The sequence below is a fragment of the Streptomyces sp. MspMP-M5 genome (assembly GCF_000373585.1).
In the GTDB taxonomy this organism is placed as follows: Bacteria; Actinomycetota; Actinomycetes; order Streptomycetales; family Streptomycetaceae; genus Streptomyces.
This window is the reverse complement of sequence record NZ_KB891890.1, coordinates 1-106,765: the sequence shown is the minus strand read 5'-3', so window position 1 is coordinate 106,765 and position 106,765 is coordinate 1. Positions and strand designations below refer to the sequence as shown.

The 106,765-nt window shown below is 69.2% G+C and carries 110 protein-coding genes, 11 pseudogenes and 1 riboswitch; of the genes and pseudogenes, 58 read left to right on the top strand and 63 right to left on the bottom strand.

Translation table 11 applies throughout. The annotated features are described in order from the left end of the window. Positions 1-812: ALF repeat-containing protein (locus B073_RS42820; protein ID WP_018539365.1), on the top strand; the 812-nt coding region annotated here is incomplete at its 5' end. 181 nt (positions 813-993) lie between these two features. Here the strand turns inward: B073_RS42820 and B073_RS0117400 are convergent. From B073_RS0117400 to B073_RS0117380, 6 genes and pseudogenes are all read right to left on the bottom strand, one after another. Further along, positions 994-1,701: a carbon-nitrogen hydrolase family protein gene (locus tag B073_RS0117400; protein WP_018539364.1), complete on the bottom strand. Its 708-nt coding sequence runs from the start codon at positions 1,699-1,701 to the stop codon at positions 994-996. Positions 1,702-1,871: 170 nt separating this feature from the next. Further along, on the bottom strand, positions 1,872-2,345 hold the full coding sequence (locus tag B073_RS0117395; protein WP_018539363.1) for a GNAT family N-acetyltransferase: 474 nt from the start codon (positions 2,343-2,345) through the stop codon (positions 1,872-1,874). 97 nt (positions 2,346-2,442) lie between these two features. Further along, positions 2,443-2,613, bottom strand: coding sequence for a hypothetical protein (locus tag B073_RS47945; RefSeq protein ID WP_018539362.1), 171 nt, complete (start codon positions 2,611-2,613; stop codon positions 2,443-2,445). A gap of 378 nt (positions 2,614-2,991) precedes the next feature. Continuing rightward, positions 2,992-3,243: pseudogene (locus tag B073_RS47940) on the bottom strand (polyprenyl synthetase family protein); the annotation flags it as partial. 195 nt (positions 3,244-3,438) lie between these two features. Then, complete coding sequence (locus tag B073_RS0117385; RefSeq protein ID WP_026247483.1) at positions 3,439-4,320, bottom strand: alpha/beta fold hydrolase; 882 nt, start codon at positions 4,318-4,320, stop codon at positions 3,439-3,441. A 270-nt stretch (positions 4,321-4,590) separates the two neighbouring features. Beyond that, positions 4,591-4,800 (bottom strand): hypothetical protein, encoded by a 210-nt coding sequence (locus B073_RS0117380; RefSeq protein WP_018539360.1) that lies wholly within the window; start codon positions 4,798-4,800, stop codon positions 4,591-4,593. 449 nt (positions 4,801-5,249) lie between these two features. On the opposite strand from B073_RS0117380, the gene B073_RS0117370 reads away from it, so the two are divergent. Further along, on the top strand, positions 5,250-5,732 hold the full coding sequence (locus B073_RS0117370; RefSeq protein WP_051094042.1) for an SAM-dependent methyltransferase: 483 nt from the start codon (positions 5,250-5,252) through the stop codon (positions 5,730-5,732). Positions 5,733-5,876: 144 nt separating this feature from the next. After that, positions 5,877-6,172 (top strand): annotated as a pseudogene (locus tag B073_RS49045) (IS630 family transposase); the annotation flags it as partial. Positions 6,173-6,208: 36 nt separating this feature from the next. Here the strand turns inward: B073_RS49045 and B073_RS0117360 are convergent. After that, positions 6,209-6,625, bottom strand: coding sequence for a hypothetical protein (locus B073_RS0117360; protein ID WP_018539357.1), 417 nt, complete (start codon positions 6,623-6,625; stop codon positions 6,209-6,211). Positions 6,626-6,891: 266 nt separating this feature from the next. Then, a pseudogene (locus B073_RS40245) lies at positions 6,892-7,125 on the bottom strand (DUF4267 domain-containing protein); the annotation flags it as partial. On the opposite strand from B073_RS40245, the gene B073_RS0117350 reads away from it, so the two are divergent. The 4 genes from B073_RS0117350 (at position 7,055) to B073_RS0117335 (ending at position 11,480) form a co-directional block, all read left to right on the top strand. Next, a complete protein-coding gene (locus tag B073_RS0117350; protein ID WP_018539355.1) occupies positions 7,055-7,534 on the top strand; it encodes a TetR-like C-terminal domain-containing protein in 480 nt (159 codons plus the stop codon). The pseudogene B073_RS40245 and the gene B073_RS0117350 sit on opposite strands and share 71 nt — an antisense overlap. Positions 7,535-8,298: 764 nt before the next feature. Beyond that, positions 8,299-9,387 (top strand): HBL/NHE enterotoxin family protein, encoded by a 1,089-nt coding sequence (locus B073_RS0117345; RefSeq protein WP_018539354.1) that lies wholly within the window; start codon positions 8,299-8,301, stop codon positions 9,385-9,387. A gap of 3 nt (positions 9,388-9,390) precedes the next feature. Further along, entirely contained in the window at positions 9,391-10,299 is a 909-nt protein-coding gene (locus B073_RS0117340; RefSeq protein ID WP_018539353.1) for an HBL/NHE enterotoxin family protein, read from the top strand. Next, positions 10,296-11,480, top strand: a complete 1,185-nt coding sequence (locus tag B073_RS0117335; protein ID WP_018539352.1) for an HBL/NHE enterotoxin family protein — start codon at positions 10,296-10,298, stop codon at positions 11,478-11,480. The genes B073_RS0117340 and B073_RS0117335 overlap by 4 nt, the downstream gene beginning before the upstream one ends. A gap of 246 nt (positions 11,481-11,726) precedes the next feature. Here the strand turns inward: B073_RS0117335 and B073_RS0117330 are convergent, their stop codons facing one another. From B073_RS0117330 to B073_RS47935, 5 genes are all read right to left on the bottom strand, one after another. Then, positions 11,727-12,386, bottom strand: coding sequence for an NADPH-dependent FMN reductase (locus B073_RS0117330; RefSeq protein WP_018539351.1), 660 nt, complete (start codon positions 12,384-12,386; stop codon positions 11,727-11,729). A gap of 268 nt (positions 12,387-12,654) precedes the next feature. Further along, complete coding sequence (locus B073_RS0117325; RefSeq protein ID WP_018539350.1) at positions 12,655-12,969, bottom strand: hypothetical protein; 315 nt, start codon at positions 12,967-12,969, stop codon at positions 12,655-12,657. A gap of 100 nt (positions 12,970-13,069) precedes the next feature. Then, positions 13,070-13,240, bottom strand: coding sequence for a hypothetical protein (locus tag B073_RS46445; RefSeq protein ID WP_158690146.1), 171 nt, complete (start codon positions 13,238-13,240; stop codon positions 13,070-13,072). A 258-nt stretch (positions 13,241-13,498) separates the two neighbouring features. After that, positions 13,499-13,681, bottom strand: coding sequence for a winged helix-turn-helix domain-containing protein (locus B073_RS0117320; protein ID WP_018539349.1), 183 nt, complete (start codon positions 13,679-13,681; stop codon positions 13,499-13,501). A gap of 14 nt (positions 13,682-13,695) precedes the next feature. After that, positions 13,696-13,869 carry a response regulator gene (locus tag B073_RS47935; protein WP_018539348.1) on the bottom strand — a complete coding sequence of 58 codons (174 nt, stop codon included), beginning with the start codon at positions 13,867-13,869 and terminating at the stop codon, positions 13,696-13,698. A gap of 93 nt (positions 13,870-13,962) precedes the next feature. Here B073_RS47935 and B073_RS0117310 point away from each other — a divergent pair, with 93 nt between their 5' ends. From B073_RS0117310 to B073_RS44120, 3 genes and pseudogenes are all read left to right on the top strand, one after another. After that, positions 13,963-14,454, top strand: a complete 492-nt coding sequence (locus tag B073_RS0117310; protein ID WP_018539347.1) for a hypothetical protein — start codon at positions 13,963-13,965, stop codon at positions 14,452-14,454. After that, the gene (locus B073_RS0117305; protein WP_018539346.1) at positions 14,451-17,327 is read left to right on the top strand and encodes a M48 family metalloprotease; all 2,877 of its coding nucleotides are present in this window, start codon (positions 14,451-14,453) and stop codon (positions 17,325-17,327) included. Before B073_RS0117310 ends, B073_RS0117305 begins: the two co-directional genes overlap by 4 nt. 45 nt (positions 17,328-17,372) lie before the next feature. Beyond that, a pseudogene (locus tag B073_RS44120) lies at positions 17,373-17,505 on the top strand (IS5/IS1182 family transposase); the annotation flags it as partial. 18 nt (positions 17,506-17,523) lie between these two features. On the opposite strand, the gene B073_RS0117300 reads toward B073_RS44120, so the two are convergent. The 3 genes from B073_RS0117300 to B073_RS0117290 all read right to left on the bottom strand — a co-directional run bounded on the left by B073_RS0117300 (position 17,524) and on the right by B073_RS0117290 (position 20,308). Then, positions 17,524-17,952, bottom strand: coding sequence for a VOC family protein (locus tag B073_RS0117300; RefSeq protein WP_026247480.1), 429 nt, complete (start codon positions 17,950-17,952; stop codon positions 17,524-17,526). 153 nt (positions 17,953-18,105) lie between these two features. Next, positions 18,106-19,782, bottom strand: coding sequence for a caspase family protein (locus B073_RS42815; RefSeq protein ID WP_026247479.1), 1,677 nt, complete (start codon positions 19,780-19,782; stop codon positions 18,106-18,108). Continuing rightward, complete coding sequence (locus B073_RS0117290) at positions 19,769-20,308, bottom strand: effector-associated constant component EACC1 (RefSeq protein WP_018539344.1); 540 nt, start codon at positions 20,306-20,308, stop codon at positions 19,769-19,771. Before B073_RS0117290 ends, B073_RS42815 begins: the two co-directional genes overlap by 14 nt. 456 nt (positions 20,309-20,764) lie before the next feature. On the opposite strand from B073_RS0117290, the gene B073_RS0117285 reads away from it, so the two are divergent. The 3 genes from B073_RS0117285 (at position 20,765) to B073_RS0117275 (ending at position 22,578) form a co-directional block, all read left to right on the top strand. Further along, a complete protein-coding gene (locus B073_RS0117285; RefSeq protein WP_018539343.1) occupies positions 20,765-21,394 on the top strand; it encodes a DUF2867 domain-containing protein in 630 nt (209 codons plus the stop codon). Positions 21,395-21,746: 352 nt separating this feature from the next. Beyond that, complete coding sequence (locus B073_RS46435) at positions 21,747-22,106, top strand: PH domain-containing protein (RefSeq protein WP_018539342.1); 360 nt, start codon at positions 21,747-21,749, stop codon at positions 22,104-22,106. Positions 22,107-22,224: 118 nt separating this feature from the next. Beyond that, entirely contained in the window at positions 22,225-22,578 is a 354-nt protein-coding gene (locus B073_RS0117275; RefSeq protein ID WP_234025108.1) for a PH domain-containing protein, read from the top strand. A gap of 3 nt (positions 22,579-22,581) precedes the next feature. Here B073_RS0117275 and B073_RS42810 read toward each other — a convergent pair whose 3' ends face one another. Beyond that, complete coding sequence (locus B073_RS42810; protein ID WP_158690144.1) at positions 22,582-23,637, bottom strand: hybrid sensor histidine kinase/response regulator transcription factor; 1,056 nt, start codon at positions 23,635-23,637, stop codon at positions 22,582-22,584. A gap of 327 nt (positions 23,638-23,964) precedes the next feature. Beyond that, positions 23,965-24,555: a TetR/AcrR family transcriptional regulator gene (locus B073_RS0117265; RefSeq protein WP_018539339.1), complete on the bottom strand. Its 591-nt coding sequence runs from the start codon at positions 24,553-24,555 to the stop codon at positions 23,965-23,967. Between the two features lie 98 nt (positions 24,556-24,653). Between B073_RS0117265 and B073_RS0117260 the strand changes: the two genes are divergently transcribed. The 4 genes from B073_RS0117260 to B073_RS0117250 all read left to right on the top strand — a co-directional run bounded on the left by B073_RS0117260 (position 24,654) and on the right by B073_RS0117250 (position 27,395). Then, on the top strand, positions 24,654-24,938 hold the full coding sequence (locus B073_RS0117260) for an antibiotic biosynthesis monooxygenase (protein ID WP_026247478.1): 285 nt from the start codon (positions 24,654-24,656) through the stop codon (positions 24,936-24,938). Between the two features lie 273 nt (positions 24,939-25,211). Next, positions 25,212-25,568: a hypothetical protein gene (locus B073_RS46430; RefSeq protein ID WP_158690143.1), complete on the top strand. Its 357-nt coding sequence runs from the start codon at positions 25,212-25,214 to the stop codon at positions 25,566-25,568. Positions 25,569-25,935: 367 nt separating this feature from the next. Further along, on the top strand, positions 25,936-26,586 hold the full coding sequence (locus B073_RS0117255; protein ID WP_018539337.1) for a methyltransferase domain-containing protein: 651 nt from the start codon (positions 25,936-25,938) through the stop codon (positions 26,584-26,586). Continuing rightward, on the top strand, positions 26,583-27,395 hold the full coding sequence (locus B073_RS0117250; protein WP_063740884.1) for an MBL fold metallo-hydrolase: 813 nt from the start codon (positions 26,583-26,585) through the stop codon (positions 27,393-27,395). The genes B073_RS0117255 and B073_RS0117250 overlap by 4 nt, the downstream gene beginning before the upstream one ends. 59 nt (positions 27,396-27,454) lie before the next feature. Here B073_RS0117250 and B073_RS0117245 read toward each other — a convergent pair whose 3' ends face one another. Further along, positions 27,455-28,420 carry an ArsR/SmtB family transcription factor gene (locus B073_RS0117245; RefSeq protein WP_018539335.1) on the bottom strand — a complete coding sequence of 322 codons (966 nt, stop codon included), beginning with the start codon at positions 28,418-28,420 and terminating at the stop codon, positions 27,455-27,457. 279 nt (positions 28,421-28,699) lie between these two features. Between B073_RS0117245 and B073_RS0117240 the strand changes: the two genes are divergently transcribed. Next, positions 28,700-29,365 (top strand): nitroreductase, encoded by a 666-nt coding sequence (locus tag B073_RS0117240; RefSeq protein WP_018539334.1) that lies wholly within the window; start codon positions 28,700-28,702, stop codon positions 29,363-29,365. A 113-nt stretch (positions 29,366-29,478) separates the two neighbouring features. On the opposite strand, the gene B073_RS0117235 is transcribed toward B073_RS0117240, so the two are convergent. Together B073_RS0117235 and B073_RS0117230 are read right to left on the bottom strand one after the other, a co-directional pair. Then, complete coding sequence (locus B073_RS0117235) at positions 29,479-30,261, bottom strand: ABC transporter permease (RefSeq protein WP_018539333.1); 783 nt, start codon at positions 30,259-30,261, stop codon at positions 29,479-29,481. After that, entirely contained in the window at positions 30,258-30,938 is a 681-nt protein-coding gene (locus tag B073_RS0117230; RefSeq protein ID WP_018539332.1) for an ABC transporter ATP-binding protein, read from the bottom strand. The genes B073_RS0117235 and B073_RS0117230 overlap by 4 nt, the downstream gene beginning before the upstream one ends. A 182-nt stretch (positions 30,939-31,120) precedes the next feature. On the opposite strand from B073_RS0117230, the gene B073_RS0117225 reads away from it, so the two are divergent. Beyond that, on the top strand, positions 31,121-31,981 hold the full coding sequence (locus B073_RS0117225; RefSeq protein WP_018539331.1) for a haloalkane dehalogenase: 861 nt from the start codon (positions 31,121-31,123) through the stop codon (positions 31,979-31,981). A 231-nt stretch (positions 31,982-32,212) separates the two neighbouring features. Beyond that, positions 32,213-32,623 (top strand): hypothetical protein, encoded by a 411-nt coding sequence (locus tag B073_RS0117220; protein ID WP_018539330.1) that lies wholly within the window; start codon positions 32,213-32,215, stop codon positions 32,621-32,623. A gap of 160 nt (positions 32,624-32,783) precedes the next feature. Here the strand turns inward: B073_RS0117220 and B073_RS0117215 are convergent, their stop codons facing one another. From B073_RS0117215 to B073_RS46420, 5 genes are all read right to left on the bottom strand, one after another. Beyond that, entirely contained in the window at positions 32,784-34,856 is a 2,073-nt protein-coding gene (locus B073_RS0117215) for a bifunctional polysaccharide deacetylase/glycosyltransferase family 2 protein (protein ID WP_106731880.1), read from the bottom strand. Between the two features lie 295 nt (positions 34,857-35,151). After that, complete coding sequence (locus B073_RS46425; protein WP_158690142.1) at positions 35,152-35,550, bottom strand: hypothetical protein; 399 nt, start codon at positions 35,548-35,550, stop codon at positions 35,152-35,154. A 347-nt stretch (positions 35,551-35,897) separates the two neighbouring features. Further along, complete coding sequence (locus B073_RS42805; RefSeq protein WP_158690141.1) at positions 35,898-36,776, bottom strand: chitosanase; 879 nt, start codon at positions 36,774-36,776, stop codon at positions 35,898-35,900. A gap of 353 nt (positions 36,777-37,129) precedes the next feature. Beyond that, entirely contained in the window at positions 37,130-37,666 is a 537-nt protein-coding gene (locus tag B073_RS0117200) for a hypothetical protein (protein WP_026247476.1), read from the bottom strand. 310 nt (positions 37,667-37,976) lie between these two features. After that, complete coding sequence (locus B073_RS46420) at positions 37,977-38,360, bottom strand: hypothetical protein (RefSeq protein ID WP_158690140.1); 384 nt, start codon at positions 38,358-38,360, stop codon at positions 37,977-37,979. 443 nt (positions 38,361-38,803) lie between these two features. Between B073_RS46420 and B073_RS49040 the strand changes: the two genes are divergently transcribed. Next, on the top strand, positions 38,804-39,187 hold the full coding sequence (locus B073_RS49040) for a hypothetical protein (protein WP_199788159.1): 384 nt from the start codon (positions 38,804-38,806) through the stop codon (positions 39,185-39,187). A 72-nt stretch (positions 39,188-39,259) separates the two neighbouring features. Then, a pseudogene (locus B073_RS47925) lies at positions 39,260-39,391 on the top strand (DNA-binding response regulator); the annotation flags it as partial. 33 nt (positions 39,392-39,424) lie between these two features. Here the strand turns inward: B073_RS47925 and B073_RS40225 are convergent. After that, entirely contained in the window at positions 39,425-40,489 is a 1,065-nt protein-coding gene (locus tag B073_RS40225; RefSeq protein ID WP_018539324.1) for an NAD(P)/FAD-dependent oxidoreductase, read from the bottom strand. A 523-nt stretch (positions 40,490-41,012) separates the two neighbouring features. On the opposite strand from B073_RS40225, the gene B073_RS0117185 reads away from it, so the two are divergent. The 3 genes from B073_RS0117185 (at position 41,013) to B073_RS44110 (ending at position 45,161) form a co-directional block, all read left to right on the top strand. After that, positions 41,013-42,002 (top strand): patatin-like phospholipase family protein, encoded by a 990-nt coding sequence (locus B073_RS0117185; protein WP_234025106.1) that lies wholly within the window; start codon positions 41,013-41,015, stop codon positions 42,000-42,002. Then, the gene (locus B073_RS0117180) at positions 41,938-44,307 is read left to right on the top strand and encodes a hypothetical protein (RefSeq protein WP_026247475.1); all 2,370 of its coding nucleotides are present in this window, start codon (positions 41,938-41,940) and stop codon (positions 44,305-44,307) included. Before B073_RS0117185 ends, B073_RS0117180 begins: the two co-directional genes overlap by 65 nt. Before the next feature lie 404 nt (positions 44,308-44,711). Next, the gene (locus B073_RS44110) at positions 44,712-45,161 is read left to right on the top strand and encodes a nuclear transport factor 2 family protein (protein WP_078508051.1); all 450 of its coding nucleotides are present in this window, start codon (positions 44,712-44,714) and stop codon (positions 45,159-45,161) included. A gap of 16 nt (positions 45,162-45,177) precedes the next feature. Here B073_RS44110 and B073_RS46415 read toward each other — a convergent pair. From B073_RS46415 to B073_RS49295, 5 genes and pseudogenes are all read right to left on the bottom strand, one after another. Next, positions 45,178-45,624, bottom strand: a pseudogene (locus B073_RS46415) (ISL3 family transposase); the annotation flags it as partial. A 511-nt stretch (positions 45,625-46,135) separates the two neighbouring features. After that, on the bottom strand, positions 46,136-47,098 hold the full coding sequence (locus tag B073_RS0117170; RefSeq protein ID WP_018539321.1) for a DMT family transporter: 963 nt from the start codon (positions 47,096-47,098) through the stop codon (positions 46,136-46,138). Between the two features lie 379 nt (positions 47,099-47,477). Continuing rightward, entirely contained in the window at positions 47,478-47,822 is a 345-nt protein-coding gene (locus B073_RS47920; protein WP_018539320.1) for a hypothetical protein, read from the bottom strand. A 57-nt stretch (positions 47,823-47,879) separates the two neighbouring features. After that, the gene (locus B073_RS47915; protein ID WP_018539319.1) at positions 47,880-48,017 is read right to left on the bottom strand and encodes a hypothetical protein; all 138 of its coding nucleotides are present in this window, start codon (positions 48,015-48,017) and stop codon (positions 47,880-47,882) included. Positions 48,018-48,155: 138 nt separating this feature from the next. Next, positions 48,156-48,468, bottom strand: a pseudogene (locus tag B073_RS49295) (carboxylesterase family protein); the annotation flags it as partial. A gap of 79 nt (positions 48,469-48,547) precedes the next feature. Between B073_RS49295 and B073_RS0117155 the strand changes: the two are divergent. Both B073_RS0117155 and B073_RS0117150 read left to right on the top strand, forming a co-directional pair. Then, positions 48,548-49,255, top strand: a complete 708-nt coding sequence (locus tag B073_RS0117155) for a helix-turn-helix transcriptional regulator (protein ID WP_026247474.1) — start codon at positions 48,548-48,550, stop codon at positions 49,253-49,255. 31 nt (positions 49,256-49,286) lie between these two features. Then, positions 49,287-49,787 (top strand): DUF3291 domain-containing protein, encoded by a 501-nt coding sequence (locus tag B073_RS0117150; protein ID WP_037811928.1) that lies wholly within the window; start codon positions 49,287-49,289, stop codon positions 49,785-49,787. Positions 49,788-50,276: 489 nt separating this feature from the next. Here the strand turns inward: B073_RS0117150 and B073_RS0117145 are convergent, their stop codons facing one another. From B073_RS0117145 to B073_RS0117135, 3 genes are all read right to left on the bottom strand, one after another. Further along, positions 50,277-50,657 (bottom strand): DUF2267 domain-containing protein, encoded by a 381-nt coding sequence (locus B073_RS0117145; RefSeq protein ID WP_202486779.1) that lies wholly within the window; start codon positions 50,655-50,657, stop codon positions 50,277-50,279. A 111-nt stretch (positions 50,658-50,768) separates the two neighbouring features. Then, positions 50,769-51,164: a DUF2267 domain-containing protein gene (locus tag B073_RS0117140; protein ID WP_026247473.1), complete on the bottom strand. Its 396-nt coding sequence runs from the start codon at positions 51,162-51,164 to the stop codon at positions 50,769-50,771. Between the two features lie 101 nt (positions 51,165-51,265). Beyond that, the gene (locus B073_RS0117135) at positions 51,266-51,697 is read right to left on the bottom strand and encodes an Hsp20/alpha crystallin family protein (RefSeq protein ID WP_018539314.1); all 432 of its coding nucleotides are present in this window, start codon (positions 51,695-51,697) and stop codon (positions 51,266-51,268) included. A 128-nt stretch (positions 51,698-51,825) separates the two neighbouring features. Between B073_RS0117135 and B073_RS0117130 the strand changes: the two genes are divergently transcribed. Continuing rightward, positions 51,826-52,458 carry a hypothetical protein gene (locus B073_RS0117130; protein WP_018539313.1) on the top strand — a complete coding sequence of 211 codons (633 nt, stop codon included), beginning with the start codon at positions 51,826-51,828 and terminating at the stop codon, positions 52,456-52,458. A 209-nt stretch (positions 52,459-52,667) separates the two neighbouring features. Here the strand turns inward: B073_RS0117130 and B073_RS0117125 are convergent, their stop codons facing one another. Beyond that, a complete protein-coding gene (locus B073_RS0117125) occupies positions 52,668-53,048 on the bottom strand; it encodes a winged helix-turn-helix transcriptional regulator (RefSeq protein WP_018539312.1) in 381 nt (126 codons plus the stop codon). Positions 53,049-53,122: 74 nt separating this feature from the next. Here B073_RS0117125 and B073_RS0117120 point away from each other — a divergent pair, with 74 nt between their 5' ends. The 4 genes from B073_RS0117120 (at position 53,123) to B073_RS40215 (ending at position 56,351) form a co-directional block, all read left to right on the top strand. Then, positions 53,123-53,809 (top strand): NADPH-dependent F420 reductase, encoded by a 687-nt coding sequence (locus tag B073_RS0117120; protein WP_018539311.1) that lies wholly within the window; start codon positions 53,123-53,125, stop codon positions 53,807-53,809. A 65-nt stretch (positions 53,810-53,874) separates the two neighbouring features. Next, entirely contained in the window at positions 53,875-54,534 is a 660-nt protein-coding gene (locus B073_RS0117115; protein ID WP_018539310.1) for a maleylpyruvate isomerase N-terminal domain-containing protein, read from the top strand. A gap of 146 nt (positions 54,535-54,680) precedes the next feature. Next, positions 54,681-55,340 (top strand): LysE family translocator, encoded by a 660-nt coding sequence (locus B073_RS0117110; RefSeq protein ID WP_018539309.1) that lies wholly within the window; start codon positions 54,681-54,683, stop codon positions 55,338-55,340. Between the two features lie 84 nt (positions 55,341-55,424). Next, positions 55,425-56,351 (top strand): HAD family hydrolase, encoded by a 927-nt coding sequence (locus B073_RS40215; protein ID WP_018539308.1) that lies wholly within the window; start codon positions 55,425-55,427, stop codon positions 56,349-56,351. On the opposite strand, the gene B073_RS40210 is transcribed toward B073_RS40215, so the two are convergent. After that, positions 56,243-58,150: an AfsR/SARP family transcriptional regulator gene (locus tag B073_RS40210; RefSeq protein ID WP_018539307.1), complete on the bottom strand. Its 1,908-nt coding sequence runs from the start codon at positions 58,148-58,150 to the stop codon at positions 56,243-56,245. The two genes, B073_RS40215 and B073_RS40210, sit on opposite strands and share 109 nt — an antisense overlap. 344 nt (positions 58,151-58,494) lie before the next feature. Between B073_RS40210 and B073_RS0117095 the strand changes: the two genes are divergently transcribed. Beyond that, the gene (locus tag B073_RS0117095) at positions 58,495-59,004 is read left to right on the top strand and encodes a hypothetical protein (RefSeq protein WP_018539306.1); all 510 of its coding nucleotides are present in this window, start codon (positions 58,495-58,497) and stop codon (positions 59,002-59,004) included. 335 nt (positions 59,005-59,339) lie between these two features. Here B073_RS0117095 and B073_RS40205 read toward each other — a convergent pair whose 3' ends face one another. Then, positions 59,340-60,968 carry a serine/threonine protein kinase gene (locus tag B073_RS40205; RefSeq protein WP_018539305.1) on the bottom strand — a complete coding sequence of 543 codons (1,629 nt, stop codon included), beginning with the start codon at positions 60,966-60,968 and terminating at the stop codon, positions 59,340-59,342. 171 nt (positions 60,969-61,139) lie between these two features. On the opposite strand from B073_RS40205, the gene B073_RS0117085 reads away from it, so the two are divergent. Further along, the gene (locus B073_RS0117085; protein ID WP_106731874.1) at positions 61,140-61,934 is read left to right on the top strand and encodes an FHA domain-containing protein; all 795 of its coding nucleotides are present in this window, start codon (positions 61,140-61,142) and stop codon (positions 61,932-61,934) included. Positions 61,935-61,989: 55 nt separating this feature from the next. Here the strand turns inward: B073_RS0117085 and B073_RS0117080 are convergent, their stop codons facing one another. The 3 genes from B073_RS0117080 to B073_RS0117070 all read right to left on the bottom strand — a co-directional run bounded on the left by B073_RS0117080 (position 61,990) and on the right by B073_RS0117070 (position 65,541). Further along, on the bottom strand, positions 61,990-62,205 hold the full coding sequence (locus B073_RS0117080) for a hypothetical protein (RefSeq protein ID WP_018539303.1): 216 nt from the start codon (positions 62,203-62,205) through the stop codon (positions 61,990-61,992). A 32-nt stretch (positions 62,206-62,237) separates the two neighbouring features. Then, entirely contained in the window at positions 62,238-64,703 is a 2,466-nt protein-coding gene (locus tag B073_RS0117075) for a hypothetical protein (RefSeq protein WP_020573029.1), read from the bottom strand. Positions 64,704-64,782: 79 nt separating this feature from the next. Beyond that, positions 64,783-65,541, bottom strand: coding sequence for a Crp/Fnr family transcriptional regulator (locus tag B073_RS0117070; RefSeq protein ID WP_063740883.1), 759 nt, complete (start codon positions 65,539-65,541; stop codon positions 64,783-64,785). A 174-nt stretch (positions 65,542-65,715) separates the two neighbouring features. Between B073_RS0117070 and B073_RS0117065 the strand changes: the two genes are divergently transcribed. The 6 genes from B073_RS0117065 (at position 65,716) to B073_RS0117035 (ending at position 70,845) form a co-directional block, all read left to right on the top strand. Continuing rightward, positions 65,716-66,459: a hypothetical protein gene (locus tag B073_RS0117065; protein WP_018539301.1), complete on the top strand. Its 744-nt coding sequence runs from the start codon at positions 65,716-65,718 to the stop codon at positions 66,457-66,459. Between the two features lie 9 nt (positions 66,460-66,468). After that, the gene (locus tag B073_RS0117060; RefSeq protein WP_018539300.1) at positions 66,469-66,885 is read left to right on the top strand and encodes a hypothetical protein; all 417 of its coding nucleotides are present in this window, start codon (positions 66,469-66,471) and stop codon (positions 66,883-66,885) included. After that, complete coding sequence (locus B073_RS40200) at positions 66,882-68,084, top strand: protein phosphatase 2C domain-containing protein (RefSeq protein WP_018539299.1); 1,203 nt, start codon at positions 66,882-66,884, stop codon at positions 68,082-68,084. The genes B073_RS0117060 and B073_RS40200 overlap by 4 nt, the downstream gene beginning before the upstream one ends. Further along, a complete protein-coding gene (locus tag B073_RS0117050) occupies positions 68,081-69,271 on the top strand; it encodes a hypothetical protein (protein ID WP_018539298.1) in 1,191 nt (396 codons plus the stop codon). Before B073_RS40200 ends, B073_RS0117050 begins: the two co-directional genes overlap by 4 nt. A gap of 38 nt (positions 69,272-69,309) precedes the next feature. Further along, positions 69,310-69,936 (top strand): vWA domain-containing protein, encoded by a 627-nt coding sequence (locus tag B073_RS0117045; RefSeq protein WP_158690139.1) that lies wholly within the window; start codon positions 69,310-69,312, stop codon positions 69,934-69,936. A 654-nt stretch (positions 69,937-70,590) separates the two neighbouring features. Continuing rightward, the gene (locus B073_RS0117035; protein WP_018539295.1) at positions 70,591-70,845 is read left to right on the top strand and encodes a hypothetical protein; all 255 of its coding nucleotides are present in this window, start codon (positions 70,591-70,593) and stop codon (positions 70,843-70,845) included. Positions 70,846-71,369: 524 nt separating this feature from the next. Here B073_RS0117035 and B073_RS0117030 read toward each other — a convergent pair. The 7 genes from B073_RS0117030 to B073_RS48785 form a co-directional block, all read right to left on the bottom strand. Next, entirely contained in the window at positions 71,370-71,690 is a 321-nt protein-coding gene (locus B073_RS0117030) for a hypothetical protein (RefSeq protein ID WP_018539294.1), read from the bottom strand. Between the two features lie 565 nt (positions 71,691-72,255). Beyond that, positions 72,256-72,747, bottom strand: coding sequence for a hypothetical protein (locus B073_RS0117020; RefSeq protein ID WP_018539292.1), 492 nt, complete (start codon positions 72,745-72,747; stop codon positions 72,256-72,258). Between the two features lie 101 nt (positions 72,748-72,848). Continuing rightward, positions 72,849-73,361, bottom strand: coding sequence for a RipA family octameric membrane protein (locus B073_RS0117015; RefSeq protein ID WP_018539291.1), 513 nt, complete (start codon positions 73,359-73,361; stop codon positions 72,849-72,851). A gap of 118 nt (positions 73,362-73,479) precedes the next feature. Continuing rightward, positions 73,480-74,061 (bottom strand): DUF4328 domain-containing protein, encoded by a 582-nt coding sequence (locus tag B073_RS0117010; protein WP_234025111.1) that lies wholly within the window; start codon positions 74,059-74,061, stop codon positions 73,480-73,482. Positions 74,062-74,298: 237 nt separating this feature from the next. After that, complete coding sequence (locus B073_RS0117005) at positions 74,299-75,834, bottom strand: hypothetical protein (protein ID WP_026247467.1); 1,536 nt, start codon at positions 75,832-75,834, stop codon at positions 74,299-74,301. A 381-nt stretch (positions 75,835-76,215) separates the two neighbouring features. Continuing rightward, positions 76,216-76,479 carry a hypothetical protein gene (locus B073_RS47905; protein WP_234025105.1) on the bottom strand — a complete coding sequence of 88 codons (264 nt, stop codon included), beginning with the start codon at positions 76,477-76,479 and terminating at the stop codon, positions 76,216-76,218. A gap of 470 nt (positions 76,480-76,949) precedes the next feature. Beyond that, a complete protein-coding gene (locus B073_RS48785) occupies positions 76,950-77,084 on the bottom strand; it encodes a hypothetical protein (RefSeq protein WP_018539288.1) in 135 nt (44 codons plus the stop codon). A gap of 274 nt (positions 77,085-77,358) precedes the next feature. Between B073_RS48785 and B073_RS40190 the strand changes: the two genes are divergently transcribed. Genes B073_RS40190 through B073_RS40185 form a run of 3 tightly spaced genes read left to right on the top strand, consistent with a single transcriptional unit; the run spans position 77,359 to position 79,256 of the window. Further along, the gene (locus B073_RS40190; protein WP_234025104.1) at positions 77,359-78,519 is read left to right on the top strand and encodes an ABC transporter ATP-binding protein; all 1,161 of its coding nucleotides are present in this window, start codon (positions 77,359-77,361) and stop codon (positions 78,517-78,519) included. Next, positions 78,516-78,689, top strand: a complete 174-nt coding sequence (locus tag B073_RS47180) for a hypothetical protein (protein WP_018539286.1) — start codon at positions 78,516-78,518, stop codon at positions 78,687-78,689. The genes B073_RS40190 and B073_RS47180 overlap by 4 nt, the downstream gene beginning before the upstream one ends. 3 nt (positions 78,690-78,692) lie before the next feature. Beyond that, positions 78,693-79,256: an ABC transporter permease gene (locus B073_RS40185; RefSeq protein ID WP_018539285.1), complete on the top strand. Its 564-nt coding sequence runs from the start codon at positions 78,693-78,695 to the stop codon at positions 79,254-79,256. A gap of 830 nt (positions 79,257-80,086) precedes the next feature. Here the strand turns inward: B073_RS40185 and B073_RS42795 are convergent. Then, on the bottom strand, positions 80,087-81,016 hold the full coding sequence (locus tag B073_RS42795) for a GNAT family N-acetyltransferase (protein WP_018539284.1): 930 nt from the start codon (positions 81,014-81,016) through the stop codon (positions 80,087-80,089). A 385-nt stretch (positions 81,017-81,401) separates the two neighbouring features. Continuing rightward, the gene (locus B073_RS0116975; protein WP_018539283.1) at positions 81,402-82,034 is read right to left on the bottom strand and encodes a TetR/AcrR family transcriptional regulator; all 633 of its coding nucleotides are present in this window, start codon (positions 82,032-82,034) and stop codon (positions 81,402-81,404) included. A 198-nt stretch (positions 82,035-82,232) separates the two neighbouring features. On the opposite strand from B073_RS0116975, the gene B073_RS0116970 reads away from it, so the two are divergent. Together B073_RS0116970 and B073_RS0116965 are read left to right on the top strand one after the other, a co-directional pair. Beyond that, the gene (locus B073_RS0116970; RefSeq protein ID WP_018539282.1) at positions 82,233-83,330 is read left to right on the top strand and encodes a zinc-binding dehydrogenase; all 1,098 of its coding nucleotides are present in this window, start codon (positions 82,233-82,235) and stop codon (positions 83,328-83,330) included. Positions 83,331-83,382: 52 nt separating this feature from the next. Beyond that, positions 83,383-83,709 (top strand): annotated as a pseudogene (locus B073_RS0116965) (site-specific integrase); the annotation flags it as partial. Positions 83,710-83,909: 200 nt separating this feature from the next. Here the strand turns inward: B073_RS0116965 and B073_RS46410 are convergent. Beyond that, the gene (locus B073_RS46410) at positions 83,910-85,262 is read right to left on the bottom strand and encodes a hypothetical protein (protein ID WP_018539281.1); all 1,353 of its coding nucleotides are present in this window, start codon (positions 85,260-85,262) and stop codon (positions 83,910-83,912) included. 349 nt (positions 85,263-85,611) lie between these two features. On the opposite strand from B073_RS46410, the gene B073_RS0116955 reads away from it, so the two are divergent. From B073_RS0116955 to B073_RS40175, 3 genes are all read left to right on the top strand, one after another. Further along, positions 85,612-86,127, top strand: a complete 516-nt coding sequence (locus B073_RS0116955; RefSeq protein WP_037811940.1) for a GNAT family N-acetyltransferase — start codon at positions 85,612-85,614, stop codon at positions 86,125-86,127. A 278-nt stretch (positions 86,128-86,405) separates the two neighbouring features. Then, positions 86,406-86,684: a hypothetical protein gene (locus tag B073_RS0116950; protein WP_018539279.1), complete on the top strand. Its 279-nt coding sequence runs from the start codon at positions 86,406-86,408 to the stop codon at positions 86,682-86,684. Between the two features lie 68 nt (positions 86,685-86,752). Then, positions 86,753-87,561, top strand: a protein-coding gene (locus B073_RS40175; protein ID WP_086023803.1) for an IS5 family transposase whose coding sequence is annotated in 2 segments (ribosomal slippage) — positions 86,753-87,092 and positions 87,092-87,561 — 810 coding nt in all. Because the reading frame shifts where the segments join, the coding sequence is not laid out codon by codon here. A 5-nt stretch (positions 87,562-87,566) separates the two neighbouring features. Here the strand turns inward: B073_RS40175 and B073_RS47900 are convergent. Continuing rightward, positions 87,567-87,794: a DUF6896 domain-containing protein gene (locus B073_RS47900; protein WP_420706442.1), complete on the bottom strand. Its 228-nt coding sequence runs from the start codon at positions 87,792-87,794 to the stop codon at positions 87,567-87,569. A gap of 374 nt (positions 87,795-88,168) precedes the next feature. On the opposite strand from B073_RS47900, the gene B073_RS0116930 reads away from it, so the two are divergent. The 3 genes from B073_RS0116930 (at position 88,169) to B073_RS0116920 (ending at position 90,558) form a co-directional block, all read left to right on the top strand. Further along, positions 88,169-88,702 carry a GNAT family N-acetyltransferase gene (locus B073_RS0116930; RefSeq protein WP_018539275.1) on the top strand — a complete coding sequence of 178 codons (534 nt, stop codon included), beginning with the start codon at positions 88,169-88,171 and terminating at the stop codon, positions 88,700-88,702. Positions 88,703-88,747: 45 nt separating this feature from the next. Continuing rightward, a complete protein-coding gene (locus B073_RS0116925) occupies positions 88,748-89,725 on the top strand; it encodes a transposase family protein (RefSeq protein WP_199788158.1) in 978 nt (325 codons plus the stop codon). Positions 89,726-89,802: 77 nt separating this feature from the next. Continuing rightward, entirely contained in the window at positions 89,803-90,558 is a 756-nt protein-coding gene (locus B073_RS0116920; protein WP_018539273.1) for a dienelactone hydrolase family protein, read from the top strand. Between the two features lie 129 nt (positions 90,559-90,687). Here B073_RS0116920 and B073_RS44075 read toward each other — a convergent pair whose 3' ends face one another. Further along, positions 90,688-90,885 carry a transposase gene (locus B073_RS44075; RefSeq protein ID WP_078508046.1) on the bottom strand — a complete coding sequence of 66 codons (198 nt, stop codon included), beginning with the start codon at positions 90,883-90,885 and terminating at the stop codon, positions 90,688-90,690. A gap of 203 nt (positions 90,886-91,088) precedes the next feature. Further along, positions 91,089-91,313 (bottom strand): annotated as a pseudogene (locus B073_RS49290) (hypothetical protein); the annotation flags it as partial. A 126-nt stretch (positions 91,314-91,439) separates the two neighbouring features. Here B073_RS49290 and B073_RS0116905 point away from each other — a divergent pair. Next, a complete protein-coding gene (locus B073_RS0116905) occupies positions 91,440-91,820 on the top strand; it encodes a hypothetical protein (RefSeq protein ID WP_018539271.1) in 381 nt (126 codons plus the stop codon). Positions 91,821-91,844: 24 nt separating this feature from the next. Here B073_RS0116905 and B073_RS40165 read toward each other — a convergent pair whose 3' ends face one another. The 3 genes from B073_RS40165 to B073_RS0116890 all read right to left on the bottom strand — a co-directional run bounded on the left by B073_RS40165 (position 91,845) and on the right by B073_RS0116890 (position 94,051). Further along, complete coding sequence (locus B073_RS40165) at positions 91,845-92,840, bottom strand: DUF1259 domain-containing protein (RefSeq protein WP_078508045.1); 996 nt, start codon at positions 92,838-92,840, stop codon at positions 91,845-91,847. A 204-nt stretch (positions 92,841-93,044) separates the two neighbouring features. Continuing rightward, a complete protein-coding gene (locus tag B073_RS0116895; RefSeq protein WP_018539269.1) occupies positions 93,045-93,806 on the bottom strand; it encodes a CbtA family protein in 762 nt (253 codons plus the stop codon). Between the two features lie 20 nt (positions 93,807-93,826). Beyond that, positions 93,827-94,051 carry a CbtB domain-containing protein gene (locus tag B073_RS0116890; RefSeq protein WP_018539268.1) on the bottom strand — a complete coding sequence of 75 codons (225 nt, stop codon included), beginning with the start codon at positions 94,049-94,051 and terminating at the stop codon, positions 93,827-93,829. A gap of 37 nt (positions 94,052-94,088) precedes the next feature. Next, positions 94,089-94,242: riboswitch (cobalamin riboswitch) on the bottom strand. A gap of 96 nt (positions 94,243-94,338) precedes the next feature. Here B073_RS0116890 and B073_RS0116885 point away from each other — a divergent pair. Beyond that, a complete protein-coding gene (locus B073_RS0116885; RefSeq protein ID WP_018539267.1) occupies positions 94,339-94,914 on the top strand; it encodes a histidine phosphatase family protein in 576 nt (191 codons plus the stop codon). A 105-nt stretch (positions 94,915-95,019) separates the two neighbouring features. Here the strand turns inward: B073_RS0116885 and B073_RS40160 are convergent. Then, positions 95,020-95,370, bottom strand: a pseudogene (locus tag B073_RS40160) (DoxX family membrane protein); the annotation flags it as partial. Between the two features lie 69 nt (positions 95,371-95,439). Between B073_RS40160 and B073_RS49035 the strand changes: the two are divergent. After that, a pseudogene (locus B073_RS49035) lies at positions 95,440-95,773 on the top strand (IS630 family transposase); the annotation flags it as partial. Between the two features lie 589 nt (positions 95,774-96,362). Here B073_RS49035 and B073_RS0116870 read toward each other — a convergent pair. Together B073_RS0116870 and B073_RS0116865 are read right to left on the bottom strand one after the other, a co-directional pair. Further along, positions 96,363-96,629 (bottom strand): hypothetical protein, encoded by a 267-nt coding sequence (locus B073_RS0116870; protein ID WP_018539264.1) that lies wholly within the window; start codon positions 96,627-96,629, stop codon positions 96,363-96,365. A 600-nt stretch (positions 96,630-97,229) separates the two neighbouring features. Next, positions 97,230-99,476, bottom strand: a complete 2,247-nt coding sequence (locus B073_RS0116865) for an MMPL family transporter (RefSeq protein ID WP_026247461.1) — start codon at positions 99,474-99,476, stop codon at positions 97,230-97,232. A gap of 556 nt (positions 99,477-100,032) precedes the next feature. Between B073_RS0116865 and B073_RS0116860 the strand changes: the two genes are divergently transcribed. Both B073_RS0116860 and B073_RS0116855 read left to right on the top strand, forming a co-directional pair. Continuing rightward, complete coding sequence (locus B073_RS0116860; RefSeq protein ID WP_026247460.1) at positions 100,033-101,259, top strand: serine hydrolase domain-containing protein; 1,227 nt, start codon at positions 100,033-100,035, stop codon at positions 101,257-101,259. A gap of 415 nt (positions 101,260-101,674) precedes the next feature. Continuing rightward, a complete protein-coding gene (locus tag B073_RS0116855; RefSeq protein ID WP_037811934.1) occupies positions 101,675-102,115 on the top strand; it encodes a hypothetical protein in 441 nt (146 codons plus the stop codon). Positions 102,116-102,996: 881 nt separating this feature from the next. Here B073_RS0116855 and B073_RS0116850 read toward each other — a convergent pair. The 3 genes from B073_RS0116850 to B073_RS0116840 are packed head-to-tail and all read right to left on the bottom strand — an operon-like array spanning position 102,997 to position 105,726. Further along, positions 102,997-103,410: a MarR family winged helix-turn-helix transcriptional regulator gene (locus tag B073_RS0116850; protein ID WP_018539260.1), complete on the bottom strand. Its 414-nt coding sequence runs from the start codon at positions 103,408-103,410 to the stop codon at positions 102,997-102,999. Positions 103,411-103,428: 18 nt separating this feature from the next. Then, positions 103,429-104,832, bottom strand: a complete 1,404-nt coding sequence (locus tag B073_RS0116845; RefSeq protein ID WP_018539259.1) for an MFS transporter — start codon at positions 104,830-104,832, stop codon at positions 103,429-103,431. A gap of 51 nt (positions 104,833-104,883) precedes the next feature. Continuing rightward, positions 104,884-105,726: an NAD(P)H-binding protein gene (locus B073_RS0116840; RefSeq protein WP_018539258.1), complete on the bottom strand. Its 843-nt coding sequence runs from the start codon at positions 105,724-105,726 to the stop codon at positions 104,884-104,886. Positions 105,727-105,835: 109 nt separating this feature from the next. Here B073_RS0116840 and B073_RS0116835 point away from each other — a divergent pair, with 109 nt between their 5' ends. Together B073_RS0116835 and B073_RS47895 are read left to right on the top strand one after the other, a co-directional pair. Then, on the top strand, positions 105,836-106,360 hold the full coding sequence (locus tag B073_RS0116835; protein ID WP_018539257.1) for a MarR family winged helix-turn-helix transcriptional regulator: 525 nt from the start codon (positions 105,836-105,838) through the stop codon (positions 106,358-106,360). A gap of 259 nt (positions 106,361-106,619) precedes the next feature. Further along, the coding region (locus B073_RS47895; protein ID WP_234025110.1) for a transposase at positions 106,620-106,765 on the top strand (146 nt) is incomplete at its 3' end.

The window sequence follows — 106,765 nt, the reverse complement described above, 5'->3', positions numbered from 1 at the left end:
GTATTTCGTCTGTCGTCGCGGCTGCCGCGATAGCGCCTGCCGTCCTGTTCGCCTCTCCGGCGGTCGCCGCTGAAACCGCCACGTCGCCGGCCAGCTCCACCCCTGACACGGCACCCGACGTCAAGCCGGACACCCAGGGGAACGCGAAGGCCGACGAGAACAACCGCTTCGCCATCTTCAAGATCCTTTCCGACAAGAACTCCGGCCGTGGCGTGCGGGAAGCCGCCGAGGCGGCACTCAACGGCACTCCCGAGGACCGGGTTCGCTTCCTTGAGGTCGGCCGGCAGAAGGCCCAGGACGACGACGACCGGGTGCGGACCTTGCGGATCCTCCACAACGGCGGCCCCAAGGTGAAGGAAGCTGCCAGCAAGGCACTGGACGGCACCATGGAGGACATCCGCCACTTCCTGGAGGTCGGCCAGTACGAGGCCCGCGCCAAGGACAAGGCCGACGCGGAGCGGTTCGCCGAGCAAGCGGCCAAGGACGTAGCCAAGGAAGCGGCCAAGGACGCAGCCAAGAACAAGCCCGCGCCCAACGCCGAAGGCAACCACGGCGAGGCGACCAAGCCCGCCACCGGCGAGCAGCTCAAGCACAACGGCGGCGACCGCGGCGCCGACGCCAAGCCGGCCGTCGCCCCTGGCCAGGACACCGCCAAGCCGTCCCAGAACACCGCCAAGGACACCGGCGCCCAACTCGCCGCCTCGGGCGCCGGCCCCACCACCCCGTGGGCGATCGGCGGCACCGCCATCGCCCTCACCACCGGCGCCGGCCTGGTCCTCGCCTCCCGCCGCCGCACCTCCACCGAGAACTGAAGGCGAAAGCCCGCACCTACGCGTCGGCAGCCACGCCTCCGTGGGGCGACCAGCAGAAGATGCACTCGTCCGGGCAGGCCGCGGGTCGCGGGTCGCGGGCAGTGCCTGTGCCGACCGGGGGTGGGTGACTTCGTCGGCGGGACGCTGAGGTCGGATAGGCCGCCCGTTCGCCCCCGGCGGCCTATCCCACCTCGGCGGTGACCACCATGGCCCGGTCGGCATCGGCCTCCGCCAGAAGGGCGCCGCCCGGAGCCCACAGCGCGGAACCGCCGCAGCCGGTCCACGCACCCGCCGGGCCGACATGATTGGCCAGTACGACGTACAGGTTCGCGTCCTTGGCGATGCCCGGATAGACCGTTGCACGTTCCTCGACCCCGCCGCCCGTGCCGTACAGCGAGCTGGCCAGGTGCACCTGGCAGCCGTCGGCAGCGCTGCGGCAGGTGAGTTCGGAGAAGTGGTTGTCGTAACACGTGGCCAAAGCGAAACGCAGTCCGCCGAGCTCGAATCGCCCGTCCCGCTGCCCGGCCGCGAACACGCTCTGCTCCTGCTCGTACAGGTGTTGCTTCCGGTAGGTGGTGATCAGCTCACCGTCGGCTCCGTAGACCAGCGTCTCGATGGCGGGACGCTCTCCGCCCGTGTCGACCGCGCAGTTGACGACGGTGGCGATACCGCTCCCCCGGACAGCGTCCAGGCGCGGATCGTCTGCGTCCACCCACAGGCAGGGATCGGCGCGCAGAGCTTCCAGCTCGTACCCGGTCAGCGCCAGCTCGGGGAAAACCACCAGCTCGGCATCCTGCGCACGGGCCTCGCCGGCGAGGGCGACCATCTGCTGGACGTTGGCGGATATGTCGGCCGGGACGCAGGTGAGCTGGGTAGTAGCGATCTTCATACGGCTGAGCATGCCAGGCAACGCCCAGTCACTCATAGCGCGGTACGGCCGGACAACTGAATGATCGGAGAGACCTGGCCCAGCGCTCGACGCCAGACACTGCGCAGTCGCCTGGCGCTGTGATCGCATGGTTCGCCCCTGCACCGCTACCTGCGCGGGGGCGGCACCGTTCACCGCGCGCGGTTCGGTGTCCAGCGAAGGGTCATGTCCGGCAGGTTCTCCATGTTGTGATCGCCGTCATTGGTGTCGACGACGATGAAACCGCGGCGTTCGTAGAACGCGCGGGCATCGGTGTTCTGCTGAAAGACATGCAGGGACATCCCGTCAGGGCTGTGCCGCCTGGCCTCGTCGAGGAGCAGCGTGCCGATTCCCTGCCGACGGACGTCCGGGCGCAGATAGAGGTGTTCGAGCATGTCGCCGTCAAGGGCCGCATAGCCGATGACCTCCGGATCACGCACTGCGACCCAGGTACGGCACTGCTTGAGCACGACGTCCTCGACCCATCGGGTCACCTGCTCGTGACTGCGCTTCTGCGGAGGCAGATAGGGCATGGTCGCCGACCGAGAGGTCATGTGGATGCGCGCGATCACGGCTGCATCCGCCTGCTCAGCGGAGCGGATCCGGGTCCTGCCGTCCTCACTCATGTCGTGAAGCTACCTGGCCCGCAAGGACTCCATCCAGCAGTTGCGTGACCCGGTGAACGTTGCCAGGCACAGCAGTCGCGCGGCCCTGCACGGGAGGTCACTTGGCGCGCAGCGCGCCCGACAGTGGCAGCTGCTCGAAGAACTCGACGGCTTCGCCCCGCCGCCGCCCTCGCCAGGTGGCGGCGACGGCGGCCGCCTCCTCGGCACCACGGCGGATCTCGGCGAGCAGCTGCCTGTCGACGCCGTGGCTCCGGGCGATGTCCTGCACCCGTTCGACGGTCTGCGGTGGGCAGCCGGGGCCTGGCGAGCTCCAACTCCACGACCGCCCGCTCCGTGCCGCTCGTCGCCGCCAGCAGCGCGGGCGGCCGCGTCCGCGCCTGCTGCGAGCAGACCCAGCTGCAGGGGGGCCAGCACCGAGTACCGGGCGCTCTTGCACTCGGACACGGTGTCCAGCGCCGCACGGTCGGGCACCGGACCGAAGTCGCACTCCAGGTCCAGGAATTGCCCGCGTATCGTGTCCGCGTCTGCCGTCGCCGGTACGGCCGCCATCGCCTGCCGCAGGTCGCGGGGCCACCGGGGCGGTCAGCAGCGTCTGGCCCGACAGGAACGCGGCCAGGTTCCCGGCCAGGACAGCCAGTCCCAACGCCGTCCGCGGACGGTCGGGGAACCGCTCGCGGTAGGCGTAGTACACCGACGGCGCTCCCCGGCGTACCGGGGAGTCGTCGATGATGTCGTCGTGGATCAGCCCGTGCGTCTGCAGCAACTCGAACTGAGCGCGGCCTCGTCCAGCCCGGGCACGGCATCGGGAGCCACCAGCCGCGCCGCCTCGTGGATAGGCAGGTACTGTCCCTCGCGCGAGCGACGTCGGGGCAGCCGGCTGTAGGTCGACTGCTGCCACCGGGGAGCCGGCTCCGGATGCGCGTGCCAGGGAGGCCGACCGCCGGTGGCACGACGACAACCCCCTTCCCCGCTACGCAGAGGACCTGGGACAGGCCCGACGTGCTCGGGGCAGGCACCGCTACCAGAGCAGCCAGTCTTCCCCGGCGCACTCTGCGCTGCGCAGGCAGACCGCGGCCGCTACAGCCGTGCCTGGTCAACCGGTGTGGGTCACCAAGGCATCGATGAGACGGGGCCAGAGTGCGCGCGGGCGGTCGTGGCCCATGTCGGGGACCAGCAGGAGTTCGGCACCAGGCACCAGCTCCGCGGTGCGTTTCCCACCACTGGGGTCGATCAGTGTGTCGTCCAAGCCATGGATCACCAGCGTCGGCACCCGCAGTTCGCGGAGTGCGTCCGCGCGTGAACCGCTGAGGATCATCGCGCCGAGCTGTCGTCCGATCCCCGCGGGGTAGTAGGAGCGGTCGTAGCTTTCGGCGGCCAGCTCACGCAACACCGCGGCGTCGCCGTATCGCTTGGAGGCCCACACCAGTTCCTTCACCGCCGCTGCGACGTACCCCTCGCGGTCCGTGGGCTTCGGACCGAACAGCACCGCCCGGGCCTCCGTGCTGGGCCGGCCGTATTCACTCTCACCGGTCGAGGACATCATCGACGTCAAGGTCAGCACTCGCTCCGGGCAGGAGAGGGCCATCGTCTGGGCGATCATTCCCCCCATCGAGGCGCCGACCACGTGGGCGCGTTCGATACCGAGTGCGGTAAGCAGACCGAGGCCGTCGCCGGCCATGTCCGGAAGCCGGTAGGGAACCATCGCGAGGGCGGCGGGAAGGTCACCCGAGCTGACGGCGGCGATGAACTCCCCCATGTCGACGGGGTGTTCGTCGAACTTGGTGGACAGCCCGCAGTCGCGGTTGTCGTATCGGATCACGTAACGGCCGCGGTCCGCCAGCGCCCGGCAGAAATCCTCGTGCCAGGCAAGCATCTGCGCGCCGAAACCCATCACGAGCAGGACCGGCGGATCCCCGGGGTCGCCGAAACCCTCGTACGCGATGGACACCTCGGCAGACACGTCAACGATCGACATCCACAAAGCCTGCCATGGCCGGCCAGGGACCGCCCCCGGAATTTCCGCACCAGTGGCGTTGGCAGTACGCAGCGATCGACATAGACACCATGGCCATGCCAGGCCCCCCTTCGCCGCACAGACACCATCAGCCGCCGCATACGGCAAAGTCGGCCTCCACGACCACAACCAGGTCTCGAAGGCCGACGTTGCACAGGACCCTTGATTACCCCACGACGGCCGGGGACGGTTCCGGGGCCCGGTGGATGAGCACCGTGCTACAGCTGTACCTCAGCCGTGGATCGGGCCCAGGGGAATGTCGGAGACCGTAAGGCTGACGGACTTCACGGAGCCGCCGGTCAGGATGGGGATGCCGTTGGGGCCCGGGGCGAACGTGGCGGTCAGGCCGTTCAGGGAGCCACTGACGGAGAGACCACCCGCGACGCTGTCGAGGTCGTCGTCGGCTATCTCACGGGTCTCAATGCGGGACGTGTTGCTCATGCTGCTGAGCGTCCTTCCTCTGTAGTGGTGGGTCGCACTGCATGGCGCACTGCAGCACGACCCCTCGGACGGCGTTGACGCTAACCACGGCCGATCAAATGCCAGTGAAATCGCTGGTCAAGTGCGGCGACCTTTGCGAGAGTGCGTCGACGACGGCAACGCCCAATCCCAGCTGAACCACCCCGCTGGGGACTCCCGGCCCAATGCCCCTGTGCGCCGTCCCGCCGACTGGCACACTGGCGAGTGCCGGGACACCATCGGCGCCATCGGTGCGGTCTACGGATCCGCCGCCGATCACCATGAGGTGAGGGCACTTCTGGAACAGCTCCGCGAGCGACTGGACCACTTCTGGCTCCGTAGCCCGGGACCGTATACCGACGTACCGCGGCGACCAATACGGTGGCCCAACTCCAGTGAATTCACCACCCTTTGGACGAAAGGCACGACGCATGCCCTCGAACAGCACTCCTGCCGAGGTGGTTTCCGTGCCGGTGGGCCGGGTGGTCGGCGGGCGCGCGGAGGTACGTGACGACAACTGGGGCGGGGAGAGGGCGATCATCCGCCTGGACGCCGGCCGGTTCGGCCCCGACGCGGTGGCGGGCCTGGACACCTTCTCCCACCTGGAAGTCGTCTACCACTTCGACCGCGTCCCCACCGACAAGATCCAGACCGGGGCCCGGCACCCACGCGGCAACACCGACTGGCCCCTGGTCGGCATCTTCGCCCAGCGCGGCAAGAACCGCCCCAACCGGCTCGGCGTCTCCCGCTGCCGCCTGATCAAGGCCGACGGCCTCGACCTGCACGTGCAGGGCCTGGACGCCGTCGACGGCACCCCCGTCCTCGACATCAAGCCCTACCTGGCCGAGTTCGGCCCCCAGGGCCACACCACCCAACCCGACTGGGCCACCGACATCATGCGCCACTACTACTGACCGGTGCCTCTGGTCCGGGGCAGCCGCCGGCCGCCCCGGAAGATGACGGCCCGCATGTGGTGCGGCCTCGTCGACGGAGGTGAGTGCGAGCGATGGCTGCCGTGCCTGGGCGCCGCCCTGGCATCGAGGCAGTGCGCCTGCCGGCCAGTGAAGATGGCCAGGGCGAAGATCGCCAAGTCCGGGCCGACTGAGCACAGCCTGCCGTTTTCAACCTGGAGCCTGGCCAAGCTGGCGGACGTCCTGGTCGCCGAGGGGGTGGTCGACGACATCAGCCACGAGGGCCTTCGGGCCCTGCTCCGCGAGGAGTGCGCCTCGTTTCCACGCATAAAGACCTTCAAGACCTCCCGCGACCCGGCTACGCCGCCAAGGGGGCCCGCGTCGAGCGCCTCTACGCAATCGCCGACAGCGAGGTCATACCCGACGATGGTGCATCCGAAGTGGCTTCTTCCTCTGGTCCGCCGGTGATCCAATGGGGACTACGATCTGGCGATCTCTTGCCGGAGCTGGTGGGTGAAACGGCGCAGGAGGTCCAACGTCTCTTGGTGATCGGCCTTGCGATCGTCCCGGCCGTCGGTGGGCCGGGTGCTCCAGACCCGACGCGCGAGAGCATCGGCGAGATCGACGGTGTCGCCGGCGCAGAGTAGGTAGAGGGCTGAGCGTGCTTCTTGCATCCGGTTCGCCAACTCGTTGGCTCCGGGACCGTCGTCACTCAGCTGTGTTTCCTTCAGGTAGTCCATTAGCTGAACTACGGCCGTGTCGAAGCCGATCCCGGCTTTGAGTTTCTGTTCGCGGAGCCACATGCGGTCCTGTCGGCGCGCGGTGAACCAGGAACCGAACACGGCCCCTATGAGGCCGATAGCGGCCCCGATGGCCACGGACAGGATGTTCTCCACGGTTAGCTCCCCCGACGTACAGCGACGCCAGGTTACAGAGGCCGTCGGAGGCGCCGCACTCGATGAGCGTGCTCACACGCCAAGGGTTCGGTGTTCCGAACGAAACAGCCCAGGTGAGGCCATAGCAGCGGCGTCCATGGTCTCCGGGCGTCGACGCCCGGGTACGCCGCCGCAGCCGCCTCCCCGCGCCGACCGATCAGCCCCATCTGACCCGCGCATGCGCCCGCTACGCCGGGCGCTCCCTGTCGGCGTTCTCCCGGTCCTGGCTACCGGACGGCGACGGGCTTCGGTGCGGGCGTTGCCGGAGCGGCCGCGACTTTGCGGGTCTCGCGCATTATCAGCAGGCCGTTGACCACCATCAGTGTCGCGGTCAGGCCGTGAACGCCGAGCGCGGTGGCCACGAAGCCGTGGTGGGCCAGCACGGTGGCCATGTCGCCGTACGCGGCGAGGGCCTCCACCAGCAGCGCCCAGCCCAGCGCCCGGCGGCGGCCCGGCGGCAAGCGCGAGATCATCGGCGCCGTCGCCCTCCAGGGCGCCACCGAGCTGGCCGTGGCGGTACGAGCTGCGACCGCCGCCGCGGACGGGCCGCGTGCCCGGGTCACCGCCCTCGCCCGCGGCTACCTCGACTTCGCCGAGCGCAACCCGGCGGTCTACGACGCCCTGTTCCAGCTCGACGGCGGCCTGGCATACGCACAGGAGGACACCCCGGAGCCGCTCAAGGATGCCTTCGCCGCCCTGCTGGAGAGCCTGGGCGAGGTCGCCAGGGACGGCGTCGACCAGGGGATGTTCACCGAGGTGTTCTGGGCGTGCCTGCACGGCCTGGCGACCCTGACCCGGGCGGGACGGCTGCCGCCGGAGGACACCGAGCGGAGAGTGCAACTGCTGGTGGACCGGCTCGCCGTGGTCTGACACACCGGCGATCTGCGGCTGCGCCGTGCGGACACCCGCCCCCGCTCACGCCCGGACAGCGGAGCAACTTCCTGGCAATTCCCCGCAGTTGACCCCGATCGCGGACGCAGCCGCGTCCCACGCCGAGTGACAGCGCCCGAGAGCATTTCTCCGCGTACGGCCATGGGTTCTCCACCGGCGGTCCCCGCCGGCGGCCGCGCGGGCCCCCGGGCGTGGAGTACCGATCGCGTTCGGCGGTCGCGGTGGCGCCGGCCTGCACGGGTGAGGCTGCCCCGTCCGGTCCCGGTGCCGGGGCAGCGGTCGCCTCGGGCCGACGGGCCCCGCGGACGTGTCCGGGCAACCTGGCGGCGCGGGCCGCCTCCGCAGTCCGCTCCGGAATCGGCGGCAGAACCCTGGGGCCGCATCGACACCCCATATCACTCTCGCGGCAGCGACAAGCCGCGGCCGCGGGAAAGCATCATTTCTCGGCCATACAACCCCGCGTCGGAAATCGGCCAGCAGGTTCGCGTTTCCGAGCCCCGAATCCCCGAGCCTCCGTGGCGTACGTCACACCAGCTCGATTGGATCAAGGTCCGAGTTGTCTGCCATATTGATGCCGCGCGCCGGTGATCAACCCGGCACGCTCAGTATTGGGGCATCCCATCCGTGCCATGCGCCGGCACCCCTTGTCGGCAGAGCCGTACCGATTCCGGATGCCGCCTTGCCCATCCACACACCTTCACGTCATTTCCTGCGGAAATCCCGCGCGGAATGGAGGACTTCGTATGTTATTTTTCCTCGCCGACAGCAAGCAGCAGGCGTTCGGCACCAACGGGAAGCTGCAGCAGCACGCGCAGAACACCGGGGCCCACCGGGCTCTGGTCGACACCTACGCCACCAACGTGCTGGAACAGCCCGCGGTGAAGCTCGACAAGCTCACCGACGCCGAGAAGTACCAAACCGCGGCCAAGGCGCATGCCACGTCGTGGCGTGACTCGGTGTCCGGGCTGCTCATCGGCGCCAACACCGACCTGATGAGCTTCAGCAACTCCTTCACCAGCTTCTACAACCCGCTCATGAACATGGCCCAGAACATCGCGACGGACGACAACCGGGCGCAGTTCGTCAAGGGCCTGCAGATCCTGGTCTCGCAGATCGAGGACAAGCGGACGAAGGCGGACGGCGCGCTGGATGCGCTCAAGTCCTTCCGCAACGATGTGGCCGACGACCACGGACACTTCCTGGAGCTCGCGGCCAAGTCCAAGTCGCTCTACGAGGGCGACAAGGGAATCATCAGCCAGCTGGAGAACCGTCAGGACGCGATCAGGCAGGCCATGTCCACGGACCTGTCGATCATTGCGGGCGGGGCGGCCTTGACCGTCGTCGGCGGACTCGCCATCGCCGTGGGCCTGCTGGCGGAAATACCCAGTGGCGGCGCGTCGACCGCCATCGTGCTCGGCGGTCTCGCCGCGGTGGGCGGCGGCACGGTGGCAATGGGTGTGGCGGGCGCGGACTTCACCTCGAAGAAGTCCGAGCTGGCGAAGAACATCACCGATCTGGCCAACATCAAGTCGGAGATCGGCCTTCTTTCCGGTGTCGAGCTGCAATTCAACAATCTCGCATTGGCCAATGAAAAGGCGGAGCAGAGCCTCAAGTCGATGGCCGACACGTGGACTCTTCTCCACACGCAGTTCAACGGCGTCATCACGAAGCTGCACGACGACGTGAACCCCGACGACGGGCCCTTCCTCGCCTACGAACTCGATTCCGCGAAGAAGGACTGGGAGTCGGTGCACGACACCGCCCAGCTGATCAACAACCAGCTGAGCACACTCCCCGTCGACAAGAGCGGCCTCGTCACGAAGGCGGCCTGACCCATGACCGCGACGGTTCTCTCGGCTGTCGACCAGGCAGCCCAGAACGTACGTGATGGCCAGGTGGGCGACGCCTCGGCGGTCCCGGGGCTCCAGGAGCATGTGGACGCGGCCAAGTCGCACGCGGCGACGTGGCTCGACAAGACGCGGACCAGCGTCAGGGAGCCGCTGTCCCTGACCCGGTCGCTCGTGTCCTACTACCTCGGCACCGCCGCGGGGCGCCTGGCGGAACTGACTCCGCAGGCGGAAGCCGGCGACCAGGCGGCCAAGGACGAGTTCGTCACCCATCTTCAGCGCGTCAAGGGCGACCTGGACATCTTCCAGCAGCGCGTGACGGCGAACACGGCCGAGGTCAACGAACTCAACCGGGCCTTCACCGCCGACGCCTCCCGCTTCGCCGAGGACCTGAACACCATCGCGGCAGTGATCGCCACCGACCAGCGGATGGCCGAAGAACTCCGGGGCCAGGCACAGGCACTGCGCGACAAGATCGCCGAAGCCCGTAGGTGGGAGAACGTCGGCTGGATCCTCGGCCCCCTCGGCTACGGCATCGCCCGCATCTGGGGCGACAACATCGCCGACATCGACGGCCTTGAGCGACGCATCGCCGAGCTGGAGCGGGAAAGCGGCGGCAAGGACCAACAGGCCGCCGCCGTATCCGCGCTGACCGGCCGACTGACGGCGCTGTCGCACTCGGTCTCCCTGGCGGTGAACGCGATGACCACACTCGGCAACTCCCTGAACGTGACCTCCGGCCACATGGCCAACGCCATCGCCTCCGTCAGCGGAACGTCCCCGTCGTACAAGGGGTTCGTGACCGCGTTGCTCGACACGGTCGCCGCCAACTTCCGGGACCTCGGCAGCCAGCTCGACACGCTGCTGGGTGCCTCAAGAGAGAGGAACGACGTATGACGACCCCAGCCCCTGTTGCGCCTTCGCCCACGAACGGGCTGGGTTCGGCTGCCACCGAGGCACTCTTCACCGCCTACCAGCTGACCACGGCCGCGGCGATCGCGGTGACCGAACAGCCCTCCCTCTCCCTGGAGTTGGTGCCGACCGTGGCCCAGACCCAGGACCTGGCGAGAAGCCACGCCGTCAAGTGGGGCGGCGCCTATCAGACGGCGCTGCTCCAGCCGCTCACCGACGTCCAGGGCTACACCGGGACGTTCATCTCGTTCACGCCGCACATGGACGGCCTCGCGCGGCGGGCGGGTGACGGCGATGCCACCGCGCAGGCCGAACTCCGCCAGGGTTTGACGATCCTGCGCCGCCTGGCGTCGCAGAACCAGGCCGGTGTGACCACGGCCAAGGGCGAGATCGAGCAGTTCAAGCAGTTGGTCGACGACGATCGCGTCCGTTTCGGCAGCGACGGGAAAACCCTGGAAAAGCGGTACACCGGCCCTGGCGGGGAAATCGCCGAGATCGAGAAGAACCTCGCCGCACTGGACAGCGAGCTGCGCGAGACGAACCAGGCCATCGCCCTGGGCGCGGCCAAGGCCGTTCCCGGAGCGCTCGTACTGGGAATCCAGCTGGCGCTGGCCGCGGAGGACATCGTCGGCACCGGCAAGGCCGTCATCCAGACGGGCATCACCCTCGCCCGCTCCACCGCGGCCTGGGACACCGAGGCCATCGCGGAGAGCGCCGTGAAGTTCTACGGCGAGGCGAAGAAGGTCCCCGGCATCTACCAGGGCGTGAAGAAGTCCGTCGAGTCACCGGTCCTCTTCGAGAGCGTCACCAAGGCCGTCGAAGAGGCCCACGCGGCCATGGACCGCTCCGCCACCGGCATCGCGCAATACCGGACCGAACTGACGAAGCTCACCGCCGACCGCCTGCAAGTTGGGGTGTTCGCGACCCTCAAGGGTCATGTCGAGCGCCTGGCCGCACACGTCGACCAGGCCATTGCCGCCCTGGACTCGACGGCGCAGATGTGGCGGCAGGAGAACGACCGCATCGCGTACTGGGACGCCCTGGCTCAGGGCTCGTCCGCCGGACAGCTGGAGAACGAGCTGAACGGCGCGGCGGCCCGCTGGCTCCTCGATGCAGAGGCCGTGCGCCGGTACCAGCGTTCGCTGACCGACCTGCCACGCTCGTAGGGCAGCCGGACATCAACGAGGGGCACCCCGGGAACGGGGTGCCCCGTGTGCCGGCGGCTCGCTCGCTCCGCCGCGTTTGTCGCCAAGTGGCTCACTTGGTAGGGAAGTTAGGGTCTCGCCACGACCTACTGGCGGACGTCCCTACCGCCAGTGGGGGCAGCCGGTGGCGGCCGCCCTGAAGAACTGGCAGGCATGGCCAGCCACCGCGGCCGCCCTTCCGATGCCTCACCGTCAAATGCGCAGGCGTCAGTCCTGCGCCCGGAGGGTCACGGGCGCATCCGTGGCGTCCCCGAGGAACTCGTACCACCGGCGTTGCAAGCACACATAGCGGGTATCGGCCTCAACGAGCTTGAGAAAGTCGGTGACTGTCTCGGTAAGCCGCTTCTGTGCGCTCTCGTGCGCCAGATTCCCGTCCTGCGTGAAGCCCTCGTGCGAGCGCGACAGGCTGAACATGTCGGGATATACGCGGGTCCCCAGATGTTCCAGAGGCACCCGCAATGCCCACAACCCCCGATTTCCGCCCACGAGCGACGGGGAGGCCGACATGAGCAGCGCCTGCTTGTCCTTGAACGGCTGAGGGTGGAAGCGGGACACCCAGTCGATGGCATTCTTGAGTACGCCGGGCACGGAGGCGTTGTACTCGGGGGAGGAGATGACGAACGCGTCGCATTCGTCGATTCGGCGGTGCAGCGCGGCCGCGCCGTCCGGCAGTCCGCGGGCGGCTTCCGCGTCACCGTCGTACAGGGGCATGTCGAATTCGTGCATGCTGACCAGGTCGGCTGTGGCATTGGCCTCGGTGACCAGCCGGGCCGCGAGGGAGGCCAGTCGCGCATTGCTCGATTGCGCCCGCAGCGCGGCGCCGAAGACGAGAACGCGCAGTGGGCGGGGGTGCGAGGCGGTGGGCACGAGCACATCCTTTCCAGGCCAAAGCCACGAGGCCACGGGCACGGGCATAGGAGTGGGCATGGGCATGGGCCGATCAGCTTGAGGACCGACAGTGAGGGTCCACAACGGGCACCTGGCTCACCGGGCACCACCCGCCATGTGGGCCCTCACCGTCTCCGGCGAGGGCCCATGTGGAGATGCTCTTGGATTTCCGAGTCACGACCCGAAATGCCGCTCGTCGGCCTCGAACTTTCGTGGCGGCTGGCCAGCCGGACACCGGAGCCGGCGTCTACTCCTTGCCGCTCTTGCCGCCAACGCCGAAGCTGTTGTCGCAGCCCATTTCCGAGCCCATCTTGGTGCTCTGGGCGCCGGGGGACCCTTCGCCACCGAGCGCGCTGCCCAGCGCGCCGTCGATGATCCCGACCTCGCCGAGCACGTTGACGTTTTCATCGTGCGACCGACACGAGCTTCCCTGTCTGATGTTGAACTCGCTCCCGCCCTTGCCGCCTTGCCTTCCGCCGTCGGCATAGGACGTGCCAGCCCCAAGAAAGGAGACGCTGCCGAGGACGGCCACCACGACGGCAGCCTTCTGAAGCTTACGCATTTCTTCTCCGATTGATTGGAAGAGGCCGATCAGGTAGTGATCGGCCTGGTGTCACGACCTGTCGTACCCGGAGGCGATCTCCTCAACTGCTCTCGGACGCTCAGTCGTCGAGCCCGTCAAGAAGGTGACCAACAACGGGAACGTTGTTGAGAACAGTCTTGATCCGGGGTGACTTACCGCCTGAACCCCCGGCGTGGGCCGGGGCGACAAAGCCGAAGGTGAGCAAGGCAAGCGCGGCGGAGATGGTCAGGATGTGGAAATGGCGCCGCATGGCAGGCCCCTTCTCTCTTCCCATTCACGGGCAGCTTCGCTGTGCGCGCCCCACACGCGCGAAGTCGCGCTGCGGGCGCCCCGAGGCGGAGCGGATTCGATAGAAGGCATTCCTCCGCGTCGGGCGTAGTAACGGCCCATCACCCGAACAGGCCAGCAAAACTTGCGGTTCTCCGCTGAATACCCGTAGTCCGGCCCCGGCGAGGACCGCGGCGTCGCCGCCCGGTCAGATCGAGCAGTCCATGGCCTGGCTGTTCGGCTACCGGTGCACGGTCTGGATGCTCCGCGGCCCGAAGGGCGCGTCGATCTTGCGACGCGGGGTGCTGACGTAGACCTCGATGATCGAGGTGCCGCCGTCGTAGGCGTGGTCCCAGACCTCGTCGAGGATGTCCTGCTCGGCGACCACCTGGCCGCGGCCGCGCGCCAGACAGGCGAGCACCATCAGTTCGCGCGCGGTCAGGGCGATCTCCTGCGCAGCTCCGCACAGATCCGCCAGCCGTGCGCTCCGGGCAGCATCACCTCGAGAATGATCACCTGGTACGGGTGCTGCTGGGCCGGCTGCAGGCCGGTGAGCCCGTCGATGACGTGCTCGACCGTATAGCCCCCACCGCGCAGCCCTCCCGATGCCACAGGTCCGTCACCGTGTCCCCTCGGGGGTATCCCACGCTCCCCCTTTGATGCTGCAATGCAATGAACTGGCCTGCTACGTACGGGGGTTGAACGGTGCTGTATGTGCGCGATCTGGTGCGCGAAGTGGTGGCGGAGCACGCGGCCCACGAGTTACCGCTCGTCGACAGCCTGCGGACGTTGGACGACGACCGGGTCGTCCGCACCCTCGCCGGGGGCGGGCAGAAGCGGGAGCCGCTCGGGTTCGGCTACGCCGAAGTGTCCGCGCTGGTCACTCCGGTTGTCTGGCTCGTCCTCGATCAGGCGGCCCGCCGCACCGTCGACCGCGCCACGGAGGGCCTGCTGGCGCGCGGCCGGGCCGGCGTGCGCAGGCTGCTGCGCCGGGCGCCGGGCGCGCCGAACCGCACGCTGATCGCGCTGGACCCTGTCGAACTGGCGCTGGTCAGAACGCGCATCGTGGAACAAGCCACCGAGCGGGGCGTCGACCGCCGGGAGGCCGAGGCGCTGGCCGACAGCGTCGTGGCGCGGATCGCGACGGCGGCCGCGGCCGACGAGGACCGCCCCGAAACCCCCGGCACCGGCTCATGAAGGCCCGCACCGCGCTCCGGAGCGCGACCGGGACCGGCCCCCGCTTCGCGCTGCTGATGTTCCTCGTCGTGGCGTCGAGCATCCCCACGCTCGACACGCTGCTCCAGGACGTCCCGGTCCTTCTCGGCCTGCGGGACGGCCGGGAGGGCCTGCACGGCCCGTCGGGGTGCGAGTACGCCGCCGGATTCGACCCCGGCAGCAGCGATCTGGAGAACCTCCTGAGGGCCTTGGTCCGGCCGGACGCCCTGCAGAAGTGCATCGGCGACCACACGCTCGTCCCGTACCGCGGCGCCCTCGCCACCCTGGCGCTGCTTGCCCTCGCGGCCGGGCTGTACTGGTGGTTGCCGACGGCTCGCGAGCGGTGGCGCCGGACGGTGCCGCTCGAAACCGTCGACGCCGACGGCACACTGCGGGCCGAGCTCGCCGCGCTGTGCGCCCGCACCGGCGTCCGCGCACGGTTGCGCTTCCGCGTCGACCCGACGCGGACGACCTCCGGCGCCAGCGTCCACGGCCGCTCCGGGAACTACACCGTCACCCTGCACTCCGGTCTGCTCCCCCGGCTCGACACCGACCCCGAGGGCTTCCGCGCCGTCGTCCTGCACGAACTCGCCCATGTGCACCACCGCGACGTGGACTACGCCTACGCCAGTACCGCTCTGTGGCGGGCCTACGTCCTGCTCGCCCTGATCCCGACCTTCGCCGTGACCGGCTGGATCCTCTTCCTGGCGCTGTCCGGCACCAAGTCCCCGTGGTGGCCTGGCGCCGCGGCCATGCTGCTGTCCCCCGTGCTGGTCGGACTGCTGCTGGCTGTGCTGGTGCACCTCGCCCGGGCCGACCTGCTGCGGCGGCGCGAACTGTTCGCCGACCGCCGGGCAGTCATCTGGGGTGCGGATACCGCCAGTTGGCAGCGCCCCGACCCCGTCGGCCCCGTGGCACCGTGGCTACGGCGGCTGACCGCGCTGCTCGGGACCCACCCGCGATGGGAGGAACGCCGGCGCGCGCTCGTCGACGCCGGCCGCCTCCACCGGGTCAGCCCGCTGGCGATGTTCCTCACCGGGATCTCGGCGGCGCTCCTGTACCAGGCCCTGGCGACGCTTCCGGTCCTGTCCCACGGCCCAGGCTCCGTCTGGATCACGGTCGGCGCGGTGACCCCGGTGCTCTGCTTCGCCCTGGGACTGCCGCTCGTGCGGGCCTCGGGCACGGCCGACGGAGACGGGCGGTCCGCCGCGGTGGCGGGCCTCTGGCTCGGCTTCGGCCTGCTGTTGGGCGAGTTCGTGTCCAGCGGTGAGTACCGGATCGACTGGATGCTGCCGCGGCCCCAGTACCTGCTCGCGTTCCTGCCCATCGCGGCCGTGCCCGCGGTGTGGTGGTCCCAGTCCCTGCGCCTGGCACTCGCCCTGCCCCGGTGCGGGCGCCGGGCGGCCACGGTGTGCTGCGCGCTGGTGACCGCGACCGTGCTGTGGGCCGGGCTGCAGTGGTGGCGGACGGGGGGTCGGGCGCTCTCGCTGGGCGCCGTCACCCAAGGCGCGGAACTGGCCGCGTACTACGCCCGGACGGTCCCGGGCGACTGGCACGGCTACGGCCCGGACCTCTCGGCCTTCACCACCGGCCTCGTCCTCCTCACCCCGCTGAGCGACGAGATCCTGGTCGGGGTCGCCGCGCTGCTGATGTGGCTGGTGCCGCTGGCCCTCGCCCTGCTCCGGCGCACGGGCCCGCCGGGCACGGGGCTGCGACTGCGCCGGACGCTCGGCGCCGGCCTCGCCGGGGCCCTGGTGTGCGGGGCCGGCCTGGTCCTGGCCCAACTCATGATGAACCAGTCGCGACCGACGACGAAGGGACCGGCCGGCCCCTTGATCGTCGTCCACGTGTGGTGGGTGACCGTGACGGTCCTGGCGGCCTGCCTGCTGACGGCCGCCGTGGTGGCCGCCCGCGCGCGCCGGCGCTGGCTGCCGCGGGCGCTGATCGCCGCGCAGGTGGTCCAACTGCTCGCCTACGCCGAGGTGTTCCTGCTCTTCTCCGCCGACGGCTGCCTGGGTCCGCTGAACACCGCCTTCGACGTGTGCCGGTGGCGCCCCCGCAACGGCCTGATCATCGACGGCCCGGTCACCTCCCTCACGCTCGTCAACGCCGTCCTCGGATCGGCCTGCGCGGCGTTGGCGGGGGCCGGTCTGGCATGGGCGGTACGCCGGTTCCGCGGCCGGCCGACCGCGGACAACGGCGCAGAACCGGCATCGAGGGCGGCCGGCCGCCCGCCCTCGATACTCCTGAAGGCGGGCACGCTCCTCACGCTCGCCGTACCGGCGGTGGTGCTGGCCGCCGTGACCTTCACCCAGGCAACCGCCCAAGATGACTCTCGCCGGTGGCAGGACGCGGCCGATGCAGCCAGGGAGCAACGCGGGCCCGCCCCGCCGGCGCAGGCACCGCAGACCCGCGCCTGGCAGGCGGCGTCCTGGCTCAACGACGGCGGGACCCGGCATGCACAGCAGATCAACGCCGCCTCGATCGCCCTGGACTCCGAACTCCTCAAGGCCGCCTCGGGGAAGCGCAACGCGGACGGGAAGGTCGCGCTGGACGAGAAAGCGCTCCACCGCCTCTGTGGCGCCCTGAGCCAGCGGGTCGAGGAGGCCCGGGACTATTTCCCCGTCCCGGACCGGAACCTCCAGAAGAACTGGTCGGCCGCGCTGAACCAGGTGCACCACGGGGCCCAGGACTGCCAGGAGGCGACCTTCCCGCCCAAGGGCGCCCCGCACCGGACCGACGCGGAGCGCGAGCGCCTCTTCACCGCATCCCTCAACGAGATCGTCAGCGGAATGCGCACCTTCGGCACCACGGTCCAGGACATCAAGAAGGCCGCCACTTCGCTGACCAAGTAGCTCCCACGGGGCCGCCGGTGGGGGCGAGTTCGGCTAAGGGATGTTCACCGCAAGGTCCGGGCCCGCGTCGATCATGTCTTCGCGCGGATGAAGTCCTGGAAGATCCTTCACGACTGCCGCCCGAAAGCGACGGCGTTCACACCGCCATGCCCGGCTGCACAACCTCGCCCTCACGGGATGCCCCCGCCACATACGCTCAGTCGATACAGAACTCGTTGCCCTCGATGTCCAGCATCGGAATACACGAATCATTGCCGTCGTACAGCGTTCGCACGTGTACTGCGCCGAGCGGGACCAGTCGTGCGCATTCGGCCTCCAGCGCGGCGAGGCGTTCTTCACCCACGAGTCCGGTGCCGACCCGCACATCGAGATGTACCCGGTTCTTGGCGGCCTTCCCTTCGGGGACGCGCTGGAAGTACAGCCGCGGGCCCACGCCTGAGGGGTCCATGCAGGCGAACCATGCATCCCGCTGCTCAGGTGGCTGCGAACGCTTGAAAGCATCCCACGTGGCAAACCCCTCCGGTGGCGGCGGTACGACGTACCCCAACACCTCGCACCAGAAACGAGCAAGGCGCTCAGGTTCTGCGCAGTCAAAGGTGACTTGGAACTTCTTGATCGCTGACATCGGCGCACCGTACCAAGGGGACTTGGGACTCTGCCGCTCATATTTCCCCAGGGAATCCGGCCACATCCCGTCGGACCCTGGACCACCTTGGACATCAAGTGATCAACTGTCGTCCGGAGCAGTTGGGCAGGCCGGGATCACGCATCACGCCGGTCAGGCGAGAGCGATGAGTCTGCCCGAGGATATGGCAAGGAAGCCCAACAAGCCCCAAACCAGGGACACGGCGGCGACAGCGCCGAGGGCATTACCTGGCGTGCGGTTCGAGAGAGCATGCATGAACAGTGCAATGCCGACGAGTTCGGATCCGTACCAGGCGAGGTAGCTCCAGCCCCAGCCGGCGGCCGGGATGTCGATGTACTGCTCGCTGTTTCCGTTGACGGCGACCTCTGCGATCTGTCCGCGCCAGATTTTGACGTCCGCCGGCGCACCGCCGAGTGCTGCCTTGTAAGCCTTGTATCGCACGGGCTGCGTCTCCGTCTTGCCGGAGGCCCGCCTGACCGTCAAGTCGTAGATGTCGTTCTCGCTGACCATTCGGGTGTCGACGACCTGGTCCACTTCGCGGGTGACGCAATCCGGGTGGGTTTGGCGGGCTTGCGCACAGATCGGCGCTTGGCGGTAGTCGGCCAGTTCTCGGTAATAGCTTGAGGACAAGGAGATACCGACGATGCATGCCGTCAGACCGAGAGTCCCAAGGCCCCACCGGGCCACTGACGATGTTCGCGTGGAGAGTTCGGTATGGAGGAGGACTCCTGATGACCGGCTCCGACGTGCCCTCGACCTTCCACGGGTATCCGGAAAGAGGCGGCGGGGCCCGCTCCGCGTGACGCCGCCTGTACCTGCCGCTTGCTCCCGCGTCAGGAGAGGCGGCTCGGCATCATTGCCTGTCGCACCCTGGTTTGATGGTGGAGGTTGGTGAACCACCATGCCAGGAGCCCGGTCCGCGATGCTCTGTTCAGCCTCGTATACCAGCAGGTTGCGTCCCGACGACCCGGCGGTGGGCAGGGATTCAGCACCGTTCACAGGATGGCGCACCGCGGCGCGGTTGTGTAGACAGATCTTGCGAGCAACCCGATTCTGCGCGAACTGCTGCGGGTGCGGACTGCCGCGTTCCAGCATGCGGCGGCGAATCTTCTCCCAAGCATGCTCCAGACTGAACGTCGACCCCGCTCCGGCGATGCCGTCGTGCAAAACCCTGATCAGTTCTCCCGTGAACTCCGGGTAGTCCGCCCCGGGGAGCACAAAGGATTCCTCGGTTGCCGATGCCGACGTCAGGACACAGTCCCCGTAGTCGTCTTCGTCGTCGGCCTGGGCCAGTTGCCACTCCAGGGCGTCCAATTCCCCCAGGGCGTCCGCGAGTTCGTCACGTGTCGGAGCTGTGGCGGTGGACATTGCGCCCGCGAGGCCGCTGTAGCAGCAATCCAGTACCATCACGCGGTACCGCGCCCTGTGGCCTGCCTCCCGCACGACGTCGCGCAGGTGTCCGTAGTCCAGCGTGCCGACTTGTGGGTGATCCGCGTCTGCTTTCGCCAGTGCCAGGTGCAGCCGGTGGCTGCGGTCAGGCCGGCCGTGCCCGGCGAAGTACACCAGCAGCGTGTCACGGGCCTTCTTGGCCGCGTCGCGCACTGCGGCCTGTACCTCTTCCGCGGAGTGCTCGGCTCCGAGCACCTGAACGTGCTCGGCCGGGAGGCCCCAGACGGACGGGTCACGAAGGAGATCAGCCAGCCGCCGTGCGCCGGCCGACGCTTCAGGCATCGGTCTCAACGCCCGGTGGGTGTAGGCATCGATCCCGATCAGGACCGCACGACTCCGGGCGGGGTCAGGAACCGTCATCGCCCTCGTCCTCCGCAGACGTACCCTCGGCGGATGCAGGCGGGAGAGGCGATTCCGTCCCAAGCTGCGGCTCGGAATCGGGCTCGGAATCGGCCTCAGATTCGGATTCGGATTCGGACGCGGCGAGGGCACGTGCGATGCGTACCGCGTCCTGCTCGGTGCCGTCCTCCACGACCAATCGCACACCGCCGATCTCGATCACCATCCGCGCCCCCGGCCGCAGGCGCGGCGGCAGCGACGCACGGAAGGACCTGTGCGCCCGGAGCAACGACAAGATGCTGAACCCGGAGGAGACCGCCAAGCTGATCCATTCCACGAGGTCACCGGACATCGAGCCGTCGGTCGTGTCCGGCCGGACGCGTTGTATCTCCGTATGCAGGCCCACGTTGCGATCCTGAACCAGCCAGTCCGCGAAGTCGGCAGTCAGACGGGCACCCTCAGCCCGCGACCCACTGCCATCGCCCGCCCCGTCACTGTCGATCCGTACCCGCAAAGCAACCCCCTGGCAGCCGGTCGGCGGGCGCATGACTGGCTTGATAGCGCCCCGTTGTACCACCCGGATTCGTCGCCATCACAGTAGGGCCGCATCGCCATCCACGTCCTTATAATGCGGAAACCCGTTGCGAACGCCTGCCTCGACCCCTTTCCGCATATATGCCTTCTGGCGGGGTGCCGGAGGGGCCGTGGCTGGATCGTCGAGCTGCACGACCGGCAGCAAACGCCGGTCAGGCCGTCCTCGCCCTTCATCTGACCAGCTCAGACTGAGGACGGAAAACGCTCAGTGTCTGCGCCGGCGTCTCGACCCGGACGGCTTCGGGCCCGCCCGCGGCAAGTGCCTGGCAAGCCTTCCCCGATCCACTTGCCGCATGGCGTGCGGGTGGCGCCGATGGTGTGTGGCTCCTCACGTCCCTGCCGAGTATACGAGGGCGTATAGATGACCTATGTTCAATGTATACGCCGCCGTATAGATAGGGGCCTGCTCATGCGACTTCCCCGAACAGCCCACACCGACCGCCCCTGGCGGATCCACGAGATCACCGACGACTTCACGGTCGAGGACGTGTGGGCACTTCCCACCCCCGGCGGACCTGATGACCTTGTGTGGCTGGTGCGCCAGACTGCCGAGGGGATCAGGAGCGGGGTGAACGGAGAAGGTCCCGTCTCCCGTGTGCTCTTCGCCATCCGCTGGAAGCTGGGAGCACTGCTCGGCTGGGACAAGTCGGGTACCGGCATCGGTGCCCGACTGCCTTCCCTACGTGACCGGTTGCCGGCGGACCTTCGCGAGAGACCCCAGGGCCCCGATCTCGGCTCGTCGCCGTTCACCTCCCTCTATCAGAGGGACGACGAATGGGCCGCCGAGATGGGCAACAAGACTGTGCACGCGGTGATGCACATCGGCTGGGTTCCGGACGGCTCCGGCGGCTACCGCGGCCAGATGGCCGTCCTGGTGAAGCCGAACGGGCTGTTCGGCGCCCTCTACATGGCTGCCATCAAGCCCTTCCGGTACATCGGGGTGTACCCGGCGCTGATGCGCTCCATCGGCCGCCAGTGGCAGGCGAACGCCGCCAGACGGAGCGCGCTGCCGACGGGAGATCCCAGAACCCGAGACTGATCCAGGCAGGCCACGGCGTATCGCGCCGTGCTCGTCGCCATCGACGGCCCGTTGCGCGGCCTTCGCCACGGGCGTCCGGTGGGCCTCCATGCCGATTGCCTCGATGACGACGTCCGCACCGCGCCCGTCGAACCGTCCCCCGCCGCCGGGACCAGACGCGCGTGCCGAGGACCTGACGGGGCGGGCCGGGACATCTGTCCCTGAAGACCGGGGACGGGCTGCTCTGGGAGCCGCCGCTGGCGGTGGTCGTTTTCCTCGGCAGAAACTCCCCTCAACTGTGGGGCCCGCTCGGCCTGGTGGCCGCAGCCGGTGTCGGGTTGGCCCGCTGGCTCACCACGGCCTATCGCGGCTGATGGGCGATCAGATCCTGCCCCGGTGCGGCCTGGTGCGACGCGAGCCGATGGCCGTTCCACTCGACCGGGTCCGCTCCGTGGGCGCCGTCTCGGGGCCGTATCAGCGGATCCTCGGCCTGCAGCGGTTGGTCGTCGACACCGGCCGGTCCGGCCGACACCGCGACGTGCTGGTCCTGGACTCGCTCGACGCGACGGTAGCCGAGCGGTTGCGGGACGAGCTGCTGCACTGGGTGCCAAGTAGCCTGCCGCTCCACGTAGTTCACCGACCTCCGCTACAAGACGGGGCGATGGCGGATGTCGGGGAGATCAGTGTGTTCGGGCCGGGGTGGATCCGTTTGGGCGCCGTCACCACGGCCTGACCACCGCACGCTCGGTCACCCTGGAGGAACCGCCGCAGCGGCCGTCGTCGTCCTTGTCTGGACGGTGACCTCGTGGCCCGACGGGCCCTGGTGGACGGATCTGCCCCGCTGGAGCCGGGTGGCTGTGCTGGCCCTGCCGCCGGTGGCTGAGCTGCTGGCCCGGGACCGCTATCGCAGCCTCGGGAACGCGCTGCGTGAGGGCCAACTGGCCATCGGCCGGGGCTCGTTGGTACACCGCCGCCAGGTGACGCGCGAGGACGCGGTGATCGGCTGGACCTTCCACGCCTCCTTCTTCCAGCGGCGGGCCGGTCTGACCACGCTCACCGCCGCGACCGCGGCCGGGCGGCAGTACTGCAACCTCCCGGACCTCCCGGACCTCCCGGTAGCAGCGGCCGTCACTCTGGCGGACGCGGCAAGATCGGGGTGGCTGGAACCGTTCCTGGTGCCCGGCTTCCCGGCGCACCGACGGTAGCCGTCACAACCAGCCGCGTTCGCGCGCATGGTGCGCCGCCTCGAAGCGGTTGGCGCAGCCGGTCTTGCTGATGGCGGCGGACAGGTAGTTGCGCACCGTCTTCTCGGCCAGGTGCACGCGCGCGGCCACGGCCGCGATCGGCGATCCGTCGAGTACTGTGGCGAGGACCTCCCGCTCCCGGGGGGGGATGAGCTCGACCTCCTCGGGCAGCTCCGCCGGGTCGGCGTCGAAGTCGAGTGTCACCCCCGCGTCTGCGAGGGTCGGCCGCGCCTCCTCGACCACGGCGGGCAGGCTGAGCCGCCGGTAGCCGGTGACGGCCTCGCGCACGCGCTCCAGCGCCTGCCGGCCCAGGTCCTCGATCTTCTGCAGCTCTGCCTCCACGTCGGTCTCCCTGGCCCGGTGCAACCGGCGGGTCACCTCGGTGTGCAGGATCAGCTGCAGCAGGCTGTGGCCCAGCATGTCGTGCACGTCGCGGGCGAACCGCAGCCGCTCCTCCGCCACTGCGGAACGGGCCAACTCGCGGCGCGTGCTTCGCAGTTCGGCGTTCAGGTCGAGGATGCGCCGATACGTCGCCATGGCCATCCCGACCGCGGCGGTCAGCACCACGGTGGGGACGGCCCCGGCGTGGTCGGCCCGCTCGGCCACCCCGTACGCCAGGCCGACCGTGCCCGCCAGCGTCGGCACGCACAGTCGCGGCGGCACCGCGACCGCCGCACTCGCCGCCAGGTACAGCAGCAGAAGGGTCCACTCCCGGCCCAGCCACAGCGGCAGTACCGTGGACGCCGCCGCGAGCGGCACCAACAGCCCCGAACGGAATCCCGCTCCCAGCCGGGCTGTCTGGCACGACCACGCGATGGCCACCTGGGCCGCCCCGAACAGCACCGGCGCGGCCCCGCCTGCGAGCACCAGACCCGACCGGCCGTCGGCCCCGGACAGTGCCGGCACCAGCCCGAGCAACGGCAGCAGCCCGACCGTGGCGCCGACCAGCGACGCCCTGGAGGCCACCGCCTCCCCGACCAGTCCCGTCCTGCCCGCCCGAAGAGCGAACGCCCTGCTCATGCCCCCCTCGTCTCGCTTGAACATCCGGCGTGACACTAACCCGCCCGGATCGTGTCCTCAGCGGGCGCCCTCGCTGCAACACGGTCACACCATGCCTGTGAAGGTGCACTTTTTTCGTTGCCGCGCGGTGCCGCAGTTCGTCTTCGAAGACCTTGGTTGATGCACAGTCAGTAGTCAGGGACTGGCATCGTCGGCACGACGACACCGTGGTGGTTCTCGGTGACGGCGTCCATACGAAGCGGTTCTGATCCACTCTCTTCGTCGCGCGATGACGGCCAGTCACGGTCGCCCCAGGCCACTCAGCGACCACCACCAACCCGCCATACTTCAGGGGCCGTGATGGCCGTGATGGCCGTGATGGCCGCGTGGGCGATCGAGGAGAATGTCGGTGGCGCGGTCCATGATGTCGGCGCGGCTGCGGCTTCCGTGGTCGGCGGCGAGGAAGTGGTTGCCGATGCACAGGCAGAAAGCGAGCAGGCTGCGGGCCTCGATCTCGTCGGGGTCGGAGCAGAAGGTGCCGATGAGCTCGCGCAGCAGGTCCATACGGCGGTTGTCGACGCGGCGCAGGCGTGCGGCGACCCGTGCGTCGCGACGCGCCCAGTCCCGCACGGCGAGGTCGATCGGCAGCAGGCGGTCGCTGGAGAGGGTGAGCCGCCCGGCCAGGCGGATCTTTGTCCGGGCGTCGCCGTCGGCGCGTTCGACGTGGTCGAGGACCTCGTCGATGCTTTCGCGTTCCCAGGCATCCAGCATCGCCTCCAGTAGCGCGTCGCGGTCGGCGAAGTAGCCGTAGAACCCTCCTTTGGTGACGCCGAGCGCCTTGGCCAGCGACTCGATGCGTACCGCGTCCACGCCGCCGGCCGCGAGCGCCCTCAGCCCCTCCTCGATCCACTTGTCACGTGGTGTGCGGGTGGCGCCCATGATGTGCTTCCTCTCACCTGCCGTGATCTATACGCCACCGTACATACGGGGCTAGCCTCGTTCTATACGCCATCGTATATGCGAGAGGGGGCGACGGCATGACCGTCGGTTTCGTTGCATTCCACTACCCGCGACCTGAGTACTTTGAGGAGTTCATCGGCCGCGTGCGCACGGCTTGTGAGTTCGTGCGCTCCAGGCCGGCCTGCCTGGCGACCGAATGCTGGGTCACGGCCGACGGCGGAGCGATCGTGACAACCGGCCGATTCGAGTCCGAGGAGACCCTGAAGGCGGCGTTCGCCGCCGCCAGCGATTCGGGCGTGATCACCGAATGCGACGAACGCGAACACCGGCCACGCGAGTTCTTCACGCTGCTTCCCAAGTAGCGGGGACTCGGGGTCGTCGGCGCGGCACTGCAGGCCGAGGCCGGCTCCCCGAGCAGCGGGCGCATCTACTCGACGAGCAGCACCTCGCTGACGGACCGTCCGCCGACCCTCATCAGCTCGGGACATCCAGGAACAGAACAAGGGGCGGGGTCTGCGGCACGCGAGGGATCGCCTCCTATCCAGAGGACGCGATTCGACGCCTCTAATTAGGTGATTTGATCAAGGAACCGGCGGCTGCCCACCCTCAACTGGGGAACTGTGGTCTCGGCTCAAGTGGAAAACAGCAAAGGACTGCTCGTGCATCGCATCGTCATCGCTGTTCTCGGGTCCACCGCGCTTCTGGGCACCTTTGCCGTTCCAGCAGAGGCTGCCCCCGCCAAGCAGATCGTCAAGCAAGAATTCGCAGTCAAGTCAGGGCCCTGGGGGGCATACGGAGAGGGCACCGCACGTTGCCCCGCGGACTCTGCAGTCGTCGGCGGCGGATTCGACTCAGGGCGCTTGCGGTTGTTCGCACGGGCCAGCCACCCGACGGACGACGGCAAGGGCTGGACCGTGCGCGTTTCCGATGGTGGCGGGTGGCCCTACCCAGTAGGCACGGCCACGGTCTATGCCGTGTGCGAGTTCGACTGACAGCAGCACCCTGTCTGCTGGCGGCCATACGGACGTGGGTGCCTCTATATCCATCAACTGGGGCCCGTGACACCTCCGTTCGCCGGAGGGCAGGCATCTCTCGCTTGGTGCGCTGGCACTCCCCTGTGCCTGGCGGCTGCCGCTGTCCTACCTCGCTGCGTGGGCCACGACGCTTTTCGGCCTACACCGAATCTTTGGCCCGCCCCGCAGACGTTCTGTTGTGATCTGAGGCATGAAGAACTTCTCTGGTGCTGCCGGCGGGACGTCGGCCATATATGACCGTATCGGCAGCGGGTATCGGCACGTCCGCCGCCCCGACCCGCGGCTGGCGGAATTGATCCGTCGGGCCTTGGGAGGTGCACGCACGGTGGTCAACGTGGGTGCGGGGGCGGGTTCCTACGAGCCGACGGACGCGGAGGTCACCGCGGTGGACCCGTCCCAGGTCATGCTCGGCCAGCATCCGGGGCCGAGGAAGGTGCTGGCCGTGGCCGAACAACTGCCGTTCGAGGACGACGACTTCGATGCGGCCATGGCGGTCATGACGGTGCACCACTGGAACGATCTGCGCGGTGGGCTGCGTGAGCTGCGTCGCGTGTCCCGTCGCCAGACCGTCTTCACCTGGGATCCGGAGCATCAGCCGGAACTGTGGCTGATCGACGAGTACCTGCCCGAGATCCGGGACCTTGAGCACGCGCGTTTCACGCCCCTGTCCGACGTCGTCGAAGCGCTCGGTGCGCACACCGTGCTTCCCTTTCCCATCCCGCACGACTTCACGGACGGATTCCAGATCGCCTACTGGCGACGCCCCGAGCGCTATCTCGATGCCGCCGTACGACAGGCGAGCTCCACCTTCGCCCAGCTTCCGTCCTCCGTTGTGGAACCGGCGATGGCAAGACTGCGCGCCGACCTTCGGTCCGGTGCCTGGCAGCGCCGGCACGCCGACCTGCTGGAGAAGGAGCACATGGACTACGGCTACCGACTTGTCGTCGCAGGTGAAGCGGAGCCGTGCGCGGCATGACCAGCACGAGGGACGCACGCTCCGCGCAACCGGCGGTCGAGGTCCGACCGAACACGGGTCCCTGGTACCAGCTGCACGAAGTGGATGACGGAGTCGTGCGGATCACCGAACCGCATGTCGCCAAGCTGGTGAAGGCCAACCTGTGGTGGCTGCGCGGCACGGACCGCGACATCGTCGTGGACGCCGGTCTGGGCGTGGCCGCACTGCGCCGGGAGATCCCCCTGCTGTTCGAGCGGGATCCGCTGGTGATCCTCACCCACGCCCACCTGGACCACGCGGGTGGAGCCCAGGAGTTCCGCGAACGGGCGGCGCACGAGGCTGCGGCCGAGGTCCTGGCGAAGGGCATGCCGGCGAGTCTGTACGGAGCCGAGCTCCACGCGAAGCTCGGCATCGAGGCCGCACGAGAGGCCGTGCCGGATCTGCTGATCGACGCGCTGCCGCATGCCGCTTACGATCCGAGGACCTACCAGCTGGGCCCGATGACGGTCACCCACCCGCTCCGGGACGGAGACACCATCGACGTGGGAGGTCGGACGCTGACGGTCCGCCACCTTCCCGGCCACACACCCGGATGCATCGCGCTGCACGAGCAACGCACCGGCGCGTTGTACTCCGGCGACGTCGTCTACAACGGCCACCTCATCGACGACCTCCCCGAATCGGACCCGTCCGACTACCGGCGCAGCCTGCAACACCTCGCTGACCTTGACGTATCCGTCGTCCACCCAGGGCACGGCCGCAGCTTCGGCCCTCGTCGACTTCGTGAGCTGACGCAGTGCTACCTGCTTGGTTCCGAGGCGATTCGGTAGGTGGGTGGGTACGTAGGTAGGTACGGCTGTGGCAGTCCGGCACCCCGGTCCGGACGGTTTCAGACCGCCAGTTGGTCGCCGAGTGGACTGCGCAGGTACAGGACGAGATGTCCGTGCCGGGCCCGGGTGACCAGTCGTGCACGGTGCAGGACGCCGAGGTGCTGGCTCACGGTGCTGGGACTGAGGCCCAGCCGGCGGGCCAGGTCCGTGGTACTGGCGGGCTCCGCGAGAAGGGTCAGGAGGTGGGCACGGGTGCTGCCGAGGAGGTCGGCAAGGGCCTTCGGCAAGGGGGCCGTGCCCGTGTGCCAGACCGCGCCGCGGCCGCGGGCCGGGTAGCCGATCCTGGGCGGTGGGACGGGGTTGACGAGAGTATTGGCATGGTCACAGAACAGGGACGGGGTGAACGTCACGCCGCGGCCGTCCACCGCCAGTTCACGGTGTTCGTCGCGGAGAGCGTCCACGGTGAGGGCGCCGGCCTGCCAGCGCAGCCCCGGGTCGATACCGGTGAACAGTGCCGCGGCCCCCGCGTCGGCCAGCTGTTGGGCCCGGTGCAGGACGTCGGCACGCAGGACGGCCTGCATGCGCGGCCAGTGCGGCGCGATCACAAGTGCCCAGTAGGCATGCAGAGCGTCGGCGATGCGCATGAGCAGGCCCACAGGGTCTCCGTACGCCTGCTGAAGCTCGGGGCGCAACTCCGCACCGCTGGCGGCCTGAACGAGCTCGGTTCGCACGCGCTCGGCCGGTGTTGCCCGGAGCGCGGCGAACTCGTCGTCGATGTCAGGGGAGGGACCGGCGGGGTGCGGGGTCAGGAAGTCGGGGATGCGCCGACGCGGGCCGACCAGCGATTGCAGCAGGGGCCAGTTGAGTTGCCGAAGCAGCGGGGCGGACTGGCGCAGGAACGGCTGGTGCTCGGCGTGCCGGGCCGGGTTGTGCCACGCCCACAGGCTCAGAGTGGTCTCCTGCAAAGGGGAACACGCGAACCGGACGGAGGCGAGGTCGTCCAAGTCGAGCCGTAGCAGCAACATTCGGCCCAGATTAAAACTCTCGGACGCCTGGCGGTCAGGCGGGTGGGATCCCCGTCATGGTCACTTCTCCGGTCGGGAGAATCTCGGCGACGGCGACGCACCCGTGTTCTGTCACGCCCGCCGCACCCGCGTCGGAGTGCTGAGATCACCCCTGCGACTGAGCTGCACGGCTGCCGCACATCGAAGCCGATCCGGATCACCTTGTTCTGGGTGCTGAGGACGGTAGAGACAGTAGAGACGGTAGAGAGGTGTCTGTCGTTCAGTGAGAGGCGAGAAGGCATGGATGTGTACGAAGCCGTGGACAGTCGCCGGGCCGTACGGGCGTTCAGCGATGAGCCGGTGTCCAAAGAGATACTGGAACGAGCGCTGGCTGCGGCAACGCGGGCTCCGTCGAGCGGCAACCTCCAACCGTGGCACGTGTATGTCGTGACGGGTGCGCCCTTGGCCGAACTGAAGAAGCGCGCGACGGCCAGGGCACTGGCGGGAGACCCGGGTGATGAGCGGGAGTATCCGATGTACCCGGCCGAACTGACCTCGCCCTATCTGGACCGTTTTTCCGCCGCGGCCGCCCAGCGGTACCGAGCGCTGGGAATCGAGCGCGACGACCCCGACAGACCCAAGAAGATCGCCGCGTTGAACTCGGAGGCGTTCGGGGCTCCGGTCGTCCTGTTCTGCTACCTCGACCGGACGATGGGGCCCGGACAGTGGGGAGATGCGGGGATGTACCTGCAGACGGTCATGCTGTTGCTGAGGGCGGAAGGGTTGCACACCTGCCCCCAGGTGATGTGGACGATGTACCGCAAGACCGTCAGCGAGACAGTCGGAGCCGAGGACGGGCTCGTACTGTTCTGCGGTGTCGCCGTGGGATTCGAGAAGGAAGGCGCACCACAACTGCGCACCGGGCGGGCGGACTTGGCGGAAACAGTGAGTTTCATCGGCTTGTGACCGCCAGGGCGTCAAGATCCGCAGGACTGATCTTGGAACCGGCCGCCCGCTGCGACAGTCTTCGTGATCCTCAACGGGATGGTCGGCGGACGACACGTCGCAAAGCCCGGCTGCTAGGAGGCGCCGAACGTTCGTATGTCGCGCAGCCGGTGGGCTTCGTCGAAGAGGGCGCGTTCGGCCAGGCGGGCTGAGGTGAGGGAGGCGAGGGCGGCCGCCGCGAGCAGCATGTACATCACGACGATCTGGTAGCGGATGGCGGTGAAGGGGTCGACGCCGGCGAGGATGAGGCCGGTCATCGCGCCGGGCAGGCTGATCAGGCCGACGGTCTTGGTGGAGTCGATGGCGGGGATGAGTGCGGTGCGCAAGGTGGTGTGCAGGTAGGGGGCGAAGGCTTCGGTGGCCGGCAGTCCGAGAGCGAGGCGCGCCTCGATGGCGGGCCGTGCGGTACGGGCTTCGTCCCGCAGGCGGATCAGGACCAGGGCGGTGGCCTGCATGGCGCCGGAGACGACCATGCCTCCGACGGGGATCACCACTCGGGCTTGGGCGGCGATGACGCCGAGGGCGAGCAGGGCGCCGAGCGTCGCCGCGGTTCCGGCAGTGATCGCGGCCGTGGCGATGGGCAGTGCGCGGGGCAGGCCGCGGGCGCGGCGGGCGGCGACCTGGCCGGCGACGAGCACCATCAGGGCGAGCCAGCAGCTCGCCCCGGCCAGGCCGGTATGTTGGAAGACCAGCAGCAGTACCGCTCCGACGGCGGCCAGTTGGGCCCCGGCGCGGGCCGCGGCGATGGCGATGTCGCGGGCCAGGCGCAGCCGCCCGTGCCATGCCACGGCCACAGCCAGCAGGACCAGTGCGCCGGAAGCGGCGACCCCCGCCCAGGTGGGGACGGCGGGATTCATGAGTCCCCCTTGAGGTAGTCGATGTCCGCCGCGGGGCCGCAGGCCACCAGCTTCCCTGCCCGCAGGACGAGGGCCCGGTCGGCGATCCGGCGGGCCTGCGCGGTGTTGTGACTGGCCAGGATGACGGTCAGCCCGGTGGAGACCAGGTGGTGCACCGTTGCTTCGACTGCTCTGGCGCTGGCGGCGTCCAGCGCGGAGGTGGGTTCGTCCAGCAGCAGCACCTCGGGGCCGACCGCGAGGGCCCGGGCCAGGCAGAGGCGTTGGGCCTCGCCGCCGGACAGTCCGGCCGTCCGGCGGGCGAGCATGGTGATGGGCAGGCCGACCTGTTCCAGCAGTGTCTGTGCCTGGTCGTCGGTCAGTCCGGGCCGGCCGACGCGTAGTTCGTCCGGGACGTGGTCGGTGAGCAGGACCGGCTGCTGTCCGACCAGCCCGACCCGGCGGCGCAGGGCGAGGACGTCCCCGTCCGGCAGCGGGCGGCCGTGGAGGCGGATCCGGCCGGCGGTGGGTTCCTCCAGCCGGTTGAGCAGGCGCAGCAGAGTGGATTTGCCCGCGCCGGACGGTCCCATCAGCGCGGTGCACGCCCCGGCGGGGATCTGGCAGGTCACCTCGTCGAGCAGCACGGCGTGGCCGCGCCGCACGGTCACTCGATCCAACGCGAACAGCTCGTTCGGGGCCATCGTTGCCTTCCACCTCCAGCTGGTAGAGCCACCCGGTAGACCCGAGAGCGGATCCGGGAAGTCGTACGGCAACGGCCGCGGACCGATCTGGTCGGGGATCGAGGTGAAGCCGGCCATTTCGGCGGAGGCTACTGCGCCCTCGGATACTACACATGTAGTCTCTGGTTCAGAGGGAGGGCCCGATGCTGATCGACTTCGTTCCCGACAGGGGTTTGTACCCCTTCGAGTCGCACTGGTTCGACTCGTCCGTCGGCCGGGTTCACTACATCGACGAGGGCTCCGGGCCGCCGCTCCTGTTCTGTCATGGCGCTCCGACGTGGAGCTTCCTCTACCGTCACATCGTGAGGGGCCTGCGCGACCGGTACCGGTGTGTCGCCATCGACCACCTGGGTTTTGGATTGTCCGAACGCCCTGCGGGCTTCGGCTACACCATCGCCGAACACACCGCGGTCCTCGGCGAGTTGATCGACCACCTGCAGCTCGACGGCTTCGTCCTGATGGGACAGGACTGGGGCGGCCCCATCGGCCTGGGCGCGGTCACCACGCGCGCGGACCGGGTGAGGGGGATCGTGCTGGGCAACACCTCGTTCTGGCCGACCGAGGCGATGGCCAATCGGGCGTTCAGCGTGATCATGAGCAGTCGTCCGATGCAACGGCGGATACTCGAACGGAATTTCCTCGTCGAGCGCGTTCTGCTCGCAGAGCTGGGCCGTAAGCTCAATGCGGCCGAGGCCGAGCACTATCGCGCGGTGCAACCCACCGCGGAAGCCCGGCGCGGACTCGCCATGATGCCCAAAGAAATTCGTGCCGCACGGCCCCTACTGGACCAACTCGCCCGAGACGTGCCCGTCCTGCTCGGCGACAAACCGGCGCTGCTGGTGTGGGGGATGCGAGACATGGTGTTCCGTCCGAACGCCTGCATCCCGCGCATGCGTTCCGCCTTCGCCGATCTCGAGGTGGTCGAGCTGCCACGCGCGCGTCACTTCATTCAGGAACACGCACCGGACGCAATCACGGAGGCGATCGCGAAGCGGTTCCCGTAGGGACCACCGGCCGGAAGGCTTTGACAGGTCTGGTCACGTAGGGGCGCCTCCGGCGGGAGGGATGGCCCCTCACTCACCGAGACGGTCAGTCACGAAGCGTTCTCGCTGCTCGCAGCACCCAGGGTCACCCATATGGAGTAGTCGCCATGCGGGGCGCGCGACCCGTGCATCTCCTGGTTAGTGGCAGTGGCACATGCTGCTTGGTGTATGCACTCGCGGGAGGAGAGGAATATGGCTACCCACGTGGCCGCCAAGACCATCCAAATCCCCACAGCGGGAATGAAGGTGGCCGAGTTCGACTGGACAGCAGATTCAGGCAGTTACTCGGAGGCAAGCATCACAAAGAAGGTCACATTCCCGAACAAAATCCTCACCCGAGACGAGAAGCGGCAAGTCCAGACCGCGATCCAAGCCTTCGAGATCGAGGCACGGCACAACAACGGGAAGTCCGAATATGCCTTCGGGGCGGCAAAGGTGGACGCTAAAGTCACAGACGTCGAGGACGGCAAGACGGTAACGGTCAAGATCACCGCACAACTTCGCCCCAAGAACCCGGATCCCGATGGGAGGACCTTCCAGTTTCGGGTCAAGGGCCGCGTTCTCGTTACCGCTCTCCTGGACACCACGTTCGCGGTGCCCTGAGCCCTCTCCCAGCCGTGTCGATGTAGTCGGCGCGGAACTTCTCGCTCCGGCCCTCGCGGAAGCCCGCGCACTGGGAGGCGACCCCGGCCAGTGCGGCTGACGCTGACGGTGCTCAACGGTGGGGCCCCAGGACATGGGCGAATTCCAGGGGCCCCTGCCGTCAGCCCCGCGCCTCCGTTGCCGGTGACAGGGGTGGCTCCTGGTGGGAGCCGTAGCGCTCCATGCGCTGCCAGCGCAGGCGGCTGCCGGACAGGGCCGTGGCTACCGACTGGACCACCACGAGGTACATCAACTGGCGGTAGACGAGCTGCTGGAACGGCAGGCTCCACAGCGGTGCGAGCCGTTCGCCGTCGAGGCGGAAGGCATAGGCCCCGGTGACGACCTGGATGAGCAGGAACGAGCACCACAGCAGCAGTACGTGGACGGGGTCGAGGAAGATCAGCCCGTACACGCTGAGCACGTCGACCAAGGGCGCGAACAGCGGCAGCAGCACCTGGAAGAGCAGCAGGAAGAGCAGCCCGCGACGGCCGAACGTGCCGGCTGCGCCGCTCTGCCGGACGGCGCCGCGGTGCTTCCACATCGCCTGCAGGGTCCCGTAGCACCAGCGGTACCGCTGCCGCCACAGCGCACCGAGGGAAGCGGGAGCCTCGGTCCAGGCGATGGCCTTCTCCTCGTAGACCACGCGCCAGCCGTTGCGCCAGATCGCCATGGTGAGGTCGGTGTCCTCGGCGAGGGTCGCCTCGGAGACACCACCGACGCGCACCAGCGCGGCCCGGCGCCAGGCACCGATCGCGCCCGGCACGGTGGGCATGCACCGGGCCAGGTCGAAGAGCCGCCGGTCGAGGTTGAAGCCGACGACGTACTCGATGTGCTGCCAACGTCCCAGCAGACCACCCCGGTTGACGACCTTGGCGTTGCCGGAGACCGCTCCGATCCCCGGGTCGGAGAACGGCTGCACCAGATGCCGGACCGCGTCCGGCTCGAAGACCGTGTCGCCGTCCATCATCACCACGATCTCGTACGAAGCGGCGGCGATCCCCGTGTTGAGCGCGGCGGGCTTGCCCGCGTTCCGCTGGCGGATCACCCGCACGCCCGGCAGGCCGAGTGCCTCGACGATGTCGGCGGTGCCGTCGGTGGAGCCGTCGTCCACGACGATGATCTCGACCGGGTGGTCGGAGGCGACCAGGGACCGGACGGTCGCCTCGATACCGGCCGACTCGTTGTACGCCGGGACGATCACCGACACCGGTTCGGTGACCGGCGCTCCCCACGCCTTGCGGGCATGTCGCCGGTGCCTGGCCGCGGCGACCATGGAGATCACCGCGCGCACGATGCCCAGCAGTCCGGCGACGAGCAGCAGCGCGTCGAGTCCGTTGAGACCCCAGAGCGCCCCCTTGAGCAGCCACAGCAGCCCGATGCCGAGCAGGTTCTCGCCGGTGTCGGCCGGGCGGTTGGCGTCGGCGAGGTGGAATGCCTGGCTGACCGTCTGGAAGCGGTAGCCGCGTGCCTGGAGGCGCGGGATCAGGGTGTCCAGCGCGGCCACGGTCTGTGCGCGGTCACCGCCGGCGTCGTGGAAGAGGATCACCTGGCCGGTGGACCCGGGAGGGGTGGCGTTGCGGACGATCTTCTGCACGCCCGGCTTCTGCCAGTCCTCGCTGTCCTGGGTGACGAGCACGGTCAGATAGCCCAGCTTGCCGAGCTGTCGCATCGTGGCCCAGTCGGCGTTGCCCACCGCGTCGGCGCCGGACGAGTACGGCGGGCGGAAGAGGTTGCTGGTGACGCCCGCGGCGCCGGCCACCGCGAGCTGGTCCTCCCGCATCTCCATCGTGCGCTGCCAGCTGGGCAGGCTGGGCAGATAGGGGTGGGTGAAGCTGTGCAGGCCGAGTTCGTCGTGGTCCTTCGCCATCCGCGCGGCAAGCTCGGGGTGGGTGGCCACGCCGGTGCCCACGAGGAAGAAGGTCGCGGGCACGTGGTGCCGTTCCAGCGTCGCCAGGACCTTGGGGGTCCAGGTCGGGTCCGGGCCGTCGTCGAAGGTGAGCACCACGGTGTGCGACGGTGGGGAGAGCGAGACCGGTTTGGATCCGCTTGCCGAGATCACCGGGCCGCCGTTCTCGACCGAGGGCGGCACCTGGTTGACCGGCCCCTGCGGGGGGTTCCCGCCATCGTCCTGGAAGCCGAACATGTGCTGCGTGTAACCCTCGATGAGCAGTGTGAGGGTGAGGGTCAGCACCATGGTCACCAGCAGCACCCAGTGGGTGCGCACCGGCGTTTCGCGGGCGGTACGGCCACGCTGTGGAGAAGGGCTCACATCGGTGATTTCTGAATGAGTGACGACGAGTGATGATGAGTGAGATGGGTGAGTTGAGTGATGACGAGTGATGACGATCAGTGGCGAGTTCTGGAACGGAGCGGCTTGTCTGGCGAAATGCCGAGGTAGGGCTGCGCGGCGCGGCAAGGAGTCGGTGGGCACAGCGGGCGCGGCCCAGAAGCCCTGGGGCCCATAGATTCCTGACGGATCGCCAGGCGGGTCAGAGCATGCCGTGGGTGGGCAGGGGGGACGGCGTCGCGGTCGGGGTCTGCTTCGGATGCGGGGACGGCTTGTGGCTCGGGGACGGCTTGTGGCCCTCGGACGGCTTCGGGTGCGGGGACGGTTTCGCGGTCGGGGACGGTTTCGCCGTCGAGGGCGACTTCGCCTTGGTGGACGCGTGGTTGACGGCCCTCGGCACGATCGTCGTCCGGCCTGGGCTCCGATGCCGCTGGGCGGTGGCTGCGGCCGTCGGGGTCGTCCGGGGCCGGGGCGTCTTGTGCGCGGCGACGGCGCCCCCGCGCGGCTTCGGCCGCAGGGGGTGCGGCAGCAGCGCCGGCAGGGTCGGACCGCCCAGGAGCGTGCTGACGAGCAGGACGACGTAGGCCACTGCCGGCGTCACCAACGCGGCCACCAGGAGGCGCAGCCGCCTGCGGCGGCCTCCCGATGCGTCGACGAAGATGGGTTTGGGAGTAGGGCGCCGGATCGGTCTGGCACCCAGACGCAGTGTGTCACCGGTGGGCTCGGCTGGGGGGCCAGCCACAGTAGGCCCCTGTGAGGGAGTATCGGGAGACGTGGACGCGTCGGGCATCACTTCGTCTCCGGCGGGCGCCTGGCCCTCCGGAATGGTCTGCACAAGATCCGGACACTAGTGGCTGAGAATGTGCGGGCGGTACAGGAGTCGTTAAGCGCGCGGAAAAAGCCAGCAAAGCTGATGCCTGGGCGAGGCGGTGGGTGGCGCGGTGGGTGTCAGTCCTGCGGCCTGCTGATGGTCCTTTTGAAGTCGGCGCCCACGGTCAGCGGGGCCTTCAGGTCCCACTCGCCGCGGTCCGCGAGCTCCTGCAGAGCCTGCGACCGGTCGACCGCCTGCGGCCAGTCGTTCCCGCGGCCGGGAGTGCAGGGGCGCTTCATGTGCTTCTGGCGGACGGTGTTGAACCGGGCCAGCCACTTCGCCTCGTCCACCCCGGAGGCCGGGTTGCCCCCGAGCGACTTGTCGGTCTCGTGGGCGATCTTCACCATGCCGTCGCAGTCGTCGGAACCCTGGCCCATCATCAGGGCGGTGTCGAAGAGGTTTTCCAGACCCAGTTCGCTCTGCACGCCCTCCTGCGCGCTCAGCTTCCTGGCCGGGGTGAGGTACGTGTCGTGTCCCGCCTGGATCTGCAGCCTCCGGAAGGCCGGGTCCAGCGCGGCCTTCTTCCAGTCGCGCACGAACGCCTCGCCCAGCGCGCCGGTGTCCTCGCTTCCCGAGTCGGCCAGTCGCTGAAGGACGGTGGTGTACTTGGCGAGCACGTTGTGGGGTGCGGCGGCGTTGTACGACTTGACCAGCCTGAGCATGTCGCCGCTCTGGCTGCAGAACCCGATCCACCCCGCCGTGTAGCCACAGCCGTCGTGCAGATCGGTGATGTACGCGTACTGCGGAACGGTGGCACCGTTCTCGAACACCGCGGTGATGTCATCCATCATCAGGGTCGCCGCCGAACCCGCCGCGGGCGTCGCCGGAGCACCGGCCGTACGACTGGCTTGGTCGGCCTTGTCGGCTTTGTCGGCCGTACCGGACGTGCAGCCGCCCACGGTGAGCACCGCACCGAGCACGACGAGCACGGTGCGACGTATTCTGGTCAACTCCACGAACCGCTCCGCCTGTTCCTTGCTGACTTCGCCAGCTCGCTGAAGCGCTCCTGCTCACGGAGGAACCACGAGCAGCAGGCTTGATCAAGTACCGCTTGCCTTTTCTTGCCCTGGGGCTTGCCGGAGACCTTAGCGTGCCTGGTTGACGCTGGTCGGGGCGGTGGGCGCGGGCACCGGAGAGGTCGACGGCGGTCGACGGCGGCTGCTGTCGGGCGGAGTCGGACGACCGAAGGGGCGGCCGAGGGGGCGGCCCCGCGGATCCGTCCTCTCCTCCTACGAAGGCCACCGGAGTCGAGTGGGTGCTGTTCACCTGACGGCCGTCGCGCGCCGCTCGTCCCCTGGGGAACCGCACGTCAGCCTTCGCCCGCACTGGACAGAGCGTCGGTGATCAGGCGCGTGGCGAAGTCGCGGTCTTCGGTGAGTCGGTTGATGTGCTCCGCGAGCAGGAAGGCGGTGGCTTCCAGGGGATTCATCTCGTCCTTGGTCCAGTATCCGTACTGCTTGCGCCACAGATTGGGGCTCAGTCCGGTACCTGCGGCGACGAGCAGGCCGGCCATGGTGGGGATGACCTCGGGGCGGACGCTCTTGGGCATCATGCGCATCGTGGCCACGAGATTGGGCACCACGTACTCGATGACGTCCTTGCCGTGATCCTCGTAGGCCATCCGCAGCCACTGCATGAACATGTAGATGAGCGTGCACGCGCCGTCCAGCACGTCATCGGCTTCGCCGGGGCCCAAGGACCTGGCGAACTGGGCAGTCAGCGCCTGTTGTTCGGCGTCAGTCTGGGTCTTGTCGTCGTAGATCGCCTTGAGTCGAGAGTCGATCATCATGAGCGCTGCACCCACGTCGCCTGCGGGAGCGTACTGGGGATCGCAGGGCGATGACACAGGATTCCTCCTCAACTGCCGTGGATAGCGCGGCATTTCTGTACTGTAGTCCCCGCCGGTAAAGCAAATCTTTGTGGCGTCCTTGTCCGGGTGGGAGCAGGGACACGGCGCGGGCCGATGCGGCTCGTCGCCCCCGGACGGTCACGGAAGCCCAGTTCGGCCCTGTCGAGGAGAGTCGAGGAAATCCGCGACCGTCATCGGTGTCCGCATGCTCTCTCCTGCACCCCGAGCGACGGCCTTGTCCGGTTCGGGCCGCTGGGCCGTGTCCGCTAGCCCAGTCGACCGGCGAAGGCCGACCCCGCCCATGGCGTCACTTCACTTCGACCTTGACCTTGGCCTTCCAGGGCGTGACCACTAGAGGACAGTAATGTCCCCGGTCGGCGTGGCAGCGTCGTTGCGCGGTGATGGTGGCGGTGCCGCCATGTTCCGCGTGGAAGACCGCTGTTGCGCTGCCGCTCGGTGTCGTACCCCCAGAGACCCGTTCGAGAACAGTGGGTTCGCTGGACGTCGGGCGGCTCCACGAGTACGTGAGGCCGTTTGCGCGGTTGCCGGTGAGCCGGACTTCGATGTCGTCACCCGAGGTCACGGTCACGGCCCGGCCGCCGTCCGAATTCGTGAGCACAATGCGCCGGGCCGACCGGGCCCGGTCGGATGCCTGGCCGTGCGCAACCGCCGGTGCCGCGGCAGCGGCCATGACAGTGACCAGGGTCAGCGCCGTCCCCCATGCCGCGGCAGAACACTTCATTCCCACCGTGATTCCTTTCCCTTGATCCCGCCGGGGCGGACGTCACCGACGGCAACAGCAGACCAACCCTCCCGGTCAGCTCGACATGACAGCGAAGAGTCGGGTTCAAACCACCCGACCGAGGGTTGTGGCGCCTGGCCCATTGACGCATTGACCCATCGGGCATGCGCCAGGGACGCGGGTGGAGATCATCTCGAAGAAGATCCGGGTGACGCCGGTTGCGGCATTCGGCTCGGGCCGGGGCCGGCCGCCGGTGATGCGGCCCCGGGGAGGATGCCGACATTCTGGTGGTCGGGCAGGTCGGGTCGGGCAGGTCGAACAGGCGACGGTCGGCCGGCCGTCGCGACGAGCGGCGGGTACGGTACCCGGCCGCGGCTGCCTACCGTGACCGCGTGACTCGTGTGGAACGTACAGACCGTGTGGCGTCGGCTCGCCGTGCGCTGACGGCATGGCTGCGCTCGGCGCCCCGGCTGCTGACCGGTCAGGTCAGGGCACTGTTCGCCCCAGGGATGTGGACTCCTGGGCGCGTCGTGGGCGAATCGCTGCTGAGCGTGGTGCTCGGGCTGCTGGCGGCGGCGGCCGGGGCCCTGGAGGGCGACGGCACCGTACGGATCGCCGGGGTGGCCCTGGGGGACTCGTTCCTGGCCGACGGTCTGGACAAGGGCGCGCCGCCCCTGCCGAAGGGGGCGACCTGCCTCACCTTGATGTCCACCGAGACCGGCAGCACCTGGTACAAGGACCCGGTTTTCCGGTTCTCTTCACGGACGGCAAGCTGATCGAGAAGAAGTCCTTCGAGGTCAGGAGCTGACGGAGACCGGGCTGCGCGGAGTCCGGGCGGCTGGCTCGGCGCGGGCTTCCTGCTCACGGACTCGGCACCGGCGGAACTCATCCGCGCGGTGCGTGCCGCGGCCGCCGGCCACGCATACCTCTCGCCGGGCGCCACCCGTCACGTCGTGGACTCGCCGGAGTCCGGCCGGACCGGCCCAGCGGGCCACGGTGCGGACGGCCGACTCTCAGTGGGTGTGCCGGCTTTCTCCCATGAGGGAGGCGGCCTCGCCGGTCTGCCGCAAGGAAGCCGAGGAGTACGAGGAGACCGAGGAAACGGCGTCCGCCGTGCGTCGGTCCTCGACGGCCCGCTCGATCTCCTCCTGCACCAGGTCGTGGTTGATGGCGATCGCGGCCGCCGATCCCATCCCGGCTGCGGTCACCACCTGGGCCCGGGGATCGGCGACATTGCCCACCGCCCACACCCCGAACTCGCTGGTCCGCCCCGAACGATCAGTGATCACCCACCCTCCCCCACGGTCCCTCTCGCACCCCAGCCCGGTCAGCAGGGCGTCGTGGGGCACCATGCGCGGGAAGACGAACACCGCGCTGCGGGGCACCACTTGGCCCTCGGCCAGCTCGACCCCGCGCAACCGGTCGCCGTCCACCACCAGCTGCTTGATCACCCCCTCGGCGACACGGATTCCGCGGGCGGCCAGCCGCTCGCGCTCCTCCTCCCCCACCTCAAGGGTGTGCGGGAAGAACACCACGTCGGCCGACCACTGCCGCAGCAGCAGCGCATGCTCCACCGCACCCGGGTGGGTGCCCAGCACCCCGATCGGCTGGTCGCGGACCTCGTAGCCGTGGCAGTACGGACAGTGCAGCACATCCCTGCCCCACCGCTCGCGCACCCCGGGAATCCCGGGCAGCTCGTCCCGCAGCCCGGTGGCCACCACCACCCGGCGGGCCCGCAGCACCGGGCCACCGGCCAGTCGCACGAAGTAGCCGGGGTCGATCTGCTCCACCCGGGCCTCGATCAACGGCACGCCGTACGCGGCCAACTCGGCCCGGCCCACCGCCAGCAGGGCCGCGGGGGACATCCCGTCCCGGGACAGAAAGCCCTGCATGTGCGCTGCCGGGGCGTTGCGCGGTTCCCCGGCATCCACCACCGCCACCCGGCGGCAGGCCCGGGCCAGCACCAGGGCCGCATTCAGCCCCGCCGCCCCGGCGCCGACCACCACCACGTCATACACCGCATCACCGGCCGCGTCGTTCACCGCGTTGTTGTTCGTTGCGTCGCTCATGTCGTGCATGGCAATCACCTCCGCCCTCAGGCTGCGACCACCACCCAGCAGCGGCAACATTTGTTGCCATTTTCGGGACGAGTGTGACGCGAGGCATGATGCGATACCGCCCTGTGCCTGATCCTGGCCGACTACGACCTGGCCATGGGCTTGGGCAAGGCCGTCGAGGTCGGCACCCGGCAGGCAGATGCGGATATGCGCCGGACCGAAGCCGATGTCATGCGAGCCAGGGCGGGCTTGCCTCCGCAGAAATTCCGCCGAACTGAGACGATCCGGCACGCGAACCCGGTCCCGCAGAGTGCGCCAATCTCAGCGACGCCCAGGGCTTCCCGGAGTTACCTCGCGTCTGGCAGGGTGATACCCGGCGTGTGGTGACAGGAGATCAGGGGCCTGATCCTGCGGGGGTGCCATGCAGGCCGGTGATGCCAAGAGCGGGCTTGAATACTGGGATGCGGCGCATCCTGTATTAGCGATTTTGCGTGCCCGACGGGACTCCGGGAGCTTACCGGGGCAGCGCAACGACGGGGCGACCGTGGCCCTTGCCGTAGAGGGCGGCGGCATGCGGGGGGTGATCTCCGCGGCGATGCTGTCCCAGCTCGAGGACTACGGCTTCAAGAACGCCTTCGACGTGGTGTACGGCTGCTCCGCCGGCGGCATCAACGGGGCCTACTTTCTCGCCGGGGAGACCTGGTACCCACTGTCGATCTACTACGACGACCTGACGACCAAACAGTTCGTGGACTTCTCCCGAGTGCTGCGCCGGCGCCCGATCCTGGACCTGGGGTACTCCTTCGACCGCGTCATGGAGCGGGTCAAGCCCCTCGACTACGAGGCGGTTCTCGGGTCGGCAATACCGCTGGCCGTCCCGGTCACCGATGTCGATGCCCTGCGGACCGTCGTACTGCGGGACTTCGACTCCCGCCAGGACCTGAAGGCCGCGCTGCGCGCCTCTGCCTGGCTACCCATCGCCCTGCCCGGAACGGTCCCGACTCCCGACGGGCGGCGTGCGGTCGACGGCGGAGTGCTCACCGCCCTGCCGTTCCGGCTGGCGGTCGACGACGGCTGCACCCACATCCTCTCCCTCAGTACGCGCCCGATGCGGTCGGCGGACAGCGGGCTCTCCCTGCTGCACCGCTTCACCTCTCTCCACCTCGAGCGGATGCGCACCGGTCTCGGCAGCGGCTACCTGGCGGCGATCCGTCAGAAGCACCGCGACCAGGACTGGCTGCGCCGGATGCGTACGTCCCCCGCGTCCGGTGCCCCGTACGTCCTCGATCTGGCCCCACTGCCCTGGATGCCCGAGCTCAAGCGACACGAGCTGGACCAGCGCCGGCTCCTCGACAGCGCTCGGCTGGCGTACGGAATCGCCTTCTGCGCCACCGAGGGCAGACCGACCGAGCTGATCCGCCGGGGAAGCATCCGTGCCATGCCGAGACTGATGGTGGTGGACACCGCGAATGGAGAACCGAGGCGCGACGCCGGACCTGCTCCTCGCGGCACTGGGCGAACTGAGAGGGTATAGCGACCGGCACCTGGCGGAGCTACGGGAGCTGCTGGAGCTGACCGCCGACGCCGGACCGGAGACCGCCCGTCAACGGACCCGCCGCCTCACGTCATGGCGGCGCTTGTTGCAGGACATACCGCCGGACGAACGGACCTTCGACAGCCGGTTCGGACTCGCAGGCCGACAGGCCACGATCTCCCGCCTTACCGACTGGTGCCTGGGATACCGCGCACAGAGCGAACGGCGCCGGGCGAGCCTGGCCGCGCTGTTCGGGTTCGTCAGCCTTTACCTGCTGACCCTGCTCGGTCTCGCCGAATCCGAGGCACAGCGCTCGCTCCCGCAGCCCTCGCCCGACCCCGGCCCCGATGGCCGGGCAGTGACCCATGACTGTGGCGCCGTCTGCGGCGTACTCGTCACGGAGGACGCTGTCGCGGAGGTCATCGCTGATATCTACCACCCGCAGCCGCGGCCCGGCCGGCGTCGCGCGGACGCGGCAGTGGAGCCCGCCGAGCGCGAATGGCGGGCGGTGCAGGGCAACTTGCGGTTCCACCGGCACGGCAGCACTTCGATAATCCTGCGCGGCAGCAACGCGAACACCGTGCACGGCACCCGCCCGGAGTTCGCCCTCAAGCTGATCCTGTACCCGTTCACCAGGATCAGGACCCTCGCCCACGCCACGCGCGACTACGCCGAGACGTACGGCACCGCCGCCACCGGTTCCCGGCATCTGGTACGCATCTGGGCCAGCTTCGACAGCTGGATCCTGATGGACTTCATCGCAGGCAGGACGCTCGCGGAACTCGTCCGCGGGGAGTGGGAGCCGGAGGCTGTCGGCGCGGGCGCACCCTCCCTCCGGCTCGAACGGCTCAGGGAAAAGGGCGTGCTGCTCTTCGAGGCGCTGGAGGACCTGCAGCGCCTCGCTCGGGACGCCCCCATAAACGGCCGGATCAAGGGCGTACACGCCGACCTCTCGCCGTCCAACATCATCGTGTCCGACGCCGACGGGACCTTCAGACTCATCGACCTCGGACGCAACTACCTCTACACCCACACCATCACCGGAACATCGGGCGCCGAGTCCTCCTACATCGCCCCGGAGGTCAAGGCCGGCGACAGCGAGATCGCCCGGGCCGACCTCTACTCGCTCGGCCGCCTGCTGATCCTCTTCGGCACCGGACGGGCGGGCACCGACGGTGTGGTCCCGGACATCTTCTATATGCGCGCCGTGCAGCTGGCGCGCTTCATCGAGGATCTGATCGACGCCGATCCGGCGCGCCGACTGCTCCTCTTCGGCGCCGGTACGGAACATGCCTTCTCCTTCGGCGAGTTGAAGAGCGGGTTTCTGGCGGAGCTGGAGACGGTGCAGGCTGCCGAGCAGGGCAAGTCCGAGCTGCGGGTCGAGACAGGCTGGCGGGCGTTGCGCGAGCTGCTGCGTCCGCTGGCCGGGGATCCAGGCCGGGAGTGGCGGCTGTGGCGGATGCACCGGCAGCAGAGCGGCCGCCCGGAGGGGTACCGCAGGCCCTTCACCAACTGGCTGCTCGCCTGGTCGCTGGTGTCGGCGCTGATCTGGGCGACGACGAACTCCACCGTCATCACCTGGCTGCTGCGGGACTTGGACCTCGACTGGGGCAACAAGCTGGTGGAGCTGGTGCAGCACCTCGACGGCGGTTCCAAGGGCTTCCCGATCGTCGACTCGTTGCGGCACAGCGACTACCGGCTGCCGGACTGGCGGGCCAACCTCCCGGCCCGGATGGTCGGGCTCTCCTACGCCATCGCGGCGCCGAAGTACTACCAGACGCTGTTCTCCGGCCTCACGCCGCTCGCCATCGGGTGGCGGGCCGGCTCGCTGAGCCGGCTGGCCCTGGTGACCGAGGTGATCATCCGGATCATGGCCGTCGTGCCCTGCCTGCTCGTACTGGCGATCACCCTGGTCGAACCCCGCTGGTGGCCGCTCAACTCCGCGATCGGGCAGTTGCTGACCTGGCTCGCGAACTTCCTGACCCTGGCCTACGTCCGCGCGGTCATCGCGCGTTCCCGGCAGCTCGGTCTCAGTACGCTCCCCAGCGACGACGGCAAGATCACCGGGCTCTCCGCGCTCTCCCAGTGGGTACCGACCTCGCTCTTCTACGCCACGGCCGTGCTGACCATCGGCACCTGCCTCTACGTGCAGATTCTTCACGACGTCTACGTGTACGCGCTCGCTGTCACCTCGACCAACATCTTCCTCTTCTACGTCATCAAGTGCGGCATCGGCGGCCCGACGGTCCGGGTGGCGATGGTCCGTACCTGCCTGGCCGCGGAACGTGTGGCCCGATGCGGGTAGGACCCACGACCGCGGAGCAGGGGAGCCGGCCCGCCCTGGATCGCTTCACACCCCGGTGCGGACCGCAGGATGATCCTGATGTCTCCTGAAGGGTGGCACCGTCTGATCGACCGCTGCCAGCACCGCCCGATCGCCCACGTCGCCGCGGAGGCGGGAATCTCTCGCGTGTGGCTTTGTCCACGAGTCCGGGTTCTGGCTCAACTTCCGTGAAGTGTGACTGTGCGCGTGCGCGGTGGTGCACCACAGATGCCGTCTAAATGAGCCAGACACTCGCAATTGCCGCATCAGGAAGCTTCTCCTTACCGGTTGCCTTTGCGAGGACCGCAATTACTTGACAGGTAATCGACGCCTTGCGGTGCCTGGTACAGGATCATCTGTGAGTTACCAGAGGAGAGGATCCGACCATGACGAGCACCACCCACTGCACCCGAGCCGTGGTAGAGGATTATCTTCGCCGTGCTGCCGAAGGGGATCCAGAACGTATCGCCGCCATCTATGCAAAGAAGGTCGACTGGATGGTGGCCGAGAATCCGCAGGTGCCGTGGATTCGTTCCCGCTCCACCCGCGCCGATGTTGCGGGCCACTGGGTTGACCTGGCCTCGTACACGGTCCCCGGCCAAGGCTCCTTTTCGATCGATGCGATCGTGGCCGAAGGCAGCGAGGCAGTGGTGATGGGCCATCTCTCTGGAACGGTACGGGCTACCGGAAAAGCCTTTTCGGGCCCATTTGCGCTGAGGCTGTCTGTGGACGACGGCCTGATCACTCGGCATCACATCTACGAAAACAGCCTCTCAGTTGCCGAGGCGTGCACCCCCGATGGCGGCTGCTCACAAGCCGACAGCCCTGGTCGGTAATTTGTGCTTGCTCCTGTCAGGCGAGCAGGACTCGTTTCCGGAGCAGGTCGAAACCCGCGCGGCCCAACATCTGCCGTTTGAGCATCTTGATGCGGCTGACGTGTCCTTCGACGACGCCAGAGTTCCAGGGCAGGGTGAGGCCAGCGATGACGGCATCGCGGTCGCGATCGATGCCGGCGGCCAGGTTGAGCAGGCCCGGCAGGTCGTCCCTGCGGACGGCGTCGAGCCACTGCGGGAGCCGCCGGCCCTGGCGCTCGGTGAGCATCTCGGCGAACGACCGGACGTGCCCGGCCAGCGCGTCCAGGTCGGGGCAGCGGACCAGGACAACCTTCAGTCGAAGCTGCTCGACTTCGGTGATGGCGTCGGGATGGCTGAGGATCCAGCCGGAGACCGTGCGAGGGGACGGCGGGGGTGCGGTGACCGGGTCGGTGGAGAGACGCTTCGAGCGGAAGTAGGCACGGAGGGCGGCCCTGTCACCGGCCCTGGAAGAGGCCCTCCGGCTTGGCGGCGTCGGCGAGACGTTTGACGGTGCGACTGGTCATGCGCAGTTGCCGTTCGATCGCGCGGCGGCTGTTGCCAGCGGCTAGCAATGCGTGGACAGCGGCATGGTTGGCCCGAGTGCGGTCGGCGAACCGGTCGCCGGTGGGCCATGGCGAGCCAGTAACGTCCGTAGCCTCGTCGCCGGGCTGCGAGGGACGCCGAGGGGCAGATATCTCGGCCCGCAGGCAGGCACGGTGGTCAGCGACGCACCGCTCGGCGGCTTCGCTGAGGTTGTGCCACAGATGCCACCGATCGGCGGCCTGGCGCGCTTCTTGCTCAGGTCCTCGTGACTCTGGATCCGCAGCAGGGGCTGTCGCCGAACGCATACCGGATCTCCTTGAGCGAGCACGAGCCCCGCGGCGATCGCCCCCGACACCAGCGCCACCCTACGCACGGCTCCGACGCCGGAGGCAGCGCCGCATTCTCAGGCGGCGTCAGGTGTGGGAGGCGGGCTCCGTGATGCGGTCGTGGGGCCGTGAGGCCGGCGGGCTGGGCGACTTCTGGCTCTGGGCCACGACGCGGGTGGTGGTGCGGCGGGTGGCGGCGACGGTGATACCGGCGAGGACGAGGAGACCGCCCAGGAGCGCGGTGGGAGCGGGCAACTCGTGGAGGAAGACGGCGTCCAGGGCGAGCGCCGCGACCGGGACCCCGTACAGGACGAGTGAGCTGGTGGCCGCGCTCGCCGTGCGCAGGGTACGGGACCAGGTCCAGAAGGCCAGCGCGGTGCAGGCGACGCCGAGCCAGATGACGGCTGCGGTGCGATGCCCCTGGGCGGTTGCTGCCTGCGCGACGGCCGAGGGGGCCAGGGGGAGCATCGGGACAAGGCCGAAGAGGCTGCCGTAGAAGGTGCACTCCACGCCCGAATAGCGGTTCAGCAGCGGCTTTTGCAGGATGAAGGACGTGGCCTGCGCGGCGGCTGCGATGATGATCGCGGCCGCCCCGGTGAGGGTGCCGCTGCCGCCGCCCGTGGTGACGGCGACCAGTACCGCACCGCACAGGGCGATGGCCAGCCCGGTGACCCCCCGACCCCCGGGACGTTCCTTCAGGAAGGCGATGCCCAGCAGGGTGGCGAAGACCGGGGAGGCAGTGATCAGCAGTGCCGCCGTGCCGCCTTCCACGCTCTGCTCGCCTGTGTACAGCAGCAGTTGGTAGGCCGTCATGCCCGTCAGCCCGAAGGCTGCCATCCGTACCACATCTTCCCGCCGCAGTCGGCCTATGCGGCCGAGCACGAGGCACGGCACCAACAGCACCAGCGCCACGGCGATCCGCAGTACGGCGATCGACGTGGGCGTGTAGTCCGGCAGCGCGATGCGGATGGCGGGGAACGCCGATCCCCACAACACCGCCGTCGCGGCCATCGGGGCCCAGGGGATCGCCGGCCGCGGCTCGGTCGTCACAGGAAACTCCACAAATCGGTTGAAAGTGAAACCGATACGCGACGCGGTTGCCTATCGGATGACCCTTGGAAAGCTACCCAAGCAGGCCGCATAAGCCAAATAAGCAAATTGCCACACACCTAAAAGGATTGCTTTTAGGTGTGTGGCGCTTTCGACTGCCCCGGCACATCGCAGACGCACATAGGGGTCACGCAACCGCTCCAGCGCCACCCGGTAGGCATTGCCCACAGCCACCGCCTCCCTGCGCTGACCGCGCAGGGAGGCGGATCACGTTCGTGTCCGGTCCGGTCCCACACCCCCGTAGCGGGTTCGGACCGGAAGCAGCAAACGTTTCCGTGGGGAGGATGTCGGTCAGCCGCTGGAGGGTCCGGTCCTGCCTTCACTCGACCTGTGACGGCGTGCTGGGGTCGGCTTCCGATGAGCCGGCTTTGGTATTCGGCCGCTGGCCTTGTGGCCCGTCCTCGATGAGGTCGAAGGGGGTTGGGGTGTGGTCCTTCCAGATCTGGCGGGAGGCTTGTTCGGGGTAGGGCAAGGTCTTCGATTCGGTGTCCAGGACGCGGGTGAGCTGCTGGTCCGGGCGGTGGGCGGGCCATCCGGGGTCGCCGGTGGTGGCGAAACGGACCCATGCCTGCTGAAGTTCTCGCGACACCGTGATGGCGTCGAGGGTGGGCGGGTCGCCGAGGAGTTGTCTGCCGGTGGGACTGTCCAGGGTGCCGAAGGCCAAAGGGACGTCAAGGCCGTGGCAGGCGCCCAAGGACCCTCCGAAGGAGCGGGATGCCAGTTACAGTTCGAACAGGAACGAGGTGCCGCCGGCCGCGGCGTTCACCCGGGCCAACTGCAGTGAAGGCATCCGGAAAAGGGCGTCGGAGTACACCGTCTCCAGCAGTTCCTCCGGGGTGGCATGCGGGGTGGGCGGCACGGTAGGCATCCGCGCCGACCGGTGCCGGGGCGAACAGGTCCAGGGCGATACGGGCATCCTGGTCGGTGAACGTGCCCAGCCGTCCGCTCATGACGGTGAACAGCCGGAATTCATCGCGGGTGTGCCCGGCGAGCAGGTCGATTCCGCCCCGGCGGACTGCCCGGCCACAGTGACCTGGTCGGGGTCTCCCCCAAAAGAGGTGATGTTCTGCACGCACCCACTGCAACGCCGCGATCTGGTCAAGGAACCCGCGGTTGGGCGGGGCGCCGTCGAAGAGGGCAAAACCCTCCACGCCCAGGCGGTAGTTGATGCTCACCACGACCAGCCCCGCCCCGGCCGGCGCCGCCGGATCGTACATCGGGTCACTCGAGGCCCCTGCGATATAGGCACCTCCGTGGATCCACACCAGCACCGGCAGCCCTGCCGCGCCCGGATCCGGAGTGCAGACGTTGCGCGTCACTTCTCACGGCTGGGGCGGGGCCGCGTCCCGCCCTTCTATCGCAAACCTGTGTTGTTCCTAGAATGGCCGGGTGGAAGACATTGACGCGATCGCAGCATTGCAGGATCCGGTTCGGCGCCGCCTGTACGAGTACGTGGTGACCCAGGGCCGTGAGGTCGGCCGCAACGAGGCCGCCGAGGCAGCCGGGGTGGCGCGCACGCTCGCCGCGCACCACCTGGACAAGCTGACCGAGGCCGGACTACTGGAGAGCGGCAGCCGCCGCCTGACGGGCCGCTCGGGGCCGGGAGCTGGCCGTCCCGCCAAGGTGTACACGCGGGCGCGAGTTGAACGGGCGGTGTCTTTGCCCACCCGCGACTACCGCACCGCCGCCGAACTGCTCGCAGAGGCCGCCGAACAGGCCGGACTCGACGCCGGGCTCTGCGCAGCCGCGCGCCGCCGCGGCCAGGCCCTGCGCGGCCCGACGGCACCCTGCGGCGACCTCGAAGAGGCCATGGCGGTGCTGGCCGCCCGTGGCTACGAACCGCACCTGGAAAACACCGCGGGCACCCAGGACGCCGAAGGCGCCAAGGAGACCACCGGAGAAGCCGCGACGGTGTTGCGCATGCGCAACTGTCCCTTCCACGCCGTCGCCGAACGCTTTCCACCGCTCGTGTGCGGCATGAACCTCGCACTGCTGGAGGGGCTGCTCGGCACGGACGGCCCCGTCCGCGCCCGCATGGACGCCCGGCCGGGAGAGTGCTGCGTGGTGGTCGAGACTTCTAAAAACAATATCGATTGACATAGAGAAGGGCCCATGCTGGGATGCGGCCATGACTGCAGCCGTGCACGCCGCCCACCTCGCCCAGCTCAACGTCGCCACCCTCCTCCACCCCCTCGACGACCCGCGCACAGCACCGTTCGTCGAGATGCTGGCCCCGGTGAACACCGCCGCCGACCACGCGCCGGGCTTCGTATGGCGGCTCGTGGAGGACGGCACGGCCGACGCCACCGCCCTGCGCCCTGCAGGCGAGGACGTCATCGTCAACCTGACGGTGTGGGAGACCCCGGAAGCACTGTGGGACTTCACCTACCGCAGCGGGCACCTGGAGGTGATGCGGCGGCGCCGCGAATGGTTCGAACGGCACGTCGAGGCACACCTGGTGCTCTGGTGGATCCCCGCCGGCCGCCTCCCCAGCATCGACGAGGCCCTGGAACGACTGGCGGACCTGCGAGCCAATGGCCCCTCCCCGCGCGCATTCACCTTCACCTCCTCCTACACCGCCGCCGAAGCCACCCAGCACCTTCAGGCCGTGCCACCGCGACAGCCCTAGGGCCTGTCGTCGAACTCCCGTCGTTCGCCCGGAGGGCGGGCCTCGCGGCGTCTGGTGCGTGCGATCTCAAGGCGGAGGGTCGTCCCGGTACCGGGTGTACCGGGGCGAGCCCGACAACGCGGAGAGCGCGCGTGCCAGGCGTCGCGAGGCAGGCGGGAGTTTGACGACAGGCCCTAGGAACCACGCCGCCGCCTCGCTGCCGCACTCAACTGGAGACGCATGAACTGCCCTTCGCGGTAGGAGGGCACTGTCAGGAATTCCACGGCGCACCGCAAGAAGGGCCCCTCCACGGCAGGTTCGTCATCGACGATGCTGCCGGCCCGCTCCCGCCGTGCCTCGGTTCGTCCCCTGGAGCGTTACGCCCGCCCTGGCGGCGACGCGGTCGCCCGACGCGTCGCTGAGCGCGATCCCGCTGCGCGTCGCCGAACCTGACCAGGGCGGACACCGTCGCAGCGGTCGTCGCGCCCGCCCCGAGCACGCACCTGCCGTCTACGCGGCCGGGGTGAGTTCGGCGCGGCCGAACAGCAGGGCGTAGCCGGTGGGGAGCTGGTGGAGGATGCGGGTGATCAGGTCGGGGCCGGCGTGGGCGGCCACGGCGGAGAAGACGGAGCCGGTGTCCCAGCGGGTGGTGGCCAGGGAGGCCCCCGTGCGGGCGGCGAGGTCCTTGACGAAGGCCCAGCCGGTCAGTGGCCGGGTGTCGGGGATCTGTGCGGTCAGCACGCGTGCGGCTTCCAGGGGCAGGCAGGCGGCCAGGTCGACGCGTTCGTCGCCGGTCAGCTGGCGTCCCAGTCCGGCGAGGACGAGGCGGACGGCTTCGTCGGCTTTCTCGCGGGTGGGGTAGGCGCCCTCGTAGCGGACCTTCTCCAGCATCTGCTCGTATGCCGTCCCGTACGGCTGCAGGGGCGGTGTGTGCAGGTCGGAGATCACTGGGGTGGTTGCCTTTCTTGCTGTGGCCGGTGTTCGGGCACCGGGTGCGGATGGTCAGGTGGGCTGGGGGCGGCCGAAGAGCAGGTCGTAGCCGGCAGGGAGCTGGAGCAGGATCTCGCCCGTCAGGTCCTCGCCGGCGGCGTCGGCGACGGTGGACAGCACGGCGCTGACGTCCCAGGCCGCGGTCTGCTCGGTGGCGCCTTCGATCCACGCGGCCGTTGCGCGGACGAACCGCTCCGGGGACAGCGGTTCGGCGCTCTGCAGCGGGTTGAGCAGGATCAGCGCGAACGCCTCGGGCAAGCGCGCCGCCAGTTGGGCGCGGACATCGCCGACCAGGTGCGCGCCGAGGAGGGCGAGCACCACGCGGGCCGCGCGCTCGGTTTCCTCCCAAGTGTCGTACTCGCCGCGTTCCTTGACGTGGCCGAGGAACGCTTCACGTCGCAGGGTCATCTCGGCCGCCCCCTTCTTCTTCGGACTGCCCATTGGGGGGGCGCGGAGGGCGAGGTGAGGGGAAGATCAGCTGTCCGCCCTCCGCACCCGTCCGGCCGGTGTCAGCCGGAGATCTCCTTGCGGCCGGAGCCGACGCCGATGGAGATTTTGCGGGGCTTGGCGCGCTCGGCGATCGGGATGCGCAGGGTGAGCACGCCCGCGTCGTAGTCGGCCTGGATGTGCTCGGTGTCGAGGGTGTCGGCGAGCACGATCTGGCGGGAGAAGACGCCCAGCGGCCGCTCGGACAGCTCCATCTGCACGTCGTCGGCCTTCGTCACCGGCCGCCGCTCGGCCTTGACGGTGAGCATGTTCCGTTCGACGTCGATGTCGATCGCGTCCGCGGGGACGCCCGGGAGGTCGAAGGCCACCACGTACTCGTCGCCCTCGCGGTAGGCGTCCATCGGCATCGCCGACGGGCGGGACCAGGTGCCCGGGCCCATCATCTGCTGCGCCAGCCGGTCCAGCTCACGGAAGGGGTCAGTGCGCATCAACATCGTGAAAACACCTCCAGCAGGTTCAGGCAGTTGCTGCCAATGCGCCTCACTGGCACCGTTGTAACATGTCATCCATTGGATGACAACCACGATGTCGTCCGCAGGACGACAATGAGAGGGAGGCGCCCGTGACCACAGCCGACGAGCCGGCCACGACCAGCACGAATGCCCACAGTCCGGCGTCGTTCCTCGCCGCCGCTGCGGCTCTTAACGCCATAGACGACGCCCTGCGCGACGCCCAGCGAGAGCCCCTGGACACCCCGGATGCGCCCTCCCCCGGGCCGGAGCAGGCGCTGGCCTCCCTGATGCTGCTGCGGCAGGTGCGCGAGCAGCTCGCCGGATGGGAGACCGGTCTGATCGAGACCGCCCGCCACGCGGGAGCCAGCTGGGCCGACCTCGCCCACCCCCTCGGCGTCGCCAGCCGCCAGGCCGCCGAACGCCGCTACCTGCGCGGCCGCCCCGGCCCCGCCGGAACCACCGGCGAACAACGCGTCCAGGCCACCCGCGAACGCCGCGCTGCCGCACGCACCACAGCCACCTGGGCCCGCCGCAACGCGGCCGACCTGCGCCGCATCGCCGGCCAGATCACCGCCCTCACCGATCTGCCCGCCACGGCCCGCCTCCCGCTCACCCAGCTCCACGCGGCCCTTGCCCACGACGACCCCGCCGAGCTCATCCGCCCCCTCAACGCCACCCGCCCCCACCTGACCACCAACCACCCCGACCTCGCTGCACAACTCGACACCCTCACACCCCCCTGAACCCATCCGTTGCCCCAAGGCGCACGCGAGATCGCCTGCCGCCGGCAGATACAGCTCTGCCCCTCTTTGCGCGCGAGGAGCCGGCGAGCAGGGACCGCCATGCCTTCTCCCCTCCGGGGCTTGGTTCGGGCCTCGGGCAATGCATTTCGGCAACGCCGCGAGAGTGCGTGCCAGGCACCGCGACGCCGCGGAGATCCGTCACAAGCGCCCTAGTGAGCAGAAGGAGGGGGCTGCGGGACGAGGGTGCATGCTGCTTCCTGGGCTGCCATGACCTCGTCGCCGTGCTCGAAGGCCCATGCGCCGACGGCGTCGATGGGCGCCAGCAAGGTCCGTCCCAGAGCGGTGAGTCGGTACTCGACCCGTGAGGGTGCGTCGGGGTCGGCCTGCCGGTCGACCAGTCCGTTGAACTGCAGCCGGCGCAGAGTCTCGGTGAGGACCTTGGAGCTGATGCCCCCGATCCGCTCCCGTAGCTCGACCGGACGCCTGGGACCGTCGCGCAGCGCCCAGAGCACCACGGCGTTCCAGGTGTTGGAGAGCAGGTCGAAGGCGAGGCGGGCGCGGCAGTCGGCGAGGAAGGCGTCGGTCGTCACGTACCAAATGGTGCCCCAACTGCCTTCTAACGTCGGTGTGAATGGTCGAAGCAGGCACGGAGAGGGAACGTGTGATGAGGATCGGCGTACTGGGAACGGGCAACATGGCCGACGCGCTCGCCACCCACTGGGTGCGGGCCGGGCACGAGGTGACCATCGGGGGACGGGACGCACACAAGGCGGAGCAGCTTGCGACGCGCATCGGAGGCAGTGCGAAGCCTGCCGGTCTGCGCGCGGCGGCCGAGTCCGGTCAGGAGGTGGTGTTGGGCGCACTGCCCTTCGGGGCAGGGGTAGACGTGGCACGGGAACTGCGCGCGGCCCTGGAGGACAAGGTGCTGCTCGACTGCTCCAATCCGATCGGGCCGGGCTTCCGGCTGCTGACGGAAGGAGGCCCCTCAGCCGCGCAGCAACTGGCCGCGGCGGCACCGGGAGCCCACGTCGTCAAGGCTTTCAACCTGTGCCACGAGGACGTGTGGCGCATGCGGCCTCCCGTCTTCGACGGGCGACCACTGGCCGTGCCGGTCTGCGGGGACGACGAGACGGCCCTCGTGCGGGTACGCGAGTTGGTGCAGGACGTGGGCTGCGAACCCGTGGCCGGCGGCGGTCTCGAACGTGCGGGACTCCTGGAGGCGACCGCCGCGCTGTTCATCGCCCTGTGGGTCGGCGAGGGAGTGGACGCGCAAGCAATCGCACCTCCGCTGGCTTACGCGACCGGACCGAACCACCAGGCAGCGGAAGGCGGCGCGGGGGCTTTCCGTTAGAGGTTTTCAGAGGGGGTGCCTGGCCGGCCGGGCATGGGGTGGCCACCCGTAGTTAGCCTGCGGGGATGACGCATTCCGCATACCCGCAGACGCAGATCCTGGTGAGCGGCGAGCATGTTCGCGCGGCCGTCGCGCACTGTGTGGCCACCCTGTCCGGTGCGCCCTCCGCCCAATGGCACGCAGCCGCCGGCCAACTGGAGTGGACATGTTGGGAGACCCTGGAACATCTCGCGGACGACCTGCTCACCTATGCGTTGCGCTTCGGGCTCGCGCACCCGAGCGGCGTGCCACGCGTACCTCTGCGCACCTCCACCGATCGCCCCCGAGGACCGGCCAACGTCATCTTCGGCGACGAGGCGGCGGGGCCGGAGGGCCTGCTGACCGTCGTGGAGGCGTGCGGCGGGCTGCTCGCGACCGTCGTGGACAGTACCGATTCCACCGCACTCGCCCCACATGTCTTCGGCGCCTCCGACCCTGAAGGCTTCGCGGCCATGGGCGTCGTCGAAACCCTCGTTCACACCCACGACATCGCTCGGGGCCTCCAGCGCGACGGATTCCCACCGGAGGACTTGAGCAGGCGTGTTCTCACCCGGCTCTTCCCCGACGTAACCCTCGCGGACAGCGCCTCGTCCACGCTCTTGTGGGCTACCGGACGCCTCGAAACACCCGCTCGTCCGCGCCGGAAGGACTGGCGCTGGTACGGAGCGCCGCGCAGGCATCACTGACACGCTTCCAAGGCGTGCCGGATGAGTCGCATGACTACCCGGACGACGCGCGGCGAACACCGGCATTCCTGCCCGGTTTCGGGCAGGAATGTAGACGTTCCATGGCCCTCGGCCTAGGGTGATCGCTCATGATCGCCCTAGACGCAATGGGGACTTTCACCCTGATAGTTGGACTCCTGACGCTCACTCCCGGACTTGATACCGCACTCGTCCTGCGCACCGCAGCGCTCGGGCACCGCCGTCGCGCCTGGGGCGTGGTCCTCGGCATCCAGAGCGGCACGCTGGCCTGGGGCGTGCTCACCTCGCTCGGTGTGACCGCACTGCTGACCGCGTCCCACCTCGCGTACGAGACTCTTCGCTGGGTCGGCGCCGCCTACCTGGTATGGATGGGCGGCAGGCTGCTGTGGGCCACCTGGCGCCGCTCATCGAGCGAGAGCCCGCAGACCGCGGGGACCGGGTGCGCGACCGTGACCGGGGTCGAGACCGAGGCCAGGACAGGCACCGGCGACACCCTGCTCGACGGCTGGCGGCAAGGGGCCGTGACCAATCTCCTCAACCCGAAGATGGGCGCCTTCTACGTTGCGGTGCTCCCGCAGTTCATCCCCGCCGGCGCCTCGCACCTCGCTGCAGGCGTGCTCCTGACCGGTGTACACATTCTCCTGGCCGTCGCCTGGGCGTGCGCACTGATCGCCTTCGCGCACGTGCTCCGAAACCGCCTGCAACGGCCCTCGGCCCGCCGCTGCCTCGACCGCATCACCGGCACGGTCATCGCCGCCTTCGGCATCCGGCTCGCGCTCGGACAGTGAGGCACCGGTTCGGCACCACCGCAAGGCCACCGACGGCCGCCGAACGGGCAACCCGTACGTCACCCGAAGCGATAGGACATCTGCATGTGCTCGCTCCCCACCAGCACCGAGGCCGTGGTCTTCGACTGCGACGGTCTGCTGGTCAACACCGAACCCTGCTGGACCGTTGCGGAAACGGCCATCTTCGCGGCGCACGGCCATCCCTTCGGCCCCGAACAGAAAGCCCTGGTCATCGGCCGCACCGTGGAGGCCGCCGGAGAGGCCATGGCCCAGTATCTCGGGTGCCCCGGCGCCGGTACCGAACTCGCCGCCGAGCTCCTCGAAAGAGTCCGCAAGGAGCTTGCCCGAGGCGCCGCGGCCCTCCCCGGGGCAGCGGAACTGGTACGCGCCTGCCGGGCAGCCGTACCCATCGCCGTAGCCAGCAACAGCCCCCGGGAACTGCTGGACGCGGCACTGTGGTCGGCCGGTCTCACCGACTACTTCACCCACTCCTTCGCCGCCGACGAAGTGCACTCCCCCAAGCCCGCACCAGAGCTCTACCTCACCGCATGCCAGGCACTCGGTACGCCTCCCAAGCGCGCCGTCGCCTTCGAGGACTCGGCCACAGGCATCGCCTCGGCGCGCGCCGCCGGGCTCTACGTCGCAGTCGTACCGTCCCTCCCAGAAGACGACCTCGACCACGACTGGCTGGGCACCAGCCTGGCCGAACCCGAACTGCTCGACTGGGCCGGGAAACTGGGAGAGGGCACGGTCCCCCCCCCCCACGGTCCGCTGAGCAACGAAGGAACGCCCCTGCCGAGGATGGCAGGGGCGTTCTTTCGTTCCTGCGAGCGTTCAGAGCAGCGCCATGAAGGGTGGGAGTCGGCGAACGGTTCCGACAGTGATCAGCGCCGCCGGCCCCGTCATCGGCAGGAGGGGCCCCGGTGCTGGGCGAAGTGGGCGAGGAGTCGCCGCACGGCCTGGTCGCGGGCGGACTGCGGCTCCTCCGCCTCGACGCGCTGCGCGGCGTAGATGCGCACCATCTCGGACCGCACATAGTGCCCCTCGGCGTGTTCTTCGAGGAGGTGGGCGTCGCACAGCTCGGCGAGGTGACGGCGCGTGCGCTCGACATCCCGGCCGGCCAGCACACCGGCGTCCTGGACCTCCACACAGGGGCCGGGGTGCAGACCGAGGAAGCGGAAGAGCCGGGCGGCGGCGCTCGACAGGGCGCGATAGCTGAGATAGAGGCACGCCTCCACGCCCAGGTCGTCGTGCGCGGACAGTTCCTGCAACCGGCGGCGCTCATCGGCCAGCTTCTTCGTCCAGCATGCCAACGACCACTCGGGGTGCGCCATCAGCCGGGCCGCGGCGATCCGCAGCGCCAGCGGCAGCCGGTCGCACCGCTCGACCAGTGCCCCGGCCGCCGCCGCATCCGCCTCGACGCGCTGCCGCCCCAGCGCATTGCCCAGCAACTCCAGCGACTCCTGCGAGGTGAGCGGCCCCACCCTGACCAGTGCGGCTCCGTCCCGCACCACCAGTCCGCTCAGCCGCCGTCGGCTGGTCACCACCGCCAGGCAACCCGACGCCACGGGCAAGAGAGGGCGTGCCTGCTCGGGGGTGCCGGCGTTGTCCAGCAGAACGAGCATCCGCCGGCCGGCGAGCAGGGAACGGTAGAGCGCCGACGCCTCCGGCACGGACTCGGGGATCTCCGCCTCCGGGACGCCCAACGCCCGGAGGAAGGCCGTGAGGACGGTGCCTGGCCGCATCGGGGGTCGCTCGAATCCCCGCAGGTCCGCGAAGAGCTGCCCGTCGGGGAACTCCGCCTTGTGGCGGTGCGCCCACTGCACGGCGAGGGTGGTCTTACCGGCACCGCCCGTACCGGCGAGCACCAGGCACGCGGGCCGCGGCACCCGTTCCAGATACTGGTCCAGCACCGCGAGTTCCCGGTCGCGGCCGCAGAAGTCCGCTACTGCGGGGGGAAGTTGGGCGAGGCGGGGCGGGGGGCCGGGCCGGTGATCGCAGACGTACGGGGCGACGTACCGCTCCGGCTCCGGCCCCGCGTGCGCCGGCGCGGCCGGTGCCCGGTTCCGTGCTGCGGACTTGGGGCGGCCGGCGGCGGCCGGCGCGGGGCCGCGACCGCCCCCGAGGACCGCCAGGTAGGCCGCGCTGAGCGCGGGGCCGGGGTCGATGCCCAGCTGGTCCTTCAGATGGCGCCGGGCCCGGTGGTAGTGGTCGAGGGCCTCGGCCTGCCGGCCGTTCGCCTGGAGGGCCCGCATCAGCAGCGCGGTCAGCTCCTCGTGCAGCGGATGCTCCACGATCCACCCGGCCAACTCCGTGACCAGCTCCCCGTACCGTCCGAGCAGCATCAGCCGTCCACCGAGCTCCTGGAGCGCAGCCAGCCGCGCCTGCGACAGGCCGGTGCCCAGCGTCTTGCGCACCCGCTCGCCGGGCACGTCCGCCAGCGCCTCGCCGCGCCACAGGCCCAGGGCCTGACGCAGCATCGAGACGGTCACCCGGGGTTCGGCGTCCCGGGCGCCGGTGACCAGGCTCCGGAAGCGGTGGACGTCCACCGAGCCGGGATCGGCGAGCAGTACGTATCCCTGCCCCCGCGTGGAGAGTTCGGCGTGTCCCGCCAGCAACTGCCGTAGCCGGTGTACGTGGTTGTGGATCACGCCCCGTGCCCGGGCCGGCGGATCCCCGTCCCATGCCAGGTCGATCAGCCGGTTCACCGGGACCGCCTGGTTGACCTCGCTGATCAGCAGCGCGGCCACGGTACGGATCCGGCCCGCCCCCAGAGCCAGTGACAGGCCCTGGTCCGTCTCGATCTCCACCGGCCCTAGGAGCCGCAACTGAACCATCGTGCCCTCTTGTGCATATCGCTGAACGGGGCGCGCGCTGAACGCCCTTGCGAAGTAAAGACCATGGAACTCCGGATGGGGATGACCACCCCGTATCTCATCTCACGATGCGGACATGTCCGGTGCGTCCGGATGCGACCGTAACCGAGTCCGATGCGGCCCGATGGCGGAAAACGGGCCGCATGAGCGCGATATGAGCCATTCGTGAGCGGCCCGGCCGAGTCTGATGTCCACGCCGGAGCGGCGGTTCTTCCCGCAGCCCCGGCCCGCTCTCCGTACCCGCGGAGAAGACCGCCCCCCATTGATCGAGGAGAGACATGTCCACTTCGGCCGTTCTGAAGAAGAGCGTGGCAGCGGTGGCCCTGGGCGCCGCGCTCACCGTTGCGGGTGCCGCCTTCCCGGCAACCGCCACGGCCGCCCCGGTCGCCGCCGCGGCAGCGGCCGGCGACTCGCCGGTCGACGTCGGCGCCAACGCCAACCTGAACTTCAACATCGACGTGCTCGGCATCGCCAACAAGATCGAGGCGTCGATAAAGACCGCCCAGAACCGCGAAGGCTTCGTCAAAAACCTCCGGGAGTCGGCGTTCTACGCCGCCGGTGGCCAGTACAACGTCATGGTGATGAACCTCAGCCAGGGCTACGAGGACCACCTCAACGGCGTGAAGCTCTACGGTTCCGCCACCTACGACGGCGTCGTCTACGGCATCTGGGTGTTCGAGGACGGCGAGTTCACGAACAAGGGCGATGGCGGCTACATCAACTGGGCCTTCCGTGGCTGGTTCGACCGCCCGGACAACGGCGGCTACGTGAAGTTCACCCGCCCCTGATCCCTGTGCGGCCCAACTGACCGGCCCCACACGGCCGGGGGCGGCCCGCCCGTACCCCTGGCGGGCCGCCCCCGGACCGGGGCGCCCTCGTTCACTCCCCCGGGAGGGCGCCCCACCCGGCAGGTCACGGTGCGCACCCGCCCACGCGGTGGCGAGCGCCGCAGTATCCGGTGCGCGTCGAGGGTGACGCGGTTGCCGTTCCCGGAGGCGTGGTACGTACCGGTGAACGCGACGAGGTTGGTGAGGCCCCTCTTCCGCTCTTCCGCTCCGACTCGTTCGGACCGGCGAGCAGCCTCCCTTGCGGCTCGGGAGGCCCACGGGTTGTGCCGTTTGTTTCACTTCTTGACTGGGGTGCCGCCGTTCATGCCGAAGCGGGCGGAGCACTGCTCGCCGGATCGGTCGCTCGCGTTCCAGACGCAGATCCACATCGTGTGGCCGACGTCCGAGAGGAAACTTGTCTTCGCGGCGCCCCAGGAGGCATGGAACGTGTACGCGATGCCGTCGCTGCGGTAGAGCTCGGCGGCGCAGCTTTGGTTCAGGGAGGTATTGAGCACGCCTGCCAGCTCGCCGGAGCCGTTGTCGTCCAGCCAGGCGGAGCAGGCGGCGTCGTTGCCGACCCAGGAGGTGTCCGCCTCGGAGCCCTTGACCTGTGCCGGGTCGTCGCTGCCGTTGATCCCACTGATCGACGACGAGGTGACGCGGGTGGCGGCTGTTGGGGACGCGGCGGTCGCGGCGGGGCCGGAGGGCGAACGCGCGCTGGGCGCGCTCGACGGGACGGCCGTGTCCGTGCCGGCCGGGCGGACCGGCGTCGGGCGTCCGGACTCCGCGGTGGGCGAGGCCGAACGGCTTGGGCTCGCGGAGGACGTTCGGGTCGCCCCGGGCACGGGCTCGACGCTGACCGACGCGCTGCCGGACGGATGCGCAGCGCCGTTGTGCCGGGAAGTGGGCGGGAGGAGTACGAACGCTGCGACGGCGCCGAGGGCGATCACCGCGGCGGCCGGGAGCAGGGGCAGGCGTCTGCGCGGGTGGCGAGGTGACGCGGCGGACGGGGGCGCGGTCTCAGGCGTCGGATCCGCATCCAGGTCCGGTGGCGGGACGGTCTCCAACTTGCCGACCGGCGTCGCGGCGAAGGCACGTCGTAAGGCGATGCGTGACATGACCTCGGAAGGCCAGGAGGGCGGAGGGTCAGGCAGGTGTGCGCGGGCCGCCTGGACCACCTCGCCGGCGGTGGGGCGGGCTCCGGGGCCGGTCGCGAGACAGGACCCGATGACGGCGGCGAGGTCGGCGTCCACGGCACGCAGCGGCTCGACGTCGGGGACGACACCGGGCGTGCGGCCCGAAGCCGCGTAGAGCACGAGCGCGCCGAGCGAGTAGACGTCCGCGGGCGCGTCCACGTCCTCGTCCCCGGCCTGCTGTTCCGGTGCCGAGAATCCCTGCGTACCGTAGCTGCCACCGCTCTTGGTGAGCCTCGCCTGGTCCGCGGCGCGCGCGATGCCGAAGTCGATCAGCTTCACGCCGTCCCGCACCAGTATGACGTTGCCGGGCTTGACGTCACGGTGCACGATCCCGAACGCGTGCACGGCCGACAGCTGAGTTGCTGCCTCGGCCAGCAGCAGCCACAGCGCCTCGGCAGGCAGCGGGCCGCGCAGCCGGACCGCCTCGTCCACGGTGAGTCCGGGCACGTACTCGGTGGCGAACCAGGGACGTTCCGCAGTGCCGTCGCTCGCCAGTACCCGCGGCCCGACCCCGGCCGGCACACGGTAGAGGATGCCGACCTCGCGTTCGAAGCGCTCGCTGGAGACCAACCGTGGCCGGACGCGCTTGACCGCGGCGTAGCCCTTGTCGGACGCCCCGAGATAGACCTCGCCCATGCCGCCGACGCCGAGCAGGCCGATGATGGTGAAGCTGCCGATCTCCTGCGGATCGTCCGCGCTGAGCGGTTCGGCGATCGTGCTATCCATCATCAGCAGTTCCCCGGCCGCTCGCGCTCACGGCGGGCAGGCTATCGAGCAAGTAGGGGCAGGGCAACAGGGGTTGGCGGCGAACGCGCCCTTGCCCGGCGTACACATCTGTGGGAGGACCGGTCCTCGCGGTGCGCTCCTACGCTGACGCGAGCCGAGCCGGAGGTATGTGAGATGGCGCACGGAAACTTTCCACCCCAGATGCTGCCGCCGGGCAGTCCCTCCGACAGGGTGCCCTCGGCGCCGCCGGGGACGATCTTCGTACTGGGTCCGGAGGGCGGGTACGCCGTGCCGCCGCGCCGGTACACGCTGCTGTTCGGGCGCGACCGCGAGGACGTGCATGTGCCGGTCGGTGTCGACGACCCGACCGTCAGCCGTCGGCACGGCGTGTTCACCTGCACGGCCACGGACGGCGACTGGTGGCTGCTCAACACCGGCAATCTGCCGATCGAACTGCCCGACGGCGTGCTGATGCTCACCGGCCACAAGCGGCTCATCGAGTCCGGGTACACCCCGCTGGTGATCAACTCGTCCAAGCGGCGTTCCCACCTGGTGGAGGTCCGCGTCGTGGACGAGGACGACCGGAACCCCCGCTCCACGAGCGGTGCGGAGACCGTCGATCCCGAGACGGTCTACGAACTCTCCCCGCAGGAGCGGCTGGTGCTCACCGCGCTCGCCCGGCGCTACCTGGAGGGCCACGACGCCTTCCCGCTCCCACTGGCCTGGGAGGACACGGCCCGTCTGGTCAACGCCTCCCCTTACGTGACCAAGTCCTGGACCTACAAGTCGGTCGCGAACACGGTCGAGGACGTGCGCGAACGGCTGCACCGCCGGGGCGTGCGCGGACTGCTGCGCGACGAGGTCGGCGAGCCGGTCGGCTCGACACTCAGTGTCAACCTGATCAGGGAACTGCTGAAGACGGCGACGCTGAGTGCTCAGGACCTGGAGTTGCTGGCCGACAAGGACTGAGCGGATCGCAGGGTACGTGCCCCGGCCGATCATCGGCCGGGGCACGCGGCGTTTCTCAGCCTTCCGCCTCAGGCTCGGCTGCGGCGTTGTACGTGACGTGCATGGTGCCGTGTTCGACCGCGAAGACGGCTGCCTGGTCCTCCGCCGAGTTCTGCTGCTGCGGCTGCTCGGGGGGACGCTTCGTGTTCGTCACGCGGTTGTTGTCTCCTACGACGAAGATGCCGGAGACGTCCCCGGTGTGGATGTCTCCGTGTGTGGATTCTGCGGGCATGATCGGCCTTTCTTGAGGGAAAGCGGGGTACGTCAGCCGCCACAGTCGGTCCGCAGGCTGTCTATGGCAGATCCCATCGCCGAACTCGGACTTGATGTGTCAATCGTGCTGCTGGACATATTGGCGAATGACTGGTACTGACTCCGTATCTGCTGAACGGCGGTCAGCATGCTCTTGAAGTCCGCTTCCACGGAGCTGTCCTGAGCTTCCGAAATGGCCTGTTGCAACGTGGACTCGATGGAGTTCAGGTCACTGACGACGGCGTTGGCGCCGGAGAGCAAATTGCTGTTGTCGGGAGCGGTGGACGTCGCGCCCGAGTTGTAGGCGCTCACAGCGCTGTTGTACGAGTGGAACGCGGCGTCCTCGGCGTCGGCATCGGTGCCGTACTGCTTGGCCCCTGATGTCAGCTGCGGGAGCACTGTCGCGCACACGGGATCGACGGTGGGCGAGGGGGTGTCGGTGGGCGAAGGGCTGTCGGTGGGCGAAGGGGTGTCGGTGGGCGAGGGGGTGTCGGTGGGCGAGGTGTCGTCGCTCAGGTTCGGCGTACTGACGGAGTTCGACGTGACGGCTGGAGACGGGTTCGGCTGGTCGTTCGCATAGACGGCGGCACCCACGCCCAGCACGGCTACGAAGCCGAGCGTGCAGGCGACGGCGAGTGCCGATATTCCGCCCTTGGCACCCGCCGCACCGGCGGCGGTGAGTGCCGTGTGGCCTGTGCTCGTCGCGGACGTGGTGGTGCTCACGGCGTGCGTCGAGTGGGCAGCGGAAGGGTGCGCCGCCGAGAGGTCGACCCGCTGGGGTATCGGTGCGGCGGAGTGTGCGCTGGACACGTGGGCGGCGACGGGCGGCTGCGCGGAGGGATGGGAGAGGTCGACCACCGGCCTCGCCACGTGGGCGGGCATGGCTGTGTGCGTGGGAGCCGAAGCGGCGGACGTGGCGGCGGTCGGGTGGGTGACGGCCTGCGTGTGCACCGCGCCGTGCGTCGGGGTGAACGGGTGGACCGGGTGGACCGGGGGCGCCGCGGCCGACGGGGTGATGGTCGACGCGGCGCCGGCGACCTGGTGGGCCGCCGAATGCGCGTGCAGGGCGGTGAGTTCCCGCCACAGCACCTCCGCCTCGAGCACCAGGGCCGTCGTCTGCGCGGCCCGCCCGATCGCCTTCCGGCGGGTGCGGGCCTCGCGCAGGAAGAACTCCTCACCCTCCTTGTCCCCCGCGCTCTTCGCCGCTGCCCAACCGACTCCGAGCAGGCTGCCCCACGCGTCGAACTGCCGGGACAGCGCCAGCTTCGGCGAGGCCGCACGGGCCAGCGCCGCGCCGAGCTGCGCGTGTCCGCTCCGCTCCGCCCGCAGCACCGCGACATCCAGGGCCTGGAAGTGCGCCGCGACGTCGTCCGGAGCGGTGTCCCTCGCCTCGACCCACGCGGTGAGCGCCCGGCAGAGCCGATCGGCGGGAAACTCCGTCTTCCGCATGTTCAGCACGCACTCGGCGACATCCGGCGGACAGCTGTAGCCGGTCTCCGAAGCGAGCAGCAGGCCGTGTCGCACCAGACCGTCGGCGAGCGCGCCGGTGTCCGGCCGGCCGAGCAGATCACTGAGATGCCGGGGGGCCAACTCGGCGCCGGACAGCGAGCCGAGCAGGTACAGCAGGTCGCGCTCCTGCGGCCGGAGCTTGTTCAGCAGCGCGGGAAGCAGTTCGGGGAGATCGGCGATGCCGGGCAGTCCCTTGCCGGTCGCGGCCGACAGGGCGATGCGCCGCAGCCGGAGCGGGTTGCCGTCCACCGCGTCGCACAGTGCGTCCACGATCGGCGCTTCGTCGGGCCGCAGCTCGCGGGAGAGCAGCGCTTCCACCAGTTCCGCCGCCGCGGAGGCCGGCAGTCCTTCGAGGTGGATCGCGCGCACGCCGTCGACCGCGGACGGCTGCTGCGAGGTGAAGACGAACGTGGACTGCTCGGCCATGTCGAAGAGTCGGCGCAGGTCCTTCTCGTCGAGCCCCGCGTCGTCCAGGTAGATCCGCAGCCGCAGGGTCTTCAGATGCTCCTTCAGCACCTCCAGCGACGGCTTGTAGTTCGGCGCGTCGAAGCTGATGTCGAATATCGCCTGCGCGATGTCATCGGCCGTACGTCCGCCGGCTTCGATGTAGGCCGCTCCTTCGGGCCCGCGCGGCAGCGCGCACGCGAGGTGGCGCAGCAGCGCGCTCTTGCCGACCCCGGACGCGCCCCAGACCTGCACCAACTGGCTTGTGCCGATGGCCTCTTGTAGTACCTGGACGTCCCGCGCCCGTCCCATCAACGGCTCAGCGGCGGACCGCGGCAGCTGGGAGATCGGCTGTCGCTTGACCGGATCCGGTAACGGCCCCCCGTGCACGGTGACGGCCGAACCGGACTCGGCGGTGATGTTCAGGGTGCTCACGATGTTGTGGCTGCCTACGAGCATCGTTCCGGACACGTCGCCGGCCCGGATCCGCTCGGAATCGTCCGGAGCACCGTTGTTCTCTGGCATCTGCTTCCCCCGTCCTTCCCACGCTCGGGTCATGCACTCGGTCAGGCTGGCGCCGACCCGTCGTGCGAACCCGTCGCTTTTACGTGTTCGACGAGATCGCCGGCGATCCGGCGGGCCCGGCCGCGACGTCCTCGGAAGGCCCGGCCGCCACGGCGATCCGGGCGAGGTGATCCAGGTCGAGGATCGTGATCCTGCGGTAGCCGGTCACGATCGCGCCCGATTCCCGCAGCGCCCGCAGGGCCTTGTGGATCGACGACTCGGCCGCACCGACCAGGGTGGCCATCTCCGGTTGCGACAGCGGGAGATGGGCTTCGTTCCGGCCGGGACGCCCGTAGGTGACGGCCAGGTGGTGCAGGATCCTGGCCAGCCGCCCGAGCACGTCGCAACCGGTGAAGTCGACGATCCGGCCGGTCGCCGTGCGCAGTTTGGCCACCACGCTCGCGTTGAGGGCAAGTCCTATGGCGGGGTGCTGTTTCGTGCACTCCAGCAGTTCGGAGCGCAGTATGTAGCGGGCCAGCACCCTGCCGCAGGCGGTCACGGTGCCGATGCGCGGCTGACCGTCGATCCCAGCCAGTTCCCCGACCAGGTCCCCGGCCATCCGCACGGCCAACAGCGCCTCGCGGCCGTCCTGGGCGTGCGCGGTGACCTTTACCGTGCCGCCGAGCAGGAGCAGCGCAAAGTCCGAGGTGTCGGCCTCGCGGATGGTGATCTGACCGGCCGGGTAGACCACGCCGTGGCCGAGTCCCAGCAGGATTCCGCGGTCGGCCTCGTCGACCCGGCCCAGTAGCCCGGCCGGCGGCCAGTAGGCCACGGCCCCGCGAACCCGTGTGTTGCGCATCGGCCACACCTCCCTTCCTCGTGCAGCCGAAGCCGCACAAGCCGTATTAGTAGCCGTTCTACCCGAGGACCCCTCCTCTACGGTCTCGTCAATCATCTCGTCGAAACCGAATAACCGGGACGACAGCAAATCGATCTTCGAATTGCCGGACCCCGTCGTGATCGCGGAGGGATTGTGAATCCGAGGTATGAATACCGAGCCCTGCTGGCATGCGACATCGCGGGCTCCGCGGGCCGCGGCGAGCAGCGGCTGCAGAAGATCCGCAGAGTTCTGCGTTCCGCGCTGGTCGACGCCCTGGGCAGCGCGGATCTGGACGCACCGGACTTCGCGTACGTCGACACCGGCGACGGCTGCCAGCTCGTCGCCCCGGCTGCGTTGCCCAAGGCCAGACTGCTGTTCCCGCTGCTCCCGGAGCTGGGCTCACGGATCCGCGAGCACAACCGGCACGCCGACGCGGACACCTGGCTGCGGGTACGGGCCGCGGTGCACGCGGGGGAAATCCGGCTCGATCCGGACGGCACCGTCTCCGGCGCCCCCTTCGAGGCACTGGCCCGGCTGCTCGACTCGGCCCCGCTGCGGCACGCGACCCTGGCCGGTACCAGCGGCACCCCGGTGGCCGCGATCCTTTCGCACCACTTCTACGAGGAAACGGTCGGGCACGGCTACGAGGGGCTGGAAGCCGACGCCTTCACCGCGGCCGACGTCCGGGCCAAGGAGTACGCCGCGCGGGCCTGGCTCTGGTACCCGGGCAGCCCCGTCGGGCCACGCGTCGATTCCGGCCGGGATTCCGGATTCGGCGAGCGGCCTGCGGAGCCCGCGCCGCGGACCGCGGAGCAGCTCGTCCGGGCCACGGGAAACGGCACGGTCTTCGCCGTGCACCGGGGCGACCAGTACGTCCGCCACAACGACCGAGGTTGAGACGCGCTGATGAACGAGGAACTCGCCGAGTTGGCCGCGAGCGGCGCCACCGCTCTGGTCGCCGCCATGGGCACCGATCTCTGGCAGGAGGCGAAGAGGCTGATGAGCGGCGTCCTCGCACAGGCTCGCAGCAGCCGCCGCAACGAGCTGTCCGCCGCGCTGGACCGGCAGTCGACCGCCACGAGGGGAGCGGTCGACGCCGGGGCTGTGCACTACTGGACCGAGGCCCTGTCCCAGCTGCTCGACCGGAACCCGGATCTCGCCCGGGACGTCATGGCCCTGGGTTCGCTGCGAACCCCAGAAAGACCGGACATCGTGATCCAGGTCAATTCCGCCACCGATTCAGGTGAGGTATTCGCGGTGCAGCACGGTACTCAGCACTTTTCCTCCGGGCCGAAATCCCGCGATTCCGAGGAACGGCCGTGAGCCGGGACGACAGCCGGCGCGACGGCCTCATGGACGGACGGGCGCGGGCGGTGCTGCTCGGGGCCGTCGTCATCGGGGCCTTCATCGAGGTCGGCACGCCGCACCGGCAGTTCGGCCTGCTGGTGGACGTGTTCGCCCTCGCGGCAGTGGGCGCCGTCGGCGCGGCGGCCGTGCTGGGGACCCAGCCCGCCGCGACGCCCGCCCGGCAGCGGGATCGGCTCGCACCGGAACCCCGGCCCAGCACAACGGTTCCGATCTGCCGCTACGTCACCGGACCGGCGGCGCCGCAGTCCCAGCCCCCGAGGCCCCGGCCGTTCCTGCGCGAGCGGCCGACCGACCTGAGCGTCCCCCGCTTCGGCGACGGCGCCCGTGCCCAGGGCTACCCGTGGCTGCTGCCGGAGCGCACGGTGCAGAACGGGATCGCTGCCGACGAGGCCACGGTCGGGGCCTTCACCCTCCGCGCGGCCTCCGTCATCGGGCCCGGCCACCGCTGCGGCCAACCCGCCGAGCCGCGCCAGGACTCCTACCGGATCGGGCGGAGCCGGGACAGCCGGCACGCGATCGTGGCCGTGGCCGACGGCCTGTCCAGCGCGGCTTGGTCCGACGCCGGGGCCACCACGGCCTCCAGCCAGGCCGTCACCCTGCTGCGCGAGCAGATCGAGACAGTGGGCTTCGGCGGACTCGATGTCAAAGAGCTGTACGGGCGGATCGCGGAATCGATCGCCGCGCACGCGACCGGCCGCGGCGTCGGCACCTCACAGATGGCCACCGTGCTGATCACCGCGGTGCTCGCCGAGCCGGACGCGAACGGCGTTGCGAGGGCCTGGGTCGCATGGCTCGGCGACAGTTCGGCCTGGACGCTCGACGCGCACGTCCCGCGGTGGCAGTTCTCCGCCGGCGATGCCAAGGACCGCTCGGCCGCGGTGGTCTCGAACGAGGTCGCCGGGCGACTGCCGGACACACCGCAACTGGCCAGGGACCACTACGTCACGCTGGCTCCCGGCGCCGCCCTCGCCCTGGTCACGGACGGGATCGGCGACGCGTGGGCGGACCCGGCGGGCAACGTCAACGCGTACTTCGCGAACGCCTGGCGCTCACCGGTCCCGGCCACGCGGTTCACCGCCGACGTCGGCTTCGACGCGCCGCAGTGCCTTGACGACCGCACCGCTGTCGTGGTCTGGAACGGTGACCGGGCATGACCGAACCCCCTCTCATCGACGGCGCCGATGACCGTGTCGGCGACGGCGACGGCCCGGCGACCGATCCGCGGGGCTGGGCGTTGCCACAGACCGTGAGCGTCAGCGATCTCGGTCCCTTGGCCGAGCCGATCTCCGAACACAACGGCCAGGCCATCGCCGTACGGCCGCTGACGAACCATCCAGGCTGGCTGGCCAAGCTCTACCGGCCGGACCAGCCCCCGGAGGACGCCCATCGGCTCGACCTGCTGATCTCGGCTCCGGCCACGCTGCCGGAGGCGGATCGTGCGCTCCTTTACGCCGGCGCGTGCTGGCCCGCGGCCCGGATCCATGAGCCCGGCAACCCGGCCGTCGGCTGCGTGATCCCGATGGCGCCCGAGCAGTACCGCCGCGAGTTGCGACGCGGCGGGTTCAGCGAGCGCCGCTTCGTGGAGATCGACTGGCTGGCGAAGTCCGACGAGTCGATACGGGGCGTCGGACTGCCGCCCCCCGGCTTCGCCGGCAGGCTGGCCGCCTGCCTCCAATTGACCCAGCTCGCCGCGATCTTGGAGAGCCTGGGCCTGGTCTACTCGGACTGGTCGTTCTCCAACGCCTTCTGGAGCCCGGATCAGCATTCCGTCTACCTCATCGACGTCGACGGCTGTCAGCCGAAGAAGATGCCCGACATCCACCAGCCGAACTGGGCCGACCCGCTCACGCCACCGGGCACCGACGCGGACCAGTACACCGACCGCTACCGGCTCGGACTGCTCGTCGCCAAATGTCTGACGAGCCGGCGTGACGCGGGCGCCTTCCACACCGTCGCCGCGTCCCCCTGGCAGAACCAGCCCGCCGTCTCCGAAGTGCTGCTCGACATGCTGCTCGCGACCGACCGCGAGCGACGGCCCTCGGCCGCTCAGCTGAACCAGGCGCTGAACAGCGGTCCCTATCTCAGGACCACGCCACGTCCGACACGCACCGCGCTGCCCTCGTTGCCCCCGATCCCCCAGCCCCGCACCGACACCGATACGGCCGCCAGGAAACCCGTGCAGGCGACCGCCAGGAAACCCGTGCCCGTGCCCGCCAGGAAGCCCGTGCCGGTGCCCGCCAAGGAGAAGCAGAAGCCTGCAACCTCCTCGCAGGACGGGTGGGTTCTCCCGCTCGTCATAGTCGCGATCTTGGTCGTCCTCATCATCGCCTTCAACCACTAGCTCAGAGGTGCACCATGTCACTCTGCCTGCCTACCTACGTGGTGATCGACGCGTCCTCGTCGATGAAGCCCCACGAGGCAGTGCTCAACGCGACCCTCTCCCGTCTGCACTACAACCTCGCGACGAACCCACGCGTCTCGGAATTCGCCCGGGTCAGCGTGATCGCCTTCTCCACCGATGTGCACGTGGTGATCCCGATGTCGGACATGGAGCAGGTGCCGGCCATGCCCGAGGTGATCTGCGGCGGGCGCACGGAGTACGGCAAGACCTTCGACCGGGTGCGGGAGTGCATCGAACAGGATGTCAGCAACCTGAGGATGCAGAACCTCGACGTGCTACGGCCGACGATCTTCTTTCTGACCGACGGCGGTCCGACCGACGCGCGCTGGCAGGACTCCTTCCGCAAGCTCGTGGACAGGAACTGGCCACGCCACCCTCACGTGATCGCCTACGGCTTCGGCGGCGCGAAGCGCGTCGTGCTGGAACAGGTGGCGACCAAGGCGCTGTTCATCGCCGACGGTTCGGACACCGAGTCGGCGCTGAGCGCGGCGATCACTGGTCTGCTCAACTCCCTGATCGCGTCGTCGAAGACCGGTCAGATGCAGATCGCCACCGACGTCAAGGGCTTTGAGTACGTCGAGGTCACCCAGGAATACGTGGACTGATGACGGACGTCGACCCGCGTTCCACGGCGTCCCGGCCATCGCGTGCCTCCGTCGGACTGACCGCGCTGGCCGCAGCGCTGCTCGTCTGCGGCGCCGCGGTCGAGGTGACGGGCAATCTCCTCGGCTCCTCGGCGAACGGGAGCGGAAGCAACTCGCACCCGGCGACGACTGTGCAGCCGCCCCACACCCACCCCCACCCCCGCTCCCGCGCCACCGAGGCGCCGTCGCCAGACCGCCCGCCCCCGACCTCACCCGCCCACCTGCCCAGACCCACGGCCACGGCCACGGCCACGGCCACGGCCACGGCCACGGCCACGGCTAACGGTAGTTCGTTGAACAGGCGGTAGCGGTCAAGGCCGCGTCCAGTGGTGACCTCGTCGAGCAGGGCATGGCGCTCATTCGGGGAGAGCGGCCGACGAGTCCGAGCCCTGAACAGGGTATTGCTGGGCCGGCGGCTGCGCCGACCCCGGCCGCGCCCTTGCAAGCCGTGGCATCGAGCGCACGGCACGAGCAGCTGACGTTTGCGGAGCACGCACACTGCTCGCGCTTCTGTCATGAAGCCATCCACAGAGGAATTCCGTCATCAACCACACGGGCTCGTAAGGCAATTGGGAAGGCAAACGGGCCCACGGCAGCCCAGAGCGGGAGACGCACGTGGGAATACTGCACGCGATCCGGATGCAGAAGCTCATCGCGGATGCCAGGCGCGCACACGCGCAAGGGGACGACACCTTCGGAGCCTCCATCGACATCGATCCCCGGGGCATGGCCCGGGTCAGAAACCCCATGAAGAAGATCCGCAAGGAGATCGACCTGGTCGTGCGATCCGTCGAAGCCGTCGGCTGGAAGTGCGTAGGCGTCGACCAGTTCATGTACTCGATCAACATGGAGTTCGTCCGAGCGGGCTGAAAGGGCTCTCCAAACCCGGGTGCCGGGCTGGGGGTTCCGTATAGGTGTGCTGTTCAGGTGATGGGGGCCCTGTTCCATGTGACGAACTATGGCGGGCCGGTGGATACACCCCCGGCCCGCCATCGCCGTACGGAAAGCAGGCCGCCCTCGACGCCGGCGCCCCGACGGCAAGGCTCCGCCTTATGCCGGATTCGGCCTTGAGCTGGAGTACCCCGCACATCAGCGGTGCGTAATTGCCTGTCCGAGGGGTGAGTTGGACCGATACCTCACGGCTCACGCTGCTTGCCGGCGAATTGGGGCGGACCCGGGGTTAGGCGCGGATCGGATCCGCCGACAGGAACCACGCAACATGACTGGCCGTACCCGACCGGCCCGACCGGGCCGACCTGCGGATTGTGACACTGTGACGGTTGCAGGGCGGTCTCGGCTCATACCGCTCGACCCGGGACACGTCAGCGAGCGACGTAACCAGGGGACGGCCGACTTCATCTGCGTGGCTTCGGGAGCGGCAGACCACTCTCTCCTCAGCTCGTGTGGGTGCGGTGGCCGGAATGGCCGACGGTAAGAAGGTCGCCCCAGGCCCAGCAGACGACGGGGAAGCCCAGGGCGTCCAGAGCAAGGCGGGCGGTCTTCACGTCGGAGGGTTTGGTACCGCTGGCCTCGGCTAGCAGATCCACGACGTAGTGGAGGCCAGTGCCGACGAGGGCGTACCACTCACGGTTCCGACTGAAGGTGGCGCTGTGCGCTGGGGGAAGATGTGAGGCTGCGGCTTCGACCTGGGCACGGGTGACGGCGTGGCGCGTGCCGTCGGACACGAACTCGGCGGTGTCGGACTTATTCCTCAAGATGCTTCGCTCTCTTCGCGGCAGAGTGACTGGGCGGATCAACAGCCCTCACGCATTCTTGTCGTTCCGGAGCCGGAGCACACAGCACTTACGCAATTCCGTCCCGAACGGCCCCGCACCGCACCGTGCGGCACGCTGCCGTATCAGTGCGCTGCCGTATCAGTGCGCTGCCAAGAGCGCAGCAGCGCCACAGAGTTGGCGGGGGGATGCCTTTGGTGAAGCCATTCGTCAGGGGACACACCGTTGTTCGGGCTCCGTCACAGCCCGTCCGGGCTCGCCGGGGGCCGGTGTGCCGCCCCGGCGCCCGGGCAGCCTCGCGGAAAATCTTCGTCGCGCGGGAACTCCCTGGGCCGCTACGGCTTCACGGCCTCCACCCAGGCGGCCGGTAGGTTGCGGTCCTTGTGCGACCCGGACGCGGTCGAGTTGGACGATGACGACGACGGCCAGGAGGAGTGACCGGAGGTTCTCCGCGCCGCTCACCGCCGCGCTCGACCAGACAGGGTGTCAGCCAGCGGTGACCAGCGCCATGCCGTACTGCTGGCGGCCTGCGAACCGGGCACAGGTGTCAGGTGCCGGACCTGAACGCGCCAAGAGGCCACACGACGTCCACGGCCAACCCGGCCAGGCGTGCCGCGGCCACGGTATCTGCCGTACCGCCGCCACGACCTGTGGGGGCGCTGCCGTCCCAAACGGCGACGAGACGGTCCGCCCCCTGGAGAAGTCGGCGATTGGCCGCTTCGTAGGCGGCGTGGCCCGCGTGCTCGTACGGCAGGACCACCACTTCGGCGGCGGCGTCGCGCAGAGCGTCGAACTCGGCGAGGTCCGCGGGGCGGACCACCGCTTCCCGGTAGTCCCGGGACGGGATGATCGCCGACAGTCGGCCTCCGAGCGAGAGGATCTCCTCGGCGAAGAGCGTGTCGGCACCGCGGGCCAAGCACGAGCGCCCCACCAGCGTGTCGTCGCGCAGGTCGGCCAAGAACTCACGGAGGTCTGTGCGGATCCGACCGACTGCCTCGTCGGCCAGGTCCATGTGACCGGTGACGGCGATGGTGACCATGTGACAACCCGCTTCCGGCCCAAGGCGATTTGCCCTTCACCCTAACCCGCCTAACCCGCTCCGGTGGCGGGGAGAGTCGGCGGTAGCGGATGCCGCCGCCGTCACAGCACGACGGCGGCGAAGCCCAGAAGGTAGGCCACGGCAAAGAGGAGAGGGATCCAGCGTTCGACACGGTTGAGCGGGAGATAGACGCGCCAGTCACGCCCCTCGCCGAGGGCACGCCATTCGGCGGCCACGAAGGCGCGGGCCGGCAAGCGCTCCTCGAACGCTCCGATCACCTCGAACTTGCCTTTGTTCAACTGCTGGTAGGAACGGACGGTGATCCACCAGGTGGCACACATGCCCAGCAGGACCAGCAGGGCCGCGAGCGCGAGTGCGACCGGAGTCCCGCGGTGATGCTCCTGGGACAGCCAGGTGCTGAGGAAGACGAGCAGCGTGCTGTGGAGGGTCAGGAAGAAGGTGTTGGCGAGGTTGCGCCGGGCGCTGACCCGGTCGGCCATCTCCACGCACAGCTTGTACTGCTCGAAGACCGCGGCATGATACGTCGCGGCCGCCTCGCGGAAGTTCTCCGCGTCGATGTCCTCGTTCCACAACGAGTCACTGATGCCGGCCATGTTGGCATTTCCCCCGTAGTTCGTCACCGTGCGCTCGTACAGGCCAGGCCGCGACCGGCGGGCGACGGCCACGGGGCGCCCACGCCGCCGCGTTCACAGCGGTGCGCGCCCCGTTCCTTCACACTGCGTTCTGGACATGCCTGTGGGTCTGCCACGCGGTGACGCGCCTGACGATGAGGACGAGGAGCAGGCCGGCCGCCACGTAGAGCGCCGTGAGCAGGGTGGTCACGTTCGCGGCGGAGAGCACGTCCTGCTCGCTGTCGAACTTCGCGACCATGCGCCATTGGATCGGCTTGACGACGACGTTGGCGACCACGAACAGCGCCCACCAGGCGTTGATCAGGGTGACGGGGACGGGCCGCCGGGGGGCACTGGCCCGCCAGACGTCCGACACGACCTGGTACGGGATCCACAGGTTGGCCACCGGGGTGGTCCAGGCGCCCACCACCCAGCCCCGGGCCCGGCGGTGCGCGGCGGCACCGCTCATCAGCTCGGAGTTGATCCGGGCCCGCCACAGCCAGACGACCACCGCGATGCCGGCCGCGATCCATACCAGTATGGACAGCCAGAGTGACCCCAGCGTCGCGAGGGCATCGTTGTCGGCGGCCTCCAGGTCCGCAGCCGTCGCCTTCCCGGCCAGGTAGTCGTGGGCGAGGAAGTACAGGCGCCAGTTGGCCACCAGGACCAACACCTCAAGCACGAGCGTCAAGGAGATCAGTATCGTCGCGGTCGTGGCCGCGCCGGTCACCGTCCTGGGCCGCTCCGCAGCGACCGGATTCGCATGCGTCGGCATGCCTTGCTGTGAACCGTCCATGATCCTCCCCCGAAGATCGTCGACTCACCGCGCAGTACGTGGGTCAGCAGGCTATGGGCCGCTGCCCTGTTGTGTCCCCCGTTTCACGGGATGTCATGCGGGACCGGTCGTAACGGAACGGCACTAACCGAGGCCGAAGAGTTGCAGCGCCCGGCCCGCGAGCCAGCGCAGCAGGGCCAGGACCGTGACCAACACGAACCCTTTCCATAACGACGTCTGCGTGGCGAAGGTGGCCCGCCAGGCCATCGTCCGTCTGCGGACTCCCACGGCCGCCAGGGCGTCCTTGATGACGCGGGCCAGGTGGTGCGTGGGCGTGAACATGGTCATCGACACGAAGCCGGCCTTCACGGCGCGGGCCGCGCGGCGCACGAGCGCACCCCGCGGGAGCTTGGCACGGGGCACGGGCCCCACCGGTTGCACCCGGGGCGTCCACTCGGGGTCGAAGGTGATGACGGCGCCGGTCCAGGGATCTTCCCCGGCCATCTCGGCCAGCCGGGACGGGGTCGGCAGGTGTTCGTCCAACCGTTCAGCCAGCTCCAGCCGTTCGGCCTGCCGCGACAGTCCGCCCGGCGTCAGCAGGACGAGCTTGCGCGCGGGCTGGGTGGCGCGGGCCTGCTGAACCTCCCACCACAGTCCGTCGCCCAACCCCAGCCGCAGCACGATGAGTTGGGACAGTTCCATCAGCCGCAGCACCGTCGGCTGCCAGTCGTCGGGCGGCAGGTAGAACCGTGCCGCACCCAGCCGCGGCAGCGGCTCCCCGGGTTTACCCACCGTGATCACGGGGCCGACGGCGCCCAACGCCCCAGTGAGTTGCTCCTCCCGCGAGTGGATACTGACGAACGCGGACGAGTCGTCGACCCGGGCCGCGGTGTCGTCGTCGGTGAAGCTGCGCAGGTAGAGCACGGGTTGGCGGCCGTCGGCCAGCAGGGCCTGGACCGCGCCGCGCGCCGCGCGCGGGCGGGTGTAGCGCAGGCTCAGGACCCCGGCCCCGATGGCGGCCAGGCCGCCAACCAGCCACCCCACCATGGTCATCGGTGGCACGGTGGAGCCCCGCCGCTGCGCCGTGCCCACGGCGATGACCCCCGCCGCGAACAGCACGTATCCGGCGCCACTGGCCAGCAAGAACACCGGACGCCGCCACCACGGCTGACGCGGGGCGAACCAGCCGACCACGCTGATGATCTCCGCGGCGCCCGACCGGCGCCGGCGCCGCAGCCACAACGCCGGCCCGAGCAGCAGCGCGGCGGGCACCGTCCAGTACAGCGCGGTCGCGCGCGACGAGCCGAGTTTCCGGTCGAGTCGTGCCCGGTCCCGTTCGACATCCGCCGCCAGCCCGGCGACCCGCTCGCGGGCGAGGGAGACCCGGCCCTTCTCGACGTCACCGGTGGCGGAGGAGACCGCGGAGCGGCTCGCTCCCGACGGGGCGTTCTCCTTGAACCACGTGTCGCCCGCACGGATCTCGGCGCGCGCGGACACGTCCCCAGCGGCGTACCGGTCCAGCGCGGCGGTGAACGCGGCAGCCCGTGCCGGGGCGTCGCGGAAGCGGTCGCATGCCCGTAGGTGCATGCCCGCGGTGATCGCCAGGTGCAGCGCGACATAGGCCGTGACGACCGCGACCGCCGTGATCAGCCGGGCCAACGCCCGTAAGCGCGAGGACACCTCGGCCCACCCCCCGTCTCGCCGGCACCGCCACCTGGCGCGAACCGCGTCCCGTACTACCACCTCGCCCCACGGACTGTCAGCCCCGACTTCTGTGACGCTGGGTGATTCTCATAAATGGCCAAATGAGAAGCCGCCACCACCCCGGGCGGCAACCGTTTTGTCCGGCCTCCTGTTTCTCAATTGGGTTCTTGGAACGCTTTCTTGGAACCCTTGCTCCGGTAGCTTTCGAGGCATGCCTGACGAGGAGTTCGACGCCCCCGCCGCCGTCGAGCGCCACCTATGCCCCACCTGTGACGTCCCGGCCGGGTTAGCCTGCCGCACCGGCGAACCCGCAGGTTCGCGATCAACTCGCTGGGGTGCGTCCCGTAGCCGATCGCCTCAGCCTGTTACGCGGTAGCCGGGACCTTTGCGGGGATCACGATCACTGCCGTTGTCGAGAATTGCGCTGCCGTACTCACCGTCGGCGACCCACTCGACTTTTAGGGAGAATCGGACATCACGCCGTCCAGGATTGATCCTGAGTGTCAGTTGTTTCGGATGGTCGGCGGAAACCGTGAAGGGGAAGTCTGTGCGATCGGGTTCGGCCCTTCTGGTCGTTGGCACAACAGAGATAGGGGTTTGCGTGAGATTGACGTCAAACATGGGTTCATGTGCAGTAACTGCACAATTTTTCGGAGGGGGAGGCTGTTCTCCGCCCTTCGGGAGAGCCTCGGCGGACAGGACGTTGACTCGGATTCCGGTAACCACGATGGCCTCGTCGGTCTTCGCTTGCAGTACGAGGGGAAGCGTGGCTGGTGTGCAGGGGGTGGGGCCCGCTGTGTACGCCGTCAGCCCGGGTGGCCCGGAGATCTCGCCCCAGATCCATCCCCACAGACCTTGAACTGCCCAGAATGAGATGGCCCCTAGCAGCGGCAGAACCACGAGCGTCGCCCAATGCGTCCGGTCCCGTAACGGCGCCCACGACTGTACTGGGCCCGGCCCAGGCTGCGGTTCCGGTTCCTGCCTTTCGTCACTGTCAGGCTGTGGCGCTGATGCGTTTGGGTCTTCAGGCATATCAGCCTCTCTCGGAGACGAGTTTCCCGTACGGCGCATTGTCTCCAATCCGTTGACAGTCAGGCATGATTCGACGGGAGCCGGCGGGTGCGGTGCCCCGATGGCAGGGGGGACGTCGACCTGGTGGTGGAGTCGCTGGGGGCGGTCTCGGCGGCCTGCTCCAGCAGGGCCCGGGCGGAGTCCGCGTAGCGCATCGCGGTCTTCTCGTCGAGCCCGAAGACTTCCCCGAGATGGAGTGGGTCAGGGCCCTTGACCCCATGGCCTCTTCGAGCTGGCGGTCGACGCGGAGTCGCTCCAGGGGCGTGTCCTGGCCTCGCATCGCAGCGCTGATCCAGTGGTTGCTGGCTCGGCCGGTCGTGTTGGCGGTCCGCTTGTTGATCAGCAAGTGGAGGTTCGCGGTGTTCGGCCACCGGCTGCGCCGGTGCTCCAGCCAGTCCAGCAGCAGCTTCACGGTGAGTGCTGTGCGCCGTGCACACCCTGCTGACAGTCGGCGCCGTCGTGCAGGGGCGTTTGCTGCTCGCCGTCGTCGCGGTGATGCCGGCCGTGGTGTACAGGTGCGGTCCTGCTGTCGCCCTCGCCTACTGCCGATACGGCCTGGATACGAGCGAGGACGCGGTGGCTCTCGGACCGGCCGCCTCGGTGGACACTGCGGCGCAACCGGAGCCGCACCCGGCCGCGAGGAGCACCGATGCGGTTCCGCGGCCGCGTCCGGGCGAGCAGCAGTCTCCGGCCGTCGTGGTGGAAGGACTTCGGCGCACCTACGGCGGCCGCGAGGTGCTGGGCGGGGTGTCCTTCAGCATCGCCACCGGCGAGTTCTTCGGACTGCTCGGGCCCAACGGGGCAGGTAAGACCACCACCTTGGAGATCCTCGAAGGGCTCCGGGAGCCCAGCGCCGGACGGATCACGGTGCTCGGCGAGAAGCCGTGGCCCCGCAACGCCCGCCTGCTGTCCCGGATGGGTGTCCAACTGCAGTCCTCAGCGTTCTTCGACCGGCTGACCGTACGTGAGCAACTGGAGTCCTTCGCCGCACTACACCGCGCACCGGCACGCCGTGTTGCCGCGACGCTGGATCTGGTCGACCTCACAGACCAGGAAGACGTTCCGGAAAGCCGCCTGTCGGGCGGGCAACGGCAGCGACTGGCCGTCGCCTGCGCCCTGGTCCATGCCCCCGAGATCCTCTTCCTCGACGAGCCGAGCGCTGCCCTGGACCCACGAGCCCGACGCAACCTGTGGAAGGTCCTCCAAGCGGTCCAGGCACGCGGCACCACCATCGTCTACACCACTCACCACCTCGACGAGGCGGAGATACTCTGCGACCGCATCGCCATCCTCGACCAGGGCCGGTTGCGGGCGCTCGACACCCCGGCCGCACTGATCCAGGAATACGGCGGCCCCACCCGCGTCACCATCGGCCACGGCGTACTCAGCACGGCCGAGGCACAACGCCTGCCGGGCGCCGACAGCGTCTGCACCGACGCCACCGGCCTCGTCTTCGGCACGGAGAAGCCCGAGCTGTTGCTGTCCGAACTTGCCGTACTCGGGCCGCTGCCCGGCCTACAGGTCCGCACGCCGACCCTGGAAGACGTCTACCTGCGCCTCACCTCGACGGCGCCCGGAGTCCCCGCATGACCGCGTTCCGAGCCCTCTCCTTGGCGATGCTCAAAGGGTTCGCCCGCCACCGGATCACGCTGTTGTTCACCTTCCTCTTCCCACTGATGTTCGTCGTCGCCTTCGGCCTGCAGCACACCGGAGCGCCCGGAGGCGACCCGTTGCCCCGCATGATCCCCATGCTCAGCTGAGCCGTGGCCGGCACCGGCGTGTTCGGCATGGGCACCACCGTGGTCTCCTGGCGCCACCGACGGCTCCTGCGCCGCATCCGGCTGGCACCGGTCAGCGCCCCGGTCGTGCTGTTCTCCCGCCTGGCGACCAACCTGCTCGTCACGCTCGCGCAGACCGCCGCATTCCTCTCCGTGACACTGCTGCCGGTGTTCGGCGCCCAGCCCAGCCGCCAGTGGTGGCTCGCCCTGCCGGCGATCCTTCTGGGCGCTCTCGGCTTCTCCGCACTCGGCCTGCTGGTCGGAGCCGTGTGCCGGACCGAGGAAGCCGCATCGGCTCTGGCGAACTTCCTGGTCATGCCCATGGCCCTGGTTTCCGGAACGTTCTTCGCCCTCGACCAGGCCCCCGCATGGCTACAGCACACCGCCGCCGTGCTGCCCCTGAAGCGCCTCAACACCGCACTCATCGCAGCCCTCAGCCCAGGCCATCACCCCACCGAACTCCTGGCACCCGCAGCCGCCCTGCTGGCGTTCGCCGTCGCTGTCGCCGCGATCGCGCTACACCTCTTCCGCTGGGACGAAGACGCCTGATCAATGGGAGGTGGCGGTGGCAGGGCCGTCCGCCGGACGGTTCCACCGACGGCGACTTTCTGCCGTCGCCGTCGCCGTGGCCATCGGCCACGACTCCGGCGCAGCACCGGGCCGCTCCGGCGAGTGCCTCAGACACGCCCTCGTAGCCCACCCACAGGCCCCACCCACAGGCCGGCAAATGGCGGTGCAGCCCATCGCCTGCCGCAAGTGCCGAGGTCTACGGCCGCGTGAGCCCCAAGGCATGGATGGGGAATGGCCGGGCAACCACCGCTTCATGAATGCGAATTCACGCACCCGCCACCAACGAGTGACGCGCGTCGCGGAAGGTGCGTCTCGTTATTCGAGACGCCGACGCGTCCGGGCGCTCTGCGCGATGTGCCAATCCCCTCCGGCCGGGCGAATTCTGCGAGTCAGGGCACGCGGAGGGCACGTCGACCCTTGAGCCGTCTAGACAACAAACAAGGCCCAGGTCTCCGACCTGGGCCTCAACTCTGGAGCGGGTGACGGGAATCGAACCCGCGCTCTGAGCTTGAGAATCAATGGTGCCTGGGAGGCTGAAATGCCTCCCGACCTGCCGAAACGTCAATGAGATGGCCGTGCCTGAGCTGCTTCTTGACGCCCCTCTTGACCGGTGTTGACCGCCCTGGAGGGCACGGATAGGGCACGAGCGCGGAGGGATCGCCCCCTGGGCCTTCCCGCGCAAGAGGAGGCTTGCTCTCCGAGGCGGTCGCAATGACTCCGGTCGAGGGCGTCGCTGGCGCAAGCGTGCCGGGCCAGCGGTCGCGTCATGGCGGTGTGGCCGGTCTGCGCTTCTTGGTGGGGGGCGCTGCCTAGGTCTGGAGCGGGAGTCGGTAGCTGCGCCAGTGACCGGTGATCTGCAGGCCCATCGAGTTCAGGGAGCGGGCGACCACCGGGTCGTCGACTTCCCGGACTTCGAGGTGGGTGACCTGTGGGTGGTCACGGCGCAGCTGGGCGATGAGCTCGGTCAGCAGGGCGGTCACCTGCTCGTCGCCCACGTCCTTGCGGTGGAGGACCCGTCCGATGAAGGCCCCGTCCCCCGGGATCGCCGCGGTGACTTGAGCGGACAGCTCTCCTTGGGGTGTCAGGAGGTCCAGTGTCAGTAGCGGATACGGCCCATCGAGAGGCCGCTCCGGGACCTCTTCAGGGCTTACTGCGCGCCCTGTGGCCTCCGTGTGGAGCGCGGCGTACGCCGACAGCAGGGCATCGCCGGGGGGCTGTGGCATGCGGCGGGTGGTCACGCTGGGCAGCCCGGCAGGGGCGCGCCAGTCGGCCAGCGGGGCCGTCGTTGTCCAGTGGCGGCCCAGATCCTCGGCTGACGGGGCACCCAGCTCGGCGGCGGCCCGTGCGTCGAGAGAGCGGTCGGTGTCGGTCCACACCAGGGCGGTGTACCCGGCGTCCCGGGCGTGCTCGGCCGCGCCCCGGAGCAGGCGCACCAGCGCGTCCGTCTCCTCCTCGGTCGGGTCGCGCAGGACGTTGTGGCCGGAGGTGGCGTGCCCCCGCGCCCGCGAGACGAGCAGCCACTGGACGAACGCGGCTGGCTCGTCGTCGACGACGGCGTAGACCTGCGCCCAGCCAAGGAGGCTGCCGTCCCGTCGCGCGACGACGGTGCACGCCGGAGACTCGATGTCCGCTGGGTCGATATCGGACTCGGGCAAGGCGTCGGACAGCCCCGCGTACGCCTCCTCGGCCAGGCGGACATCGGCGGTCGGGTCGTAGTCGTACTCCACGGAGATGCCCATCCTGTGCCTTTCGTGTGTGCCAGGTCTTCCGGTCTGCCAGGCTTCCTGGCGTTCCGCGGCAGTTTCGAAGCCCGGTCCGTGCTCAGTTCGGCCGGCCGACGCGAGCCCGTTCGGGAGAAACAGCCTGTTTCCGCATTGAACACGACGCCCAGTCGGCCTGCGTCGTCCATGCCGATCTTCTGTCTGTGGCCTGCGGAGAACCGTGTCCTCCGTGTCGGCGCACGGCGCACCCTGCGGGCTACGCAGCCTCCCGGTGAGCGCCTCCACACGGCCGTCGGTGATGCCGGTCGCGCACGTCTTCCGCTTCCCGAACCTCGGTGGCCGATCAGGCCACGAGATACGGGTTGGCTCCGGCGGCCCCGGCTTGCCCACCCGCCTGATCGGCCTACCGCCGCCGCGCGAGCCCCGGCACTCCCCGAGCGAACAATTCCGTTGCCATGTCGGCGAGTTCACCAGGGGTCCAGCCCTGCTCGTCGTCGAGCAACAGCCGCGCTCCCGCCTCGGCGACCCCGACCGCCATCGCCGCTGCCACCGGGGCTGTACGGTCCCCGGCGGTCGGTGGGTGGCCCGCTGCCTCGTCCAGCCAGGACGTGAGGACGGACGAGAGGTGCGCGGCGGCTTCGGCGCGGGCCTGGTCCATGCTGCCGAGGCGTTCCGGCTGCGGTGCTGGGCCGTAGAGTAGCCGGTAGCTGTCGGGGGCATCGGCGACGGCGGTGAAGTAGGCGACGAGCACACGGTACAGGGAGCGCGCCGGGTCCGTCAGGGGGCCGGCCGCCGCCAGTGCAGCGGCCAGCTCTTGCGTCAGGCGGCGCTCCTCGCGCTCGTACAGCGCCGCCAGCATGTCCTCGCGGTTGGCGAAGCAGCGGTAGAGGACGGTCTTGGCCACCCCCGCCTCGGCGGCCGTGGACTCCATCGACACCGCGCCGCCCTCCCGCAGGGTGACCCGCAGCGCGGCATCGAGTACCAGCTCCCGGCGGGTCGCGAGGGGCAGATGCGGCGCACGGCCGGAGGATTTCATTGCCGGAGGCACTCCTTTCGTGTGCGGCCTTCGTGGTGAGGGCCCGGGCTCGTATGACGGCCCGGTGAGCAGTCTAGGAGCGCGACATTGTACGGTTACGTACAAATATTGTACGGGCGAGTACAAACATCGGCCAGTACACGCACGGGTCAGTACACACAGCAACGGCGCACGAACAGCACGAAAGGAGAGCCGCCCGTGAATCCCCAGCTCAACGACGAGACGGCTGAGAGCGAGACGGCCGAGATGACGGCGGCCAGGTTCGACCTGGAGACCGGCGGCTTCGGCCTGCACCGGATCCCCGTACCGCGGCCCGGTCACGGCGAGGTGCTGATCAAGGTGCACGCGGCGGGCGTCTGCCTGTCCGACGTGCACACCATCGACGGCACCCTGCCCAAACCCGTCCCGCGCGACCCCGACCGGACCGTGGTGACGCTCGGCCACGAAGTCGCGGGCAGCATCGCGGCCATCGGCCCCGGCGTACCGCCGGTGTGGAGCGCGGGAGACCGGGTCTGCCTGACGGCCGGCGACCGCTGCGACACCTGCCCCAACTGCCTGTACGACACCGGCTTCTGCCTGATGCCACAGGTGCGCGGGGGCGCCTACGACGGCGGGTGGGCCGAGTACGTCGTCACCCGCCACCAGTCGCTCGTCCCCCTCCCCGACACCCTGCCCTTCGAACAGGCGGCGATCATCCCGGACGCGGTGTCCACGCCGTACGCCGGGCTGCTGCGCCACGGCGGTCTGCGGGTCGGCGACGGCATCGGGCTGTGGGGCGTGGGCGGCCTCGGCGTCCACGCGGTGCAGATCGCCCGACTCGCAGGCGCCACACCGATCATCGCGATCGACCCGCTGCCCGCCGCCCGGCAGCGCGCCCTCGACGCCGGCGCGGACCTCGCCCTCGACCCGACCGACGACGACTTCCGGGGGCAGGTCCGTGAGGCCACCGGCGGCCTGGGCCTGGACGTCGCCGTCGACCTCGTCGGGCACCCCACCGTCCGCGACAGCGCCGCGGAACTGCTGGCCCCGCACGGGCGGATGGTCCTGATCGGCATGACCGCCGACCCGGTGATCATCCCGCACGGCGACCGCTTCAACGCTCTCCAGCACCAGGTCCACGGCGCCTGGGGCTCCGAACCGCAGGACCTGCACCGGCTGGTCAAGCTCGCCGCGGCCGGGCGGCTCGACCTGTCGGGCTCGGTCAGCGCAGTGCTGCCGCTGTCCCGGGTCGAGGAAGCGGTCGCGCGACTGCACAACAAAGAAGGCAACCCCGTCCGGCTCGTCCTCGTACCGTGAGGTCCCGAACGCGGACGTGGTCATGCCGTGCACGGTGGGCGAACTGCCGGGCAGGCCATCACCCTGGCGGGCCGAGCGACTGCAGGCCACTCGCGCGACCACCGTCGCCAAGTCCTACCGCCTGCTCAAGGCGATCATGGAGACCGCCACCGACGACGAGCTGATCCGCCGCAACCCCTGCCGGATCAAGGGCGCCGGGACCAAGAAGGCCAAGGAGCGGCCGACCGCGACCGTCGAGCAGGTCGACGCGCTCGCCGACGCGCTCGGCCCGCGCTGGCGGCTGATGGTCTACTTCGGTGCTTACGGGCCGATGCGCCCAGAGGAGCAGGCAGCCCTGCGCCGGCCCAACGTCACCCTCGACCCTGTTGCGGTGAAGATCTGCGAAGTCCTCGGAGAGGGCCGCGCTGATCTACCAGCACTCCGACGACGCCCGTCAGCAGGAGGTCGCAGACGGCATGGATGCCATGGTGCGTGCCGCACGCGGCAAGACGGCGCCCCGACAACAGACTGCACGGGGACGTGACTTGCAGTAGGGGGACGACAGGCCGTCGTCCCCCTACGCGTCATCGGCCCCGAGTGCTATGCGAAGGCGGCGGCGAAGCGGGCGAGCGAGACCTTTCCCGCTTTCATTGCTGCGCCAGCCCCCATTTCGGCCCAGTCGCCGACGTTGTCGGCCATGCCTTGGGTGAAGTCGACAGCGGTGGCGACGTCTTCCGCGGTGTCGATGCCGTCTGCACCGGCCAGGGAGACGACGACGGGGATCTGGGTGGCCATATCGACCGTTCCCTGGATCACCTTCCCGGCGACCTCGCCCTGTTTGGCGCTCGCGCCGATGAACTTGGCACCCTTGGTGCCGAGGTATTTACCGATGGGCCCCACTTCGGCCGCGGCGGCGCCGCCGGTCGCGGCGAGGAAGGCGCGCCCGCCGCTACGGACGGCCACGCTCACCTTGCCGACCGAGCGCATGGCGAGCTTGCCGGCCCGCGCGGCCTCGCCGAGCGCGCCGACGACGGGCAGGACGCCGAGCACGTCGGCGCCCAGGCCGGCGAACGTGCCGGCGTCCCAGTCGCCCTGGATGACCGCGTCGGCGGTGTGCGCGGCCAGCGCGCCAGCCGCCGTCGCGAGGGCGATGGGCCCGGCCAGTGGGGTCAGCACCGGGACCATCGCAAGGACGCCGGCGACGGCGGAGACGATCCCGAGGACGTCGCCGAGAATGCCCAGGAAGCTGCTCGATGCGGCTTCTGCGGCGGCTTCGGCGGCAGCGGCCTTCAGGTACTCGACCTCCTCGCTGCGGGTGTCGACGATGCGCTGGAACTCGCGGTCCAGCAGCAGGCTTTGCAGTTGGTACTCCGCCTGCACGGCGAGGACGAGGTCGATCAGGTCGCGCAGGGCCTGGTCCGGGATGCGGTCCGCTCCGTAGCCGTTGTCCTTCAGCCGCCCGCGGGGGACGGAGCGGGAGAAGCCCTTCCCGTCCATCGAGGGGACATGGGCGATCTCGGGGTCGGCGAAGTCGATGACCGAATTGCGCGTATAGGGCGGGAGCATCCGAGCCAGGGGGCTTTCGTTCCTGCGTTGCTCGGCGGCTTGCTGGAGGGAGTCGAGGAAGTCGGCGATCCGCTTGGCCGCGTCCTCCGAGGACTGCCGCAGGTCGTAGAAGTTCGTGTCCAGGCGCCGCAGCGCGGCGATGATCCGGTCTTCCTGGTAGAGGTAGGCGCGGATCAGCTGCTCGATGCGGTAACGGTCCTCGCTGCGCAGGACCTCGTCGGACCAGCCCGTGTCGTTCGAGGGCTTCGGCCAGACTCTCCACCCCTCGGTGCAGCGAGTCGACGGTGTCCAGGGCGAGGGAGGCGCCCTCGCGCAGCTGGCGGAGGAGGTTGCCCGGCTCGATGCGGTGCCAGACGGTGTGGCGCTTGGAGACCACCGGGTGGGCACGCGGGGCAATGCACCGCCGGTATCGCGGCGGTAGCCGTGCCCCTCGCAGGTCGTACCGCGATCGTCGGCTTCGGACGGGCCACCGGACGGCGACGGATCGCCTACTGCGGGCGAGTTGCCGCACGGCGGGCCTCCGGACGAAGCCCCGCCGCTCAGATCGCGACGCGATGAGAATCCGCCCTCGCGAACGAGAACGAGTGGGAATCCGTCAGCTTCTATGCGACAGGACAAGGAGTTCGTCGCACCGCTCTGTCCTTTGGGCCCGACAAAGGCCATCGTCAATGAGAAAGGGACACGCGACATGCGAACCACACTGTTGGAGGCGGCCTGGGGGTGGCACGGTATATGGATGGACCTACCGGTGGAAGCTGCGGCAGTCACACTGCAGGTGGCCGAGGAGGATCTTCGGCCCGTCGTGGAACGGCTCGCTCAAGTCGAGCGACACGATCTGTCGGAGTTTCGCGGGTACACCCCTGGCCCCGACGGACTGTTCGCGTTCGACCAGCTACCGCGATTCTTCTCCGAGTCGGGCCGCCGTGCCTATCTGATCCACTACGGAACCACCCTCGCCGGCTTCGCTCTGACGTACACGCTTGCCGACGGCGCAGCCTCGATCTACTCGTTCTTCATTGTCGGCGCCCTGCGCCGACGAGGAGTCGGCAGCCTGGCTGCCCAGGAACTTCTTCGTCTGCGGCCCGGCCCCTGGGCCATCTGCTTCCAGGAAGCCAATAAGGGCGCAGCCCGGTTCTGGCGCCACGTAGCCGCTGCCACCGGCGGGGCGGCGTGGCGTGAGGAGCAACGGCCGGTCCCACCGCCCTTCCCACGGGACATGCCCCCGGATACGTGGCTGCTTCTCCACCGCTGAAGGCCCCACCGGACCACACGGCACGAGCCCGCCCCGCGAGCATGCGCACCTCTCGTCTCTCCCCGAACACATGCCGATGCCCCGGTCCACCGCAAGTAGTTCACGCTGTGGACCGGGGCCGGCTTCAGACGGGCACGGGACTCGCCATGGTGGCCTCGACCGTTTGGCGAGCTGGCCCCATTCCGATGCGTTCGGGACTGCGGCACCGCGGCAGGTGGGAGTCTCGTCTCCCGAGGTGTTACTGGCCTTGGTCGTCGTCCGCGAGGGACCGTATCCGCGTGATCGTGTCCTTGCTGTACAAGGTGGCTCGGAAGCTGCTGTCCATACTGTCGGTACTGCTCCGCGGGGAGACGGCGAAGGACGCGGAACTGCGGGTGCTGCGGCACGAGAATGGGGTGCTGCGCCGGCAGTTGGCCGGTACGGTCCGCTACGAGCCCGCCGACCGGTTCTGGTTCGCCGTGCTGATACCCCGACGACGCTGGCGCGAGGTCTTCCCGGTCACCCCCGGCACCCTGCTCGCCTGGCAGCGCAGCTTCATTGGCGCGAGGTGGGACTAACTGATCGTTTCAGAATGAGTTGAGCTGCGGGTCTTGTGCTCGACGATCTTGGTCGGCAGGGTGTCTGGATGCGTGTTGATCTTGTTCCGGACGACCTGTGGGAGCGGGTGGCCCCGCTGCTGCCACCCCCTCCCGAACGGCGCCGTCGGCATCCCGGGCGGTTGCGTGTTCCTGACCGAACAGCACTCGCCGGCGTCCTGTTTGTGCTGCGGACCGGTGTCGCCTGGCGGGACGTCCCAGCGGAGACCGTGGGCTGTTCCGGGGTGACGGCCTGGCGCCGGCTGCGGGACTGGACCGAGGCCGGCCTCTGGCCACGCCTGCATGCCGCCCTGCTGGCCGAGCTTCGCCGGGCCGACCGGCTGGACCTGGACGACTGCGCCGTGGATGGGTCGCACGTCCGGGCCCTCAAAGGGGGGATCATGTCGGCCCCTCTCCCGTCGATCGTGCCCGCCCCGGCTCGAAGCACCACCTGATCGTCGATCGCCACGGAACCCCGCTCGCCGTCACTCTCACCGGCGGCAATCGGCACGACGTCACCCAGCTCCTGCCCCTGCTCGACGCCGTCCCGCCGATCCGGGGACGGCGGGGACGTCCCCGCCGCAAGCCCCGGCGCCTGTATGCCGACCGGGGCTACGACTTCGACAAGTACCGCCGCCTGCTGTGGAAGCGGGGTATCAAGCCGTTGATTGCGCGACGCGGCGTCGCCCACGGTTCCGGACTGGGCAAGGTGCGCTGGATGGTCGAGCGCGCCTTCGCCTGGCTGCATCAGTTCAAACGCCTCCGCACCCGCTACGAGCGACGCGCCGATCTCCATCAGGGCCTGCTCGAACTGGCCTGCAGCCTCATATGCCTGCGCCGCCTGCGAACCTCGTCCTGAAGCGATCAGTTGGCTACGCCGAACCACCCCGGCCGCACCTCGTCCAGAAGCGGTTGCAGCGACCGCACTGCGGCCCGCAGGTCCTCATCCGTGACATCCACAGTCTCCGGCAGGCTCAGTCCGTGACGGCGCAGCCGCCAGATGTCGAAGACTTCGCTCCCGTCGGCTGCGAAGTCCACATCGACCTCAGCGCCGTTGTCACTGACGAAGCGGCACCCTGCCCCATGAACCATGTAGGAGTAGGTGCCGACGTGCCCACTCCGGTTGAACCAGCGCGCCGGGCCAGGCCGAGGACATCCGCCAGTCGCTCAAGTGAGGGGATCGCCACCATCCGCCGCCCCGCGGGCCGACGAGTTACGGTATCGGGATCCATCGGCCGTGTGAGCCAGCGGGTGGACGGCCGCTCGTCGCGCGTCGCCCGGACGCCTAACGACCTTGGGGGCAATTGAGGAGGTGAGTCATGTCCTCTGATCGAGCTTGCTGTCGTGATGGCAGCCGGGTGTCTCGTCGTGAGGATCGCGGCGGGTCCTCCATCGCGAGTCATGCCTGGCCGCCGATGGGGGCCCGTGGAGGAACCAGTCGGGTGGGTGCAGGCGTCGTGAGGGGCATGGAGCAAGGTTTCCGACTGCGTGAGGCGACCGCCGAGGACGCCGACATCCTTGCCGACGTGCACACCCGGACCCGGACCGCGTACTACACCGCGGGCGGCATGCCCGAGGAGGAACTCGCCGACCTGAGTGCATGGGGGGAACGGCGCGATGCCTGGGCGCGGGTGCTGGCCGCGCCGGCGCGCGCCACGCTGGTCGCGGAAGACTTGGACAGGACGGTGGTCGGGCTGCTCACTGCCGGGCCACCGCACCACGAAGACCTGGACTCCTCGACGTACTACGAGCTCTACCAGATCGGGGTACTAGCGCAGGCTTGGGGGCGCGGGGTGGGTGGGGCCCTGCACCGGGAGTTCGTTGCGCTGGCCGCGGCCGCCGACTGCGCCGAGGGTGTGCTGGAGTGCTGGGCGTCCAACACCCGTGCGCAGCGTTTCTACGCCCGAAATGGGTGGCGGCCGGACGGAGTGCGCCGTCCAGGACCACTGGACTGTGACTACGTTCGGTTGCGGCTGAAGCTCGTATCGCACAGCTTCTGAGCGAGGCTGAGGCAATGTCAGAGTCGAGCGGCATGATCGGGAGATGTGACTGTTGCCCTGGATCGTACTGCCCTGTCCCATCGTGCCTTCACTGGTGTGACACGCCAACACTTTGCGGACCTGGTAGTCGAATTGGCGCCACGCTGGGAGGCGGCACGGGAGTCGGATCGGGCCGAGCGGCGTGGGGGTCTTCGGAAGCGCCTTGCCGGGGCGGGACGCAAGGTGAAGCTGGTGTTCACCGACCGGCTGCTGGCCACGCTGATCTGCCTGCGTCACCAGCTGCCGCACGCCGCGTTGACGGAGCTGTACGGGGTGGACCGCTCCACCGTCTCGGCGGCGGTGCGGGAGATACGGCCCCTGCTCGCGGCCCGCGGCTTCGCCGTCCCCGACCGGCCCGGCATCCGGATCCGCACCCTGGAGGACCTATTCGCCTACGCGGCGGCCGAGAACATCGAGCTGCGCATTGACGGCACCGAGACCCAGGTACGCCGACCCCAGGCTCACCGCCCGGGCCGGAAGGCGTTCGTCTCGGGCAAGAAGAAGCAGAACACGATGAAGACCACCAGCTTCAGCGACGGGCAGGGCCGCACCCTGTTCTCCGGCGTGGTCAGGCCCGGCCGAATGCACGACCAGACGGCCGTGCGCACCGAGGGCATCGCCGAACAATTCCGGCTCCGCCCGCAGGTCAAAGCCAAGGTCGACGACGGCTACCGCGGGCTAGCAGGCGAGTTCCCTGACCAGATCAGCGCGCCGCCGAAAAAGCCCGGCGAGGATACTTGCGAAGGCGAACACCGGGCCTGGCGGGAGGCCAAGCGACGGCAGTCCTCGGCGAGGATCTGCATCGAGCACACCAACGCCGAGCTGAAGAAGTGGCGCCCGCTCCAGCGATACACCGGACGCCGTGAGAGCTACGGAGAAACCCACGCCGCGATCGCCTCCCTCGTCTCCGACCGCTCCGCCAGGCGCCCCACTCACCGCAGGACCAGCACCGCGCTCGTGCCCGTCCGCACCACCACCTGCTGACTCATCCATCAGCCGAACCCCCAGGCCAACCTGCCCCGACCTTAATTGCCCCCAAGGTCGTAAGGAAAGGTGCGGAGATGACCAACGTGCAGGGAGTATCACTCGGCCTTCCCACGCCGGACGGGACCGCTGACGCCTATCTCGCCCACCCCGGCGACGGCGCGCCGCACCCCGGCGTGCTGCTCTACATGGACGCCTTCGGGCTGCGCCCCTCGTTGGAGGCGATGGCCAGGCGACTGGCCGGGCATGGTTACACGGTGCTGGTGCCCAATGCCTTCTACCGTGCGGGGCGCGCTCCAGTGGCGGAACTGCCCACGTACATCAAGCCGGCCGAGCGGCCCGAGATCTTCGCCCAGCTCGGTCCGATCATCCAGGCGCTTACCCCCGAAGCGGCGATGCGCGACGCCGGCGCCTACCTCAACTGGCTGGCCGCCTCCCCCCTGGTCGCGAATGGTCCCATGGGCACCACCGGTTACTGCATGGGCGGCGCCCTCGCCGTCCGTACCGCCGCAGCTTTCCCTGACCGGATAGCGGCCGCGGCGGCCTTCCATACCAGCCGTATGGTCACCGATGCTGAGAACAGCCCGCACCGGCTTGCCGACCACATCACGGCAGAGCTGTACTTCGGTCATGCCGACCAGGACCCCTGGATGTCGGCCGAGCAGATCAAAAGCCTGGGGCAGGCACTGGATACTGCGGGTGTGCGCTACCGCAATGAGGTCTACAAGGGCGCCCACCATGGATACACCCAGTCCGACACCGCCGCGTACAACGCCGAGGCAGACGAGCGTCATTGGCGGGCACTGCTAGACCTCCTCGGCCGAACGCTCTGAGCCAGACCAGTACCGCCGCGCATTCACCAACCAGTGCGAGTCACCGAAAAACCGACCAGAACCACCGTGTTCCACCAGCAACGGCTTGCGCGCCGGCCTCGGTCCAGTCCCGCAGACGGCGCCAGCAGGTCACCCCGTGCAACCGATCCGCTCGGCTGAGACGGCCCGCCAGCTCACCCCCGTGCACAGCACGTAGACGATGCCGGCCAAGGACACGCGGTCTTCCGCCGGAAGCCTGGCAGGGAAGCGGCGCCGCCGCGGCGGACGGGCCGAGAGCAGCGGGACTATCCGCTCCCATAGATCATCAGGAACAAGATCGCCAGGCACCCCGCAGACCCCTGCCCAATGCCGCTCTCAACGACCGACCACCACACTGAACTCATTCTGAAACGAACAGTAAAGCGTGCGCCGGCGCAAAGAGTGCGCCGCGAGCTCCACGGATGAACGCTCACTGCGAACGGATCATCGGCAGCCTTGCCGCATGCGAGCGGCACCACAACGAGCACCGACCCCACCAGGCCCGGCACCGGCTACCACCTGAGGCTCACGAACAGCCCACCACAGTGCATGACCTCGACACTCGCAAGGTGCCACGCACCTCGATCCTCGGTGGCCTGATCAACGAGTACAGATATGCGGCGTGACGTGCGGCGATGACTTTTCGAGCGGCACAGGGTTGATAAGAGTGAGTGCGGGTAGGCCGATGTCGGATCCCGCACGGCAATGCGCCGCAAGCCGTGGTCGGCGGGCCAGACACCCTTGACGAGGCGCTTGACCACCACCGACGTGATTTCCTGACCTGCACCGCCCTCACACACTCAAGCCCCAAGTCCCGCCCTGTGCCACCAGACGGCCCGCACTGCTGACGCGATGGAGTTCCCATGACCTCCGCCTACACCTTGGCCACCGCCCCAGGCACCTTCAGCCACGCCCACATCGCCCTGACCGCATGCGTGACCGGCGTACTCGCCCTCGCCGCCGCAGCCTGGCGCCTTCCCCGGCGCGCCTGGATCGACATCGCCGCCGTGACGGTACTGTCCGCAGCCTCCGTCTACCTCTGGCGTGCTTCGGCCAACATGCCGCAGCTCAACGACGACGGCCTGCCCGGCTTCTCCGCCAACGACTGGGCGGCTCCCGTCCTCACCTACGTCTTTCTCGGCGCCTACGCCCAGCTGCGCACACCCGCCGACCCACGCCGCTACGCCCAGGCCCGCGCGCTCGCAGTCATCGCCTCCCTGGCCGTCAACGTCATCACCATCTGAGCCACCGGGCGCAGCCGTTGCCGTTCAGTGCTTGGGTGCGGCGGGGTGAGTGGCGTCCAACGCCGGACGCAGGGACTTGGCGAGGGTGACGCCGTCGCCGGTGGCCCAGAAGTGGAGGTAGAACAGGCGGGGCTGCTCGTCGACGGTATGGTTGTGGAGCTCGACGAGGTCGATGCCGCCCTTGCGCAGGGCCCGGATGACATGCTGGATCTCGTCGGTGGTCGTCACGAAGTCACCGTTGATCGCGGCCTTCTTGCCGCCCAGGGGCTGGAAGTTGATGCCGGTGTAGACGCCGAGTCCGGCTGGGAGGGTGTGGCTGCCGTCGGTGACGGGGTCCTTGCGGGCGACCGTGAACTTGTAAATCCCGCCGTCCGGGGTGCCTTTGCGGCCGAGGGCCGAGTCGATGGCGGAGGTGTCCAGATCGATGGGCGGCTGGCTCGACGGTGCCGGGGAGGCCGGCGGAATACCCGTGGTATCGAGCGCGGCCTTGACGCCCTTCGCGAGCCTGACCGGGTCACCCATGCCGTGAATGTGCGTCCACCAGACGGCCGGCGACTGCTCCAGCAGGTGCTTGTGCAGCGCGGTCTGGGCGATACCGGCCTTCTGCAGCGCATCGGTGACCTTGGGCTGCTCGTCCTCGGTAATGACCAGGTCGCCCGTGACCATCGTGCCGTCGCCGTACTTGGCGAAGGCCGCCCAGCCTCCCAGCGCCAGCCCCGGCTTGACCTCCACATCGTGGCTGGTGACCTTCAGGTCCTTGCGCGGCAGCGACACCCGGTACACCGCCTTGTCCATGAGCGTGCCCGTGCGGTCCAGCGCGTCGGCCACCGGCTTCCAGTCCTTCTCGGTGGTGGGTACGGGCGCACTGCCGCCGTCACGCCCTGGCTGCTGGCTGCCCGGCCGGGTCTCCGCGGCCGCGGGCCCGCTGTCCTCGGCGCTGCACCCCGCAAGGGCGAGCGTGGGGGCGGCAGCAAGGACGCCACATGCGAGCCGGACGCAAACCCGCGTACGGACAGGCATCGAAGGACTCCTCTCACAGGGCGGACACCCCCACGTCAGTCAACGTAGCCTCGGCTGCAAGTCGCCTCCAGCGGGCATGGACCGTTCGGGTACCGGCTCTGCCCCACTGCACCGCCCGCCCGGGGCCCTCCAGGCAGTGAACGTCACGCCCCAGACGCCATGGCCCGCCGGTTGGCGTACCGACGGGCCGTGGCGTCTGCCGGATCAACTCGCGGCAGCTGTCCGGGCTTCGACGTCGGGCCCTGGCTCGGAAGCTGCCCGAGGCAGCAGTAGCCGCTCGGCGAGGTGCCCGAAGAGCAGGCCGAAGCCGGCCCAGAGGGTGCACTGGATGGCGAGGGCCGCGAGGCGGAACTGCCACAGCACGGTGGCCGGAAAGTCCGGCGGCACCTCGTTGACCGCGGGCAGGAACGCATACGCCAGACCGACCGCGAGGGCGAAGGCGGCCGAAGCCACCACGGTGGCGTACCAGTTGCCCAGGCGCGGGGCCAGTCTCCTCCCGAGGATGATCACGGCGACGCTCAGCAGCACGCTGAGCGCGATCATCAGGAAGTAGAGCGTGGTCCGCTTGCCGATGGTGTCCGGCTGGCCGACGGACGGCGGGTTGGCCGGGTACTTCAGGAACGGCACGACGTAGACGGCCACCAGGGCGCCTGCGGACACCAGGGCCGCCGTGGCCCGGGGGCCGAGCCGGCCGATCCGGCCCAGTGCCACGCAGAACGCCAGGGCGGCGATGCCGCCCAGCGCCACGCCGTAGACGAGGACACCGGTGGCCAGGCCGGCGGTCGACTGCAGAGTGCGGCTGACCACTTCCATGCCGTGCTCGTGGGTGTGGGACTCCTCGAAGGCGATGGCTGCATCCACATGGGGTTCGCCCACCAGATACGCCACCACCAGCGCGAGGAACCCCGCAGCCAGGCCGGCGAGCATGCCGCGTACGAGCAACGCCCGTACGGAGACGGGATTCACGAGCTGACTCCCCGCCGTCGTCAGTGGCAGGGGAAGCCGAGCAGATGGCGCCCGTCGTGGACCCACTCGTGTACGCCCGAGCCGGACAGCAGCGAGGTGGCGCCCTGCTCCGCGCCGACGAAGTAGAGCAGGACCAGCATCAGGATGCCGAAGAACACCGCCCAAGGGGCGATGGCTTTCAGGGAGATCGGGGTGATTGCCGGTACGGCGGAAGAGCTGGTTGCGGGGGCAGCGGACTGCGCCATGGCGAAACCTCCTGGGGGAACACGCGTCCCGGTCCTCGGGTTCTGGACGACGAAGGGCGGGTCTGACTCCCGTGCTTCCACCGCGCGTTGGCGTGCGGTGGCCGGATATACAGTGGCGCGACCGTGCCGGATTCTCACCGGCTTCCGCCCCAGGTCGTCATGTCCACGCGACCGTAGCGCAAACCGGCCGGTCTGACCACGGCGCACGTCATACCCCCGCGCGCCCCGGCCGTGTGCACCATGGTCTGCTGAACCGGACGACGGGCGGGCCGAGGGGAGAAAGCAGCATGACCGCACGGATGATGTTCGTGTCACCCGCGATGAACTCTGCCGTACGGGAAGCCCGGTTCGACGACGGCGCTTCCCTGGATCCGGCCGGAGCGCGGCAGGCGTGCGCTGCCGCGTACTCGCTACCCGCCGCCGAGCGATACCTGTACGCCCCGGCCGCTCGCTGCCGTCAGACGGCGGCCGCCCTCGGACTGGAAGCACGCCCGGCAACGGACCTGCGTGACCTGGACGTCGGGACATGGCAAGGACGCACGCTGGACGAGGTGACCGCAACGTCGCCCCAATCCGTGGCCGCCTGGCTCTCCGACCCCACTGCCGCCCCTCACGGCGGCGAGTCGATAGCGGCACTGACCGACCGGGTCGGCGGCTGGCTCGATGCTCAGGGCGTCGAGGCCGGCCGAGTTCTCGCCGTTGTCGAGCCCGCCGTCATCCGGGCAGCGGTCGTGCATGCCCTCGGCCTGCCCCCGGCCGCCTTCTGGCGGCTGGATGTGCGCCCGTTGTCGCTGACCACGCTCACCGGCCGCTCCGGCCGATGGAACCTGCACTGCGGAGGCCCCTTGCTGCCCGCAGCCTGACCCTGGCCACCCGGTCCCACAAGGCAGTTGGGCTCAGCGACGCCGTCCGGCGCCAAGGACGAGCACTGGCCGGAACCGGCCACACCGCCGGACGCGCCTGACACCGGTGACGGTGGCCACGGCGTTGATCATCACGCCGATGAGGGCCGCGGCCGCGAGCGGGGTGAGCAGCCCTGCTGCCAGGCCGAGGCCGCCGAGGAATTCGGAGAGGCTGCCGATCAGGGCGAAGACCTTCCCGGGTCGATAGCCGAGGGAGGCGAATGCCTTATCGGTGGCGCTCAGGCCGTTGCCTCCGAAGAGTCCGAAGAGCTTTTGGGAACCGTGTGCGGCCGTCAGCAATCCCAAGGTCAGTCTGATGAGGAGGAGGCCCCAGTCGGGCGCGGAGGAGTGTGCCGGAGCGGTGTGTGCGGCCGCTGGTTCCGCGGGCGGTGGCAGCCGGTTCGGGATGCGGTTCATGTGATGCTCCCGATGCTCTGTTGCTTCACGTCAACCGCCTCCCACGCCGAGGGTGGTCGCAGGACGAGCATGACGGTGGCGACGGCGAGCAGGTGCGGAGCGCCGCGACGGGTACGGGAAGTGCCGCTCCGCCGGTGTCGCCTGTCGCCATGCCCGTGGCGGCAGCCGCCCACCCAGGGCATGCCGGTGGGGAAGATCGCCGAGGTGACGTTCACCAGCGCGGACCGGGTCCGGGATGTGGTCCATAACTTCAACGCCGACGGCTTCACTCGCTCTACCCGAAGTACAAAGGCGGCCGACCCAAGACGTTCACCCTCCCGGAAGGCTGGGAGATCAAGAAGATCGCCAAGTCGAAGCCGGCCGATCACGGTCTGCTTCTCGGCCTGGAGCCTGGCCGCGCTTTCGCCAGTGGCCCGGAGCCACTGGCCGCCTGCGTGGCTGTGCCATGCTGCCCCGGACTCGATCAGCACGCGTACCAAGCGCTGTTGGATGTCTCCGCGTCAGCCCCGGCCCCGGCCCCGCTCGACGCAGGTTGCCGTCGGCCGCGCGCCCCTGTCGTCACCGCGTCGAGCAGGGGCCCGCTTTAGGAGTGGGATCGAATCCTTGATCGAGGGTGTTGGTGTCTGCCGGGTGGTGCTGTTCTTGCAGGTCAGCGCCGCCCGGCCTGATGCTCGGTCCGGCCTTCGGCGCCTGATGTTCCGCCGTCCGCTCACGCATCGCTCACGCACGGAGAGCTTTCGGCGCGGCGGGATTTGAACCCACGACCTCTTCGTCCCGAACGAGGTTCGGACAGGTGCCCTAACTGCCGGTGTTGGAGTTTGTGCAGGTCAGGGCGGTGGTCTCGTTTGGCCTGGGGTGGTCCAGCAGGGGCTCTGGGAGAAGATCTTCTCCCAGATTTCTTCCAGGAGGCGTGGGCGACTGTCGTTCGTCGTGACTCAGCCCGTCGGAGTGTGGCGTCGCACGAGCGAATTCGCTGCACGGTTCGCTTCGGCTCAGCCTATTTCCTCGCGGGCGGCCTTGAGATCGTCCACCAGGAACACGTCCTGGGACCACTGCCCAGGCCACGCAGCAAGTACCAGATCCTTCGGCCCGGCCTGTGCCAGCGTGGCCCGCTTCTCGGTTATGCGGGTCGCCTGGGTGACGATCCCCTTCGCATCGATCCGGATGAGGGTCACGGTCTGGCCGCGCCAGGGAAACCCGCCCTCCACCGAGCTGGTGCGGCGGAGGGACGAAGCGTCGAAGTCAGCAAATCTCGGCATGTCTTGCACCCTAACGCCGGCAGCTGTTTGCCATCGGGGCCTTCGTCTGCCTCAGAGGCCCAGCACCGAACCCGCGCTCTGAGCTTGGGAATCAGGGGGCTTCTGCAACCTGGAAAGGTCCCTGAGCTGGGGGAATGGCTCGTAGTGCAGGTGGAGTTCAAGAGCCCTACGTTGGCTTCTGTTGTCCGTCGTATCTGGCACGCGAATGGCACGGTGGCCGGTTTGCTCGCTGAGCATGCTCGCCCCGTACGCGCAACCTTCTCCGCGGGTGTCCTCAGGGACGGGACGAAACGAGCCATTGCTTCCGCAATCGGTGGCTTGTCCTGAAAGGCCGAGCGGCGTGCGGATGTGGTGACGGTGGATGTCCGGATTCCGAGGACTGCCCGCGACCGCCGACGCGCGGTCACCGGGGTACCGGCCAAGGGATTGTAAGTGGGGTGAGATACCTGCTCGGGGGTGCTGATTCATGCTGGGTGGTGCTGGCGGCTAGACCGGCCCACTCATCCGTCCGCGGGGCTGTATGTCACGGGAAAGCGCCCCCGTACCGGCTGGGGCCAGTACGGGGGCGCTGTAGTGGTGCCGTTCGGCTCGGCGGGGGCGTCAGCCGACCAGGGCGCGTTCCCGCGGTGCGTGCGGTGCGGGGGCGGTTGCGTGCTGGTCGAGCTTCTCGCCTTCGACGTCCACTCGGGGCAGGATCCGGTCCAGCCACTTCGGCAGCCACCAGGCGGACCTGCCGAGCAGGGCGAGGAGCGCGGGCACGAGCGCCATGCGGACGATGAAGGCGTCGAAGAGGACGGCGATCGCGAGGGCGAAGCCGATCATCTTGATGAAGTCGTTGTCCTCCATGATGAAGCCGGAGAAGACGCTCGTCATGATGACCGCGGCCGCGGCGACGACCCGGCCGCCGTGCCGGAAGCCGTCGACGACCGCCTCGGCGGGGCGTGCCCCGTGGGCGTACGACTCACGCATCCGGCTGACCAGGAAGACCTCGTAGTCCATGGCGAGGCCGAAGACCACGCCGATCATGAAGATCGGCATCGTGCTCATGATCGGGCCGGTCTGCTCGATGCCGAGGACGTCGGCGAGCCAGCCCCACTGGAAGATCGCCACGACGGCGCCGAGGGCCGCGGTCACCGAGAGCAGGAAGCCGAGGGCTGCCTTGAGCGGGACCAGGAGGGAGCGGAAGACCACCATCAGGAGCAGGAAGGCGAGGCCGACGACCAGGCCGAGGTAGGGCAGGAGTGCGTCGTCGAGGGTCTGCGAGAAGTCGATGAACATGGCCGTCTGGCCGGTCACCAGGATCCGGGACGCGGTGCCCCGCTCCAAGTCGCGCGAGGCGGCCCGTAGTTGGTGGACCAGTTGCTCGGTCTTGTGCTCGGTCGGGCCGGTCTTCGGGATGACGTTCAGGATCGCGGTGTCGTCGGCCTTGTTGGCGGTGGCCGGGGAGACCGAGGCTACGCCGTCCGTCGTGCGGAGGGCCGCGCCGACCTTGTCGCCGGCGGCCTTGGCGCCGTTCGCCTGCACGGTGACCATCAGCGGTCCGTTGAACCCGGGGCCGAAGGACTGGGCGAGCATGTCGTACGCCTTGCGCTGAGTGGTCTTCGTCGACATCGAACCCTCGCCGGGCAGTCCGAGTTGCAGGCTCGCGGCCGGTACGGCGACCGTGCCGAGGCCGACCACGCCGACGAGCAGCACGGCGACGGGGTGGCGCAGGACGTAACTCGCCCAGCGGGCAGCGAGGTTGGGTCTGCCGTGTTTGGTCGACTTGGCGGCCTTGCGCTGCCGGCGCTCCGACAGCGGCTTGACGGCGTACCGCAGGCGGCCCTTGCGGGCCATCACCTTGACCGGGGCGAAGCCCAGCAGGGCGGGGACCAGGGTGATCGCGACGAGCACGGCGACCGTGACGGTGCCGGCGGCGGCGAGGCCCATCTTGGTGAGCATCGGGACGCCCACGACGGCCAGTCCGGCGAGGGCGACGATGACCGTCAGCCCCGCGAAGACGACCGCCGAACCCGCGGTGCCGACGGCCCGGCCCGCGGCCTCTTCGGGGGTGCGCCCCTCGATCCGCTCGGCGCGGAACCGGGACACGATGAACAGCGCGTAGTCGATGCCGACCGCGAGGCCGATCATCATCGCGAGCGTCGAGGTGGTGGCGGACAGGCCGAGGGTGGAGCCGAGCGCGGTGATACCGGAGATCCCGACCCCGACTCCGATCAGCGCGGTGATCAGCGGCATTCCGGCCGCGACCATCGAGCCGAAGGTCAGGACGAGGACGATCGCGGAGACCAGGATGCCGATCTTCTCGCCGGTGCCGCCCATCGTCTGGTCGACCTTCACGGCGTCACCGCCGGCCTCGACGGTCAGGCCCGCCGTGCGGGCCTTCTTGACGGCGGCGTCGAGCGCGTCGTGCGCCTTGTCGCTGACCTTGAGTGCGGGGACCTTGTACGTCACCACCGTGTAGGCGGTCGTTCCGTCCTTGCTGATGCTGACCGCGGGGATTTTGTACGGGTCGGAGGCGGCCACCACCTGCGGGGATGATGTGCCCAACGCGGCGACGAGCCGGCCGACTTCGGCCCGCTGGGCGGCGTCGCTGATCTTCTGGCCCTCGGGTGCCCGGACGACGACCCGGGCGCTGGAGCCATCGGCACGCGCGTCCGGGAACTTCTTCGTCAGCAGGTCGAAGGCTTTCTGTGACTCGGTGCCCGGCATCGAGAACGTATCGGCGGGCGGTGGCGCAGCGGAGGAGGCGGCGAAGCCCGCGCCGCCGAATATCAGCAGCCAGAGCAGCAGCATCACCCCCCGGCGGCGAAAGGCGAGGCGGCCGAGTCTGGAAAGGAACGTAGCCACGCTGGGGCTCCCGTTGGGTCGGTTCGATCGATGTGTAGTCGGCCGGGCTGGGCCGGGCCGGGTCGGCGCTTCGGGCACCGGGCTGCACCACATGGCGCCGTGATGGCGCACGTCTGGTCCCTGTCTGGTGCACGACTGGCGTCGGGCGGGTGGTCCCGGGCCTGGGCGCGGCCGCTCTTCCGTAAGACGCATGCCGCTTATGGCGCTCGCACTTCTCATCATGGCACACGTTTGACGCCTTGGTGAGTCAGCCTGGCGCCACGTGGCGCCAGGCGTCGTTTCCCCTTTCCGGGGCCTCGTCGGTGTTGGCGCGCTGGCCTAGCTGCGCTTATGGCCCGCGATTCCCTGGTTGGCTGCCAGGTCCGAGGTGGTAGCCGAAGTGGTGTGGTGCGACGGTCACCTCTGTCTGGGTGTGGCGATCGCGCTTGGCTCGGCCCGCACCTCGTTGTGCCAAGCTGAGCCGTTATGGCTTGCGTTTGGTGCCATGCGGTGCCATGGTGGCGTCGTGATTGCACGCAACGACATTCTCGGCGCGGCCGAGACGGAGGTACCAGGAATGACCACGGGTACGAAGAACAGCAGGGTCCGGATGCCGAGGGCCTCCCGACGGTTAGTGCTCACGGCGCTGGCGACCACGCTGCTGGCCGGGGTGGCCGTGCCCGCAGTGGCCACCGCGGGCAGCACGGCCGCGCCGAAGGCCGCTGCCGGGCAGAAGCGCCCGGAGCTGCAGAAGGCCATCCAAGGGATAGTCGATTCCGGTCTGACCGGGGTGCAGATGCGCGTGCACGATCAGCGGGGCGACTGGGTCGGCAGCGCCGGGGTGAGCAAGCTGGGCGCTACCGCGAAGCCGCCGACCGACGGGTACTTCCGGATAGGCAGCGCCACCAAGACCTTCACCGCGACCCTGGTGCTGCAACTGGTGGCCGAGGGCAAGGTCGGGCTGGACAGTCCGGCGGCCGACTACCTGCCCCAGTTCGGACTGGACCGCCGGATCACCGTGCGGATGCTGCTGCAGCACACCAGCGGGTTGTTCGACTACACCGGCGAGCACTATCCCGACGGGAAGGTCGTGCCGGGGATCCCCTGGCAGGGCAAGGAGTGGGTGGACAACCGATTCCACACGTACCAGCCGGAGAAGCTGGTGCGGTTCGCGTTGTCCAAGCCGGTGCGGTTCGCACCGGGCACGAGCTGGAGCTACTCCAACACCAACTACGTGCTGGCCAGGCTGCTGATCGAGAAGGTCACCGGCCACTCGTACACCGACGAGGTCAAGCGGCGGATCGTGCTTCCGCTCAAGCTCAAGCACACCCTGGCGCCGGGCACCTCGCCGGAGATCCCCGAACCCCACGCCCACAGCTACTACCGCTACCAGGACGCCGGGCGGCAGAAGACGGTCGATGTCACCCGCCAGAACCCCTCCTGGATCTCCAGCGCCGGCGAGATGATCTCGACCACCGAGGACCTCCACACGTTCTTCTCCGCACTGCTCGGCGGGAAACTTCTCCCGCCCGCGCTGCTGGCCGAGATGCGCAAGCCGCACTCGACGACCGTCCCGAAGATGGGCTACGGCCTCGGGTTGCAGGCGCAGAAGGCGGACTGCGGCAGCACCGTCCTGTTCCACGACGGCGGCGTCCAGGGCGCCGGAACGCTGATGTACAGCACGCCCGACGGCAGCAGGACCATGGAGGCCGCGGTGAACTACGTGGACGGGGTCAACGCCCCAGTGGGTGCGTACCAGAAGGAGGTGCAGAAGCTCGTCAACACGGTGTTCTGCAGCAGGTAGGCCGGATCGGCTGGGCGGCCCAGCCAGTTCGGTCGACGGAGCCGAGCACCGTGGACCCGTACGCCCTGAGCCTGGACCTCTCCTGATCGCGCGTCAGGCCCAGCGGCCCAGCTGGTCTACACGCGCACGTCCGGCCGAGCAGGCAGAAGAGACCGAGGCCCTCGTCGGGGACGAAGTCGGCCGAGGGGCGCCTGCTCGGCCGTGGCGTGCCTGGTCGTGGCCGACGCTGTTCAAGCGCTGTTCAGCGCTGTTGACTGAGCTTGCCGGTGAGGAGTCCGTAGTGACAGTGTCGGCGACCCGCACGAGAAATCGCCGGTTCGAAGTTGCCTCCGTGTTCGGCGAATACTGATCCAGGTGGTCTTGTACGGGGCATCGTTCGAGAGTGCCGTTCAAGGACGAGCGAAGGGGGGCCACCATGCGATGGAGGGAGCGTCCGGTATGGATCCGGTGCACCGCTGTGGTGTACGTGGCCGGATTCCTGGAAGGAACGGCAGCACACGGATTCTTTCTCGTGAAGGGCGGGCTGGACGCCTACAGCTACGCACCCATGCTCGTCCAACTGCTCTTCCACGCGCTCCTGCTGCTCGATCCGCTGGTCGCGCTATTGATCATCCGTGCCCGCCCCGGCGGGCCGCTGCTCGCTGCCGCGGTCGTGCTCGCGGACGTGGTCGGGAACTGGAGCGTCGCCTGGAAGGCGGTCATGACACATCCCACCTCGTTTCTCCGTCCCGTAGGGCTCTTGCCGATCACGCTCTTCGGCATCTTCGTCCTGCTCACGGCGCTCCCGCTCCGCCGGGCGCTGACGCCCGTTGGAGACATCAATGCCTGCGGGTCATCTCCGCCCAGGGCAGGGTGACGGGCAGTACGCCAGTCCGGCCGGGCATCCGTCCACGGAGGCGAGACGCGATACACCGGCTCCGGCATCACTGCCCACAACTACCCGCTCCTGCTATGGCAATGCCGCAAGCCGTCATCGCCGTATCGGTCATGACTGCCGTCCTCCCCCGCAGCTCCCGCTCGGCCCAGGACGAGGACAAGCGCTGTCCACGACGACATCTCCTACAGTCTGTGGACCTCAGCAGTCGCCATCGTGCCCGTGCATGCGGCGATGCCAGCGCGGGCGGCCGCTGCACCGTCCGCGGGTCCTCCGGTGCTGAGCCCTGCCTGCCCTGGCGGCCTGCGTACGAGCCACCGGCGAACTGGTCCACCGCCACGGGGCCCGTCCCGGGGTGTTGGTCCACAGCTCCGCTTCGTGGTTGCGCATGTGCGTACCTGCTGTGGCTGCATGATGCAGGTCACGGTAACGCGTCTCATGCGAAACAAGAGATGAGATAAGTCGGCCTGGGCGGTGCCGTGTTAACGCATCGATGGGGCATTGGGGCAGGGGTTTCAGGCTAGTTGGGACACGCGGAGGGCATGCCACTGCGCAAGAGCTCTGGGCAACAAACGAGGCCCAGGTCGACGACCTGGGCCTACGCTATGGAGCGGGTGACGGGAATCGAAGCCGCGCTCTGAGCTTGGGAACCATAGGGGTTTGGTCGCGACACCGCAGGTTAGCGGCCTGTTGTGCGGCCAAGTGCAGCCTGCTGGGGCCGTTGTCTGCGTCCGGCGGTTGTACGTGGCTGACTGCTTCTGCCGGTGCGGTAGTGGTGGGCGGGGTGGTGAAACCGAGACAGGGAGAGGGGGCCGCGGGGTTCTGGCGGGATGTTGGTTACGAGGGTTGCGGCTTTGGTGAACTCACTGTTCTGCTCCGTTCTCCAGGTTGTGGGTCATCCGCTCCAGGACGGTGACGGTGATCCGGTATTCCTCGCGGGTGATGCCGGTCGTCGACAGGTCGCGGAAGGCGTGCACGCGCTCGGCGACGTCGGTGAGGCGGGCGCGGCCGTCGTCGGTCAGGGTGAGGCGGCCCGGCTCTGGGCGGGCGATCCAGCCGGCGGCCATGACTGTCTCGATGGCGGTGGTCAGGGTGGCGTTGTCGGCGTTGGCGGCAAGGACGGTCAGTACTTCGGTGTCGGTGGTCTGTGGATCCTTCTCGATGACGTTGAGGACCTGCCAGGCGGTCCGGGTGAGGCCGAACTCGGCCAGCATGGCGTTCATGTGGCAGGTGAGGGCCTTGTCGGTGCGGTTGAGCCAGTAACCGATGGGCTTCATGTTGTGCTCCGGAGCGGGTCAGTGATGCCGGGGCCGGGCCCTGCGCGGCAGTAGCCGCACGAGGGCGCAGCAGGCGAGGGTGCCGGCGGCGACCGTGGCGAGGCTGAGAACAGCTGCGGATGCGGGGGAGCCGGCGGTATGGAAGTAGACGGTGGTGATGGCCGCGGCGCCGATGCTGTTGGCGAGTTGTGCGACGGCGGAGAGTGCACCGCTGGCGCTGCCCGATTCCTTGGGGCCGATGTCGCCGAGGGTGACCTCGTAGACGGTGCCGAAGCAGGAGCCGAGACCAAGGCCGGTGACGAAGACCGGGGCGAGGAGCGTCCATGCCGTCGGGTTGGTGGTGTGGATCAGGACGAGTAGCGACAGCGTGCCGGTCAGTGTGAGCAGCAGGCCGATGAGGATGAGCGTGCGGCCGAGGCGGGCCATCAGACGGTGCGCGGCGATCGAGGCGAGGATGATGCCGGCGGCGACCGGGGCGAGGCCGAGCGAAGTCTGGGTCGGGGTGCGGTGCAGCCCGTCCTGGAGGAAGAGGGAGAGAACGAGGAGCAGACCGGCGACCGCCGCGTTGAAGACGAGGCCGAGGATCAGGCCGGAGGTGAAGCCACGGTTCTTGAGCAGCGAGGGCTCGATGAGTGGGCTGGCGGCGCTGCGCTGACGCAGGCAGAACAGCGCGAAGAGCAGAGTGCCTGCGGTGAGGGAGAGGATCGGGACGGGCGTCCAGCCGTGGCCGGAGCCGTCGATCAGGCCGTAGAGCAGGCCGAACATCATGGCGGCGAGCAGGCCGGAGCCCGGAACATCGACGGTGACCGTCCGGTCTCCGGCGTCGCGGGGCAGCAGCCGGGCGGCCAGGGCGATCGTGAGGCCGCCGAGTGCGATGTTGACCAAGAACATGGAGCGCCAGCCGAAGCTGTCGATGAGGAATCCGGCGAGGACCGGGCCGCTGATCGCGGACAGGCCCAGGCAGGGGGCGAAGACGCCGAACGCCTTGCCGATCTCGTTCGGAGGGAAGACCGCGCCGAGGATGCCGAAGCCCTGCGGGATCACGAGGGCGCCGAAGGCTCCTTGGAGCAGGCGGAACTCGATGACGGAGGCGGGTCCGGTGGCCAGGCCGCAGGCGACGGATGCGAGCGTGAAGCCGGTGAGACCGGTCAGGAACAGGCGGCGGCGGCCGAACTTGTCGCCGAGTCTGCCGCCGACCACCAGCAGGACGCCCATGGCCAGGGCGTAACCGGCGCCCAGCCACTGGACGAGGGCGTCTCCCCCGTGCAGGTCGGTGGCGATGGTCGGGGCGGCGATGTTGGTGATCGTGGCATCGAGGAGGTCGAGGACGGCGGCGAAGAGGACGACGGCGAGGATGGCCCATCGGCGGCGGTCGGTCCTGGTTTGTGGGGTGGCGGGGGCCTGGTTCAAGGCCGTGGACATGGAATCCCTTAGGCGGAGGGGGCGGGCCTGTGTGGTGTGGGCCCGCCCGGATCAGTGCCGGGTGAAGGCGGCGGCGTTCTCGCGGGCCCACTGCCGGAAGGTGCGGGCGGGGCGGCCGAGGAGGGTCTGGGTGGTGTCGGCGATGGCGGCCGGACCGTGGTTGGCGGCCTCCCACAGGTCGAGCAGCGAGGTGACCATCGGCGCGGGCATGTGGCGGCCCATCTGCTGCTCGGCCTCGGCGCGAGTGATGTGCTCGACCGGGATCCGGCGGCCGAGGGTGTCTGCGAGGACGGCGAGTTGTTCGCGGAAGGTGAGCGAGTCGGGGCCGGTCAGGGTGACCGAGCGGCCGGTGAGGGAGGTGCCGGTCAGCGCCTCGACGGCGATGTCGGCGATGTCCTCGGGGTGGATGGGCGCGATGTGCGCGTCCGGATAGGCGAGTTGGATCGGCATCGACTGGCCGATGAAGTAGGCCCAGCCGAGGGAGTTGCTGGCGAAGGCGTCCGGGCGCAGGAACGTGCAGGCGAGGTCGGAGCCGGCGAGGGCGCGCTCGACCTGCAGGCTGTGGCCGGCGAGCGGATCGTGCTCGGCATCCGGGCCCAGGACCGAGGAGGACGAGAGCAGGACGACGTGCTCGACGCCGGCGGCCTCGGCGGCCTCGACCAGCTCGCGGATGCCGGCCGGCTCGGGGTAGAGGAAGACCCGGCGGACGTCGCGGAGCGCGGATTCGAAGGTCTCGGGCCGGTCGAGGGCGAGCTCGGCGACGTCGACGCCGTCCGGGACGGTCAGTTCGGCGGGGTTGGCGCTGGCGGCGCGGACGGTGAGACCGGCCGATTGCAGGCGGCTGATGATCGCCTGGCCGATCCTGCCGCGGGCGCCGGTGATGAGGGTGGTCATGGAATGCTCCGTTCGTTCATTGCTCGAAGTCATATGCATGCAATCATGCACACGTTTGCTAGTCAACACATGCCTTCGTGGAATCATTCATGTCTGTACGATGAGGGGTATGACGAAGCGCGAGCAGAAGACCGCGGAGGAACTGCTGGACGCCGTGGGGCCGGCCTTCGGGAAGCTGCGGCGCTCCTCGCTCCTGGAGGTCGAGGAGCCGATTTCCCACAAGGACCTGAGCCGCACGCTGGTGCTCAGAATCGTCCTGGAAGCCGAGCAGGACGCCACGGAGGCCGAGTCGGGCGGGCAGTCCGGTGCCGGCGAGATCACCGTCGGCGCCGTCGCCCGGCACCTGGGCGTGGATCCGTCGGTGGCCAGTCGCATGGTCTCCGACTGCATCTCGGCCGGCTATCTGGTCCGTGCGGCCTCCCAGCAGGACGGCCGCCGCACCGTCCTCCAGCTCAGCCCCGAGGGCCGTGAGCTGATGGCCCGCTTCGTCCGCCATCAACGCTCGGCCTTCGAGTGCATCACCGCCGACTGGACCGAGCAGGAGCGCCTGGAATTCGCTCGCCTCATGCTCAAGTACGTCGACTCCCAGGACGCCCTCCGCCACCGACGCCCGGACAAGGACGCTCCGCGCTGAACCGCCCCGGCGCCTGTCCTCGGACGGGAACCGCGGGCCTTCGACCGCCCCGCTCGGCGAGTGCGGAGGATAAACGGATTCGAATTCGTGAGGGGCTGCCCCCGAAACGCTTTCCGCATGTTCTGTTCGTCCGGGGGCGCACCGGAACGTTCTGAGTGGGCGGTTCGTGAGTCTTTGAGTCGTTCTGTGGTCGCCCGATGGTGTGAGGTGTGGGCGGAATCCGCGGGTCCGTCGTGTGGGGTCTGCTGGGGTTGGCGGGGTGAGTGAACGCAAGTCATATCCCAGCGACTTATCGGACGGGCAGTGGTCGTTGATCGAGCCGGTGATCACCGCGTGGAAGGACCGGCACCGCTCGGTCAGCGGTCATCAGGGCGCCTATGCGATGCGGGAGATCGTGAACGCGAT

What these genes read in the sequence shown, in the direction of transcription:
- B073_RS0117400 (WP_018539364.1), bottom strand. Translation starts at nt 1,701, where the DNA reads ATGAAGATCGCTACTACCCAGCTCACCTGCGTCCCGGCCGACATATCC.
- B073_RS0117395 (WP_018539363.1), bottom strand. Translation starts at nt 2,345, where the DNA reads ATGAGTGAGGACGGCAGGACCCGGATCCGCTCCGCTGAGCAGGCGGAT.
- B073_RS0117385 (WP_026247483.1), bottom strand. Translation starts at nt 4,320, where the DNA reads ATGTCGATCGTTGACGTGTCTGCCGAGGTGTCCATCGCGTACGAGGGT.
- B073_RS0117380 (WP_018539360.1), bottom strand. Translation starts at nt 4,800, where the DNA reads ATGAGCAACACGTCCCGCATTGAGACCCGTGAGATAGCCGACGACGAC.
- B073_RS0117370 (WP_051094042.1), top strand. Translation starts at nt 5,250, where the DNA reads ATGCCCTCGAACAGCACTCCTGCCGAGGTGGTTTCCGTGCCGGTGGGC.
- B073_RS0117350 (WP_018539355.1), top strand. Translation starts at nt 7,055, where the DNA reads ATGTCGCCGTACGCGGCGAGGGCCTCCACCAGCAGCGCCCAGCCCAGC.
- B073_RS0117345 (WP_018539354.1), top strand. Translation starts at nt 8,299, where the DNA reads ATGTTATTTTTCCTCGCCGACAGCAAGCAGCAGGCGTTCGGCACCAAC.
- B073_RS0117340 (WP_018539353.1), top strand. Translation starts at nt 9,391, where the DNA reads ATGACCGCGACGGTTCTCTCGGCTGTCGACCAGGCAGCCCAGAACGTA.
- B073_RS0117335 (WP_018539352.1), top strand. Translation starts at nt 10,296, where the DNA reads ATGACGACCCCAGCCCCTGTTGCGCCTTCGCCCACGAACGGGCTGGGT.
- B073_RS0117325 (WP_018539350.1), bottom strand. Translation starts at nt 12,969, where the DNA reads ATGCGTAAGCTTCAGAAGGCTGCCGTCGTGGTGGCCGTCCTCGGCAGC.
- B073_RS46445 (WP_158690146.1), bottom strand. Translation starts at nt 13,240, where the DNA reads ATGCGGCGCCATTTCCACATCCTGACCATCTCCGCCGCGCTTGCCTTG.
- B073_RS0117320 (WP_018539349.1), bottom strand. Translation starts at nt 13,681, where the DNA reads ATGGTGCTCGCCTGTCTGGCGCGCGGCCGCGGCCAGGTGGTCGCCGAG.
- B073_RS0117305 (WP_018539346.1), top strand. Translation starts at nt 14,451, where the DNA reads ATGAAGGCCCGCACCGCGCTCCGGAGCGCGACCGGGACCGGCCCCCGC.
- B073_RS0117300 (WP_026247480.1), bottom strand. Translation starts at nt 17,952, where the DNA reads ATGTCAGCGATCAAGAAGTTCCAAGTCACCTTTGACTGCGCAGAACCT.
- B073_RS42815 (WP_026247479.1), bottom strand. Translation starts at nt 19,782, where the DNA reads ATGACGGTTCCTGACCCCGCCCGGAGTCGTGCGGTCCTGATCGGGATC.
- B073_RS0117290 (WP_018539344.1), bottom strand. Translation starts at nt 20,308, where the DNA reads ATGCGCCCGCCGACCGGCTGCCAGGGGGTTGCTTTGCGGGTACGGATC.
- B073_RS0117285 (WP_018539343.1), top strand. Translation starts at nt 20,765, where the DNA reads ATGCGACTTCCCCGAACAGCCCACACCGACCGCCCCTGGCGGATCCAC.
- B073_RS46435 (WP_018539342.1), top strand. Translation starts at nt 21,747, where the DNA reads ATGGGCGATCAGATCCTGCCCCGGTGCGGCCTGGTGCGACGCGAGCCG.
- B073_RS42810 (WP_158690144.1), bottom strand. Translation starts at nt 23,637, where the DNA reads ATGAGCAGGGCGTTCGCTCTTCGGGCGGGCAGGACGGGACTGGTCGGG.
- B073_RS0117265 (WP_018539339.1), bottom strand. Translation starts at nt 24,555, where the DNA reads ATGGGCGCCACCCGCACACCACGTGACAAGTGGATCGAGGAGGGGCTG.
- B073_RS0117260 (WP_026247478.1), top strand. Translation starts at nt 24,654, where the DNA reads ATGACCGTCGGTTTCGTTGCATTCCACTACCCGCGACCTGAGTACTTT.
- B073_RS0117250 (WP_063740884.1), top strand. Translation starts at nt 26,583, where the DNA reads ATGACCAGCACGAGGGACGCACGCTCCGCGCAACCGGCGGTCGAGGTC.
- B073_RS0117245 (WP_018539335.1), bottom strand. Translation starts at nt 28,420, where the DNA reads ATGTTGCTGCTACGGCTCGACTTGGACGACCTCGCCTCCGTCCGGTTC.
- B073_RS0117240 (WP_018539334.1), top strand. Translation starts at nt 28,700, where the DNA reads ATGGATGTGTACGAAGCCGTGGACAGTCGCCGGGCCGTACGGGCGTTC.
- B073_RS0117235 (WP_018539333.1), bottom strand. Translation starts at nt 30,261, where the DNA reads ATGAATCCCGCCGTCCCCACCTGGGCGGGGGTCGCCGCTTCCGGCGCA.
- B073_RS0117230 (WP_018539332.1), bottom strand. Translation starts at nt 30,938, where the DNA reads ATGGCCCCGAACGAGCTGTTCGCGTTGGATCGAGTGACCGTGCGGCGC.
- B073_RS0117225 (WP_018539331.1), top strand. Translation starts at nt 31,121, where the DNA reads ATGCTGATCGACTTCGTTCCCGACAGGGGTTTGTACCCCTTCGAGTCG.
- B073_RS0117220 (WP_018539330.1), top strand. Translation starts at nt 32,213, where the DNA reads ATGGCTACCCACGTGGCCGCCAAGACCATCCAAATCCCCACAGCGGGA.
- B073_RS0117215 (WP_106731880.1), bottom strand. Translation starts at nt 34,856, where the DNA reads ATGGTGCTGACCCTCACCCTCACACTGCTCATCGAGGGTTACACGCAG.
- B073_RS46420 (WP_158690140.1), bottom strand. Translation starts at nt 38,360, where the DNA reads ATGGCCGCTGCCGCGGCACCGGCGGTTGCGCACGGCCAGGCATCCGAC.
- B073_RS40225 (WP_018539324.1), bottom strand. Translation starts at nt 40,489, where the DNA reads ATGCACGACATGAGCGACGCAACGAACAACAACGCGGTGAACGACGCG.
- B073_RS0117180 (WP_026247475.1), top strand. Translation starts at nt 41,938, where the DNA reads ATGGAGAACCGAGGCGCGACGCCGGACCTGCTCCTCGCGGCACTGGGC.
- B073_RS44110 (WP_078508051.1), top strand. Translation starts at nt 44,712, where the DNA reads ATGACGAGCACCACCCACTGCACCCGAGCCGTGGTAGAGGATTATCTT.
- B073_RS0117150 (WP_037811928.1), top strand. Translation starts at nt 49,287, where the DNA reads ATGACTGCAGCCGTGCACGCCGCCCACCTCGCCCAGCTCAACGTCGCC.
- B073_RS0117145 (WP_202486779.1), bottom strand. Translation starts at nt 50,657, where the DNA reads ATGCTGGAGAAGGTCCGCTACGAGGGCGCCTACCCCACCCGCGAGAAA.
- B073_RS0117140 (WP_026247473.1), bottom strand. Translation starts at nt 51,164, where the DNA reads ATGACCCTGCGACGTGAAGCGTTCCTCGGCCACGTCAAGGAACGCGGC.
- B073_RS0117135 (WP_018539314.1), bottom strand. Translation starts at nt 51,697, where the DNA reads ATGTTGATGCGCACTGACCCCTTCCGTGAGCTGGACCGGCTGGCGCAG.
- B073_RS0117120 (WP_018539311.1), top strand. Translation starts at nt 53,123, where the DNA reads ATGAGGATCGGCGTACTGGGAACGGGCAACATGGCCGACGCGCTCGCC.
- B073_RS0117115 (WP_018539310.1), top strand. Translation starts at nt 53,875, where the DNA reads ATGACGCATTCCGCATACCCGCAGACGCAGATCCTGGTGAGCGGCGAG.
- B073_RS0117110 (WP_018539309.1), top strand. Translation starts at nt 54,681, where the DNA reads ATGGGGACTTTCACCCTGATAGTTGGACTCCTGACGCTCACTCCCGGA.
- B073_RS40215 (WP_018539308.1), top strand. Translation starts at nt 55,425, where the DNA reads ATGTGCTCGCTCCCCACCAGCACCGAGGCCGTGGTCTTCGACTGCGAC.
- B073_RS0117095 (WP_018539306.1), top strand. Translation starts at nt 58,495, where the DNA reads ATGTCCACTTCGGCCGTTCTGAAGAAGAGCGTGGCAGCGGTGGCCCTG.
- B073_RS40205 (WP_018539305.1), bottom strand. Translation starts at nt 60,968, where the DNA reads ATGATGGATAGCACGATCGCCGAACCGCTCAGCGCGGACGATCCGCAG.
- B073_RS0117085 (WP_106731874.1), top strand. Translation starts at nt 61,140, where the DNA reads ATGGCGCACGGAAACTTTCCACCCCAGATGCTGCCGCCGGGCAGTCCC.
- B073_RS0117080 (WP_018539303.1), bottom strand. Translation starts at nt 62,205, where the DNA reads ATGCCCGCAGAATCCACACACGGAGACATCCACACCGGGGACGTCTCC.
- B073_RS0117075 (WP_020573029.1), bottom strand. Translation starts at nt 64,703, where the DNA reads ATGCCAGAGAACAACGGTGCTCCGGACGATTCCGAGCGGATCCGGGCC.
- B073_RS0117070 (WP_063740883.1), bottom strand. Translation starts at nt 65,541, where the DNA reads ATGCGCAACACACGGGTTCGCGGGGCCGTGGCCTACTGGCCGCCGGCC.
- B073_RS0117060 (WP_018539300.1), top strand. Translation starts at nt 66,469, where the DNA reads ATGAACGAGGAACTCGCCGAGTTGGCCGCGAGCGGCGCCACCGCTCTG.
- B073_RS0117050 (WP_018539298.1), top strand. Translation starts at nt 68,081, where the DNA reads ATGACCGAACCCCCTCTCATCGACGGCGCCGATGACCGTGTCGGCGAC.
- B073_RS0117020 (WP_018539292.1), bottom strand. Translation starts at nt 72,747, where the DNA reads ATGGTCACCATCGCCGTCACCGGTCACATGGACCTGGCCGACGAGGCA.
- B073_RS0117015 (WP_018539291.1), bottom strand. Translation starts at nt 73,361, where the DNA reads ATGGCCGGCATCAGTGACTCGTTGTGGAACGAGGACATCGACGCGGAG.
- B073_RS47905 (WP_234025105.1), bottom strand. Translation starts at nt 76,479, where the DNA reads ATGTTTGACGTCAATCTCACGCAAACCCCTATCTCTGTTGTGCCAACG.
- B073_RS48785 (WP_018539288.1), bottom strand. Translation starts at nt 77,084, where the DNA reads ATGCGCTACGCGGACTCCGCCCGGGCCCTGCTGGAGCAGGCCGCCGAG.
- B073_RS47180 (WP_018539286.1), top strand. Translation starts at nt 78,516, where the DNA reads ATGACCGCGTTCCGAGCCCTCTCCTTGGCGATGCTCAAAGGGTTCGCC.
- B073_RS42795 (WP_018539284.1), bottom strand. Translation starts at nt 81,016, where the DNA reads ATGGGCATCTCCGTGGAGTACGACTACGACCCGACCGCCGATGTCCGC.
- B073_RS0116975 (WP_018539283.1), bottom strand. Translation starts at nt 82,034, where the DNA reads ATGAAATCCTCCGGCCGTGCGCCGCATCTGCCCCTCGCGACCCGCCGG.
- B073_RS0116955 (WP_037811940.1), top strand. Translation starts at nt 85,612, where the DNA reads ATGGACCTACCGGTGGAAGCTGCGGCAGTCACACTGCAGGTGGCCGAG.
- B073_RS47900 (WP_420706442.1), bottom strand. Translation starts at nt 87,794, where the DNA reads ATGGTTCATGGGGCAGGGTGCCGCTTCGTCAGTGACAACGGCGCTGAG.
- B073_RS0116930 (WP_018539275.1), top strand. Translation starts at nt 88,169, where the DNA reads ATGGAGCAAGGTTTCCGACTGCGTGAGGCGACCGCCGAGGACGCCGAC.
- B073_RS0116920 (WP_018539273.1), top strand. Translation starts at nt 89,803, where the DNA reads ATGACCAACGTGCAGGGAGTATCACTCGGCCTTCCCACGCCGGACGGG.
- B073_RS0116905 (WP_018539271.1), top strand. Translation starts at nt 91,440, where the DNA reads ATGACCTCCGCCTACACCTTGGCCACCGCCCCAGGCACCTTCAGCCAC.
- B073_RS40165 (WP_078508045.1), bottom strand. Translation starts at nt 92,840, where the DNA reads ATGCCTGTCCGTACGCGGGTTTGCGTCCGGCTCGCATGTGGCGTCCTT.
- B073_RS0116890 (WP_018539268.1), bottom strand. Translation starts at nt 94,051, where the DNA reads ATGGCGCAGTCCGCTGCCCCCGCAACCAGCTCTTCCGCCGTACCGGCA.
- B073_RS0116885 (WP_018539267.1), top strand. Translation starts at nt 94,339, where the DNA reads ATGACCGCACGGATGATGTTCGTGTCACCCGCGATGAACTCTGCCGTA.
- B073_RS0116870 (WP_018539264.1), bottom strand. Translation starts at nt 96,629, where the DNA reads ATGCCGAGATTTGCTGACTTCGACGCTTCGTCCCTCCGCCGCACCAGC.
- B073_RS0116860 (WP_026247460.1), top strand. Translation starts at nt 100,033, where the DNA reads ATGACCACGGGTACGAAGAACAGCAGGGTCCGGATGCCGAGGGCCTCC.
- B073_RS0116855 (WP_037811934.1), top strand. Translation starts at nt 101,675, where the DNA reads ATGCGATGGAGGGAGCGTCCGGTATGGATCCGGTGCACCGCTGTGGTG.
- B073_RS0116850 (WP_018539260.1), bottom strand. Translation starts at nt 103,410, where the DNA reads ATGAAGCCCATCGGTTACTGGCTCAACCGCACCGACAAGGCCCTCACC.
- B073_RS0116845 (WP_018539259.1), bottom strand. Translation starts at nt 104,832, where the DNA reads ATGTCCACGGCCTTGAACCAGGCCCCCGCCACCCCACAAACCAGGACC.
- B073_RS0116840 (WP_018539258.1), bottom strand. Translation starts at nt 105,726, where the DNA reads ATGACCACCCTCATCACCGGCGCCCGCGGCAGGATCGGCCAGGCGATC.
- B073_RS0116835 (WP_018539257.1), top strand. Translation starts at nt 105,836, where the DNA reads ATGACGAAGCGCGAGCAGAAGACCGCGGAGGAACTGCTGGACGCCGTG.